General features: G+C 69.7%; 111 protein-coding genes, 3 tRNA genes and 1 other RNA gene (2 of these 115 only partly in view). 58 read left to right on the plus strand and 57 right to left on the minus strand.

The window, feature by feature from the left end; all coding sequences use genetic code 11:
• Positions 1–811, minus strand: partial view of an MFS transporter gene (locus tag AB0K18_RS21735; RefSeq protein WP_364916839.1) — the 5' portion only. Its footprint begins 551 nt before the window's first position; the window shows 811 of its 1,362 coding nt (coding positions 1–811); its start codon is at positions 809–811; the stop codon falls past the left edge of the window.
• 113 nt (positions 812–924) lie between these two features.
• Positions 925–1,656 (minus strand): class I SAM-dependent methyltransferase, encoded by a 732-nt coding sequence (locus AB0K18_RS21740; RefSeq protein WP_364916841.1) that lies wholly within the window; start codon positions 1,654–1,656, stop codon positions 925–927.
• A gap of 178 nt (positions 1,657–1,834) precedes the next feature.
• Here AB0K18_RS21740 and AB0K18_RS21745 point away from each other — a divergent pair, with 178 nt between their 5' ends.
• The 3 genes from AB0K18_RS21745 (at position 1,835) to AB0K18_RS21755 (ending at position 4,716) form a co-directional block, all read left to right on the plus strand.
• On the plus strand, positions 1,835–3,166 hold the full coding sequence (locus AB0K18_RS21745) for an LCP family protein (protein WP_364916844.1): 1,332 nt from the start codon (positions 1,835–1,837) through the stop codon (positions 3,164–3,166).
• A 147-nt stretch (positions 3,167–3,313) separates the two neighbouring features.
• Positions 3,314–4,252, plus strand: a complete 939-nt coding sequence (locus AB0K18_RS21750) for an ATP-binding protein (RefSeq protein ID WP_364916847.1) — start codon at positions 3,314–3,316, stop codon at positions 4,250–4,252.
• A gap of 77 nt (positions 4,253–4,329) precedes the next feature.
• Positions 4,330–4,716, plus strand: a complete 387-nt coding sequence (locus tag AB0K18_RS21755; RefSeq protein ID WP_364916850.1) for an SCO5389 family protein — start codon at positions 4,330–4,332, stop codon at positions 4,714–4,716.
• 44 nt (positions 4,717–4,760) lie between these two features.
• Here the strand turns inward: AB0K18_RS21755 and AB0K18_RS21760 are convergent, their stop codons facing one another.
• The 3 genes from AB0K18_RS21760 to AB0K18_RS21770 all read right to left on the minus strand — a co-directional run bounded on the left by AB0K18_RS21760 (position 4,761) and on the right by AB0K18_RS21770 (position 7,524).
• A complete protein-coding gene (locus tag AB0K18_RS21760) occupies positions 4,761–5,741 on the minus strand; it encodes an LLM class flavin-dependent oxidoreductase (RefSeq protein WP_364916852.1) in 981 nt (326 codons plus the stop codon).
• Between the two features lie 64 nt (positions 5,742–5,805).
• Positions 5,806–6,477, minus strand: a complete 672-nt coding sequence (locus tag AB0K18_RS21765; RefSeq protein WP_364916855.1) for a ribonuclease HII — start codon at positions 6,475–6,477, stop codon at positions 5,806–5,808.
• Between the two features lie 27 nt (positions 6,478–6,504).
• Positions 6,505–7,524, minus strand: coding sequence for a LysR family transcriptional regulator (locus AB0K18_RS21770; RefSeq protein ID WP_364916856.1), 1,020 nt, complete (start codon positions 7,522–7,524; stop codon positions 6,505–6,507).
• Positions 7,525–7,603: 79 nt separating this feature from the next.
• Here AB0K18_RS21770 and AB0K18_RS21775 point away from each other — a divergent pair, with 79 nt between their 5' ends.
• From AB0K18_RS21775 to AB0K18_RS21785, 3 genes are all read left to right on the plus strand, one after another.
• Positions 7,604–8,887: a pyridoxal phosphate-dependent aminotransferase gene (locus AB0K18_RS21775; protein WP_364916859.1), complete on the plus strand. Its 1,284-nt coding sequence runs from the start codon at positions 7,604–7,606 to the stop codon at positions 8,885–8,887.
• 141 nt (positions 8,888–9,028) lie between these two features.
• Positions 9,029–9,673 carry a GNAT family protein gene (locus AB0K18_RS21780; protein ID WP_364916862.1) on the plus strand — a complete coding sequence of 215 codons (645 nt, stop codon included), beginning with the start codon at positions 9,029–9,031 and terminating at the stop codon, positions 9,671–9,673.
• Between the two features lie 256 nt (positions 9,674–9,929).
• The gene (locus tag AB0K18_RS21785; protein ID WP_364916864.1) at positions 9,930–12,956 is read left to right on the plus strand and encodes a BTAD domain-containing putative transcriptional regulator; all 3,027 of its coding nucleotides are present in this window, start codon (positions 9,930–9,932) and stop codon (positions 12,954–12,956) included.
• 275 nt (positions 12,957–13,231) lie between these two features.
• On the opposite strand, the gene AB0K18_RS21790 is transcribed toward AB0K18_RS21785, so the two are convergent.
• A complete protein-coding gene (locus tag AB0K18_RS21790) occupies positions 13,232–14,635 on the minus strand; it encodes a class I SAM-dependent methyltransferase (protein ID WP_364916867.1) in 1,404 nt (467 codons plus the stop codon).
• 156 nt (positions 14,636–14,791) lie between these two features.
• On the opposite strand from AB0K18_RS21790, the gene AB0K18_RS21795 reads away from it, so the two are divergent.
• Positions 14,792–15,094, plus strand: a complete 303-nt coding sequence (locus tag AB0K18_RS21795) for a hypothetical protein (protein WP_364916870.1) — start codon at positions 14,792–14,794, stop codon at positions 15,092–15,094.
• On the opposite strand, the gene AB0K18_RS21800 is transcribed toward AB0K18_RS21795, so the two are convergent.
• The 3 genes from AB0K18_RS21800 to AB0K18_RS21810 form a co-directional block, all read right to left on the minus strand.
• Entirely contained in the window at positions 15,091–15,591 is a 501-nt protein-coding gene (locus AB0K18_RS21800) for an NAD(P)-dependent oxidoreductase (RefSeq protein ID WP_364916873.1), read from the minus strand. The two genes, AB0K18_RS21795 and AB0K18_RS21800, sit on opposite strands and share 4 nt — an antisense overlap.
• 85 nt (positions 15,592–15,676) lie before the next feature.
• A complete protein-coding gene (locus AB0K18_RS21805) occupies positions 15,677–16,270 on the minus strand; it encodes a TetR/AcrR family transcriptional regulator (RefSeq protein ID WP_364916875.1) in 594 nt (197 codons plus the stop codon).
• A 4-nt stretch (positions 16,271–16,274) separates the two neighbouring features.
• The gene (locus tag AB0K18_RS21810; protein ID WP_364916877.1) at positions 16,275–16,784 is read right to left on the minus strand and encodes a GNAT family N-acetyltransferase; all 510 of its coding nucleotides are present in this window, start codon (positions 16,782–16,784) and stop codon (positions 16,275–16,277) included.
• A gap of 76 nt (positions 16,785–16,860) precedes the next feature.
• On the opposite strand from AB0K18_RS21810, the gene AB0K18_RS21815 reads away from it, so the two are divergent.
• The 4 genes from AB0K18_RS21815 (at position 16,861) to AB0K18_RS21830 (ending at position 20,307) form a co-directional block, all read left to right on the plus strand.
• Positions 16,861–17,322 (plus strand): helix-turn-helix domain-containing protein, encoded by a 462-nt coding sequence (locus tag AB0K18_RS21815; RefSeq protein WP_364916880.1) that lies wholly within the window; start codon positions 16,861–16,863, stop codon positions 17,320–17,322.
• A 38-nt stretch (positions 17,323–17,360) separates the two neighbouring features.
• Entirely contained in the window at positions 17,361–18,197 is an 837-nt protein-coding gene (locus AB0K18_RS21820) for an SURF1 family protein (protein ID WP_364916882.1), read from the plus strand.
• A 10-nt stretch (positions 18,198–18,207) separates the two neighbouring features.
• Complete coding sequence (locus AB0K18_RS21825) at positions 18,208–18,951, plus strand: tyrosine-protein phosphatase (RefSeq protein ID WP_364916884.1); 744 nt, start codon at positions 18,208–18,210, stop codon at positions 18,949–18,951.
• Between the two features lie 159 nt (positions 18,952–19,110).
• Positions 19,111–20,307, plus strand: coding sequence for an amidohydrolase family protein (locus AB0K18_RS21830; protein ID WP_364916887.1), 1,197 nt, complete (start codon positions 19,111–19,113; stop codon positions 20,305–20,307).
• Here AB0K18_RS21830 and AB0K18_RS21835 read toward each other — a convergent pair.
• From AB0K18_RS21835 to AB0K18_RS21850, 4 genes are all read right to left on the minus strand, one after another.
• Complete coding sequence (locus tag AB0K18_RS21835; RefSeq protein ID WP_345392976.1) at positions 20,304–20,651, minus strand: YkvA family protein; 348 nt, start codon at positions 20,649–20,651, stop codon at positions 20,304–20,306. The genes AB0K18_RS21830 and AB0K18_RS21835 overlap by 4 nt on opposite strands.
• 69 nt (positions 20,652–20,720) lie before the next feature.
• Positions 20,721–22,139: an amidase family protein gene (locus AB0K18_RS21840; protein WP_364916890.1), complete on the minus strand. Its 1,419-nt coding sequence runs from the start codon at positions 22,137–22,139 to the stop codon at positions 20,721–20,723.
• A gap of 3 nt (positions 22,140–22,142) precedes the next feature.
• Complete coding sequence (locus AB0K18_RS21845; RefSeq protein ID WP_364916893.1) at positions 22,143–23,099, minus strand: LLM class F420-dependent oxidoreductase; 957 nt, start codon at positions 23,097–23,099, stop codon at positions 22,143–22,145.
• Between the two features lie 57 nt (positions 23,100–23,156).
• Positions 23,157–23,825: a TetR family transcriptional regulator gene (locus AB0K18_RS21850; protein ID WP_364368845.1), complete on the minus strand. Its 669-nt coding sequence runs from the start codon at positions 23,823–23,825 to the stop codon at positions 23,157–23,159.
• A 174-nt stretch (positions 23,826–23,999) separates the two neighbouring features.
• On the opposite strand from AB0K18_RS21850, the gene AB0K18_RS21855 reads away from it, so the two are divergent.
• A complete protein-coding gene (locus AB0K18_RS21855) occupies positions 24,000–24,929 on the plus strand; it encodes a hypothetical protein (protein WP_364916895.1) in 930 nt (309 codons plus the stop codon).
• 108 nt (positions 24,930–25,037) lie between these two features.
• Here the strand turns inward: AB0K18_RS21855 and AB0K18_RS21860 are convergent, their stop codons facing one another.
• The 5 genes from AB0K18_RS21860 to AB0K18_RS21880 form a co-directional block, all read right to left on the minus strand.
• Entirely contained in the window at positions 25,038–26,102 is a 1,065-nt protein-coding gene (locus AB0K18_RS21860; RefSeq protein WP_364916898.1) for an aspartate-semialdehyde dehydrogenase, read from the minus strand.
• On the minus strand, positions 26,099–27,373 hold the full coding sequence (locus tag AB0K18_RS21865) for an aspartate kinase (RefSeq protein ID WP_364916900.1): 1,275 nt from the start codon (positions 27,371–27,373) through the stop codon (positions 26,099–26,101). Before AB0K18_RS21865 ends, AB0K18_RS21860 begins: the two co-directional genes overlap by 4 nt.
• 84 nt (positions 27,374–27,457) lie before the next feature.
• Positions 27,458–27,988: a DUF5063 domain-containing protein gene (locus AB0K18_RS21870; RefSeq protein WP_345392988.1), complete on the minus strand. Its 531-nt coding sequence runs from the start codon at positions 27,986–27,988 to the stop codon at positions 27,458–27,460.
• A complete protein-coding gene (gene recR / locus AB0K18_RS21875; RefSeq protein WP_219508192.1) occupies positions 27,981–28,580 on the minus strand; it encodes a recombination mediator RecR in 600 nt (199 codons plus the stop codon). The genes AB0K18_RS21870 and recR overlap by 8 nt, the downstream gene beginning before the upstream one ends.
• A gap of 2 nt (positions 28,581–28,582) precedes the next feature.
• The gene (locus AB0K18_RS21880) at positions 28,583–28,933 is read right to left on the minus strand and encodes a YbaB/EbfC family nucleoid-associated protein (protein ID WP_185069492.1); all 351 of its coding nucleotides are present in this window, start codon (positions 28,931–28,933) and stop codon (positions 28,583–28,585) included.
• A gap of 427 nt (positions 28,934–29,360) precedes the next feature.
• On the opposite strand from AB0K18_RS21880, the gene AB0K18_RS21885 reads away from it, so the two are divergent.
• Positions 29,361–30,797, plus strand: a complete 1,437-nt coding sequence (locus AB0K18_RS21885) for a GAF domain-containing protein (protein ID WP_364916903.1) — start codon at positions 29,361–29,363, stop codon at positions 30,795–30,797.
• Between the two features lie 392 nt (positions 30,798–31,189).
• Here AB0K18_RS21885 and AB0K18_RS21890 read toward each other — a convergent pair whose 3' ends face one another.
• Both AB0K18_RS21890 and ffs read right to left on the minus strand, forming a co-directional pair.
• The gene (locus tag AB0K18_RS21890; protein WP_364916906.1) at positions 31,190–33,724 is read right to left on the minus strand and encodes a DNA polymerase III subunit gamma and tau; all 2,535 of its coding nucleotides are present in this window, start codon (positions 33,722–33,724) and stop codon (positions 31,190–31,192) included.
• Between the two features lie 31 nt (positions 33,725–33,755).
• Positions 33,756–33,851: signal recognition particle sRNA small type (gene ffs / locus AB0K18_RS21895), an RNA gene on the minus strand.
• A gap of 105 nt (positions 33,852–33,956) precedes the next feature.
• Between ffs and AB0K18_RS21900 the strand changes: the two genes are divergently transcribed.
• From AB0K18_RS21900 to AB0K18_RS21915, 4 genes are all read left to right on the plus strand, one after another.
• Positions 33,957–34,041, plus strand: a tRNA-Ser gene (locus tag AB0K18_RS21900).
• Positions 34,042–34,426: 385 nt separating this feature from the next.
• Positions 34,427–34,993 (plus strand): hypothetical protein, encoded by a 567-nt coding sequence (locus AB0K18_RS21905; protein ID WP_364916909.1) that lies wholly within the window; start codon positions 34,427–34,429, stop codon positions 34,991–34,993.
• A 154-nt stretch (positions 34,994–35,147) separates the two neighbouring features.
• Positions 35,148–35,588, plus strand: a complete 441-nt coding sequence (locus AB0K18_RS21910; protein WP_364916912.1) for an HIT family protein — start codon at positions 35,148–35,150, stop codon at positions 35,586–35,588.
• A 34-nt stretch (positions 35,589–35,622) separates the two neighbouring features.
• The gene (locus tag AB0K18_RS21915) at positions 35,623–35,904 is read left to right on the plus strand and encodes a hypothetical protein (protein ID WP_364916915.1); all 282 of its coding nucleotides are present in this window, start codon (positions 35,623–35,625) and stop codon (positions 35,902–35,904) included.
• 3 nt (positions 35,905–35,907) lie between these two features.
• Here AB0K18_RS21915 and AB0K18_RS21920 read toward each other — a convergent pair whose 3' ends face one another.
• Positions 35,908–36,549: a LysE family translocator gene (locus tag AB0K18_RS21920; RefSeq protein ID WP_364916917.1), complete on the minus strand. Its 642-nt coding sequence runs from the start codon at positions 36,547–36,549 to the stop codon at positions 35,908–35,910.
• Positions 36,550–36,647: 98 nt separating this feature from the next.
• Between AB0K18_RS21920 and AB0K18_RS21925 the strand changes: the two genes are divergently transcribed.
• The 3 genes from AB0K18_RS21925 to AB0K18_RS21935 all read left to right on the plus strand — a co-directional run bounded on the left by AB0K18_RS21925 (position 36,648) and on the right by AB0K18_RS21935 (position 38,838).
• Positions 36,648–37,598 carry a neutral zinc metallopeptidase gene (locus AB0K18_RS21925; protein WP_364916920.1) on the plus strand — a complete coding sequence of 317 codons (951 nt, stop codon included), beginning with the start codon at positions 36,648–36,650 and terminating at the stop codon, positions 37,596–37,598.
• Between the two features lie 73 nt (positions 37,599–37,671).
• Entirely contained in the window at positions 37,672–38,493 is an 822-nt protein-coding gene (locus AB0K18_RS21930; protein WP_364916923.1) for a neutral zinc metallopeptidase, read from the plus strand.
• A 48-nt stretch (positions 38,494–38,541) separates the two neighbouring features.
• On the plus strand, positions 38,542–38,838 hold the full coding sequence (locus AB0K18_RS21935) for a type II toxin-antitoxin system VapB family antitoxin (RefSeq protein WP_345393030.1): 297 nt from the start codon (positions 38,542–38,544) through the stop codon (positions 38,836–38,838).
• A 159-nt stretch (positions 38,839–38,997) separates the two neighbouring features.
• Here the strand turns inward: AB0K18_RS21935 and AB0K18_RS21940 are convergent.
• The 4 genes from AB0K18_RS21940 to AB0K18_RS21955 all read right to left on the minus strand — a co-directional run bounded on the left by AB0K18_RS21940 (position 38,998) and on the right by AB0K18_RS21955 (position 40,554).
• Positions 38,998–39,087, minus strand: a tRNA-Ser gene (locus tag AB0K18_RS21940).
• 10 nt (positions 39,088–39,097) lie between these two features.
• Positions 39,098–39,535, minus strand: a complete 438-nt coding sequence (gene tadA, locus AB0K18_RS21945; protein WP_364916925.1) for a tRNA adenosine(34) deaminase TadA — start codon at positions 39,533–39,535, stop codon at positions 39,098–39,100.
• Positions 39,536–39,549: 14 nt separating this feature from the next.
• Positions 39,550–40,026: a tRNA adenosine deaminase-associated protein gene (locus AB0K18_RS21950; protein WP_364916928.1), complete on the minus strand. Its 477-nt coding sequence runs from the start codon at positions 40,024–40,026 to the stop codon at positions 39,550–39,552.
• A gap of 18 nt (positions 40,027–40,044) precedes the next feature.
• The gene (locus AB0K18_RS21955; protein ID WP_364916930.1) at positions 40,045–40,554 is read right to left on the minus strand and encodes a tRNA adenosine deaminase-associated protein; all 510 of its coding nucleotides are present in this window, start codon (positions 40,552–40,554) and stop codon (positions 40,045–40,047) included.
• A gap of 642 nt (positions 40,555–41,196) precedes the next feature.
• Between AB0K18_RS21955 and upp the strand changes: the two genes are divergently transcribed.
• The 7 genes from upp to AB0K18_RS21990 all read left to right on the plus strand — a co-directional run bounded on the left by upp (position 41,197) and on the right by AB0K18_RS21990 (position 45,766).
• The gene (gene upp / locus AB0K18_RS21960; RefSeq protein ID WP_355417477.1) at positions 41,197–41,835 is read left to right on the plus strand and encodes a uracil phosphoribosyltransferase; all 639 of its coding nucleotides are present in this window, start codon (positions 41,197–41,199) and stop codon (positions 41,833–41,835) included.
• A 211-nt stretch (positions 41,836–42,046) separates the two neighbouring features.
• Positions 42,047–42,271, plus strand: coding sequence for a hypothetical protein (locus AB0K18_RS21965; RefSeq protein ID WP_345393042.1), 225 nt, complete (start codon positions 42,047–42,049; stop codon positions 42,269–42,271).
• A gap of 80 nt (positions 42,272–42,351) precedes the next feature.
• Complete coding sequence (locus AB0K18_RS21970) at positions 42,352–42,528, plus strand: hypothetical protein (RefSeq protein ID WP_345393045.1); 177 nt, start codon at positions 42,352–42,354, stop codon at positions 42,526–42,528.
• Positions 42,525–43,058, plus strand: a complete 534-nt coding sequence (locus AB0K18_RS21975; RefSeq protein WP_355417483.1) for a PH domain-containing protein — start codon at positions 42,525–42,527, stop codon at positions 43,056–43,058. Before AB0K18_RS21970 ends, AB0K18_RS21975 begins: the two co-directional genes overlap by 4 nt.
• 96 nt (positions 43,059–43,154) lie before the next feature.
• Positions 43,155–44,498, plus strand: a complete 1,344-nt coding sequence (locus AB0K18_RS21980; RefSeq protein ID WP_364916933.1) for a helix-turn-helix transcriptional regulator — start codon at positions 43,155–43,157, stop codon at positions 44,496–44,498.
• A 100-nt stretch (positions 44,499–44,598) separates the two neighbouring features.
• On the plus strand, positions 44,599–45,273 hold the full coding sequence (locus tag AB0K18_RS21985; protein WP_364916936.1) for a FadR/GntR family transcriptional regulator: 675 nt from the start codon (positions 44,599–44,601) through the stop codon (positions 45,271–45,273).
• A 25-nt stretch (positions 45,274–45,298) separates the two neighbouring features.
• Complete coding sequence (locus AB0K18_RS21990) at positions 45,299–45,766, plus strand: MarR family winged helix-turn-helix transcriptional regulator (protein WP_364916939.1); 468 nt, start codon at positions 45,299–45,301, stop codon at positions 45,764–45,766.
• Here the strand turns inward: AB0K18_RS21990 and dnaN (AB0K18_RS21995) are convergent.
• The 3 genes from dnaN (AB0K18_RS21995) to AB0K18_RS22005 form a co-directional block, all read right to left on the minus strand.
• The gene (gene dnaN, locus AB0K18_RS21995; protein WP_355417495.1) at positions 45,744–46,841 is read right to left on the minus strand and encodes a DNA polymerase III subunit beta; all 1,098 of its coding nucleotides are present in this window, start codon (positions 46,839–46,841) and stop codon (positions 45,744–45,746) included. The genes AB0K18_RS21990 and dnaN (AB0K18_RS21995) overlap by 23 nt on opposite strands.
• Before the next feature lie 83 nt (positions 46,842–46,924).
• A complete protein-coding gene (locus AB0K18_RS22000; protein WP_364560022.1) occupies positions 46,925–47,575 on the minus strand; it encodes a response regulator transcription factor in 651 nt (216 codons plus the stop codon).
• Positions 47,572–49,008, minus strand: coding sequence for a histidine kinase (locus AB0K18_RS22005; RefSeq protein ID WP_364916942.1), 1,437 nt, complete (start codon positions 49,006–49,008; stop codon positions 47,572–47,574). The genes AB0K18_RS22000 and AB0K18_RS22005 overlap by 4 nt, the downstream gene beginning before the upstream one ends.
• Positions 49,009–49,117: 109 nt before the next feature.
• Here AB0K18_RS22005 and AB0K18_RS22010 point away from each other — a divergent pair, with 109 nt between their 5' ends.
• Together AB0K18_RS22010 and AB0K18_RS22015 are read left to right on the plus strand one after the other, a co-directional pair.
• The gene (locus AB0K18_RS22010; protein WP_364916945.1) at positions 49,118–50,023 is read left to right on the plus strand and encodes an ABC transporter ATP-binding protein; all 906 of its coding nucleotides are present in this window, start codon (positions 49,118–49,120) and stop codon (positions 50,021–50,023) included.
• On the plus strand, positions 50,020–50,748 hold the full coding sequence (locus AB0K18_RS22015; RefSeq protein WP_364916948.1) for an ABC transporter permease: 729 nt from the start codon (positions 50,020–50,022) through the stop codon (positions 50,746–50,748). Before AB0K18_RS22010 ends, AB0K18_RS22015 begins: the two co-directional genes overlap by 4 nt.
• 39 nt (positions 50,749–50,787) lie before the next feature.
• Here AB0K18_RS22015 and AB0K18_RS22020 read toward each other — a convergent pair whose 3' ends face one another.
• Positions 50,788–51,705, minus strand: a complete 918-nt coding sequence (locus AB0K18_RS22020) for an SMP-30/gluconolactonase/LRE family protein (protein WP_364916950.1) — start codon at positions 51,703–51,705, stop codon at positions 50,788–50,790.
• Positions 51,706–51,741: 36 nt separating this feature from the next.
• Here AB0K18_RS22020 and soxR point away from each other — a divergent pair, with 36 nt between their 5' ends.
• On the plus strand, positions 51,742–52,227 hold the full coding sequence (soxR, locus tag AB0K18_RS22025; protein WP_364916953.1) for a redox-sensitive transcriptional activator SoxR: 486 nt from the start codon (positions 51,742–51,744) through the stop codon (positions 52,225–52,227).
• A gap of 3 nt (positions 52,228–52,230) precedes the next feature.
• On the opposite strand, the gene AB0K18_RS22030 is transcribed toward soxR, so the two are convergent.
• From AB0K18_RS22030 to dnaB, 3 genes are all read right to left on the minus strand, one after another.
• Positions 52,231–52,680: a universal stress protein gene (locus AB0K18_RS22030; RefSeq protein WP_364916956.1), complete on the minus strand. Its 450-nt coding sequence runs from the start codon at positions 52,678–52,680 to the stop codon at positions 52,231–52,233.
• A gap of 73 nt (positions 52,681–52,753) precedes the next feature.
• Complete coding sequence (locus tag AB0K18_RS22035; protein ID WP_364916958.1) at positions 52,754–53,947, minus strand: FAD-dependent monooxygenase; 1,194 nt, start codon at positions 53,945–53,947, stop codon at positions 52,754–52,756.
• Positions 53,948–54,038: 91 nt separating this feature from the next.
• Entirely contained in the window at positions 54,039–56,072 is a 2,034-nt protein-coding gene (dnaB, locus tag AB0K18_RS22040; protein WP_364917154.1) for a replicative DNA helicase, read from the minus strand.
• A gap of 343 nt (positions 56,073–56,415) precedes the next feature.
• On the opposite strand from dnaB, the gene AB0K18_RS22045 reads away from it, so the two are divergent.
• From AB0K18_RS22045 to AB0K18_RS22055, 3 genes are all read left to right on the plus strand, one after another.
• Entirely contained in the window at positions 56,416–57,717 is a 1,302-nt protein-coding gene (locus AB0K18_RS22045) for an MATE family efflux transporter (protein WP_364916961.1), read from the plus strand.
• Positions 57,718–57,784: 67 nt separating this feature from the next.
• On the plus strand, positions 57,785–59,263 hold the full coding sequence (locus tag AB0K18_RS22050; RefSeq protein ID WP_364916964.1) for an amino acid permease: 1,479 nt from the start codon (positions 57,785–57,787) through the stop codon (positions 59,261–59,263).
• 17 nt (positions 59,264–59,280) lie between these two features.
• Positions 59,281–59,490, plus strand: coding sequence for a hypothetical protein (locus AB0K18_RS22055; protein WP_364916967.1), 210 nt, complete (start codon positions 59,281–59,283; stop codon positions 59,488–59,490).
• Positions 59,491–59,503: 13 nt separating this feature from the next.
• Here AB0K18_RS22055 and AB0K18_RS22060 read toward each other — a convergent pair whose 3' ends face one another.
• From AB0K18_RS22060 to rpsF, 7 genes are all read right to left on the minus strand, one after another.
• Positions 59,504–60,247 (minus strand): amino acid ABC transporter ATP-binding protein, encoded by a 744-nt coding sequence (locus tag AB0K18_RS22060; protein ID WP_364916970.1) that lies wholly within the window; start codon positions 60,245–60,247, stop codon positions 59,504–59,506.
• The gene (locus AB0K18_RS22065) at positions 60,244–61,083 is read right to left on the minus strand and encodes an amino acid ABC transporter permease (RefSeq protein WP_364916973.1); all 840 of its coding nucleotides are present in this window, start codon (positions 61,081–61,083) and stop codon (positions 60,244–60,246) included. Before AB0K18_RS22065 ends, AB0K18_RS22060 begins: the two co-directional genes overlap by 4 nt.
• Complete coding sequence (locus AB0K18_RS22070; protein ID WP_364916976.1) at positions 61,080–61,943, minus strand: ABC transporter substrate-binding protein; 864 nt, start codon at positions 61,941–61,943, stop codon at positions 61,080–61,082. Before AB0K18_RS22070 ends, AB0K18_RS22065 begins: the two co-directional genes overlap by 4 nt.
• Before the next feature lie 135 nt (positions 61,944–62,078).
• Positions 62,079–62,525: a 50S ribosomal protein L9 gene (gene rplI, locus AB0K18_RS22075; RefSeq protein WP_364916979.1), complete on the minus strand. Its 447-nt coding sequence runs from the start codon at positions 62,523–62,525 to the stop codon at positions 62,079–62,081.
• Between the two features lie 15 nt (positions 62,526–62,540).
• Entirely contained in the window at positions 62,541–62,777 is a 237-nt protein-coding gene (gene rpsR / locus AB0K18_RS22080; protein ID WP_020543048.1) for a 30S ribosomal protein S18, read from the minus strand.
• Between the two features lie 63 nt (positions 62,778–62,840).
• Positions 62,841–63,395 (minus strand): single-stranded DNA-binding protein, encoded by a 555-nt coding sequence (locus AB0K18_RS22085; RefSeq protein ID WP_364916981.1) that lies wholly within the window; start codon positions 63,393–63,395, stop codon positions 62,841–62,843.
• A 78-nt stretch (positions 63,396–63,473) separates the two neighbouring features.
• Positions 63,474–63,764, minus strand: coding sequence for a 30S ribosomal protein S6 (gene rpsF, locus AB0K18_RS22090; RefSeq protein WP_026214314.1), 291 nt, complete (start codon positions 63,762–63,764; stop codon positions 63,474–63,476).
• 192 nt (positions 63,765–63,956) lie between these two features.
• Between rpsF and AB0K18_RS22095 the strand changes: the two genes are divergently transcribed.
• Positions 63,957–64,274, plus strand: a complete 318-nt coding sequence (locus AB0K18_RS22095) for a hypothetical protein (protein WP_364916984.1) — start codon at positions 63,957–63,959, stop codon at positions 64,272–64,274.
• A gap of 58 nt (positions 64,275–64,332) precedes the next feature.
• On the opposite strand, the gene AB0K18_RS22100 is transcribed toward AB0K18_RS22095, so the two are convergent.
• Positions 64,333–64,509: a hypothetical protein gene (locus AB0K18_RS22100; RefSeq protein ID WP_345393090.1), complete on the minus strand. Its 177-nt coding sequence runs from the start codon at positions 64,507–64,509 to the stop codon at positions 64,333–64,335.
• Between the two features lie 99 nt (positions 64,510–64,608).
• Between AB0K18_RS22100 and AB0K18_RS22105 the strand changes: the two genes are divergently transcribed.
• Positions 64,609–65,352 (plus strand): deoxyribonuclease IV, encoded by a 744-nt coding sequence (locus AB0K18_RS22105; RefSeq protein ID WP_364916987.1) that lies wholly within the window; start codon positions 64,609–64,611, stop codon positions 65,350–65,352.
• Between the two features lie 63 nt (positions 65,353–65,415).
• Here AB0K18_RS22105 and AB0K18_RS22110 read toward each other — a convergent pair whose 3' ends face one another.
• The 4 genes from AB0K18_RS22110 to AB0K18_RS22125 all read right to left on the minus strand — a co-directional run bounded on the left by AB0K18_RS22110 (position 65,416) and on the right by AB0K18_RS22125 (position 71,009).
• Positions 65,416–66,480, minus strand: coding sequence for a mannosyltransferase family protein (locus AB0K18_RS22110; protein WP_364916990.1), 1,065 nt, complete (start codon positions 66,478–66,480; stop codon positions 65,416–65,418).
• On the minus strand, positions 66,477–67,811 hold the full coding sequence (locus AB0K18_RS22115) for a glycosyltransferase 87 family protein (RefSeq protein ID WP_364916993.1): 1,335 nt from the start codon (positions 67,809–67,811) through the stop codon (positions 66,477–66,479). The genes AB0K18_RS22110 and AB0K18_RS22115 overlap by 4 nt, the downstream gene beginning before the upstream one ends.
• Positions 67,808–70,390 (minus strand): transglycosylase domain-containing protein, encoded by a 2,583-nt coding sequence (locus AB0K18_RS22120; protein ID WP_364916996.1) that lies wholly within the window; start codon positions 70,388–70,390, stop codon positions 67,808–67,810. The genes AB0K18_RS22115 and AB0K18_RS22120 overlap by 4 nt, the downstream gene beginning before the upstream one ends.
• Positions 70,391–70,622: 232 nt before the next feature.
• A complete protein-coding gene (locus tag AB0K18_RS22125; protein ID WP_345393108.1) occupies positions 70,623–71,009 on the minus strand; it encodes a DUF5318 family protein in 387 nt (128 codons plus the stop codon).
• A gap of 133 nt (positions 71,010–71,142) precedes the next feature.
• Here AB0K18_RS22125 and AB0K18_RS22130 point away from each other — a divergent pair, with 133 nt between their 5' ends.
• Both AB0K18_RS22130 and AB0K18_RS22135 read left to right on the plus strand, forming a co-directional pair.
• Positions 71,143–71,733, plus strand: a complete 591-nt coding sequence (locus AB0K18_RS22130; protein ID WP_345393111.1) for a PadR family transcriptional regulator — start codon at positions 71,143–71,145, stop codon at positions 71,731–71,733.
• 13 nt (positions 71,734–71,746) lie between these two features.
• Positions 71,747–72,826, plus strand: coding sequence for an inositol-3-phosphate synthase (locus AB0K18_RS22135; RefSeq protein WP_364916999.1), 1,080 nt, complete (start codon positions 71,747–71,749; stop codon positions 72,824–72,826).
• Positions 72,827–72,878: 52 nt separating this feature from the next.
• On the opposite strand, the gene idi is transcribed toward AB0K18_RS22135, so the two are convergent.
• Entirely contained in the window at positions 72,879–73,463 is a 585-nt protein-coding gene (idi, locus tag AB0K18_RS22140; protein WP_364917001.1) for an isopentenyl-diphosphate Delta-isomerase, read from the minus strand.
• Between the two features lie 78 nt (positions 73,464–73,541).
• Here idi and AB0K18_RS22145 point away from each other — a divergent pair, with 78 nt between their 5' ends.
• Positions 73,542–74,828 carry an MFS transporter gene (locus tag AB0K18_RS22145; protein WP_364917003.1) on the plus strand — a complete coding sequence of 429 codons (1,287 nt, stop codon included), beginning with the start codon at positions 73,542–73,544 and terminating at the stop codon, positions 74,826–74,828.
• On the opposite strand, the gene AB0K18_RS22150 is transcribed toward AB0K18_RS22145, so the two are convergent.
• Entirely contained in the window at positions 74,808–76,205 is a 1,398-nt protein-coding gene (locus AB0K18_RS22150) for a CCA tRNA nucleotidyltransferase (RefSeq protein ID WP_364917006.1), read from the minus strand. The two genes, AB0K18_RS22145 and AB0K18_RS22150, sit on opposite strands and share 21 nt — an antisense overlap.
• A 158-nt stretch (positions 76,206–76,363) precedes the next feature.
• On the opposite strand from AB0K18_RS22150, the gene AB0K18_RS22155 reads away from it, so the two are divergent.
• The 8 genes from AB0K18_RS22155 to trxA all read left to right on the plus strand — a co-directional run bounded on the left by AB0K18_RS22155 (position 76,364) and on the right by trxA (position 85,444).
• Entirely contained in the window at positions 76,364–76,888 is a 525-nt protein-coding gene (locus AB0K18_RS22155) for a YbaK/EbsC family protein (RefSeq protein WP_355417583.1), read from the plus strand.
• Between the two features lie 20 nt (positions 76,889–76,908).
• Positions 76,909–79,068 carry a DUF6049 family protein gene (locus AB0K18_RS22160; RefSeq protein ID WP_364917010.1) on the plus strand — a complete coding sequence of 720 codons (2,160 nt, stop codon included), beginning with the start codon at positions 76,909–76,911 and terminating at the stop codon, positions 79,066–79,068.
• Positions 79,065–80,669: a murein biosynthesis integral membrane protein MurJ gene (murJ, locus tag AB0K18_RS22165; RefSeq protein WP_364917013.1), complete on the plus strand. Its 1,605-nt coding sequence runs from the start codon at positions 79,065–79,067 to the stop codon at positions 80,667–80,669. Before AB0K18_RS22160 ends, murJ begins: the two co-directional genes overlap by 4 nt.
• 166 nt (positions 80,670–80,835) lie before the next feature.
• On the plus strand, positions 80,836–82,356 hold the full coding sequence (locus AB0K18_RS22170; protein ID WP_364917016.1) for a protein kinase family protein: 1,521 nt from the start codon (positions 80,836–80,838) through the stop codon (positions 82,354–82,356).
• A 15-nt stretch (positions 82,357–82,371) separates the two neighbouring features.
• Positions 82,372–83,007: an RNA polymerase sigma factor SigM gene (gene sigM / locus AB0K18_RS22175; RefSeq protein WP_355417595.1), complete on the plus strand. Its 636-nt coding sequence runs from the start codon at positions 82,372–82,374 to the stop codon at positions 83,005–83,007.
• Positions 82,997–84,022: a zf-HC2 domain-containing protein gene (locus tag AB0K18_RS22180; protein ID WP_364917019.1), complete on the plus strand. Its 1,026-nt coding sequence runs from the start codon at positions 82,997–82,999 to the stop codon at positions 84,020–84,022. Before sigM ends, AB0K18_RS22180 begins: the two co-directional genes overlap by 11 nt.
• A gap of 164 nt (positions 84,023–84,186) precedes the next feature.
• Positions 84,187–85,119, plus strand: coding sequence for a thioredoxin-disulfide reductase (trxB, locus tag AB0K18_RS22185; RefSeq protein ID WP_364917022.1), 933 nt, complete (start codon positions 84,187–84,189; stop codon positions 85,117–85,119).
• A 10-nt stretch (positions 85,120–85,129) separates the two neighbouring features.
• Entirely contained in the window at positions 85,130–85,444 is a 315-nt protein-coding gene (gene trxA, locus AB0K18_RS22190) for a thioredoxin (protein ID WP_345393145.1), read from the plus strand.
• A gap of 185 nt (positions 85,445–85,629) precedes the next feature.
• Here the strand turns inward: trxA and AB0K18_RS22195 are convergent, their stop codons facing one another.
• Complete coding sequence (locus AB0K18_RS22195) at positions 85,630–86,247, minus strand: GNAT family N-acetyltransferase (protein WP_364917025.1); 618 nt, start codon at positions 86,245–86,247, stop codon at positions 85,630–85,632.
• 270 nt (positions 86,248–86,517) lie between these two features.
• On the opposite strand from AB0K18_RS22195, the gene AB0K18_RS22200 reads away from it, so the two are divergent.
• From AB0K18_RS22200 to AB0K18_RS22210, 3 genes are all read left to right on the plus strand, one after another.
• Positions 86,518–87,750 carry a PLP-dependent aminotransferase family protein gene (locus AB0K18_RS22200; protein WP_364561408.1) on the plus strand — a complete coding sequence of 411 codons (1,233 nt, stop codon included), beginning with the start codon at positions 86,518–86,520 and terminating at the stop codon, positions 87,748–87,750.
• A 171-nt stretch (positions 87,751–87,921) separates the two neighbouring features.
• On the plus strand, positions 87,922–88,878 hold the full coding sequence (locus AB0K18_RS22205; protein ID WP_364917027.1) for a D-alanine--D-alanine ligase: 957 nt from the start codon (positions 87,922–87,924) through the stop codon (positions 88,876–88,878).
• A 278-nt stretch (positions 88,879–89,156) separates the two neighbouring features.
• Complete coding sequence (locus AB0K18_RS22210; protein ID WP_364917030.1) at positions 89,157–90,203, plus strand: low specificity L-threonine aldolase; 1,047 nt, start codon at positions 89,157–89,159, stop codon at positions 90,201–90,203.
• Between the two features lie 1,669 nt (positions 90,204–91,872).
• Here AB0K18_RS22210 and AB0K18_RS22215 read toward each other — a convergent pair.
• From AB0K18_RS22215 to rpmH, 8 genes are all read right to left on the minus strand, one after another.
• Positions 91,873–92,835: a ParB/RepB/Spo0J family partition protein gene (locus AB0K18_RS22215; protein ID WP_364917032.1), complete on the minus strand. Its 963-nt coding sequence runs from the start codon at positions 92,833–92,835 to the stop codon at positions 91,873–91,875.
• Positions 92,836–94,030: 1,195 nt separating this feature from the next.
• The gene (locus AB0K18_RS22220; protein ID WP_364917035.1) at positions 94,031–94,957 is read right to left on the minus strand and encodes a ParA family protein; all 927 of its coding nucleotides are present in this window, start codon (positions 94,955–94,957) and stop codon (positions 94,031–94,033) included.
• A gap of 146 nt (positions 94,958–95,103) precedes the next feature.
• Positions 95,104–95,775, minus strand: coding sequence for a 16S rRNA (guanine(527)-N(7))-methyltransferase RsmG (gene rsmG, locus AB0K18_RS22225; protein ID WP_364917038.1), 672 nt, complete (start codon positions 95,773–95,775; stop codon positions 95,104–95,106).
• A gap of 1,054 nt (positions 95,776–96,829) precedes the next feature.
• Positions 96,830–97,318, minus strand: a complete 489-nt coding sequence (locus tag AB0K18_RS22230; protein WP_364917040.1) for a R3H domain-containing nucleic acid-binding protein — start codon at positions 97,316–97,318, stop codon at positions 96,830–96,832.
• A gap of 20 nt (positions 97,319–97,338) precedes the next feature.
• The gene (yidC, locus tag AB0K18_RS22235; RefSeq protein WP_364917043.1) at positions 97,339–98,262 is read right to left on the minus strand and encodes a membrane protein insertase YidC; all 924 of its coding nucleotides are present in this window, start codon (positions 98,260–98,262) and stop codon (positions 97,339–97,341) included.
• Positions 98,263–98,266: 4 nt separating this feature from the next.
• A complete protein-coding gene (gene yidD, locus AB0K18_RS22240; protein ID WP_355417625.1) occupies positions 98,267–98,551 on the minus strand; it encodes a membrane protein insertion efficiency factor YidD in 285 nt (94 codons plus the stop codon).
• Positions 98,548–98,910 (minus strand): ribonuclease P protein component, encoded by a 363-nt coding sequence (rnpA, locus tag AB0K18_RS22245; protein WP_364917045.1) that lies wholly within the window; start codon positions 98,908–98,910, stop codon positions 98,548–98,550. The genes yidD and rnpA overlap by 4 nt, the downstream gene beginning before the upstream one ends.
• A gap of 59 nt (positions 98,911–98,969) precedes the next feature.
• Positions 98,970–99,107, minus strand: a complete 138-nt coding sequence (gene rpmH, locus AB0K18_RS22250; RefSeq protein ID WP_043614899.1) for a 50S ribosomal protein L34 — start codon at positions 99,105–99,107, stop codon at positions 98,970–98,972.
• 444 nt (positions 99,108–99,551) lie between these two features.
• Between rpmH and dnaA the strand changes: the two genes are divergently transcribed.
• The 9 genes from dnaA (at position 99,552) to AB0K18_RS22295 (ending at position 111,344) form a co-directional block, all read left to right on the plus strand.
• A complete protein-coding gene (gene dnaA / locus AB0K18_RS22255; RefSeq protein WP_364917048.1) occupies positions 99,552–101,132 on the plus strand; it encodes a chromosomal replication initiator protein DnaA in 1,581 nt (526 codons plus the stop codon).
• Between the two features lie 542 nt (positions 101,133–101,674).
• The gene (dnaN, locus tag AB0K18_RS22260; RefSeq protein ID WP_355417631.1) at positions 101,675–102,814 is read left to right on the plus strand and encodes a DNA polymerase III subunit beta; all 1,140 of its coding nucleotides are present in this window, start codon (positions 101,675–101,677) and stop codon (positions 102,812–102,814) included.
• A 45-nt stretch (positions 102,815–102,859) separates the two neighbouring features.
• Positions 102,860–103,804 carry a phosphogluconate dehydrogenase (NAD(+)-dependent, decarboxylating) gene (gene gnd / locus AB0K18_RS22265; RefSeq protein WP_364917051.1) on the plus strand — a complete coding sequence of 315 codons (945 nt, stop codon included), beginning with the start codon at positions 102,860–102,862 and terminating at the stop codon, positions 103,802–103,804.
• Between the two features lie 64 nt (positions 103,805–103,868).
• The gene (gene recF / locus AB0K18_RS22270; protein WP_364917054.1) at positions 103,869–105,113 is read left to right on the plus strand and encodes a DNA replication/repair protein RecF; all 1,245 of its coding nucleotides are present in this window, start codon (positions 103,869–103,871) and stop codon (positions 105,111–105,113) included.
• Positions 105,103–105,615: a DciA family protein gene (locus AB0K18_RS22275; RefSeq protein WP_364368692.1), complete on the plus strand. Its 513-nt coding sequence runs from the start codon at positions 105,103–105,105 to the stop codon at positions 105,613–105,615. The genes recF and AB0K18_RS22275 overlap by 11 nt, the downstream gene beginning before the upstream one ends.
• 341 nt (positions 105,616–105,956) lie before the next feature.
• Positions 105,957–107,900, plus strand: coding sequence for a DNA topoisomerase (ATP-hydrolyzing) subunit B (gyrB, locus tag AB0K18_RS22280; protein ID WP_364917057.1), 1,944 nt, complete (start codon positions 105,957–105,959; stop codon positions 107,898–107,900).
• A gap of 18 nt (positions 107,901–107,918) precedes the next feature.
• A complete protein-coding gene (gyrA, locus tag AB0K18_RS22285; protein WP_364917060.1) occupies positions 107,919–110,417 on the plus strand; it encodes a DNA gyrase subunit A in 2,499 nt (832 codons plus the stop codon).
• 3 nt (positions 110,418–110,420) lie between these two features.
• A complete protein-coding gene (locus AB0K18_RS22290; protein WP_364917063.1) occupies positions 110,421–111,143 on the plus strand; it encodes a DUF3566 domain-containing protein in 723 nt (240 codons plus the stop codon).
• A gap of 127 nt (positions 111,144–111,270) precedes the next feature.
• A tRNA-Ile gene (locus tag AB0K18_RS22295) sits at positions 111,271–111,344 on the plus strand.
• Positions 111,345–111,374: 30 nt separating this feature from the next.
• On the opposite strand, the gene AB0K18_RS22300 is transcribed toward AB0K18_RS22295, so the two are convergent.
• The gene (locus AB0K18_RS22300) at positions 111,375–111,563 is read right to left on the minus strand and encodes a hypothetical protein (protein WP_364917065.1); all 189 of its coding nucleotides are present in this window, start codon (positions 111,561–111,563) and stop codon (positions 111,375–111,377) included.
• A 657-nt stretch (positions 111,564–112,220) separates the two neighbouring features.
• Positions 112,221–112,447, minus strand: the 3' portion of a protein-coding gene (locus AB0K18_RS22305) for a GNAT family protein (RefSeq protein ID WP_364917068.1). The gene runs 331 nt beyond the window's last position; 227 of the gene's 558 nt are visible here — the last part of the coding sequence; its start codon lies beyond the right edge, outside the window — the gene reads right to left on this strand; it ends in the stop codon at positions 112,221–112,223.

Consider the following 112,447-nt stretch of genomic DNA (forward strand, 5'->3'; position numbering starts at 1 on the left):
TCTGCGCGTACCCGAAGGTGATGGCGTTGTAGAGGAACGCCTGCCCGATGAAGAGCGACAACCCCAGCACCGTGCGCTTGGGATAGAGCGCGACCATGGTGTGCGCGATCCGGACGAACCCGATCGACTTGCGCTGGTGGATGGTCATCGCCTTCTCGGGCTCCGGCAGGTCGTCCCGGCCGATCTGCCGCTCGACGTCGTCCACGAGCTGCTCGGCCTCGCGGTCCCTGCCGTGGATGAACAGCCAGCGCGGGCTCTCGGGGACGTTGCGGCGTACCAGGAGGATGGCCAGGCCCAGCACCACGCCGAGCCCGAACGCGACCCGCCACCCGATGTTGACCGGCAGGTCGTTGAGCAGCGGCACGGTCAGCAGCGCGCCGCCGGCGGCGCCGAGCCAGTAGCTGCCGTTGATGATGATGTCGATGCGCCCGCGGTGCCTGCTCGGGATCAGCTCGTCGATGGCGGAGTTGATGGCCGCGTACTCACCGCCGATGCCGAACCCCGTCATGAACCTGAACAGGAAGAACCACCACGCGCTGAAGGAGAACGCGGTCAGCAGCGTCGCCACGAGATAGACGACCAGCGTGATGATGAACAGCTTCTTGCGGCCGAACTTGTCGGTCAGCCAGCCGAAGAACAACGCGCCCGAGCAGGCTCCCGCGACGTAGAGCGCGGCCGCCACGCCCGCCACCTGTGCCTGCGTGATGTCGAGTCCGCTGCCCGGCTTGGCCAGCTGCGCCGAGAGGTTACCGACGATGGTGACCTCGAGACCGTCGAGGATCCAGACGGTGCCGAGGCCGATGACGATCATCCAGTGCCAGCGGGACCATGGAAGCCGATCAAGCCGGGCGGGCACTTTCGTGGTGATGGTACCGGTTTCAACATCGCTCATAAGGTCCCGTGGCTACCCGGTGAGCGGAATTTCTATCCGGTCGGCTTCCTGGCCTCGATGATCGTGGTGGCGAACCAGGGCCCGCCGTACCAGAACCGCCGGCCGGCGTCGCGCCGCCGCACGTCGATCACGCCGAGGTCGCGCAGCGTCTGCTCGTAGTCGGGGGTGTGCTGGAAGTCGGCGAGCAGCATGAGCCCGCCAGGCCGCAGCACCCGGTACGCCTCCCGCACGGCCTGCGCCCGCCCGTCGGCCGACGGGATGTTGTGCAGGGCCAGGCTGGAGAGCACGACGTCGAACGCGTCCGCACCGAACGGCAGGTCGCGCAGGTCGCCGGTGACCAGGTCCACCCGCTCCGCGACGCCTTCCGCCTCGGCGTTGGTTCTGGCCGCGGCCTCGGTGTTGCCGGTCTGGTCCTTGGAGCGCCACAGGTCGATGCCGGTCGCCCGGCCGCCGTCGGCCAGCCGCGCGGCGGCGGCCAGCAGCACCGCGCCCCTGCCGCAGCCGAGGTCGAGCACCTGCTCGTCGCCGCGCAGCCGCCGCAGCTCCTCGTCCCAGACGACGAACTTGCCGCGCCTGGTCGTGTAGAGGTAACTGAACGCGCTGGCCAGGGTGTAGAGGCCGCCGAAGGCGAAGGAGACGCCCGCGGCGAAGATGTCGAGGACGAACGAGAGCGCCGCCAGGGCCAGCAGCGCGATCGCTCCGATGATCAGGCCCACGAGGGGCCAGGGCGCGTCGAACCCGTAGTGGCCGTGTCGCTTCCGCACATTCACGTTATATCTCAAGTTTCGCTTGACCGCTATTTGACCTAACCCCTCCCTTTTGTTCCGGAGGTCGGGCGCGCAGCATAACTAGGGTTGCTTGGATGGGCCGTCTATGGGGGTTTGACCAGGCATGACGGGAGTAGATCGACGCTTCGGGCTCGGCGCGAGCCTCGCACTGACAGTGGCATCGACCCTGCTGTGGGGGGTCGCCCACCTCGCCGTGGAGCGCCGCAGAACGGGGCTGGCGCTGATGGCCGCCTACGTGCTGATGCTGGCCGGGGTGCTGACCGTGTTCACCGCGTACAGCACCAAGCTGCTGTCGCTGGCCGTGCAGCCGTACTGGCTGGCCTGGCTCACCGTCGGGGTGGCGGTGATCGCGCTGGCCTGGACCGGCGTGATCGTCTGGTCGTTCCTTCTCGTACGCCCCGAGCGCTCCGACACCGTCGGCCGCTTCCTGACCACCACGCTGACGGTCGCCCTGTGCGCGCTCATCCTGGCGCCCACCGCGTACGCGACCCGCCTCGCCTACCTCTCCCGCGACGTGGTCAACACCCTGTTCACGCCCAGCAGCACCGCCGCGCCCGTGCTCGCCCAGGATCCGTGGAACGGGGCCGAGCGGGTCAACTTCCTGCTGCTCGGCGGCGACGCCGCGCCGGGGCGGCCCGGGGTGCGTACCGACAGCATGACCGTGGCCAGCGTGGACGTCGAGACGGGCGCCACCGTGCTGTTCGGCCTGCCGCGCAACCTGCAGCGGGTGCAGCTGCCCACGGGACCGGCCAGGGACCGCTTCCCGTACGGCTTCACCGGCGAAGGCCCCGACACGCCGGGCCTGCTGAACGAGATCTACCAGTTCGCCGAGGATCATCCGGAGATGGTGCCCGGCGTGGAGAAGGGCAAGCGCGGATCGACCCTTCTCAAGGCCACCATCAGCGACATCCTCGGCATCCCGGTGAGCTATTACGCCATGGTCGACATGAAGGGCTTCGCCGAGATCATCGACGCCATGGGCGGCGTTCAGGTCACGATCAAGGACCCCATCGTGTACGGCAAGTACCGCGAGGGCCTGCTGCCCGCCGGCACCCGCAGGCTTTCCGGCCAGGAGGCGCTCTGGTACGGCCGCTCGCGCACCGACAGCGACGACTACGTGCGCATGGGCCGGCAGAAGTGCCTGCTCAACGCCGTCGCCAAGCAGGCGGATCCGGTGACCGTGCTGAACAGCTTCGAGCGCCTCGCCGCCGCCACCAAGCGCGCCATCTCCACCGACCTGCCCCAGGACCTGCTGCCCGCCGTCGTGGACCTGGCCGGCAAGGTCAAGAACGCGCGGCTGCGCAGCCTGAGCTTCGTGCCGCCACTGATCAACACCGCCTACCCCGACAGGTACCTCATCCGCCGCAAGGTCAAGGAGGCCCTCGACCCGCCCGCGTCCACCAGGACCGCACCCGCCCACGCCGCCTCCACCACGCCCACACCCACCCCGGACGACCCCCTGACGCTGGACGCGGTCTGCCACTGAGCACCCGCAAATAGGCCGCGAACCACCCCAAAGCGCCCGCAGCCCGCGCGACGCCAGGTCGAACACGCCCTCATCCCGCACGCGCTGTGGCATGATGATGTCCGTCCCCAGTGGAAACGGTTTTCATCATCATTCTTGGAGCATCCCGTGAGAGTGGCCTTCGTCGGAAAGGGCGGCAGCGGCAAGACCACGATGTCGGCCCTGTTCGCCAGACATGTGGCGGCCCAGGGCGCGCCCGTGGTCGCCATCGACGCCGACATCAACCAGCACCTCGCCCTGGTGCTCGGCCTGGACCGCGGGCCCGAGCCGCTGGGCGCCCACCTCACCGAGATCAAGGACCGGCTGCGCGGCACCAACCCCCGCATCCCGTCCGCCGACGCCATGGTCAAGACCACCCCTCCCGGCCGCGGCTCCACCCTGCTGAGCTTCGACGACCTCGCCACCGACCCCTACGGCGTGACCACCTCCGAGGGCCTGCGCCTGCTCGCCACCGGCCCCTTCAGCGAGGACGACCTCGGCGTGGCCTGCTACCACTCCAAGGTCGGCGCCGTCGAACTGCTGCTCAACCACCTGATCGACGGCCCCGGCGAATACGTCGTCGTCGACATGACAGCGGGCGCCGACTCCTTCGCCTCCGGCCTGTTCACCCGCTTCGACCTGACCTTCCTGGTGGCCGAGCCGACCCGCCAGGGCGTCGGCGTCTACCGCCAGTACCGCGACTACGCGGCCCAGTACGACGTCGCCCTGGCCGTGGTCGGCAACAAGGTGCACGGCGAGTCCGACGTCGCGTTCCTGCGCGAGCACGTGGGTGACGATCTCCTCACCTGGATGGAGCACTCCGCCGCCGTACGCGCGATGGAGCAGGGCCGCCACTTCACCCTCGACGACCTCGAACCGGCCAACGCCGACGCGCTGGCCGTGCTCCGCAAGACCCTCGACGAGCAGGACAAAGACTGGGCCAGGTTCGGCCGCCAGACCGTCGAGTTCCACCTGCGCAACGCCAAGGCGTGGGGCAACGAGCGCACCGGTCTCGACCTGGCGGAGCAGATCGACCCCGGTTTCGTCTACGGCCCGGCGACCACATGACTGTGCCTGTCAAGGCTCTGGAGCATGCCCGCTCCAGCGATCTAACGTCCGATTTGACCCATCCGAGAGGAGACAGCATGTCGCTGACCGTCCCGAACGATCTGCTCGACCAGGCCAGAGCCGGTGACGTGGACGACGAGGCGTTCCTCGCCTGCGTCCGCGACTCGCTCCCCTACGCGTGGTCGCTGATCAGCGAGCTGGTCAAGCAGCGCGAGCACAGCGGGGCCGCGTTCGCCGACAACGAGGTGCCGCCGCCGTCGGAGGAGGCGCGCGGCCAGCTCCTGCGCTGCATGGCGAGCGACTCCATGCGCGGCGCGCTCGAGCGCCACTACGGCGTGCGCCTGGCCTTCCAGAACTGCCACCGCGTCGCCGTCTTCGACCCGTCGGCCACGCAGGCGCTCGCCGAGTTCGTCACCCCGCGCGCGCAGATTCTCAACCAGAAACCGGAGCTCGTCGACTGCTGACCCCTGACCGGCGAGCCGGGCCCGCACCCGGCTCGCCGACCAGGTCAGTCGCGCAGCAGGGGCAGCACCTCGGCGCCGAAGCGGCGGATGTTCTCCAGGGTCCGCTCGTGCGACCCCATCCCCTCGACCAGCAGCACGAAGTGCTCGATCCCGGTGCGCTCCGAGGTCCGCCGCAGCGTCTCGGCGCAGTGCTTGGCCGACCCCACCGGGTGGATCTTGGTGAGCAGCTCGACGTAGTCGTCCACGTCGCGGTGCGGCCGCGGCCGGTCGTCCACCGGCTCGTACCCGTCGAGCCCGGGCCCCAGCCAGGCCGGCATCGCCCGCATGAGGTCGCGAGCCGCCCCGATCGTCGAGTCCGCGATGTACGCCACCCCCGCGGCCACGTGCTCGACCGGCGGCCCGCCGAAGGCGCGATACCGCTCCACCATGGCGGCCTTGTCGTCGTCCCCGATGTGCAGCCCGAGCAGCATGGGCAGCCCGCGCTCGGCCGCCAGCCGCACGCTCGGCTCGGAGGTGCAGGCGACGACCGGCCGCATACGGACGGGCGGCACCATCGCGACCTCCCTGAACCGGAACAACTCCCCGTCGGCCGCCACCCGGTCACCCGACAGGGCGGCGAGCAGCAGGTCGAGCGACTCGGGGAAGCCCCGCTCGTACCGGTCGAGCCCGGTGCCGAACACCTCGAGGTCCACCCAAGGCCCGCCCCTGCCGACGCCGAGCGTGAATCTCCCGCCCGACAGGTGGTGCAGCACGGCCGCCTGCTCGGCCAGCGCGACGGGATGCTGCGTGGACAGCACGCTCACGGCCGTGCCGAGCCCGATGCGGCCGGTCCGCCCGGCCGCGACGGCCGCCAGCGTGGTGGGCGACGGGCACACGCCGTACGGCATGAAGTGGTGCTCGGCGATCCACGCGTCGTCGAACCCCGCCTGCTCGGCCGCGACGATCCACTCGACGGCGTCGGCCAGCACCCGCCCGGCCTCCTGCCCGGGAAAGAGCCCCGCGACGACAAAGATCCCGATCCGCATGCACGAAATAGTGACCCATGACCGCCGCGAAGGCGGGCAGACATGCGGAGCTCACCGATACCCGTCAGGAGAAGAGGCTGGCCTGGCCTTCTCCGACGAGTGGGTCGCGGTGATGCTTCAAGTGCCGCCATTGGGGCAGCTCGTCAAGGTATGACCAGGAGAGCCGGTGGTGCGCGGTGGGCCCGAGTCGTGCCAGCGCCTCCTGATGCGAGGGCGAGGGGTAGCCCGCGTTCTCCGCGAAGCCGTAATCGTCGCAGCCGATCGTCGCCATGTAGGCGTCGCGCCGGACCTTGGCGAGGACGGAGGCGGCGGCGACCGAGATGCTGGCCGCGTCCCCCTTGACCTCAAGGCGCACCGGCCACGGCGCTCCGATGTAGTCGTGCTTGCCGTCGAGGATCACCGCGTCCGGGCGTACCGGCAGGGCCTCCAGGGCCCGGCGGGCGGCCCGCCGCAGCGCCTCGGTCATGCCGAGCGTGTCGATCTCTTGATGGCTCGCCTCGCCGTAGCCGACGCCGGCGGCCCACCCGGCCAGCTCGGCGGCCAGCGGCCCGCGCTTGACCTCGGAGACCTGCTTGGAGTCCGTGAGCCCGGCGGGCGGCTCCGACAGGTCGGTGACGACCGCGCAGACCAGGACGGGCCCGGCCCAGGCGCCCCGGCCGACCTCGTCGACGCCGGCGACCGTGCGCGTGCTTGGCTGGGCGAGCAGGAGCCGCTCGATGTCGTACGTAGGCGCCATGAGCGCAGACGTTATCGCGATCGCGCGTCACTCTCCGAACGATCGGCCGACCACGTCGCCGGCGGATCGTATGGGGAGGTCGAGCCCGTCGAGTGACGGCCGGCCCACCTGGGAGCGCTCGGCCGGGCGTACCGGATCGAGGTCGGCGGCGATGTAGCGGGCGGCCACGTGGATGGCCCGCAGCGTCACCGACACCGAAGGCCGGTGGACGCTGGAGCCGCGCGCGACGGCGTGCACGTCGCGCCCCACCGGGTTGCCGGGGAACTGCCGTACGGCCAGCCCCCGGACGCCGGCGGCCAGCGCGAGCGCGGGCACGGCGGCGATGCCGATGCCCTTGGCGACGAGCGACAGGATGGTCCCGAGCCCCTCGAACTCCCAGGGGCTCGGCCGGGTGCCGCCGACGCCGGCGAGCAGCCGGTCCACGGCCAGCCGTGACGGCTCGCCGTCGGGGGTGGCCATCCAGGGCTCGTCGCGCAGCTCGCGCAGGTCGACCGGCACGTCGGGGTCGGCGAGGCGGTGCTTGCGCGGCACGACGAGCACGAGGGGGTCGTGCAGCAGGGGGAAGACGCGCACGCTGTCACTGTCGCGGACGCGGCCGTACCAGTCGTCCACGAGCGCGATGTCGACCTCGCCCGACTGCACCTCGCGCAGACCGCGCCCGGACCTGCTCTGCCCGAGCCGCAGCGTCAGCTCGGTGTGGCGGCGCAGGGAGCGGGCGAGCGCGGGCGCGAAGGCGACCGCGGCGGTGGGGAAGGCGGTGACGACGACCCGGCCGGCCGGCTTGCCGGCGTGGGCGGACAGGTCGGACTCGGCCTCCTCGACCATCGACAGGATGCGCTCGGCGTGCATGACGAGCCGGCGTCCCGCGTCGGTCAGCTCGGCGCTGCGCGCCGTCCTGTCGATGAGCGCCGTACCCGTCTCGCGTTCGAGCGCGACGAGCTGTTGGGAGACGGCCGAAGGACTGTAGCCCAACGACTCGGCCGCCGCCGCGATACTTCCCTTCCTTGCAAACTCGCAGATCAGGACCAAACGCCGCAATTCGAGCATCAGACTTCCTTATGCCTACCCACAAAAAGCCTCGCTTGTGCTGATGCCTTCATCCAATCACCCTGGGAACGTGACAAACATGACCGTAACCCTGTCCGCCACATTGGCGGCCAACGAGGACATCGAGCGAAGACGGCGCGCCGGGGAACGCGTGCTCCACCTCGCCTTCGGCGAGGCCGGGCTGCCCGTCCACCCGGCGCTGCGCGACAGGCTGGCCGCCGCATCCGAATGCAACGGCTACGGGCCGGTCGCGGGGGCGGCCGAGCTGCGCGCCGCGGCGGCGGGCTACTGGACGAGACGGGGGCTCATCACCGATCCCGACCTGGTCGTCTGCGGCCCGGGCAGCAAGTCGCTGCTCTACGGCCTGCTCCTGGCGATCGGCGGTGACGTCGTCCTGCCGGTGCCCAGCTGGGTCAGCTACGCCGCGCAGGCCGATCTGGTGGGTTCGCGTCCCATCCTGGTGCCCGCACCGCCAGGAGAGGGCGGCGTACCCGACCCGGACGCGGTGGCGGCCGAGGTGCGCAGGGCCAGGTCTCTCGGCAGGACCGTGAGCACGGTCGTGGTGACCCTGCCCGACAACCCGACGGGCCGGCTGGCCACACCCGAGACGGTGGCCCGCCTGGCCCAGGTCGCCCGCGAGCTCGACCTGACGATCATCTCGGACGAGATCTACCGCGACCTCGTGCACGAACCCGGCCTGACGTACACCTCGCCGGCCGAGCTCGCGCCCGAGCGCACGATCATCACGACCGGGCTGAGCAAGAGCCTCGCGCTGGGCGGCTGGCGGATCGGCGTGGCCAGGCTGCCGGAGAACGGCGACCTGCGCAGGAGCCTGCTCGCGGTGGCCAGCGAGATCTGGTCGGCGCCCGCGGCGCCCGTGCAGGAGGCCGCGACGTACGCCTTCGGCGACCCGCCCGAGCTGACCGAGCGCATCACCCGCAGCCGCCGCCTGCACGGCAGGCTGGCCAGGGCCGTGCACGAGCGCTTCGCGGAGATCGGCGCCGACGTGCCCGTCCCGCAGGGCGGCTTCTACCTCTATCCCGACCTCGGCCACCTCAGGCTCGGCGGCTCCGCGGAGATCACCAAGATCCTGCTTGAGGAGCACGGCCTCGGCGTCCTGCCAGGTCACGCCTTCGGCGACGACCCCTCGGCCGCCCGGGTCCGCGTCGCGGTGAGCCTGCTCTACGGCGACTCCGCCGAGCAGCGGCAGGCCGCTCTCGACAGTCCCGATCCGCTGCGGCTGCCGTGGATCGCCGACAACCTCGACTTCCTGACGACGGGTCTCAAAGAGCTGGCCCTGGTCCGTCACGGGGCAGTGAGCAGGCCGCATCCGGCCCTCGTCCCCGCCCCATGTCACGGTTAGGCGAATCTTTCCCCAAGAGCGGGTTTACCGTCCCCCAAAAGGGGCCTCTGACCTGCGGAAACGTCGTCACCGTCACACCGGTGGAAAGTTGTCCCATTACGCCTGGTCACAGGGGTGCCCGGCAGCCTTCATCATGTGCTCATGCCCGCTCTTGTCACCTTGTCCGGGCGCTTCGTGCGCCTGGAACCTCTCAGCCTCGCGGCGGTCGATGACCTGGTCGCCGCGGCGAGTGAAGACCGCACCATTTACGCCTTCACTCGCGTCCCGCAAGGCCGGGACGAGGTGGTCTCCTATGTGGAGGCCGCCATGGCTGAGCAGGCGGAGGGCCGCTCGTTGCCCTTCGCCATCCGGTGGCTGAACACCGACCGCGTGGTCGGTGCCACCCGTCTCATGCACCTGGAGTACTGGCAGGGCCCCATGCCCTGGCCGCCGGGTACACGAGGTGCGGTGGGCGACATCCCGTCCGTGGCCGACATCGGTTACACCTGGCTGGGCGCGAGCGCCCAGGGCACCGGGGTCAACCGGGAGAGCAAATACCTCCTGCTCTCGCACGCCTTCGAGGACTGGAACGTCCACCGCATCACTCTGAAGGCCGACGTACGCAACAGCAGATCCCGGGCCGCCATCGAGGCACTCGGCGCACACTTCGACGGGGTGCGGCGAGCGGACAGCCGAGGCGCCGACGACACGGTCCGAGATACCGCGTTCTACTCGATCCTGAACTCTGAATGGCCGGTCGTCCGCGACCGGCTGCGCATGAGGCTCGGCCTGGTCGAGGCAGCCTGAAACCCGTCCATCCACGGCCCCATCCGGAAATCCGGGTGGGGCCGGTATTTTTCCGGCCCTGCCCGCACTCCCTAGAGACACACGCCCCCGCGATGCGTGTCCTGCTTGCCGGTTCTCATCATCCAGGGGCGGGTTCAACACCGGATTGACGACGGATCAACAGGAAAATGAACGGATCTGCCGGGATCTAGGTGACAAAGGTCGTTGGACTTATCATTTGGGAACAAAAGATCTCGCTGGCTGGGAGACGAACGGCATGGCTGGTCAGAGCGGCGAAGGCGGGCTGCGGTTCGCCGTGCTCGGTCCTGTCCGCGCCTGGCATGACGGCCAGGAGCTCGACCTGGGCACCCCGCTGCAGCGTTCCATCCTCGGCATGCTGCTGCTGCGCGAGGGTCACGCGGTCACCCCCAACGAGATGATCGACGCCGTCTGGGGCGAGGAGGCGCCGCCGCGCGCACTCGGGGCCCTGCGCACGTACGTCTCGCGCCTGCGTACGGTGCTCGAACCGGGCAGGCCCGCCCGCTCCCGCCCCGAGCTGCTCACCTCGATCGGCCGCGGCTACGCGCTGCGCCTGCCGGACGACGCGCTCGACCTGACCCGCTTCGAGCGCGGCGTCGCCCAGGCCGAGGCCGCGCGCAAGGCGGGCAGGCTCGCCGAGGCGGCCCGCGAGCTGCGCGCCGCGCTGGCCCTGTTCGAGGGCGAGCCGCTGGCCGGCACCGTCGGCCCGTACGCCGAGCACCAGCGCGACCGCCTGATCGAGCGGCGCATCAGCGTCATCGAGACCCTCATGGACGTCGATCTGGAGCTGGGCGAGCACGCCAAGGTCGTCTCCGAGCTGATCGCGCTGACCGCCGAGCACCCGCTGCGCGAGCGCCTGCGCGCCCAGCTCATGCTCGCCTACTACCGCTGCGGCCGGCAGGGCGACGCGCTCAACGTCTTCACCGAGACCCGCGAGGCGCTCGTCGACGAGCTGGGCGTCGAGCCAGGGCCCGAGCTGACGGCGCTGCATCAGCGCATACTCGCCGCCGACCCGGCGCTCGCCGCCCCGCACCGGGCGGAGGAGGACGAGGAGGAGGAGCCGCCGCCCGCCGACGACGAGCAGGCCGCCGCGCTTGAGCTGCCGAGGCCCGCCCAGCTGCCCGCCGCCGTCAGCGACTTCACCGGCCGCAAGGAGGTCGCGGTACGCCTGCGCACGATGCTGTCGGCCCAGCCGTCGGCCGAGGGCGTGCCGGTGGCGGCGATCTCCGGCATCGGCGGGGTCGGCAAGACGACGCTGGCCGTCCACGTGGCCCACCTGCTCGCCGACGTCTTCCCCGACGGGCAGCTCTACGCCGACCTGCGCGGCTACAGCGAGGAGCCGACCGCGCCCGAGTCCGCGCTCGGCGGGTTCCTGCGCGCGCTCGGCATCCCGCCCGACGTCATCCCAGACGGCCTCGCGGAGCGCTCCGCGCTCTTCCGCTCGATCCTGGCCGAGCGCCGCATCCTCGTGCTGCTCGACAACGCCCGCGACGCCGGCCAGGTCAGCCCGCTGCTGCCGGGCTCGCCGGGCTGCGCCGCGATCGTCACCAGCCGGGGCAAGCTCGCCGACCTGCCCGCCGCCCGGCTCATCGACCTCGACGTCATGGAGCCGGACGAGGCGCTGCAGCTGTTCGCCGCGGTGGCCGGCGCCGAGCGCGTCTCCGCGGAGCACGGCGCCGCCATGGACGTGGTCGCGGCCTGCGGTTTCCTGCCGCTCGCGGTCCGCATCGTGGCCGCCCGCCTGGCCGCCCGCCCCTCCTGGACGGTCGCCTCCCTGGTGCCCAGGCTGGCCGACGAGCAGCGCCGCCTCGACGAGCTGCGGGTGGGCAACCTGGCCGTGGAGGCGACGTTCGCGCTCGGATACGGGCAGCTCACCCCCCTTCAGGCCCGCGCCTTCCGCCTGCTGTCGCTGTCGAACGGCCCCGACATCTCGGCGGGCGCCGCGGCCGCCGTGCTCGCCGCCGACGCGTTCGAAACGGAGGAGGTGCTGGAGTCGCTCGTGGACGCGAGCCTGCTCGAAGCGCCCGCGCCCGGCCGCTACCGCTTCCACGACCTGCTCAAGCTCTTCGCCCGCCGGACGCTCGACCGGACGGAACGCCCGCAGGCCCGCACCATGGCGCTGCGCCGCCTGCTGGGCTTCTACCTGGCCTCCGCGCAGTCGGCGCACGCGCTGGCGTACGAGGGCAGCATGATCTCGGCGAACCTCGTCGTGGTCGGCACCGGGCGCACGTTCAGCACCGTGGACGAGGCCGTCGCCTGGCTCATCGCCGAGGGCGACTCGTTGTTCGCCACGATCAGCCAGGCCGCGTCCTGCGCGCGCACGCCCGAGCACCTGCTGCCCGCCGCCGACCTGCTGGTGGCCATGGAGCCGCTGCTGGAGTCGGGCACCCACACGCGGGAGTTCGACCAGAGCACCCGCGCCGTGCTCGCCGCCGCGCGGAAGAACGGCGACCAGGGCAGCGAGCTGCGCTCCCGGTACGTGCTCGGCCGGGTGCTGTTCGCCGCCAACCGGCTCAAGGAGGCCGAGGAGCACTTCAGGATCGTCCACGAGCTGTCGGTCGCCCGCAGGGAGAAGGTCGTCACCGGCGAGGTGCTCAACGCCCTGGCCGTGGTGGTCGGCAGGCAGCGCCGCCACACCGAGGCGCTCGGGCTGTTCGACGAGGCGATGCGCTTCTACCGCGACAACGACGTGCCGGCCGGCGAGGCGCTCGTGCTCAGCTACTCCGCCCGCGACCACCTCGGCCTGGGCCGCCCCGACGACGCGATCGCCGCCGCCGAGAAGGGGCTCGCCATCTTCACCGAGATGGGCTCGGGGGCCGGCACCGCCCGCGCCCGCTACCACCTCGGCATCGTCCTGTCGCGGGTCGGCCGGCTCACCGAGGCCGTCCACCACCACGCCGAGTGCCTGGCCTTCTTCCGCGCCAGCAAGCAGCGGGTGTGGGAGCAGCGGGTGTGCTCCCGGCTGGCCGAGACGTTCATCGCCGCCGAGCGGTACCCGGACGCCGTCCGCCACGCCGAGGAGGCCCTGGTGGTCTCCCGCGACATCGGCCACCCGTACGGCGAGGCCCTCTCGCTCACCGTGCTCGGCAAGGCGCTGCGCGGGCTCGGCAGCACGACGCGCAGCCGCGACTGCCTACGCCGGGCTTTCGAGATCTTCACCAGGCTCGGCGCTCCCGAGGCCGGCGATCTGAAGGTCCTGCTCGACAGCATCCCCGCCGACGAGCCCGGCAGCAGGAGCGGCGCCGATTCCGTCGTCGAGTCCTGAGTACAGCTCGTCGTCCAGACGTGTCATCCACACATGGTTGATCAAGGCTGTCCTTAGGGTGTCACGAAGAGCTCGTGATCGATGGAGTTCAGCCCGGCCGGCCATCTTCGGCCGTCACACGTCGCTAGGGGGCCCGGTTATCCGGATGCTCCGTATGACGGCCTGCCGCCTCACACAAGACGACCGGCCGGACCTGACACGGCCCTCGAACCCCCCAGGTCCGTGTCCTGCCCCAGAGACTCCACCTCCGGTGTCAACGTCCGATCAACAGCGAATCAAAGCAGGAAGTAGCCCTCGGCGATGAGCGGCCGCAGCGCGTCGGCGTTGGTGACCTCACCGTCTCCGACCAGCTCGGCGATGACGTTGAGCAGCGGGCCGAGCGCCAGCTGGCCGTCGCAGACGCCGGCCAGCGCGGCCTCGACGGTGCCGACCTCCCTGCTGCGGCGCAGGCCCTGCGTCTGGCGCAGCACGATGCGCATCGGGTCCTCGGCGCCCGGCAGGCCGATGCGCTCGTCGAGCAGGCCGTCGGCGGTCCGCAGCAGCGCCGACTCCAGGCCCCGCGCCCGGTGCGCCGCCGCGATGGCGTCGATCACGCCGTCCACGTAGTCGCCGACCGGGAGCGCCACCTGGTGGTCCAGGTGCTCGACGCGGACGACGGGGTCGAGCGTGCCGGAGTTGCGCATCGTGATCCAGCCGAACCCGACGCCCTCGACCCTGCGCTCCTCGAACCAGGCCAGCCACCGGTCGTAGTGCTCGGCGTAGGCGGCGCTGCCCTGCTCTGCGGCGTCGCGCAGCCACAGCTCGACGTATTCGGCCGGGTCCTGGACGTCGCGCTGCACCACCCAGGCGTCGCACCCGGTCTCGCGCAGCCAGCCGCCCACCCGGTCGTGCCAGTCCTCGCCCTCGACGTGCAGCCAGTTGGCCAGGAAGTGGGCCTGCCCGCCGGGGTTGAGGTAGGCGGGAGTGCGCCGGACCAGCTCGCGGCAGAAGTCGTCACCGGACGCCCCCGACTCCCGATAGGTCAGCCGCCCCTCCCGCTCCGGCGCGATCACGAACGGCGGATTGCTCACCACCAGGTCGAACCGCTCACCCTCGACCGGCTCGTACATCGACCCCACCCGCGCATCGACCCCGGAAACCCCCGACAACTCCCAGCTCAGCCGGGCCAGCTCAAGCGCGCGCGGGTTGACGTCGGTGGCGGTGACGCGCTCGGCCCGCCCGGCGAGGTGCAGCACCTGAACGCCGCAGCCGGTGCCGAGGTCGAGCGCGCTGCCGGCCGGGCGGCGGGTGACGAGCTGGGCCAGGTTCGCCGAAGCGCCCCCTGCCCCCACCACGTGGTCGGGCCGCAGCGCGGGGTCGCCCGGGCGTACCTTCCTGTCGGAGACGACGTAGCCGCCGGTCTCCCACGGCTGCAGGTGCACGGTCGCGGTGATCTGGTCGCCGTCGGCCGCGACCAGCCCCGACTCCAGCACCTCGGGCGCGACACCCTTGGCCGGCACGGGCACGCCCAGCCACCACAACCGGATCAGCGTGCCCAGCGGGTCTCCGCCGGCGGTGGCGCGCAGGGCCGGTGTCAGCTCCTCGCGCGCGAGGGCCGAGGCGGCCGTGGCGCCCAGGCGCTCGCGGACGCCGTCGATCGTGTAGCCGGTGTCGAGGAGGTGATGGCGCAGTCGTTCCACCTGACCATCCTTTCACTGCGGACATGCCCGCTTGATCCGGCACCGACAGTGTTCATACTGTTACTTAAACTCCCAACCGTTCTGCAAGCGGCGGACAAGGGATGCGCGATATCTCTGGAGATGCACCTCACGTCACCACCCCCAGGAGCAGGACCCATGCTCATCCCCTGCTTGGCTTGTGACTCCAAGTTCCGGCCCGACGAGTTTTTCGAAGCCTGCTCCGACTACAACCGCGGCATGGACCTCGTCTCGTGGACCTGCCCGTGCTGCGGCAACCGCGACGACCTGCGGGTGCTGCCGGGCGAGCTGGGCTTCGGCTATCCGAGCCGCGGTAGGTTCGACGTGCTCGACCGCGTACGCGTGCCGGGACTGCGCAGGCAGCGCGGCGAGCTGCGGCTGGACATCTCGCTCGACCGGTCGAGCTGGCACGTTCCAAGCCGGCTGCGGCAGCCTGTCTAGGCGGGCACCTGGTCCTCGCCGCGCAGCTGCCGCGCGATGTCCTCCACCAGCGTCTCGGCCAGCTCGTCCCTGCTCTCCCCCGTGGCATCGCCCAGCCTGGGCGTGAGCACCACGTTCGGCAGCCGGGTGAGCGGGTGCGCCCGGTCGAGCCACTCGCCCTCGAAGTGGTCGAGCCCGGCGCCGCCCACCTGCCCCCAGCGCAGCGCGTCGACCAGGGCCCGCAGGTCGTGCAGCGCGCCGCGCGAGGTGTTGAGGTAGATCGCGCCCGGCCGCATCGCGCCGAACTCGGCGGAGCCGAAGAACCCGCGCGTCTCCGCGGTGAGCGGCACGTGCAGGGAGGCCACGTCGGCCTCGCCCAGCAGCGCGGGCAGGGTGTGGGTGGCCTCGGGCAAGAACGGGTCGCAGACGATCACCCGCATGAGGTCGGCGAACTCGCTCAGTCGGGCGAGCGCGCTCTCCGGCAGGGCGGGCAGCACCAGCACCCGAGGTCGTCTCACATGTGGACAATAACACCACAGGAAGTGCCCGCCCCGTTGCTCGCCGCATCGGCGCGAGTGGCTCTGACCAGCGCGAACGTACGGGTCAGGCGGGCTGGCGCAGGCTCTGCCAGGCGGCCTCGCCCAGCGCCCTGATCTCCTCCTCGGTCGGCGTGTGCGCGCCCGCGAACCACAGCCGGCACATCTCCTGGGCGGGCCCCAGCCACAGCACGTAGCACATGGTGGGGTGGACGGGCTGGAGCCGGCCGTTCTTCATGTGCGGCCGCCACCAGTCGGAGACCTGCTTGAAGAACCCGCGCCGCGCCTCGGCCACCTCGGCGCCGCCCGGCTCGTGCTTGCGCGGCGGGCGCTCGCTGATCAGCAGCCTGGCCCTCTCGGGGTGCTCGCCGGCCCAGCGCATGTGGAAGGCCACGATGGCCTCGATGCCCGCCCTGGCGTCGTCGTGACGGACCAGCTCGGCGAGGAACGCCGCCTGGTAGGCCTCGAGGATCTCGCCGTACAGCACGCCGAAGACGTGCTCTTTGCTGGCGAAGTGGTGGTAGAAGCTGCCGACGCTGACGCCGCTTTCCTCACGGAGGCTGGCCAGGGTGGTGGCCGAGACGCCGTCCTGGCTGAAACGGCGGAGGGCGCCCTCGATGATCCTGGTGCGGCCGTCGCGTCCGTTCTTGACACTCTTCACGCTGTCAATGGTGTGGCACCAGAACCTTGTTCCGCAAATAGGCCAGCTGATCGATCATAGCGGTCACTTCGACCGTACCGGATTCGACCCGCATTCTGGCGTCCGGCCAGAGGCGGCGGACGAGCCTCAGCACACGGCGGTTCTCGCCCATGACGTCCATGCCCACGGTACGCGCGCCGCGCAGCGCGGCGCCGAACAGCAGCGCGTCGACCAGCCGCGGCCCGAGCCCCTGGCCCTGCCAGGCGTCGGCGACCACGACGGCGATCTCCACGTCGGCGCACCCGCCGCCCTGGAAGCTCATGGCGTGGGCGACGATCTCGCCGTCGCCGTCGGTCGCGACGAGCGCCTCACGCTGCTCGTCCACGGCCAGCAGCGTACGCACGAGCGCGGCGGACGGCGCGGAGACCCCGGTGAAGAAGCGCAGCGTCTGCGTGTGCAGCGACAGCCCGGCGAGGAAGCGCCGCATCCGCTCCTCGTCGTCAGGGGTCACCGTCCGCACCTGAGTTCGTTGCATGGACTCAGCCTGCCCGGCAAACCTGAGTCTGTCAATCGAACTCAGGTATAATGCAAAAATGAACATGCCTTATCGCATGGATTTCCCAGTGGACAATTGCTCGATCGAGCGCACCCTGGAGATCGTCGGGGAGAAATGGACCTTCCTGGTGCTGCGCGAGGCGTTCAGCGGCGTACGCAGGTTCGCCGACATGCAGGCCGGCACCGGCGCCCCCCGCCAGGTGCTCAGCGCCCGCCTGTCCCGGCTGGTCGACGAGGGTCTGCTGCGCAAGGTGCCCTACCGCGAGCCGGGCCAGCGGCAGCGCGACGAATACCGGCTCACCGACAAGGGCCGCGACCTCTATCCCCTGCTGGTCGCCCTCATGCATTGGGGCGACAAATACCTCGCGGGCGACGAGGGCCCTCCTGTGCTGCTCACCCACCGCGACTGCGGCGCCCCCATCGAGCTGCGCTTCCGCTGCGCCGACGGCCATGAGGTGGACGGGCCGCGCGAGGTCACCCCCGTGCCCGGCGAGGGCGCCCACCTCACCCGTGCCTGAGTTCGGCACCACCGGTGCCGGTGCCTAGTCTTGAAGGCGTGTACCGGTTCCTGCTGACGCCTCGATGGCTCGTGCTCCACGTCGTGGTGCTGCTGGTCATTCCCGCTTTCGTGCTGCTCGGGCGGTGGCAGTTCGGCCGGTTCGAAGAGCGCTCGGCCAACAGCGAGCGGGTGACCGCCAACATCGGGGCGCCGCCCGTGCCGCTCGACCGGCTCGCCGCGCCGGGAAAGCCGGTCAAGGAGGACGACCGGTTCAGGAAGGTGACGGTCGCGGGCACGTACGACACGGCCCACGCCCTCGTCGTACGCCGCCGCCCCCAGGAGGGCCGCAACGGCTACTACGTGCTGACCCCGCTCGTCACCGGCCCTGGCACCGGCGTGATCGTCAACCGGGGCTGGGTGCCCGCCGGCGCCACCGCCGACACCCCGCCCGACGTACCCGCTCCGCCCACCGGGCAGGTGACGGTGACCGGCCGGCTGCGGCCCAGCGAGACCGAGGAGAACAGCGGCGTACGCGACCGTGGCGGGCTGCCGCCCGGCCAGGTGCTGCTCATCGACGCCGGTGCCATCGGCAAGGGGCTGCCGTACACGCTGGTGGGCGGCTACGTCGAGCTGACCGAGCAGCGGCCCGCGGCCGCCACCGCGCCGGCGCCCGTGCCCGCGCCCGACGTCGGCTCAGGAGGCGGGCTCAACCTGGCCTACGGCGTGCAGTGGTGGTTGTTCATCGGCATCGCGATCGGCGGCTGGCTGCTGCTCATCCGGCGCGAGGCGGCCGAGCGCCGGGCGTCATCGGCATCGGCATCGGCATCGGCATCGGACGAAAAGGCGGCCTCGGAAGGAACGGCGACCTCGGAGACGAAGAGCGTCGCCAATTAGGGTGTTGAGGGTGATCCGCCACATTGAGTTCACCAATCTGTGCAACTTCCGCGACGTAGGTGGATATGCCACCCAAGGCGGGCGTACCGTCCGCTGGCAGCGGCTCTACCGCGCCGACTCCCTCGGCTGGCTGGCCGGCGACGACCTCGCCGCCTACCGGGCACTGGGCGTGCGCAGCGTCATCGATCTGCGTCACCCCTTCGAGGTCGAGAAGGCCGGACGCGTGCCGGAAAGCGACTGCCCCCACTACCAGAACCTGCCCATCGAGGGCCGGCGCTGGGAGCTCACCCCGTACAGCGAGGAGGTGGGCATCGCCCGCTACCTCGCCGACCGCTACCTGGAGATCACCGAGGACGGCGTCGCCAACCTCAGGACCGCCCTGGAGACCGTCGCGGCGGCGGACAACGCGCCCGTGGTCGTGCACTGCGCGGCGGGAAAGGACCGTACGGGCGTGCTCACCGCGCTCGTGCTGTCGCTGGTCGGCGTGGACGAGGACGACATCGTGGCGGACTACGCGCTCACCGGCCGCGCCACCGAGCGCTTCATCGCCGACTGGCGCAGGCGCCACCCTGACACGCCGCTGTGGCCGGGCTTCGGGCTGGCCCCCGCCGAGACCATGCGGCTCTTCCTCACCGACCTCACGGCCCGTCACGGCAGCATCGAGAGGTATGTCACTCAGGTGCTCCAACTTTCCCCCGACGCGGTCGCCGAACTCCGCGCACATTTGCTGACTGAGGCGAACGGCGCTGGGTAGTGGAGCGCAGGGCCTGCTTGCTGCGCGAGGCGGGCCCGTTCATCCCGGGATCGCCAGCCATCCCCCTCCCGGCGGTCCCGGGTCAACATCCTCACGCAGAGACCCAACGGATACGTCGCAGCTTGTTCGACGTTATGCCGCCGTCGTACGGTTACGTGCGTGACTACGCCGCTGCTCCCCGATCCTGACCCCAGGCGGCGCGACTACGTGATCATCTCAGCCGACGATCACCTGATCGAGCCGCCCGACCTGTTCGAAGGGCGCCTGCCGGAGAAATACGCCGAGGTCGCGCCCAAGGTCGTGGAGACGGAGGCCGGTCACCAGGTCTGGCGCTACGGCGGCGCGACCTATCCGTGCGCCGGCATCGACGTCGGCGCGGGGCTGCCGAGAGAGCAGCGGACGCTCGACCCCGTCAGGTTCGAGAACATGCGTCCGGGCTGCCACGACATCGAGGCCCGCATCCAGGACATGGACCTGGCCGGCATCTGGGCCGCGCTCTGCTTCCCCGGCATGCTGGCCGGGCAGGCCGGCATGCCGTTCGCCAGGACCCGCGACCAGGAGCTCGGCCTCGCCCTCGTGCGGGCGTGGAACGACTGGCACATCGACGTCTGGGCCGGCACCTACCCCGAGCGCATCATCGGCCTGCAGCTGCCGTGGCTGCCCGACCCCGACGTGGCGGCCAAGGAGATCAGGGCCAACGCGGCCAGAGGATTCAAGGCGGTCGTGTTCCCCGAGTTCCCGACCAGGCTGCGGCTGCCGTCGATCCACTCGGGCCACTGGGACCCGTTCTTCGCCGCGTGCGAGGAGACCGGCACCGTCGTCTGCCTGCACGCCGGCGACTCCTCCTGGTCGCCCGTGCCGTCGCCGGACACGCCCATCGAGGCCATCACCACGCTCATGCCGACGAGCGCCATGTTCGCCTGCGCCGACTGGCTGTGGTCAGGGCTGCCGCTGCGCTTCCCCGCACTGCGCATCCTCATCGTCGAGGGCGGCGTGGGCTGGCTGCCGATGCTGGCCGAGCGCGCCGACTACGCCCTCGACCACCCGGTGGCCGGCGAGGCGTCGTGGGAGGGCGGGCTCAAGCCCAGCGAGGTGCTGCGCCGCAACTTCTTCTTCGGCACCCTCGACGACCACGCGCTGTCGGGTGTGCGGCTCGCGGTCGGCCTCGACCACGTGCTGCAGGAGAGCGGCTACCCCCACTCCGACTCGACCTGGCCCGACACGCAGAAGTCGGTGGCCCAGAATCTCGGAACGCTCCCACCGGCCGACATCGCCAGGGTCGCCTACGGCAACGCCGCCCGCCTGTTCGGTCACCCGCTGCCGTCGCGGGCCTGGCTGCGGATGGAGGAGATCTAGACCTCGTCGAGCCGGCCCTGGATGACCTCGCGTTCCCGCTGGACGTAGCGGCCGCTCTCGCCGAGCAGCGAGGCCATCAGCCACAGGAACACGCCGAAGTCGTCGGCCACCCCGATCAGCATGAGGAAGTCGGGGATGACGTCGATCGGCGAGATCAGGTAGACCACGCCGAGCCCCATCAGCGCCAGCTTGCCCTTGCCCATGCCCGCGTACTGGCCGCGCATGACCGCGCCCAGCATCCGCGGGATCGCCCTGACCCTGGTCATCAGTGGCGGCGACCCGGGCCTGGTCACCTCGCGGTAGGTCTTCCACGCCGCCGCCGCCCGTGCTGCCTTCGCCATCATGTGCAACCCCCTACCCCCGGTCTCTCACGACATAACGCGTCGGAAAGGCCAGGGGTTCCTGTCCTCAGGTCAGGGCAGGCAGGGGTGCTCGAACGGCCTGGCGTGCTCTATCTGGGCGGCCACCCGTACGAGGAGGTCCTCGCGCCCGGCGGCGGCCACGAGCTGCACGCCCACCGGCAGCCCCGCTGAGGTCCTGTGCAGGGGCAGTGAGACGGCCGGCTGGCCGGTCGCGTTGATCGGCGAGGTGAAGGCGACCACCGACGCGGTACGCCCGAACGCGGTGCTGAGGTCGTCCGGCGGGATCCAGCCCAGCGGGAACGGCGCCGCCGCCACCGACGGCACCAGCAGCAGGTCGTACCCGGAGCTCCACCAGGCGGCCATCCCGCGGCGGAACCCGTCCATCCACTGCGTGGACAGCAGGTGGTCGGCGGCACTGCGCTGGCGGCCCGCGCCGACCATGGCGGCGTTGCGCAGCTCCAGCTCCTCCATCTCCACCGGCTTGCCCCGTGCTTCGCCGAGTGCGGCGACCAGCGCGGCGAGGTTGTCGGAGACGATGGCGCCGAAATGGCGGGGGAAGTCGGGATCGGCGAGCGCTTGCGGCCCGCCCTCGGTGACGTCGTGGCCCAGCGACTCCAGCAGCGCGGCGGCCCCGGTGACCGCCTCCGTCACCTCGGGCGCCTCGGGGACGTCGCCGCGCGGGTGCGTGGTGAGGAACCCGACGCGCAGCCGTCCCGGGTCGCGGCCCACCTCGTCGGCGAGCCTGCCGGGCAGCGGCGGGGCGTCGTACGGGTCGCCCGGATGCATGCCGGAGACGGCGTCGAGCGCCGCCGCGGTGTCGCGTACGGTCCTGGTGACGAAACCGGGGCAGGAGAAGCCGTTCCACCCCTCACCCATCGCCGGGCCGAGGCTGACCCGGCCGCGCGACGGTTTGAGCCCCACCAGCCCGCACAGCGAGGCGGGCACCCGGATCGAGCCGCCGCCATCGCTCGCCGTGGCCAGCGCGACCATCCCGGCCGCCACCGCCGCCGCCGACCCGCCGCTCGACCCGCCCGCCGAGTACGCCGGATCGTACGGGTTCCGCGTCGCCCCGAACGCGACCGGCTCCGTCGTGATCGTGCTGCCGAACTCGGGGGTGTTCGTCCGCCCGAGCAGCACGAACCCGGCCTCGCGCAGCCGGACGACCCCGTACGCGTCGGCGGCGTCCTCGACCCCGTCGCGCACGTTCGACCCCGCGCTGTACGGCTCGCCCGCCTCCCGCCAGCCGAGGTCCTTGAGCAGGATCGGCACCCCGCGGAAGGGCGCACCGGCCGGGATGGCGTCGATCTCGGCGAGCGCCCGCTCGAACCGCCGGTGGACGACCGCGTTGAGCACCCCGTCGGTCTCCTCGATGCGCGCGATCGCGGCCTCGGCCAGCTCGCGCGCCGACACCTGACCGTCCCTGACCGCCTGGGCCTGGCCGGTCGCGTCCAGCCGCAGTAGGTCGCGCATCGCCTACGCCTCCGGTGCCAGCTCGCGGACCGCCTGGTCGATGGGCGTCGCGCCGGGCAACGGCGCGAGGACCGGGGTGTCGAGGCCGTTGGCGACGTACTCCTTGATGCGGGCCCGGCAGGTGGCGGCGTCGCCGTGCACGATCAGGTCGTCCACCACCTCGTCGGGGATGGCCTTGAGCGCGGCCTGCCGGTCGCCCGCGGCCCACGCCTCATGCATCGGGCGGAGCACCTCGCCGCGGCCCAGCCAGTCGTGGAAGGCCGCGTAGACGGGGACGGTCAGGTAGCTCGCGAGCATCCACCTCGCGGTCTCGCGGACCCGCTCGGTGTCCTCGTCCACGCAGACGAACAGGCGGGCGATCAGCTCGGTGTCGGGGCCGATCTCGGCGCGGACCTTCCGGACGTCGCTGGGCGCGAGCCAGTTCGTGATCGCGCCGTCCGCCTCCTCGGCGGCCAGCCGCAGCATCCTCGGCCGCAGCGCGGCCAGCACGATCTTCGGTGGCGTCTTGGGCGCGCGTTCCAGCTTGAAGCCCTTGACCTCGAACGTCTCGTACGCCTCCGAGACCTTCTCCCCCGCCAGCGCCCGCTTCAGGAAGCGCAGGGTGTCGCGGGTACGCGCGTACGGCTTGGCGAACGTGCCCGCGTTCCACCGCTCGACGATCGCCGGCGACGACGCCCCGACGCCCAGCACGAACCGGCCGGGCGCGAGGTCGGCCAGCGTCGCGGCCGACATCGCGAGCAGCCCGGGGCCGCGCGTCGAGACGGGCACGATCGCGCTGCCCAGCCGCACCTGCGGCGCCCACTGCGCGGCCAGCGCCAGCGGCACGAACCCGTCGGCGCCGTTGACCTCGGCGGACCACACGTCGGTGTAGCCGAGCGCGGGCAGCTCGGCTATGAGGTCCTGCGCCTTGGACAGCGATCGATCGTAGAAGGGGATCGTCATACCCCAGTTCTGCGTCATACACGGCCTCCCAGATGCCACATCAGGAGGACCATACCAACCGCTCGGTATGTCGCCCTAGGCCCGCAGCTCGTGCACCGCCGCGATGAAGTCCTTCGTGATGCCCCGCAACCCCGGCAGGTGCGACAGCCCGACCAGCCGGTCCACCAGCGGCACCGTCACCTCGATCAGCCGGTACGTCCGCGCGCACCCCTCCGAGGTGTCGTGCACCCAGAACAGCACCATGCCCATCGACAGCAGCCACAGCAGCTCGGGCAGCTCCTCGCGCAGCTCGGCGTTCATCCGGTCGCGCGAGCCCTCGACGACCTCCCGGTAGATGGCGATCGACGCCTCACGCGCGGGCGAGGACTGCTTGCTGAACGGGCTGAGCGGATTGGTCGGCTCGGCCGCGTGCTTGAAGAACTTCACGGCGAACTCGTGGTAGGGCTCGGAGACCCGCACCCACTCCCGCAGCACCCCGCTCAACCTGGCCGCGAACGACTCCTCCGTGGCGAGGAACTCCCGGCACGCGGCTTCGTGCTCGGCCTGCGCCCGGTCGTAATAAGCCTGGATCAACGCCTCCTTGCTGTCGAAGTAGTAGTAAGCGTTGCCCACGGACACACCGGCCTCGGCCGCGATGGCCCGCATGGTGGTCGCGTCGAAGCCGCGCTCCCTGAACAGTCGCAAGGCCGTCTCGACGATGACCTCTCGAGTGCTCTCCGCTCCTCTGTTTCGGGCTTCGGACACGTTCGTCACTTTACGTCGTCGAACACGGTTAGGTCATGGAGCCGCACGGTGATCACCGCCACAAGGCAAAGTTGCACTCGCGGTGCGAGTTATCTCCAGTGAATGGTGGGATTGTCGTTTCAGGCGGAAGGGCTATTTCCGCGAAAAGGCATCGACATGTGGATACGTGGAACAGTGCGGCTCCTGATAGTCGCGCTCCTCGGCATTCAGATCACCATAATCGCGCTGGCCACCGCTGCCGCCGCCGCCACCTACCCCGAAAAGGTGCCGGCACCGAGCGGCCTGCACGGGCCCGGCGGCTGGGAGCACAGCCCGGCCGTGCTGAGCGCGGTCCTCTCCGACGCGTACGAGATCGGGCCGCGCATCGCCTGGGCGCACCGGCGGCTGATCGAGGCCCGCGCGGAACTCGGCGCGATGAGCGAGTGGCCGTCGTGGGACGAGAGCGACGACGCCCAGGAACCCGCGTGGGAAGAGGCGTCCGACCTCGTGGAGCCGGCCAGGCCGGCCGCCGTCGAGGCGGTCAGGACCGGCGTCGCGGAGACCAGGGCGGAGCCGGTCAAGCCCAAGGCACGCCCCAAGGCGCTGCCCGGGGCCAGGAAGGCGCACAAGCAGCGCGTCCACACCAGGGCCGCCACGATGCCCCGGTTGCGGGCGCACGCCGCGCAGCGGCACGCTCGGGTCGATCTGACGCGGGTCCTGCCCAGGACGGCGGCGGTGACCATGTCCCACACGACCGCCGCCCACTGGCTCAGGCACGCCGGGCTGAAGACGAAGTCCACCGGCCGCTGCACCAGCAAGCACATGCGCCACTGCACGTCGCTGGAGCGCGTACGGACCGGCACGATCGCTGAGATCATCCGGCTGAAGCACAAGAGCGGCTGCCCGATCCTGGTGACCGGCGGCACCGAGCACGGCCACGCGCCCGGCCACTACAGCCACGGCAACGGCTACAAGCTGGACATCGCCCACAACGTCTGCATCGACCGGCACATCCACAAGCACTACGACAAGGCCGGCGTACGCAGCGACGGAGCCCGGCTCTACAAGGGCTCAGGCAAGGTCTTCGCCGACGAGGGCGACCACTGGGACATCCTCTTCCGGTGACAGGGCCGCGGCTCACGCAGCCGCCGGAAAGAAAGTGACGCCGCACGACGACGTACGGCGCCACCTCGTAGAACGGCTTACCGGAACCCGGCTTGCCGGAACACCGGCTTACCGGAACTCGGCCGCCACCAGCTCGGCGATCTCCGCCGCGTTGAGCGCCGCGCCCTTGCGCAGGTTGTCACCGCAGACGAACAGGTCGAGCGTGTTGGGGAAGTCGATCGCCTGACGGACACGACCGACGTAGGTCGGGTCGGTGCCCACCACGTCGACGGGCGTCGGCCAGACACCGTTGGCCGGGTCGTCCATCAGCACCACCGTCGGCGCCGCCTCAAGCACGCGGTGCGCCTCGGCGACCGTGATCTCGCGCTCGAAACGCGCGTGCACGGCCAGCGAGTGGGTGGTGATGACCGGCACGCGCACGCAGGTCGCGGAGACCTTCAGGCCGGGGATGCCGAGGATCTTGCGGGACTCGTTGCGGAGCTTGAGCTCCTCGGAGGCCCAGCCGTCACCCTTGTCGGAGCCCGCCCACGGCACCACGTTGAACGCGATGGGCGCCGGGAAAGGCGAGTCGGCCAGCAGCTTGTCGACCAGCGCCTTGCGGACGTCGCCCGCGCTCTGCCCGACCGTGCGGTCACCGGCCAGCGCCTCGATCTCGTCGTAGAGCCGCGCCGAACCCGCCACGCCGGCCCCGGACACCGCCTGGTAGGAGGCGACGACCAGCTCCTTGAGCGTGAACTCGGCGTGCAGCGCCCCCATGGCCGCCATCATCGACAGCGTCGTGCAGTTGGGGGTCGAGATGATGCCCCGCGGCCGCTCGCGCGCGTCGAGCGGGTTGACCTCGGGCACCACCAGCGGAACGTCGGGCTCCATGCGGAACGTGCCCGACTTGTCGATGGCGATCGCGCCGCGCTCGGCCGCGATCGGCACCCACACGGCCGACACCTCGTCGGGGACGTCGAAGATGGCGATGTCGATGCCGTCGAACACCTCAGGGGCCAGCGCCCGCACCACGACGTCCTCGCCGCGTACGGACAGCACCTTGCCCGCCGAACGGGCCGAGGCGACGAGACGGATCTCGCCCCAGATGTCCTCGCGCGTCGACACGATGTCGCGCATGACGGTGCCCACGGCGCCGGTCGCGCCGATCAGGGCCAGATTGGGCCTCTTGCTCATCGTCCTGAACCTCCGTACACCACGGCTTCGACCTGGTCGGCGTCGAGGTCGAAGGCGCGGTGGGCGGCCGCCACGGCCGCGTCGACACCGTCCTGCCCGACCACAACAGAGATGCGGATCTCTGAAGTGGAGATCATCTCGATGTTGACCCCCGCGTCGGCGAGGGCCGCGAAGAACGTCGCGGTGACGCCCGGGTGCGAGCGCATGCCCGCGCCGATCAGCGACACCTTCCCGATCTGGTCGTCGAACAGCAGCGACTCGAAACCGATCCGGGGCTGGATCTTCTTCAGCGAGCCCAGCGCCGTCTGGCTGTCGGCCGTGGGAAGCGTGAAGGAGATGTCGGTGCGGCCCGTGGCCGCGGCCGAGACGTTCTGCACGATCATGTCAATGTTGATCTCGGCGTCGGCCAGCGTTTTGAAGATCGTCGCAGCCTCGCCGACCTTGTCGGGCACCCCGACAACAGTGATCTTGGCCTCGCTCCGGTCGTGCGCCACGCCGGAGATGATCGGCTGCTCCATCTCGGTTCCTTCGGTGTAAGGGTCGGCTACGACCCACGTGCCTTCCTTGGTGCTGAACGAGCTGCGTACGTGGATCGGCAGGGCGAAGCGGCGCGCGTACTCGACGCACCGCAGGTGCAGGATCTTCGCACCGCAGGCCGCCATCTCCATCATCTCGTCGTAGTTGATCCGCGGAATCTGGCGCGCCGCGGGCACGATGCGCGGATCGGCGGTGAAGATGCCGTCGACGTCGGTGTAGATCTCGCAGACGTCGGCCTCGAGCGCCGCCGCCAGGGCGACCGCCGTGGTGTCGGAGCCGCCCCTGCCGAGCGTGGTGATGTCTTTGGTGTCCTGCGAGACGCCCTGGAACCCGGCCACGATCGCGATGTGGCCCTGGTCGATCGCCTCCTTGATGCGGCTCGGCGTCACGTCGATGATGCGCGCCTTGCCGTGCGTGGAGTCGGTGATCACGCCCGCCTGCGAGCCGGTGAACGAGCGGGCCTCGTGGCCGAGGTTGGCGATCGCCATCGCCAGCAGCGCCATCGAGATGCGCTCGCCCGAGGTCAGCAGCATGTCGAGCTCGCGTGCCGGGGGCAGCGGCGACACCTGCTCGGCCAGGTCGAGCAGCTCGTCCGTCGTGTCGCCCATTGCGGAGACGATCACGACCACGTCGTTGCCGGCTTTTTTCGTCGTGACGATCCGCTGCGCGACCCGCTTGATGCAGGACGCGTCGGCGACGGACGAACCACCGTACTTTTGCACAACGAGCGCCACGAGAGTCTCCCGGTTTGGACTGTGAGCTGCCAGTCTATCCGGGGCGTCTCGTGCGGCTGGTGGGTCGTACCAGTATGTGGATACTCAGACCGAGGTCGTTTCCTCCGCCACGTCGAGGCGGGAATGCGCCGCGAGGGCCTGCAGCGCGCGCATCGCGGCGCCCGCGTGGTTGCCCCACGTGTTGAAGTAGGAGTATTGCCACCACCACAGCGCCTCGTGCGGCCGGCCCGCGTGATAGTGGCGCAGCCCGTGGATGAGGTCGGCGGCGACCGCGGTCAGGTCGTCGGAGAGCCGGTACGGCGTGACGGCCGTGTCCTTGTACGGGTCGAACACCTCGACGTAGTCGTCGACCGCCTCCAGCCGCTCGGCCAGCGCCGTGCGCACCCCGTCGATGTCGGGGTCCTCACTCATCGGCGGCTCGTAGTTGCCCGACAGGATCACGTCGCGGTTAGCGCCCAGCTTGGCGCCCGCGAGGCTCACCTGGGCGACCTCCACCAGCAGGATCGACCAGATGGCGTCGCCGCCCTCGCCGCCCGCCATCCTGGTCAGACCGTCCACGTAGTTCTGCGCGTGCCCGGAGATCTCTTCCGCCAGAGCACTCCACTGGTCAGACATCCAGCAGCCTCCGTCCTTCGAACGCGCGGCCCAAGGTGACCTCGTCGGCGTACTCGAGATCACCGCCCACAGGCAGACCGCTGGCCAGTCGTGTCACTTTGACGCCCATCGGCTTGACCAGACGGGCGAGGTAGGTAGCCGTCGCCTCGCCCTCGAGGTTGGGGTCGGTGGCGAGGATGAGCTCGGTGACCCGGCCGTCGGCCAGGCGCGTCATGAGCTCACGGATGCGCAGGTCGTCGGGGCCGACCCCGTCGATGGGGCTGATGGCGCCGCCCAGCACGTGGTAGGTGCCGCGGAACTCGCGCGTCTTCTCGATCGCCACGACGTCCTTCGACTCCTCGACGACGCAGATGACGTGGGTGTCGCGGCGGGCGTCGCGGCAGATGCGGCACTCCTCCTCGGAGGCCACGTTGCCGCACACCCGGCAGAAGCGCACCTTCTCCTTGACCTCCAGCAACGCGTGCGCCAGCCGCTTGACGTCGGCTGGATCGGCCGCCAGCAGGTGGAACGCGATCCGCTGCGCGCTCTTGGGACCGACGCCGGGCAGCAGCCCCAGCTCGTCGATCAGGTTCTGGACGACCCCTTCGTACATGCCTAGAACCCTGGCAACTGTCCGAGGCCGCCGCCACCCAGCCCCTGCGCGAGCGGGCCGAGCTTTTCCTGCTGCAGGTCGGCGGCCGCGCGTACGGCGTCGCGGACGGCCGCGATCACCAGGTCGGCGATCGTGTCGGCGGTGTCCTGCGCGTCGCCCGCGTCGATCACACTCGGGTCGATCTTGAGCTCCAGCAGCTCGCCCGAGCCGTTGACGACGGCCGTGACCAGGCCGCCGCCGGCCGAGCCCTCGATCTGCGCGTCGTTGAGCTCCTGCTGGGCGCTCACGAGCTGCTGCTGCATGAGCTGGGCCTGCTCCAGCAGCTGCTGCAGGTTGACATCCCCTGGGTTCACCGTCGTGCGCTCCTCGTGGCTCCGCGTTCTTGACTGCCACGAGCCTACGGTGTTTGGGCGGCGTCATGTACTGGGGTGTCCCCTTGTTTCGTGGCCTTTTCCCCGTACGAGATGCGAATTGCGCTCCTCGACGCCCCTCATGGCGGGCTTTTCCGGTGTGCAGGCGCCGTCCTGACCAGGCCCTCATGACCATGTTCTGTCGTGTGTCGGCGTGTTCTGGCCGGATCTCGGCCCCCCTCCAGCGTCCGAGACCCGGCCACCACGTCGGCGGAGCGGCCGCACCACGCCGACGCGTTGGTCAAGAACGCTAGTGGGGGCAACGTTGCACACACGTTGCGTTCATTCAATCACCCTCCGCAATCCCCCGAACGACTTGCGCTTATGGCCCATAAGACGGATGCTCTAACTTGACTACTTGGAGTGACCGATGAGTTACCCCCATCTCGACGCGTACTCCCGCCTGCTGCGCGGGGCCTACGAAGCCGTCGCCGCCGGCCAGAGCTGGCCGCACGCGCCCCGCCGCCTGATCAAGGCATCCTGGATCCGCTCGCTCGACGCCGGCATCGATCTCGAAGGCACGAGCGCGCCGCTCGTCATCGACCCCTCCCACATCAGGGACCTGCGTGACGACCACCCGCTGCGCCCGCTGCTCCCGCTGCTCGCCCACACCCTGGCCGGGCTCGCCGACGCGAGCGGCCACGTCATGATCGTCACCGACGGTGACGGGCGCGTGCTGTGGCGCGAGGGAAACCACACCACGCTGTCGCGCGCCGACGGCATCGGCCTGGCCGACGGTCACCAGTGGAGCGAGCAGCACGTCGGCACCAACGGCATCGGCACCGCGCTCGCCACCGGGCGGCCCGTCCACGTCTTCTCCGAAGAGCACCTCATGCGGGTGCTGCACGTCTGGTCCTGCAGCGCCGCCCCCATCACCGACCCCGACTCCGGCCGGGTCATCGGCTGCGTCGACGTCAGCGGCACCTCCCGCAGCCTCCACCCCGCCACCGTCGCCCTCGTCGCCACCACGGCCAAGCTCGCCGAGACGCAGCTCGCGCTGCGCATGCACGAGCACGACGAACGCCTGCGCCGCCGCTACGAGTCGCTGCGCGGCCGGCCAGGGGTCCTGCTGTCGGCCACCGGCCGCGTCATCTCCGGCGACCCCGCGGGCGACCTCGGCGATCGCGTCCACCTCGACGAGCGCGCCCACTTCGCCGGGCGGCGCATGATCCTCAAGGACGGCAGCGTCGCCCTGCTGGAGCCCTTCTCCGACGGCTACCTCCTGCGGCCCGCCCCGCCCACCGCCCCGCCCCTGCTCACGCTGTCCTTCCTCGGCGAACGCCCGCCCTCCGCCACCTACGGCGACCGCGACCGCCCCCTGTCGCTGCGGCACGCCGAGATCCTCACGCTCCTCGCCCTCCACCCCCATGGCCTGACCGCCGAGCAGCTCTCCTTCCACCTCTACGGCGACGACGGCAACCCCGTCACCATCCGGGCCGAGATCCACCGGCTCCGCGCCCAGCTCGGTGACGCCATCGCGGCGAAGCCGTACCGGCTGACCTGCCCCGTCGAGGCCGACTTCCTCGCGCTGCGCCGCCTGCTGCCCGCCGGCGACCCCGCCAGCCTCGCCCGCTCCTACCCCGGCCCGCTGCTGCCCCGCTCGGAGTCACCGGAGATTCGCCGCGAACGCGACGAACTCGAAGCCCAGGTCCGCGCCCGCCTCCTGCGGCACGGGACGCCCGAGGACTTGTGGACGTACGCACAGACCTGCAACGGCCGCGACGACTACGAGATCTTGGAACGCCTCGCCGCCCTCCCCCCGACCGACCCCCGCAGCGCCGCCGCCCGCTCCCGCCTGCTCTCCTGACCTCGTCCCACCCCGCACCCACCGACTCTCCAGAGCAGCACCACCGCCCGCATTCCTGGGCAGCGCCGCCCACCCGCACCCGCCTGTTCTCCTGACTCCCACCCAGCCCGCACCCACCTACGGCCGACTACGCGAAACTCCGCGGCCGTCGTCGAGTACCCGCCCAAGGCGACGCACGGTCACATCCCAGCAGCCGCCCCCGAGGTAGCGCACCGCAGAACCGCCTTCTTCGGGGCAGCCACCTGCTGCCTAGGCCGCCCCCACCTGGGTCACCACGCACCGCGCCCGTCCTACTGGCAGTCGCCTGCCGGCTCGGCCGCCCGCTGCGGACCGGAGCAACCCTCCCCCTCTTCTCAAGACGCCCGCCGAAGCGCCCGGTGAGGCTCAGGGGTTCAGGGGTGGTCGATCTCGCCGATGACCTTGGCGCCCAGTTCGCGTTCGAGGAGGGCCATGCCTGAGAGGGCGACCGTGTCGGCGTCGGCGTCGTTGAGCGGGTCGACGTCGTCGGAGTCGGTGGCCTTGGTGTCGCGGCCGGGGATCGCGCTCGGCCACGCGGACGTCGATGCGGACGTGGACGCGCCGCCCCTGGCGCCCGGGGCGCGGGGGCCGGCCGCGGCCGCGGCCTTCGCGGCCGAACGTGCGGCGGCGAGCCCGCTGCCTGGACCGCTGGAGACGCGCTGCCCGGCGGCGACGGTCTGCGTCAGGTCAGGCCCTGGTGGGGAGCCGGGGCCCGGGTCGTCGTCGGGGGCGTCGGGCCAGGATTCGTCGGTGGTCGCGCGAGCCGCCGCCGGTGGGCCGGCCGGAGGCTGGTCGCCGTCTTGCCCGCCGCCGTCGTCGGAGGACCCGTGTGAGGCCGTACGTCCCTGAGAGCCGGACGCGCCCTGCCCGCCGCCCTGAACGGCGTCCGAGGCTCCCGGCGAACCGGCGGACCCCTGCGCACTCTGGACGTTCGGCCCGTGCCCACCGGAGGGCCCGTGACCACCCTGAGCACCGTTCGCCTGACCGCCGGGCGCGCCCTGAGGACCGTTCACCTGACCGCCGGGTGCGCCCTGAGGGCCCCCCTGCGCAGGGGGACGGGCGGGGCCACGGGACGCCTGCGGCATCGGGGAGCCCCCGACCACCGCCTCGACCCGCCACGTGCCGCCGAGCACGTCGCCCAGCGCGGCGGCCACGACGGCGTCCTTGCCGCCGCCGGTGAAGTTCTTCATCGCGCCGACCTGGGTGAAGCCGAGTGTGACGAGGTTGCCCTCCACGCCGACCACCTGGGCGTTGGTGCTCACGTTGGCCCAGACGACGATGCTGCGCTGCTTGAGCGCGGCCAGCACGGCGGGCCACTGCGACTGGAGGCCACCGGCTCCGCCACCGCTCGGGGCCGCGGCAGGAGGCGTACCGCCGGAAAGAGCCGCACTGGCGGCGGCGCTCGATGGAGCGGTCCCTGCGGACGCCGCACCGGCCCCGGGACGAACCGCCTCAGGCCAGTCGTCACCGGAAGCCTGCCCGGCGCCCTTCGCGTCTCCGTCCGACCCGCCGGGACCCGCCACCTGAGCCCGCGCACCCGCCCCCGGACCCTGCGCACCGGCAGCGGCGGCACCATGGGTAGCGGAGGAGTCAGGCGCACCGGCAGCGGCGGGACCGTGCGCGGCGGAGGAGCCAGGCGTGGCGGAGGGGGCAGGAGCCGTCGCGACCGCTGCGGGAGCGTGCGCCACGGGTGCGGCGGCAGGAGCGGGGACGGCCGGGGCAGCCGCGGCGCGGGCCGCCATCTGGGCCACGGCGCCACCGCGTTCGAGCCGCTCGAGCCGCGCGAGCAACGCCCCTTCACCCTGCTCGGCGCCGGGCAGCAGCACGCGCGCGCACATCAGCTCCAGCAGCAGCCGCGGCGAGGTGGCGCCGCGCATCTCGGTGAGGCCCGCGTTGAAGACCTCGGCCGCGCGGGTCAGCTCGGCCGGTCCCATGGAGGACGCCTGCTGGACCAGGCGTTCGAGCTCGTCGGCCGGCCGGTCGAGCAGCCCGCTGGTGGCCGCCTCCGGGACGTTCGCCAGGATCACCAGGTCGCGGAAGCGTTCGAGCAGGTCGGAGGCGAAGCGGCGGGGGTCGTGGCCGCCCTCGATGACCCGGTTGACCGTGTGGAAGACCCGCCCGCCGTCACGGGCCGCGAACGCGTCGACGACCTCGTCTAGCAGGTCGCCGTCGGTGTAGCCGAGCAGGGAGACGGCCTTGGCGTAGGTGATGCCGTCGTCGTCGGCCCCGGCGAGCAGCTGGTCGAGGATCGACAGGGAGTCACGGGCCGAGCCGGCGCCCGCGCGTACGACGAGGGGCAGCGCGGTGGGCTCGAAGGGCACGTTCTCGGAGGTGAGGATCTCCTCCAGCAGCCCCCGGAGCGTCGCGGGCGGCATGAGCCTGAACGGATAGTGGTGTGTACGCGACTTGATGGTGCCGATGACCTTTTCCGGCTCCGTCGTCGCGAAGATGAACTTCAGATGCGGCGGGGGCTCCTCGACGAGCTTGAGCAGCGCGTTGAAACCCTCGCGGGTCACCATGTGCGCCTCGTCGATGATGTAGATCTTGTAGCGCGCGGACACGGGGGCGAAGAAGGCCCGCTCACGCAGGTCGCGCGCGTCGTCGACGCCACCGTGTGAGGCTGCGTCGATCTCGATGACGTCGAGGTGGCCGGGGCCGGTCGGGGCGAGCGCGACGCACGACTCGCACGCGCCGCAGGGGTCGGGCGTCGGGCCCTGCTCGCAGTTGAGCGAACGCGCCAGGATGCGCGCGCTGGAGGTCTTGCCACACCCTCGGGGGCCGCTGAAGAGGAAAGCGTGGTTGATGCGGCCCGTACGCAACGCCTGCCGCAGCGGGTCAGTGACGTGTTCCTGACCCTTGACTTCGGCGAAGGTCCCGGGTCGGTACTTGCGGTAAAGCGCAAGGCTCATGCGACCATCCCGCCTTCGAGGGGGCTCTCAACGAAGAGACCCCCCGCACACCCGCCAGAGCCCGCTTATCCTTGCTGCCTTCCGGCCCTGGGGAGGTTCACAGGATGACGCCGCGCGAGGGGTCCCTGGACAGTCTAGCCGGATGCGGCAGTGCTCGCTCCACCCCGCGCGAACCCGCCCGGCCGGAAATTCATGGTCTTGGCACCCCTGGAAGTCCGGTAAGCTCGTCGGCGGAGGATTCGCCTAGTGGCCGAGGGCGCACGCTTGGAAAGCGTGTATAGGGCAACCTATCGGGGGTTCAAATCCCCCATCCTCCGCGCCTGGTTGAGGCAGTAACGCGAAGGGGCCGACCCTACCCAGTCGGCCCCTTCGTCGTTCCCGGCCTCGGCCGCATGCAGCGGGGCCGGCACTCGATCTGCTCGGCGCCCACCACTTCACCGGCGGCTCCCAGCCGTGAAGATGTGCCGGTGAAACATCCCATCCCGTTCATCCGTCAGTGCCGTCACGCCCGCCTCCGTGTCCCTCCTCCCGTCCGTGTCCTCCGGCCGAAGGGTGTGGAGACCGTCTACCTCAACCGCTCCATCGGAGGAAGACCGGCGGACAGCCGGGTCCCGGCAATGGTGAGACACGCTTGCTGCTCTCGATGAGGTCCGGCCGCGGTGATGTCATGATCTCGGTGGCGCCTCGTCGATGGGATCCCCGATGCCTGCTCGCTCGCTCGTGCTGCTGATCGCCGCGCTCTTATTGGGCGGCCTCGCGGCCTTCGTGTACGTCCAGGACTCGAGCCTGGTGCTCCTGCGGGAGCATCTCAACCATCCGTTCGCGTTCAGCGTGCTGGCCTGCACGCTGGTCGTGCTGGCCGCCCTCGAGCTCCGGTGGAAGTGGCTACGGGCGCTGGTCATCATCCTCGCCGGGCTGGCCGGGAGTGGTGCGCTGCTCATAGGCCTGTTCCTCGCCGCACTCGGCTCGAAAGAGGACATCGGCTTCGTCGACGGCCCTGACCCGTACCGGGTCCGGCTCGAGCGGTCGATGGCCGGGCTCGGGCCGGACAGCATCACATGGCTCAGCCTGCGCAGGGACGACGGGCTCTTCAGCAGGGGGTGGCACGTCGCGTGCTTCAACGGCGACGACCCCGCCGATGCCTACGAGTCGGTCAGGTGGACGGGGGCGAGGTCGTTGGAGATCCGGGTCAACGACGGGCGCCACTTCCTCATCCCCCTGGACCCCGGCACCGGCCGGCCTCTCACCACGGTCGCCCTCAACTGCTGACGTCCGGCCGGACGACCTCGTCGAGGAACGTCTCGACGGCCGTCATCACATCGCCCAGCACCCGCCGTACGCGCCTCCGGGGACGATCACGACATTTCGCTGCGCTCTGACAGCATGGTTCGCGCCGAAGACGGATGCCACCAGGAGGCGCCCCGTGCACAACCACGCACCCGCCGATTACGACTGCCCGTTCTGCGACCTCCCCTCGGACCGCGAGCCCGACGTGGTCCACCGCGACGAGCGGGTCTTCGCGATGATCTGCCCGCGCTGGTGGCCGCGGAACCCGGGGCACCTGCTGATCATCCCCGTCGCCCACCACGAGAACCTGTACGACCTCCCCGCCGCCGACGGCCACGCCATCTTCGACGCCACCCAGTTGCTGGCCCGCGCCATGCGCACCGCGTACGACTGCGCCGGCGTCTCCACCCGCCAGCACAACGAGCCCGCGGGCAACCAGGACGTCTGGCACTTCCACCAGCACCTCTTCCCCCGCTACCCGGGCGACGACCTCTACCGCACACCCCCGCAGCCCGACTGGCTCCCCGCCGACCGCCGCCGCGCCTACGCCGACCTGCTGCGCGCGGCACTCGCCTGATGTGAAGGCGCTGTCCGTCCTCACCGTCAGCGCCATGGCCCGCAGAGACGGCAAGGTCCTCCTCGTACGGCAGCGCGGCGCGGACCCGGTCTGGGACCTGCCCGGCGGCATGGTGGAGGAGATCCGCTGCGCGGATCCCGACGGGGACGTCGTGGCGGCGGAGTGGGTCGCCGTCTCCGAAGCGATCAGGAGGCTGTCCGAGGGACGCGCGGCCCACATGCGGGACCCCGCCATGGAGTGCCTGACCCGTGCCGGAGACGGCGTGCGGTTCTGGGCGTGGCCGGACGGTCTGGACCGAGGACCTCGGGTGCTCTGAGGTTCAGGAGGCCACGATGGCCTTGGAGCGGTCGGTGGCCATGGTGACGGCGAAGGCGCCGAGGACGGTGCCGGTGAGGTAGCGCTGGACGCGGATCCAGACGGGGCGGCGGGCGAGGAACGCGGCGAGGCTGCCGGCCGTGATCACGATCAGGCCGTTGACCAGGGTGCCGATGGCCACCTGCACCGAGCCGAGCGCGATGCTCTGCAGCAGGACGTGTCCCATCGACGGGTCGACGAACTGCGGCAGCAACGACAGGTACAGGATGGCGATCTTGGGGTTGAGCAGGCAGGTCAGCAGGCCCATCGTGAACAGCTTGCCGGAGCGTTCGACGGGCAGCTCGCGCGGCTCGAAGGCGGAGGCGCCGCCCGGGCGAACGGCGTTCCAGGCCAGCCAGAGCAGGTACGCGGCGCCGGCGAGCTTGAGCGCGGTGTAGGCGGCCGGTACGTACGCGAAGACCGCCGTCAGCCCGAGGCAGGTCGCGATGAGGTACGTCGTGAACCCCAGGAACACCCCGCTCAGCGAGATGAACCCCGACTTGCGGCCTTGGGTGATCGAGCGCGACACCAGGTAGATCATGTTCGGCCCGGGCGTGAGCACCATGCCCAATGAGACCAGCGCGATCCCGATCATGCCAGCAGTCATAGCGGCAGAGTAGCCGACATATCAGGAAAAATCGCACTCTCATATATCGCTCTGCGTAATCGTCGCACTACAGGGCAGGACTGCGGTCGGAGGCTTCGATGCAGTTCGACGACGACAAACCGCTCGACCCGTCGCAGGTCGAGGACGCCCGCGCGTCGGGCCCGCGGCCCGGCGGCGGGTTCGGCAGGATGCCGGGCGGTTGCATGTTGCCGATCGGCGGCCGGGGCGGCGGGTGCCTGCTGCTGATCCTGGCAGTGGGGGCGATGTTCCTGTTCGGCATCATTCCGACGTCCTTCACCGGAGATCCGGGCGAGCAGGGCGATCCGGGCGGGCAGGGCGGCGGGCAGGCGCCGAGCGCCCCCGCCACCGGCAACCTCGCCGAACGCTGCAAGACCGGCGCCGACGCCGACCAGTCGGAGGACTGCCGGGTGGTGGGGACGGTCAACAGTATCCAGACGTACTGGCGGCGGGCGCTGCGCGACGGCGGGGAGACGTACCGGCCGGCCAAGACCGTGCTGTTCACCAGGGCCATCGAGACGGGCTGCGGCGCGGCGGACTCGGCGGTGGGGCCGTTCTACTGCCCGGCCGACCGCCGGGTCTACCTCGACCTCACCTTCTTCGACACGCTCCAGCGCGACTTCGGGGCCGAGGGCGGCCCGTTCGCGCAGGCGTACGTGATCGCCCACGAGTACGGGCACCACGTACAGAACCTGCTCGGCACCATGGACCAGCTGGGCCGCGACAGCAGGCCCGGCGCCGACAGCCCCTCCGTGCGTCTGGAGCTCCAGGCCGACTGCTACGCCGGCGTCTGGGCCCGCAACGCGGTCAAGACCGGCTTCTACGAGCAGCCGTTCTCGCAGAACGACATCCAGCAGGCGCTCAGCGCGGCGGCGGCCGTCGGCGACGACAGCATCCAGCGGCGCTCGCAGGGCCGCGTGACGCCCGACGCGTTCACGCACGGCACGTCGGAGCAGCGCGAGAAGTGGTTCAGCACCGGGTACGACAGCGGCGACCCCCAGCGGTGCGACACGTTCTCCGGGCGGATCTGAGCCCGGCTCGATAGAGCGGTCCTGGTTCGGGGCAGTCTGTCCTGCGGGCAATACCCCAGAAAGGGATGTCAGCATGGACTTCAGGGACCAGGCGGACCTCGACGCCTCGCAGGTGGAGGACGCGGGAGGGGGCGGTGGCTTCTCCGGCTTCCCCGGAGGTGTGGTGGTCGGCGGTGGCGGGATCGTCGGCCTGATCGTGCTGGTGCTGGTGTTCGTCCTGAACAACGTGAGCGCCGAGCCGGGCCAGGGCAGGCCGCCCGCTGATCTGTCGGCGCGGTGTCAGAAGGGCAAGGACGCGGACCAGTCGGAGAAGTGCCGGGTGGTGGGCGTGGTCAACAGCATCCAGGACTACTGGAAGCAGGAAATTTCGGGATATCGGGCGGCGAAGACCGTCCTCTACTCGGGACGGTTAAGGACCGCCTGCGGCTCCGCGAGCTCCTCCGCCGGCCCCTTCTACTGCCCCGGCGACCAGCGCGTCTACCTCGACCTCAGCTTCTTCGACCAGCTCCGATCCCAGTTCGGCGCCAAGGGCGGGCCGTTCGCGCAGGCGTACGTGATCGCCCACGAGTACGGACACCACGTACAGAAGCTCCTCGGCGCCCTCGACGGCGGCAGCTCCGTCGCCGTCGAGCTGCAGGCCGACTGCTACGCAGGCGTCTGGGCCCGCAACGCGGTCAGCACCGGCTTCTACGAGCAGCCCTTCACCTCGGCCGAGATCTCCGAGGCGCTCGACGCCGCCGCGGCGGTCGGCGACGACAGAATCCAGCGGCGCACCACCGGGAGAATCGATCCTGAATCGTTCACCCACGGGAGCTCACGGCAGCGCGTGGCCGCGTTCAAGCGCGGATACGAAAACGGCGCACCCACCGACTGCGATCTCCAGAACCCGGCGTGACGCGACCGGACAACGCGAGGAATCGGATTCTCTCCTAAAATCGGGGGGGTGATCTTCAAGCTAGTCGGCGACGGACGCCCTTATCCCAACCACGGTCTGACGAACCGCGATTGGGCCCAAATCCCTCCACGGCAGGTCCGGCTCGACTCGTTGATCACCACGAAGGCCATGCTGGACCTGCACTCGCTGCTCGCGGCCGACTCCACGTTCTACGGGGACCTCTTCCCGCACGTGGTGCAGTGGCAGGGCGAGCTCTATCTGGAGGACGGCCTGCACCGAGCGTTGCGGGCCGCGCTGCACCAACGATCGATCCTGCACGCCAGGGTCCTCGAACTGCCCAACTGAGAAAGGGGGCGCCGCGAATCTCGCGGCGCTCCCTTTGATTTTTCCGCCAACATCATTTTTCCGGCCGTGAACGACCGGTGAACACGATTACGGTTGTCACCCGCCGCCTGGTCTGCGGACATGCGAAAGGGCCCCCGAGATCTCGGAGGCCCTTCGGCGTGGCGGTGGTGGTGGGATTTGAACCCACGGATGAGTTGCCCCATCACACGCTTTCGAGGCGTGCGCCCTCGGCCACTAGGCGACACCACCGCGGAAGAGCTTACCGGATCCTGCGCGTAGCGAAGAACCGCTTTAGGGTCGCACCGCACTCTTCTGCGAGCACGCCCATGACGACCTCGGGCCGATGGTTGAGCCTGCGGTCGCGTACGACGTCCCAGAGCGAGCCCACGGCGCCGCCCTTCTCGTCCGTGGCGCCGTACACGATCCGCTCCACCCTGGCCAGCACCGCGGCGCCCGCGCACATCGTGCACGGCTCCAGCGTCACCACGAGCGTGCAGCCGCCGAGCCGCCACTCGCCGCGCCGGGCGGCGGCCGCGCGCAGCGCGAGCACCTCGGCGTGGGCCGTCGGGTCCGCGGTGGACTCGCGGTCGTTGCCTGCCTTGGCCAGCACCTCGCCGTGCTCGTCGAGCACGACAGCGCCGACGGGGATCTCACCCCTCGCGGCGGCCGAGCCGGCCTCCGCCAGGGCCAGACGCATGGCGTCCTCGTACGTCACCGCAACCGGTCGAGCTCGTCGGCGAACGAAAGCCGCTCGGCGATCACCGACAGGATGTCGGCCGGCAGCACGCCCTCCTCCATGCTCAGCTCAAGCAGCTCCTCGGAGCTCACTCCCAGGTCGCTGAGCAGCTCGAAGTCGCCCGCCGGGCGGACGCCGAGCCCGTTGCCCTCCTTGTCGGGCGCCACCCCGGCGAACTCGGCGAACAGCTCACCGAGGTTGTCGGCCACGACGGCGTGCACGTCGGAGAGGAACACCCGCGGCTCCTCGATGCCGTGGTAGCGGACGATCGCGAACCATTCGTCCTCGACCTCGACGCACAGCAGGGCGAGCTCGTCGCCGGAAAGTCCCAGCGTCTCCGTGACGGCGTCACCGAAGTCGTCGACGATCTCGACGTCCCCGAGATCGACCTCGGCACCGTTCCAGCCGTCGGAGGTTCTGACAAAGGCCGCAGAGAAGGTGTTGGACGCCATGTCCGCGCTCCAGGGGGGTCAGCCGAAGACCGATTCGATGGCACGCTCGAACGGCTCGGAGAACCCCAGCCGCGCGGCGATGCTGGACAGCACATCTTCGGGAAGCAGGTCGATGTCGCCGGAGAGGATGCCCAGCTCCATCTCGTCCAACCCGAGATCGGCGAAGATCGACAGATCTCCTGCGGGGAGCACGGTCTCCTCGTCCTGGAGGATCTCGTCGAGCTCCTCCTCGTCCGGCACGGGGACGTCGAGGTAGTGGAGGACCTGGCGGGCCAGCGGGAAGTCCCACGAGGCGGCGATGTCGGACAGGAACACGTCGACCCGGTCGCCGATGACCCTGAGCGCCACGAAGAACTCGTCGCCGACCGCGACCAGCCCGATCGTGCCGCTCTCGCTCGGCTGCTGCCTCAGGGCGTGGATGAGCCCGTGCAGGTCGGACGTGAGCGTGACCGGCAGGAGCTCGGCCTGCCAGCAGTCGTCCTCGCGATAAACCACGATGGCGAAGTCGAGAGCGTCTTCGTCTGTCATCGCCATCCCCACCCGACCTCTGACACGACAGATATCACCAGGACCCAATCGTTCCAGAACCGGCCACCGGGCGTGTGCCTCTCCGACCAAATTGTGATCAAAACCAAAGATGTGATGCCCCCGCACCTCTCCCGTCACGTTCGACCCTCCCCGCCCGCGACGATTCCCGGCCTTCGGAGGAGGGAGGGGGAAGCGCCTACCCAACGCCCCCACCCTCACGCCCGCCCCTCTCCCGGACGCGAGACTTTCCGTCCTTTGGAGAGGAGAGGAGGCCGCTCCCCCGGACGCGGGGCTCTCCGTCCCTTGGGGAGGAGAGAAGGCTGCGCTCCCGGACGCGGGACTTCCGTCCTCTAGGAAGGAGGGACGGCCGTTCCCCGGAACGCGAGACCTTGCGCCCTCCAAGGAGGAGAGGAGGCCGCTCCCCCGGACGCGGGGCTCTCCGTCCCTTGGGGAGGAGAGAAGGCCGCTCTCCCGGACGCGGGGCTTCCGTCCTCTAAAGAGGAGGGAAGGCCGCTCCCGTACGTGGGACCTTGCGCCCTCTGGGGAGGAGAGGAGGTTGGTCTTTCGGTGCTGCCGGCGTGGCGGGTTGGGGGCTGGTGGGGGGTCGATAGCAGGGTTGGGCAGGAGATAGCGTTGGGTGCCATGGAGACCCTCGTCGTCGATCATCCGCTCGTGGCCCACAAACTCACCACGTTGCGTGATGTCCGCACCGACTCGCCCACCTTCCGCAGGCTCGCGGACGAGCTGGTGACGTTGCTCGCCTACGAGGCCACGCGCGACGTCCGGGTCAGCGAGGTCACCGTGCAGACGCCGGTGGCGCAGGCCGAGGGGGTGCGGATGGCGAAGCCGTACCCGCTGGTGGTGCCCATTCTGCGGGCCGGGCTGGGCATGCTCGACGGCATGATGCGGCTGCTGCCGACGGCCGAGGTCGGGTTCCTCGGCATGATCCGCAACGAGTCGACGCTGCAGGCCGAGACGTACGCGACGCGCCTGCCCGACGACCTGTCCGGGCGCCAGTGCTACGTCGTCGACCCCATGCTGGCCACCGGTGGCACGCTGGCGGCGGCGGTGCAGTTCCTGTTCGACCGGGGTGCGGTCGACGTCACGGCCCTGTGCCTGCTGGCGGCCCCCGAGGGGCTGGCGTACATGGACAAGGTGTTCGCCAACTCCGGCAAGCCGATCCGAGTGGTCACGGCGGCCCTGGACGAGCGGCTCAACGAGAACGGTTACATCGTTCCCGGCCTCGGCGACGCCGGCGACCGGCTCTACGGCGTCGTCTGACGCACTTTCCCCAAGCCCACCTATACGTCCGAACCCCGCCCCCCACAAGCCTCCCCGCGCGCCGCCCCCTCCGGAGCGCCGCCATCTGTGCGGGAAAGTTCTCTCGGAAAAGTCCACGACCCGTCACGACACGTCATCACTTCGTTACATACTGTGGTTGGGTGGGTACGAAGAGACTGGAAGACATCTTCCGCATGCGCGTGGGGGCACGATGAGCGAGCACACCGAGGCGGACCCGACTCCGTACGCCGACGTGGAGACGGTGCTGTGCGACGAGTTCGCCGGCATCCACTCCGCGACCACGGTAACGCGCTGCGTGGAGGCGGCGCACTACGGCGCGCTGGAGGTCACCGGCTACGCCCATCCGAGCCTCGTGGAGCGCATCGCGCGTAAACATCTACACGTCCTGGCTCTGGTGGCCAGCGACCGCGGCTAAGCAAGATCAGAACTTACCTGCCAAGTTACCTTTACCCCGGCATCCGGGTGGGTAATGTATAGGGCGGGTGGAGTGGGTAAGTGGGTACGGAGGCGACGGTGCAGGTCAAAAAGGTCCTCACATACGGTGGTATCGCATTTGTTGCGTACTACCTGTTCGCGCGACCAGCTGACGCCGCGGACGCGGTGAAGGGAGCGTTCGACACGGTGTTCAACGCGGCCGACTCGCTGGCCCAATTCGTGAACAGCCTCTCATGAGACTTGTGACCCACGGGGACTCCGCTCCATCGTCGGTCAACCGCTACCTCCTCCCCCAGGAACAACAGGTCATCATGGTGCGGCGGCATCCCGCCATTCTGCTGCGCCCGGTCGCCGAGGTGCTCGGCGGCCTCATCGTCGCCGGGCTCCTCAGCAGATTCTTCGGCGGCGGCGAGGCGGGCGGCACGGCCCTGGTCGTCGTCTGGTGGTTGTGGCTGCTGTTGCTGATCCGCTTCGTTTGGAAAGTCGCGGAGTGGTCGGTCGATTACTTTGTGGTGACATCCAAGCGAATGCTGCTCACCACCGGCCTCATCACGCGCAAGGTCGCGATGATGCCATTGGGCAAGGTCACCGACATGAGCTTCCAAAGATCTCTGCTTGGGCGCATGCTCGGTTACGGTGAGTTCATCCTCGAATCGGCCGGTCAGGATCAGGCTCTGTCAACGGTCGAATACATTCCGTATCCGGAGACGCTCTACCTAGAGGTCTGCCAGATGCTTTTCCCCGGCAAGGACGACGGGGACGATTAATCTCGACGTGGCAAATTCTTCACGCGGGGATACCAGATTCGGCTACTTCATGCAATCATTGCGTGTTGTTGACCCTTCCCCGCCTTGAGAGATGAGATGCCGAGTCAGGGAACCATCGGTGACCGCGTCCGTGGATTGCGGCTGAACAGGCGGATGTCTCAGGCCCAGCTGGCCGGACCCGACCTGTCGGACAGTTATGTCTCGCTCATTGAGTCGGGTAAGCGTACGCCGACTCCTGTGGTTGCCCGGCTCCTGGCCGAGCGGCTCGGATGCACGACGGAGTTCCTCCTTCACGGGATCGAGCCTCGCCAGCGCATCGACACCGAGCTCGGCCTGCGCCATGCCGAGCTAGAGCTCCAGCACGGCGACCCCGCCACCGCCGCGGACCGGTTCACGGAGATCGTGAAGGCCGCGGACGAGGAGAACGCGATGCTGACCGCGCAGGCGCGGTTCGGCAGGGCGCGTGCCCTTGAGGCCCAGGGGCGGCTCGGCCAGGCGGTGGAGGCGTTCGAGAGGCTGCGCAGAGAGGCGGCGGCTCATCCCGAGCAGCTGGCCGACCTGCCGATCACGATCGCGTTGAGCCGCTGCTACCAGCAGGCCGGCGACCGGCTGCGGGCCCGCGACCTCGCGGCCACCGCGCTGGCGCAGGCCGAACGGCTGCGGATCACCCAGGGCGAGGTGGCCGTCGAGCTGGCCGCGGCGCTGATCGAGGCGCGTGGCGAGAGCGAGACCGACTCCCCCGCGCTGGCCTACGTCAAGCAGGTGCTCGACACGGCGGGTGTGCCTCAGGTTGTGGACCGTTCCGCTGAGATCCGGGCACTGTGGCACGCGAGTGCCGCCGCGGCGGCGGGCGAGGACTCCGCGCTGGCCGTCGCGCTGGCCGACGACGCCATCATGGCCGGGCGGCCGACCCGGCTCGCGCTGGTGCTGGCCAGGGCGGCCATGCACTGGGCCAGGATGGGCGTGGGACCGATCGAAGAGGCCGAGCGGCTGGCCGGCGAGGCCGTCAGCGCGTTCTCCGTCTTCCCCGCCACGGCGCGCGAATACGGCGAGAGCCTGATCGTCCACGCGCGGGTGAAGCTGCGTGCCGGCGACCTGGTGGGCGCGGGCGAGCTGGCCGTCAAGGCGTCCGGGCTCGACCACGACGGCAGCGGCACCACCGCGGCCGAGGCGCACCTGGTGCTGGCGACCGTCGCCTACGAGCAGGCGGGCGACGCCTCCGGGCAGCTGCGCGACGCGTACGAGCTGCTCGACACCCTCGACCGGCCGGTGTTCGGCTCCGATCGGCAGGCCGCGCGGTGCTGGCGTGAGCTGGGCGACCTTTATGGCAGGGGCGAGTCCAAGGCACTTCAGACGGCGGCATATCGTAAAGCCCTCGAAGCTGCCGGAGTTCGCTCCGCCATGGCAGGGGTGACGATTGACGCCACAGTTTCTCGCTGAACCTCCGGGAGCTCCAGATTTGGCCTATTGAGTCTGGAATAATTAGGGTCTACCAGTCATTGACTCATAGGATGATTGGCTTTCCCGGAGGAGGCGGACTGTGAGTCTGCGTACGGCGCAGCGGGCTTCGCTCGTCGACCAGGTGATCGATCAGCTCAAGGAGCAGATCACCACAGGGTCGTGGCCGATGAACGGCAAGATCCCGACCGAGACCGCGCTCGCCGAGCAGCTCGGAGTGGGACGCAACACCGTTCGGGAGGCCGTACGCGCGCTCACCCACGCCGGGCTGCTCGAGTGCCGTCAGGGGGACGGCACTTACGTCCGGGCGACGAGCGAGTTGTCCGGCGCGATGCTGCGGCGGTTGCGCCAGGCGGAGCAGCTCGAGATCCTCGAAGTACGCCGTGCGCTGGAGGTCGAGTCCGCCCGGCTGGCCGCCACCCGGCGTACGGATGAGGACATCCGGCGCATCGAGGCGGCGCTGGCCGAGCGGGAGCGGGCCTGGGAGCTCGACGACCCCGACTTCTTCGTGGAGGCCGACCTGGCCTTCCACATGGCGGTCGCGCACGCCACCCACAATCTCGTGCTCATCGACCTCTATGAGGACTTCTCGGCGGCCCTGCGGGCCAGCATCACGGCCGCGGGCACGTCGCTGAACAAGAACTACATCCCCCACGAGGCCATCGCCAGGGCCATCGCGGCCGGCGACGCCGCGGCGGCGGAGCGGGCCGGTCACGCCTGCATGGAGCACATCCTCATCGCGCTCACCGAGTCCTGAGCCGCTCGCGGGGAGCGCGGGGAGCATGGACAGGAGCCGGCGCACCCAGGAGGACCCCGATCTGGGGATGCTGAGCGGGCGCACGTTGTTCGGGCTGCAGCGGGAGCTGTTCGCCGCGCTGGCCGAGCAGGGGCATCCGCGGCTGCGGCCGCGCCACGGCGCCGTGCTGGCCTACCTCGACGACGACGGCAGCCGCGCGACGGACCTCGCCGCGCGCTCGGGCCGGCACAAGCAGGTGATCGGCACGCTGGTGGACGAGCTGGTCGAGCTCGGCTACGTGGAGCGCCGGCGGGACCCGGCCGACCGGCGCGCCAAGCTGATCGTGCCCACCGACAGGGGGCGCGACTTCATCGCGCGCTCCGACGCCATCCTCGCCGACTTGGAGGCGGCCCACGCGCGGGCCGTGGGCGAGCAGGCGTACGCGGAGTTCAAGCGGGTCTTCAGGCTGGTCGCCGCCCGTCAGGCGGCGCTCACGTCTGACGCAGGGACATGACGAGGTAGCGGAAGGCCGGCTGGGCGTCGCCCGGCACGTCTTGGATGAGCGCGGGCCTGGTGGGCGACTCGAGGTTGATGCGGGCCAGCTCGGTCTCGATGCCGGTGAGCCCGTCGAGCAGGAACTGCGACTGGAAGGCGATCTGGATGTCGTCGCCGCGCAGCTCGCACGGCACGACCTCGGTGCCGCGGCCGATGTCGCCGCCGCCCGCCTGGATCAGCACCTGCCCCTGGCTGAACGACAGCCGCACCGCGGTGTTGCGCTCGGCCACGAGGGCCACCCGCTTGATCGCGTTGACGAACGGCGCCACCGCGACGTCGGCCCTGATCGACCACTCGGACGTGAGCCGCGCGCGGTAGTCGATGAACTGCTCGTCGAGCAGCCGCACGGTGGTGCTGCGGCCGACGCTCTCGAACCCGGCGACCCCGTCGCCCATGGCCACGGAGACCTCGCCGCCGCGCAGCGACTTGGCCACCTCGACCAGCACCCGGGCGGGCACCATGGCGGAGACGGCGACGTCGGGGGCGGCCGGACGCCAGGTGAAGTCGCGGGCGGCGATGCGGTAGCGGTCGGTGGCGGCCATGGCCACCGACTCGCCCTCGATGTCGACCCTGATGCCGGTGAGCATGGGCAGCGTGTCGTCGCGGCTGGCGGCGGGCGCGACCTGGCCGACCGCGGAGGCGAACACGCCGCCGCCGATGGCGCCGATGGCCGGTGGCATGGCGGGCAGGGCGGGGAAGTCTTCGACCGGCATGGTGATGAGGCCGAACTCGGCGCTGCCGCAGGTGAGCACCGCCTCGGCGCCCTCAGTGACCAGCTCGACGTCGTCGGCGGGCAGGCTGCGGCTGATCTCGGCGAGCAGCTTGCCGGGGATGAGCACGCGGCCCTCCTCGGACACCTCGGCCTCGATCGCGGCGCGCGCGGAGACGTCGTAGTCGAACGCCGACAGGGTGAGCTCGTCGGTCGCCTCCAGCAGCAGCCCGGACAGCACGGGCACCACGGGACGGCTGGGCAGGACTCGGGCAGCCCATGCCACCGCATCTGCCAGAACATCGCGGTTAACCCGGATTTTCACCTCATACCACCTTCTCGTCGCCGCCTGCCCTATGAAAATAGCCGGTGCCACCGACAACTCAGCGCAGTTCGGTGGACAGGCGGTCAGCGGCTGTTGAGGTAGGCGAGCACGGCGAGCACGCGCCGGTTGTCGTCGTCGGACGGCGCCAGGCCGAGCTTGGCGAAGATGGAGGCCGTGTGCTTGGCCACGGCGCTCTCGCTCAGATAGAGGCGCTGGGAGATCGCCGCGTTCGAGCGTCCTTCCGCCATGGCCTCCAGGACCTCGCGCTCGCGTGGCGTGAGGCCGCCGAGCGGCTCCCGCTTGGCGTTGCTGGCCAGCAGCTTCGCGATCACCTCTGGGTCCATGGCGGTGCCGCCCGCGGCGACCCGGCGTACGGCGTCGATGAACTGCTCGGCGTTGAAGACGCGGTCCTTCAGCAGGTAGCCGATGCCGCCCGAGCCGTCGGCCAGCAGCTCGCGGGCGTAGAGCTGCTCGACGTGCTGGGACAGCACGAGGATGGGCAGGCCGGGCACCTGCCGCCTGGCCGTGAGCGAGGCCTGCAGGCCCTCGTCGGTGAGGGTGGGCGGCAGCCGTACGTCGACGATGGAGACGTCGGGGCGCAGCTCCAGCAGGCCCTTGAGCAGCTCGGGCCCGCTCTCGACGGCGGCGACGACGGTGAATCCGTGGGCCTGCAGCAGGTGGACGAGGCCGTCACGGAGCAGGTAGAGGTCTTCTGCGATGAGGACGCGGTTCATGGTTTCCATGGCTTGACGAGCGTGAGCGGGGAGAAGTCTTGCATGAGACGCCCGTGGTCGTGGGTCGCCGGGATGCGGATGGCCATGACGTGCATGAAGACACCCACCGCGATCATGCCGATGATCGTCGGCCACTGCCAGGGCAGCGGCAGGTGCAGGGCGAGGAACCACGTCTTCTCCTCGACGCCGAAGATCTTGAAGACGGCCGCCACGATTCCCTGGGGGAAGGTGGGGCACCAGGCCGTGGCCCAGAGGGCCGTCACGACGACCATCTTCCTGCGCGGCATCTTGCGGGCCGCGGTCTCGGGCACCGGCAGCACGCGGGGCAGCTCCATGGTGACCATGGTCGGGCCGCCCGGCGGGCTGTGCAGGGCGAGCACGCCGTCGAAGGCCGCGATCCGCCGCTCGATGCCGGACAGGCCGCTGCCCTTGGACGGGTCGGCGCCGCCCATGCCGTCGTCCATGACCGTGACGCGCAGGTCGGCGCCGTGGGCGCTGATGTCCACGCCGACCTTCTGGGCGTCGCCGTGCCTGGCGGCGTTGGTCAGCAGCTCGCTGATCGCGAAGTAGACCGCCGCCTCCACCGGCGCCTCCGCTCGTTTCGGCAGGTCGGCGTCCACGGTGACGTGCATCGGGTGGTCCATGGCGAGGGCGCGTACGGCGTCGATCAGGCCGCGCTCGGCCAGCACCGGCGGGTGGATGCCGCGGATGACCCTGCGCAGCTCGGTGAGCGTCTCCGACGAGGCGTCCCTGGCCCTGGCCAGCAGCGCCTTCGCCGCGGCCGGGTCCTTGTCCACGAGCTCCTCTACCGCGCCCAGCGTCATGCCGATGGCGACGAGCCTGGCCTGCGTGCCGTCGTGCAGGTCGCGCTCGATCCTGCGCATCTCGGCCGCCTGGGAGTCGGCGGCCAGGTTGCGGGTGCGCGTGAGATGGCTGACCTGGCCGGCCAGACGGCTGGCGGCGGTGGCGTCAAGCAGCAGCCGGCACCAGCGGGCGTAGATCGCCAGGCCGCGCCTCGGCACCAGCAGGAGCGCCGGGAGGAGCAGCAGCTTGACCAGCGGGTCGAGCAGCATCCAGCTCTGGTCGCGCCAGGTGCCCGGGTCGCCGAGCAGCCACTTGAACCGGTTGTTCCACTCGGGCACGCGGGGCGTCTTGTAGAGCGTACGGTCGGCGCGGTAGAAGCCGTCGGGCTGCGGCACGGGAGGCGGCGGCGCGGGCAGGTAGGGCGACTCGATGGTGACGCCGAGCCGCTCGGTGACCATCCTGCGGTGCAGCTCGGCCATCCGCCTGACCATCATCACCTGCGTCGGATACAGGAACACCATGCCGAGCGCGAACGACAGCATGAGCAGGAAACCGCTCACGACGATCATGGGCACCTGCAGCACACCGAGCGCCAGCAGCGTGACGACGTGACCGTACCTCTTGAGCATGACATCAGTCTGCGCCACCAGGAGGGGTGAGGTCACTGCACCTAAGTACACCCTTGCCGGGCATCTAGCGAGATTCCGCCTTGTCATCCGCGTCCCTAGCGTCAATGCCATGAAAATCATCGAGGTCAGGAACCTGCGCAAGCAGTACCCCGATCACCTCGCGGTGGACGACGTGTCGTTCGAGGTGGCGGAGGGCGAGATCTTCGGCATCCTCGGCCCCAACGGGGCCGGCAAGACGACGACCGTCGAGTGCGTCGCCGGTCTGCGGCAGCGCGACGGCGGTAGCGTTCGCGTGGCCGGCCTCGACCCGGCGACCGACCGCGACGAGCTGCGCCGGGTGATCGGCATGCAGCTCCAGAGCGCCGCGCTGCCGGAGAAGATCAAAGTACGTGAGGCGCTCGACCTGTACGCCTCCTTCTACCCCGACCCCGCCGACTGGCACGAGCTGATCGACCGGGTGGGACTCGGCGGAAAGCGCGAGACCAAGTTCAGGAACTTGTCGGGCGGGCAACGGCAGCGGCTCTCCGTGGCGCTGGCCCTGGTGGGCAGGCCACGCGTGGCCGTGCTCGACGAGCTGACCACCGGGCTCGACCCGCAGGCCCGCAGGGACACCTGGGAGCTGATCGAGCAGGTACGCGCATCCGGCGTGACCATCGTGCTGGTCACCCACTTCATGGAGGAGGCCGAGCGGCTCTGCGACCGTCTCGCCCTCATCGACGGCGGCCGCGTCGTCGCCACCGACACTCCCGAGGGGCTCATCGCCCAGGTGGGCGGCGACCAGCGGCTGCGCTTCCGCCCGTCCGCGCCGGTGGACGACGCCGTCCTGCTGGCGCTGCCCGAGGTGCGCGAGGTCACGAGGAGCGGCGAACACGTCATCGTCAGCGGCTCGGGCAACCTCGCGCCCGCCGTCACCCTCGCCCTGGCCCACCACCAGATCGTCCCGGGAGACCTGCGCATCGAGCAGGCCACGCTGGACGACGCGTTCCTCGCGCTGACCGGAAGGAAGCTGTCATGAAGCTGCTCGTCACGGAGATCAGGCTGCACCTGAGGGAGTGGCCGCTGCTGTTCTTCACCATCGGGCTGCCGCTCGGGCTGCTGGTCGTGCTGGGGCTCAGCATCCCGTTCTTCACCGAGGCGGGCGCCGGCGGTGAGCGGTACGTGGACGCGCAGTGGCCGAGCATGATGGTGCTGCTCGCGCTGCTGACGCTGGCCTGCAGCGTGCTGCCCGCGACGCTGTCCACGTACCGGGAGCAGGGGGTGCTCAGGCGGATGTCCACCACCCCGGTCGGCCCTGGGCGGATGCTGGGGGTGCAGCTGCTGATCAACCTGGGCATCGGCGCGGTCACCACGACGCTGCTGATCGTCGCGGGGACGGTGGTGTTCGGCTCGGCGCCGCCGCGGCAGCTCGCCTGGTTCGTGCTGGTGTTCCTGCTCGGCACCGCGGCGCTGCTCGCCATGGGGCTGGTCATCGCCTCCCTGGCGCCGAACGCCAAGGTCGCGCCCGGCATCGGGTCCGCGGTGATGTTCCCGCTGATGTTCCTCGCCGGGATGTGGGTGCCGCGCGACGTCATGCCGGACGTGCTGCGGACGATCAGTGACTACTCGGTGGCCGGGCCGTTCGCCGCGGCGCTCAGGGACACCTGGGCCGGGCACCCGCCGCAGGTCCTCCACCTGGTGGTGGTGACGGCAGGGCTGGTCGTCTTCGGCGGTCTCGCCGTACGGCTCTTCCGATGGGAGTGAGCCGCGCACCCCGCCGTCGCGGGGGCGCGGCGGGGGGAGTCAGCGCCCGGTGGCCCACACCGGGCGCGCTCCTGTGACGTTGGTCAGCAGGGAGTACAGCGAGGTCGCGGACGCGATGAACAGCCGGTTGCGCTTGGGGCCGCCGAACACCAGGTTCGCGGTCGGCTCGGGCAGGCGCAGGCGGCCGAGCAACGTGCCGTCGGGGTCGTAGCAGAGCAGGGCCTTGCCGGCCGCGGCCCACACCCGGCCCTTGTCGTCGAGGCGCAGGCCGTCGTACGCGTCCGGCTCGCCGCCCGTCGCGAACACCTCGCCGTCGGCGAGGCTGCCGTCGTCCTGGACCTCGAACACGCGGATGTGCCTGGCCCGCGTGTCGGCCACGTAGAGGTGCCGCTCGTCCAGCGAGAACGCCAGGCCGTTGGGGCGGTCGAAGTCGTCGGCCACCCGCCGCACCTCGCCCGTCACCGGGTCGGCGCGGTAGACGTGGCAGCCGTCGATCTCCTGCTCGGCGGCCACGCCCTCGTAGTCGCTGAGGATCCCGTACGGGGGGTCGGTGAACCAGATGGAGCCGTCGGAGCGTACGACGACGTCGTTGGGGCTGTTGAAGCGCCTGCCCTGCCACCGGTCGGCGATCACCGTGATGGAGCCGTCGTGCTCGGTGCGGATGACCCGGCGCGGGCCCTGCTCGCAGGAGATCAGCCGGCCCTCGCGGTCGAGGGTGTTGCCGTTGACGTAGCCGGACGGCAGGCGGAACGGGCCCACCGCGCCGGTCGTCTCGTCCCAGCGGAGCATGCGCTCGTTCGGGATGTCGCTCCAGACCAGGAACCGGCCGGCCGGGAAGTAGACCGGCCCCTCGCCCCAGCGGGTGCCGGTATACAAGATCTCGATCGTGGTGTCGCCGCCGATCGCGGCCATGCGCTCGTCGAGGACCTCGAACTCAGTGGGGATCGTGTCCGTCATGGCGACCACCCTACGATCCTGAAGTAATGTCGAGGTATGACGAAGGTCGCCTGGAACACCAAGGAGCTCACCGTCGGGCAGCTCGCCGAGCGCAGCGGCGTCGCCGTCTCCGCCCTGCACTTCTACGAGGCCAAGGGCCTGCTCACCAGCCGGCGTACGGCGGGCAACCAGCGCCGCTACTCCCGCGACAGCCTGCGCAGGGTCGCCTTCATCAGGCTGGCGCAGCGCATCGGCATCCCCCTCAAGGTCATCAAGGACGCCCTCAGCGAACTCCCCGACGAGCGCACCCCCACCCGCGAGGACTGGGCCCGGCTGTCGGCGGCCTGGCGCGGCGAGCTGGACGACCGGATCGAGCAGTTGCAGCGGCTGCGTGACGACCTCACCGACTGCATCGGGTGCGGCTGCCTGTCGCTCGACCGGTGCCCCGTCGCGAACCCGTACGACCGGCTGGGCGAGGAGGGGCCAGGCGCGCGCCGCATCGACACCCGCCTGTGCCCGCCCCAGCAGTGCTGCGCGTCCTGACCCTCAGTTCTTGGGCGCGGGCGGGACGATGAGGGTCGGGCGGTGGGCGTGGTGCAGCACGTGGTTGGAGACGCTGCCGAGCAGCACCGACCGTACGCCGGCCAGCCCCCGCGAGCCGGTCACGATCAGCGAGGCGTCGACCTCGTCGGCCACGTCCACGATCGTCTTCCAGATCGACTCGTTGTCGGCCACCGCCCGGTAGGTCACCTCGGAAAGCCCCGACGCGACGGCCAGCTCAGCGCCCTCCTTGGCGTGCTGCTCCGCCTGGGCGTGCGCCTCGTCCTCGGTGCCCGGGTCGATGGCTCCGGCGGCCAGCGGATACTTCTTGAGCTGGACGAGCAGCGGCTCCCAGACCGTGACGATGACCGCGGGCTCGGCCGTGAGGTGCTTGGCGGCGAACTCGATCGCGGCGCGCGCGTCGGCCGAGCCGTCGTAGGCGACGAGGATGGTCATGGCGTTTCCCTTCGCTTCAGTCCTCTCGTAGAGCACTGAGCCGATCACCCGCCATTCCGTGGCGACTTGTCTGTTAGGTCACAGCACCGTAGTCGGGAAGGTCGACGCCGTTGATCGCGCGCTCGATCAGGTCGGCGAACCAGGCGCCGGAGAAATCGGGGCTCGGCCCGGCGTCCCCGAGGCTGTGGACGTGCAGCCGGCCCATCTCCTGGTTGGCCTCCACGTACGGGCGCATCCTCGTCTCGTAACCCGCGAACCCGGCCTTCGGCTCCCAGTCGGCGGCGGCCAGCTCTCCGGCCAGCAGGTAGGCGCCCACCAAGGCCAGCCCGGTGCCCGCCCCCGACATCGGCGACGCGCAGAACGCCGCGTCCCCGAGCAGCCCCACCCGCCCGCTCGACCAGCGGTCCATCACCACCTGAGCGACCTGGTCCAGATAGAAGTCAGGCGCGTCGTCCACGTGGGCCAGCATGCGCCGGGTCAGCCAGCCGAAACCGTCCATCCGCTCGCGCAGCAGGCGCTTCTGCGTCGCGACGTCGCGGTGATCGACGTCGAAGTCGGCCGCGGGGAAGGAGAACATGGCCATCGCCCGGGTGGCGTCAGGGACGGGCCGCAGGCCGGCGGACCGTCCGCCCTCCTGGTGGTCGATCATCCACCGGTCCACGCCGAACTCGTTGGGCACGCTGTAGAAGGCCAGCACGAGCCCGAGGTGGTGGACGAACTGCTCGCGCGGCCCGAACACGATCGCGCGCAACTGCGAGTGCAGCCCGTCGGCCCCGATCACCAGGTCGAAACGCCGCCGGTCGCCGCCCTCGAAGACCACGTCGACCCCGTCCGCATCTTGGGCGAGCTCGGCGATCCGGTCGCCGAAGACGTACTCGACGCCGTCCCTGGTGTCGTCGTAGAGCACGCGGGACAGGTCCCCGCGCAGGATCTCGATGTCCGCGATGAATCCGTCGCCGCCGTGGTCGTCCGCGCGGTGGGTCTCCAGCACGTTCCCGTCCGCGTCCACGATGTACGCGCCCGCGGTGTCGGTACGGGCCGCGCGCACCGCCGCGGCCAGCCCCATGCGGCCGATGACCTCCTTGGCGACGCCGCGCGCGTCCACCGCCTGCCCGCCGGGACGCAGCTCAGGAGCCCGCTCCACGACGGTCACCTCGGCCCCCCGCCGGCGCAGCCAGTGGGCCAGCGCCGGCCCCGCGACACTCGCCCCCGCCACCAGCACCCTGGGACCCTGCTCGGAGCCGCCGACGCTCATCACTACCTCCATGCGCTTCCCACCCTGTTCGATTCACCCGTATCGACCACGGACGCGCACAGAACTCATCGGTGGGAGGCGTCCCCGCTTCCGAGCGGCCGGCTCAGTGCTGGGCCATGTCCACGAACCGGCTGTAGTGACCCTGGAAGGCGACCGTCACGGTGGCCGTGGGGCCGTTACGGTGCTTGGCCACGATCAGGTCCGCCTCACCGGCCCGAGGCGACTCCGGCTCGTAGGCATCCTCCCGGTGCAAAAGGATGACCATGTCGGCATCTTGCTCGATACTTCCTGATTCACGTAGATCGCTCACTTGTGGGCGCTTATCGGTGCGTTGTTCCGGGCCGCGGTTGAGCTGGGAGATTGCGATCACCGGGACCTCCAGCTCCTTCGCCAGGAGCTTGATGGCTCGGGAGATCTCCGAGACCTCGTTCTGGCGGCTTTCGACCTTCTTCGGGGAGCTCATCAGCTGGAGGTAGTCGATGACCACGAAGCGCAGGTCGTTGCGCTGCTTGAGGCGGCGGCACTTGGCGCGGATCTCCATCATCGACATGTTGGGCGAGTCGTCGATGAACAGCGGGGCCTCGGCCACCTCGCTCATGCGGCGGGCCAGGCGGGTCCAGTCGTCGTCGCCCATCATGCCGGAGCGCATGTGGTGGAGGGCCACGCGGGCCTCGGCGGACAGCAGGCGCATGGTGATCTCGTTGCGGGACATCTCCAGGGAGAAGATGACCGTGGTCATGCCGTGCCGGATCGCCGCCGACCTGGCGAAGTCGAGGCCGAGCGTGGAGTTGTGGGTGGGGACCAGGGTGCGGCCGGCGAGGTAGAGGTGGTCGGCGTTGTCCACCTCCACGCAGCGCACCGGCACCGAGGGCACCGGGCGGACCTCCGTGATCGTGCGGTGGAGGGGGGCGGCGGTGTCGATGCGGGCGTTGGCGTCGGTGCGGCGCCGGAAGACCTTGTCGGGCGGGGTGAACGTGACCGCTGTCCCGCAGCCGGCCGCCGTGTGGCCGAGGCTGTGGATCAGCTCGCAGACCTCTTCGGCCAGGCCGGGGTCCGTGAGGTCGAGGTGTACCGTTCCTGCGGCGTCGATGGTGGCTGCCGTGTCGAGCAGACCCGCCAGGAGAGCCCTGCGCTGGTCTTCGGAGGCGCGCAGGTAGGCCGTGGGGATACGCGCGCCGGTAGCCAGGCGGGTGCCCAGCTTGTAGGGGGGCTCAGGGAGGTCGCGCTCGGGGAGGGCCAGGGGGCTTGTGTTGGTGATCGTGTGGCCTCGGGCGAGCTCTTCCGTCGTACGGACCCGCGCCTCTCCCCCGTCGTGCCTGGTGAGCCACTGGTGACGGGCGTCGGCCACGATCACCGTGCCGTCGGCGAACTCCACCTCGTAGCAGGGCCGCCCCCGCAGCACCTCGGTGGCCGCGACCACGCGGGTGGGCCGGCCGTCGGCGCCGATGAGCAGGTCGCCCACCCGGACCTCGCCCATCGTCGTCCAGCCGGCGGGCGTGGGCAGCGGGGTGTCGAGCGCGAGGGCCTTGCCGATGGCGGGACGCGCGGCCACGACGATCATCTGGCCTGGGTGCAGGCCGTTGGTGAGCTGGTCGAGGTCGGCGAAGCCGGTGGGGACGCCGACCATCTGGCCGCCGCGGCTGCCGATGGCCTCGAGCTCGTCGAGCGCGCCGGGCATGATGTCGGCGAGCGGCGCGTAGTCTTCGGACGTGCGGCGCTCGGTGACCTGGTAGATCTCCGCCTGGGCGCGGTCGACCAGCTCGTCGACCTCTTCGTTCTGGCCGCCGTAGCCGAAGGAGACGATGCGGGTGCCGGCCTCGATGAGGCGGCGCAGGATGGCCTGCTCGCGGACGATCTTGGCGTAGTAGCCGGCGTTGGCGGCGGTGGGGACGACGGCGGTCAGCGTGTGGAGGTAGGCGGCGCCGCCCACGCGGGCCATCTCGCCGCGCTTTTGCAGCTCGTCGAAGACGGTGACGGCGTCGGCCGGCTCGCCCCTGCCGTAGAGGTCGGTGATGACGTCGTAGACCATCTGGTGGGCGGGGCGGTAGAAGTCGTCGGAGCGCAGGATCTCGACGACGTCGGCGATGGCGTCCTTCGACAGCAGCATGCCGCCGAGGACCGACTGCTCCGCCTCGATGTTGTGCGGAGGGGTGCGCTCGAACCCCGGACTGCCGACGGCCTCTTGGTCAATGCTCACCGCGCCCCCTCGTGCACCTCGCAGGTGGTCGCACCACCCCCACTTGTAGTCGACCGGTGTGACAGTTTCGCGGAGTCCTGGCCACTCGGCAACGTGGCCTGTGGACAACCCTGTGGTCAACCTGTGCACGAGTGCCCCGAGGGTGTGAACGGCCTGTGGACGGGGCTGGGGATAACTCTTTCTGATATCCGCCGAAGCTCGGCTGAGCAGGGCGAACGGTATCCACCGGTTGTGGAGGAAAGAAAGTTGGCGTGACACGCCGTGTAATGTCCATAATGGACAAATGCCCATTACATCCAGAGACCGGGAGATTCTGCGGCTTGCCGTGCCCGCGTTCGGGGCGCTCGTGGCCGAGCCGCTGTTCCTGCTCGCCGACTACGCCATCGTCGGGCATGGGCTCGGCACCACGGCGGTCGGCGCTCTGGGCGTGGCGGGCACGGTCCTGACGACACTGGTGAACCTCTGCGTCTTCCTCGCGTACGGCACCACCGCGCAGGTCGCGCGGCAGACCGGCGCGGGCGAGCACGGCCGGGCCATGCGCAGCGGCGTGGACGGCATCTGGCTGGCCATCGGCCTCGGCGTGGCGCTGATCGCGGTGGGCTGGCCGCTGGCGCCGGAGGTCGTGGGCTGGCTCGGCGCGAGCGGCACGCAGGCCGGGCAGGCGGTGACGTACCTGCGGATCAGCCTGCTCGGCACGCCCGGGATGCTGGTCGTGCTGGCCGGCACCGGCGTGCTGCGCGGGCTGCAGGACACCGTGACGCCGCTGGCGGTGGCGGTCGGGTCGTTCGCCGCGAACGCCGCGCTGAACGCCTGGTTCGTGCTGGGGCTCGGCTGGGGCATCGCGGGATCGGCGTGGGGCACGGTGATCGCGCAGACCCTGGGGGCCGCCGTCTACCTGGTCGTCGTCGCGCGCGGCGCGCGCCGGCACGGAACCCCGCTCACCCCCTCCCTGTACGGCGTCAGACAAGCCGGTACGGCGGGCATCGCCCTGTTCGTCCGCACCCTGTGCCTCCGCATCGTCCTGCTGGCCGCCACCGCGATCGCCACCAGGATGGGCGAGGCGGAGCTGGCCGCGTACGCGCTGGCCACGCAGGTCTGGACGCTGCTCGCCTTCGCACTCGACGCCATCGCGATCGCCGGCCAGGCCATCACAGGACGCTCGCTCGGCGCCGGCGACGTGCCCGCCACCAGGGACGCCACCCGCCGCATGGTCACGTGGGGCCTGTGGTCGGGCGCGCTGCTCGGCCTGCTGGTGCTGGCGGCCAGGCCGCTGGTGCCCGGCCTGTTCGACGCCGATCCCGCGGTGGCCGGGATGCTGCTCGACCTGCTGTGGCCGGTGGCGCTCTTCCAGCCGATCTGCGGGATCGTGTTCGTGCTCGACGGGGTGCTCATCGGCGCCGGCGACCAGCGTTACCTGGCGTGGGCCGGGGTGTGGACGACGCTCGCGTACCTGCCGGCCGCCCTGCTCGCGTCCGGGCTCGGCGTGGTCGCCCTGTGGTGTGCGCTCGGCGTGTGGATGGTGGCACGCCTGGTCACCCTCGTACGCCGCGCCGCCGGCACCGCTTGGCTGGTGACCGGCGCGTAACCGTATTGTGCTTGCCGTTGTCCAAGAGGTGGGACAGAGTGGGCGCGTTCCCTGAGCGGGGTGTGCTTTGTCCACGATTCTGCGAAGACTGCCGCCTTCAGAGGCCACCGGGCTGCGTACAGGCGCCCGGCACAGTCTGGCCGAGGTCTACCGGCCGGCCGATCTGGTGGTGCTCGGACTCGGCGTGATGATCGGCGCCGGCATCTTCAGCATCGCCGGCGAGCAGGCCGCCACCACGGCGGGCCCAGGTGTGATCCTGTCCTTCATGATCGCCGGCATCGCGTGCCTGCTGGCCTGCCTGTGCTACGCGGAGCTGGCGTCCACGATGCCGACCTCGGGCAGCGCCTACACCTTCACGTACGTCATCTTCGGCGAGGTCTGGGCGTGGATCATCGGCTGGGCGCTGATCCTTGAGCTGCAGTTCGCCGCCGCGCTGGTGGCCAGGGCGTGGGGCGCGATCACGGTCGGCGCGCTCGCCAACTTCGGGGTACGCGTGCCGAACGAGCGGCTGGCCCAGGACTTCCTCGTGCTCGTCATCCTCGTGCTGCTCACCGGCATCGTCTCGCTCGGCGCCAGGGTCGGGCTGCGGGCCCTGTGGATCATGGTGTCGGCCAAGCTGCTGGCCGTCGGCGCGGTCATCGTCGTCGGCCTGCCGCACATCGACGCGGCCAACTTCGGCGACTTCTTCGTCCCGCCGCAGCCGCTGGACACCCCGCCCGCGACCGTGCTGGAGACGCTCATCGGGGAGGGGCAGGCGTTCGGCTGGTTCGGCATCTTCGCGGCGGCCTCGGCGATCGCGTTCGCGTACATCGGGTTCGACATCGTCGCGACCTCGGCCGAGGAGACCGTGAACGCCCGCAGGGCCATCCCCAAGGGGATGATCCGCAGCCTGGTGATCGCCACCGTCATCTACATCGCGGTGGGCCTGGTCATGGTCGGCATGGTCCCGTACCCGCGGATCTCCGAGCAGGCGCCGCTGGCCAGCGCTTTTCAGGCGGCCGACCTCGGGTGGATGGCGCACGTCATCGACGTCGGCGCGGTGCTCGGGCTCACCACCGTGATCCTGGTGCTGATCGTGGGGCAGACGCGGGTGCTGTTCTCGATGGCGCGCGACGGGCTGATCCCGCGCGGGCTGGCCACGGTCAGCCGCCGCTACCACACGCCGACGCGGGTGACGCTGGTGATCGGGGCCGTGGCGATCGTGCTGGCGGAGTTCGTCCCCGTGGTGCCGCTGCGGGAGCTGGTGGTGATCGGGACGTTGTTCGCCTTCGCGTTCGTGGCGGCCGGCGTGATCGTGATGCGGCGCCGCATGCCCGATCTGGAGCGCGGCTTCCGGGTGCCGCTCTCGCCGCTGCTGCCCGCGCTGTCGCTGGTCGCCACGTTCTGGCTGATGATCAACCTGCGGCTGCTCACCTGGGCGTGGTTCGTCCTGTGGATGGCCTTCGGCCTGCTCGTCTACCTCGTGTACGGCCGCCGCCACAGCCTCCTCGCCCGCCCGCGTACCGAACCGGCACGGCCCGCCCACGGCGGCCGGCACCGCCGCTAGGGCAGCCACTCCCGCACGTGGTCGCGGACGAACGCGTCGAAGGAGCGGGACGGCCGGCCGGTCAGGTCCAGCACCGCCGTGCTGACTCCGACGTCGCGGCCGGCGCCGAGACCGGCGTCCACGGCGGCGAGGGCGGCGGCACCGACCTGCACCTGGTGATGTACACCGCACAGCCGGGCAGCCCGGCCGCCGCCGCACTCGCCCGGCTCGGCGTGCGCGTGGCGTGATCGCCTCGGCTCGCTAGAGCCGGCCCGAGTCCAGCACGCTGCGCAGGAACTCGCGCGTGCGGGGATGCTCGGGCTCGCTGAAGATCTTCTCCGGCGGGCCCTTCTCGACGAGCACACCGCCGTCCAGGAAGCACACGGTGTCGGAGATGTCCCGGCAGAAGCTCATCTCGTGCGTGGTCAGGATCATCGTCATGCCCGACCCCTTGAGCTCCCTGATGATCCCCAGCACCTCCACCACGAGCTGCGGGTCGAGCGCCGAGGTCACCTCGTCGAGCAGCATCAGCCTGGGCTGCGTGGCCAGCGCCCTGATGATGGCCACGCGCTGCTGCTGGCCGCCGGAGAGCTGGTCGGGGTAGGCCCGCACCTTGTCGGCCAGCCCGAACGTGGTGAGCAGCTCGTGCGCCTGCTCCTCCGCCTGCGCCCTGGCCACACCGTGCACCTGGCGGGGCGCGAGCGTGATGTTGTCCAGCACGGTCATGTGCGGGAACAGGTTGAACGCCTGGAAGACGATGCCGAGCCGCTTGCGCACCTGGTCGACGTTCACCCTGGGGTCGGTGATCTCGTCGCCGTCGAGGTAGATGGCGCCGTCGTCCACCGGCTCCAGCAGGTTGACGCAGCGCAGCAGCGTGGACTTGCCGGACCCGGACGCGCCGATGAGGCTCACCACCTCGTGCGGGGCCACGTCCAGGTCGATGCCGCGCAGCACGCTGTGGCCGTGGAAGTTCTTCCACACGCCCTCGATGGTCAGGACGCTCATGCGCCGCGCCTCCTGCGGGTGCGTGCGGCCAGGTGGTCGGTGAGCCTGGCCATCGGGATGGTGAGCAGGATGAACAGCAGCGCCGCCGCAAGGTAGGGGGTGTAGTTGAAGGTGTCGGCGGTGTGGATGTACGCCTGCCTGAGCGCCTCGAGCGGCCCGATCGTGGCCACCAGCGCCGTGTCCTTCTGCAGCGAGGCGAAGTCGTTCAGCAGCGGCGGTACGACCCGGCGCACGGCCTGCGGCACGACCACGTACCTCATGGTCTTGACGTGGCTGAGCCCGAGCGACCGCGCCGCCGCGATCTGGCTGGGGTGCACGGACTCGATGCCCGCCCTGAACACCTCGGCGACGTACGCGCCGTACGAGAGCGTCAGCGCGATGATGCCCAGCGTCGCGAGGTCGGACGGGATGCCCTGCAGCCGCAGCGCGGGCAGCCCGAAACCGACCAGGTAGATGACCAGGATCGTCGGCACGCCTCTGAACAGGTCGGTGTAGAGCGTCGCGAGCGCCCTGATCGGGAAGAACGCCGGCGCGGTGATGCCCCTGGCCAGCGCCACCAGCAGCCCGATCACCAGGACGAGCACCTCGGCGATCAGGAAGATCTTGATGTTGAGGAGGAACCCGCTCAGCACGTCGGGCAGCGCGGCGACGAACTGCTCACCGTCGAAGAACGTCGCGCGCACCGCCGGCCAGCCCGGCGAGCTGGTGACGCCCCAGACGACGAGGACGAGGAAGACGACCGTCGAGGCCGTCGCGATCGAGGCCGAGCGGCGGCCCCGCGACCTGCGGACGCGCTCCCGCTCGACCTGCCGCTCCGACTTGACCCACTCGCTCATTTCAGCTCGGGCGCGCCCGCCGCCGATCCCAGCCACTGTTCCTCGATCTTGGCCAGCTCGCCCTTGGACTTCAGCGCGTCGACGGCCTTGTCCACGCACGGCTTGATCGGGCTGCCCTTGCCCATGACCAGTCCGAACTCCTCAGGCGTGCCGCCGGTCGAGCTGAACTGGCCGACGATCGTGGAGTTCTCGACCTGCGCGGCGGTCACGTAGAAGGCCGTCGGCAGGTCCACCACCGCCGCGTCGATCTGCTTGTTCTTCAGCGCGTTCACGACGTCGATCTGGTCGTTGTAGACGTGGGGGTCGGACGACGGCTTGATGACCTCCCTGACCGCGTTGAACGAGGTCGTCCCGGCCTGTACGCCGATCTTCGCGTCCTTCAGCTCGGCCAGGCTCTTCACGCCCGCGAACTTGCCGCCCTCGGCCGCCACCACGGCCTGCTTGACCGTGTAGTAGCCGTTGCTGAAGTCGACCGCCTTGGCCCGTGCCGGGGTGATCGAGACCTGGTTGATGTCGAAGTCGAACTTCTTGTCACCCGGTGCGAACGCGACGTCGAACTTCACCGTCGTCCACTGCACCTCGCTGCGGTCGAAGCCCAGTTCCCCCGCCACCGCGAACGCGACCGCGCTCTCGAAGCCCTGCCCGTTGCTCGGGTCGTCGTCCTTGAACCACGGCTCGTAGGCGGGCTTGTCGGTGCCGATGGTGAGCTTGCCCGGTGTGATCAGCTTGAGCTGGTCCTTCGTGCACGCGGTGGAGGTGGTGGGAGCGGCCGCGGTGCTCGCCGGGTCGTCGACCGGTGCGCAGGCGACGCTCGCCACCGCCAGGGCTCCGATGGCGAGCAGCATCGAGGGACGGGCCATGGCCTCTGCCTCCAGGGGGAACGTGCGAAAGAACGAGGCGATTCTACGCGGATGATGTCGGGAATATGCCGCCAGGGTGCCTCAGCCTGGACATACAGAAGGCCCCCTCGAAGAGGGGGCCCGCTGCTGCTGAGGTCAGCCTGCGACGACCTCGACGTCGACCGAGGCGGAGACCTCCGGGTGGAGCTTGACGGTCACCCGGTGGGAGCCGACGCTCTTGATCGGGTTGACGATCTCGATGCGCCGCCGGTCGAGGAGCGGCCCGCCGGCGGCCTTGACGGCGTCGGCGATGTCGCCCGTGGTGATCGAGCCGAACAGCCGGCCCGACTCGCCCGCGCGGGTGGTCAGCCGCACGCGCAGGGCGCCCAGCTGGCCCGCGACCTCCTTGGCGGTGCCGAGGTCACGGATCTCGCGGGCGTCGCGCGCCTTGCGGATGGTCTCGATCTGCTTCTCGGCGCCGCGCGTCCAGCGCATGGCGTAGCCGCGCGGGATGAGGTAGTTACGGCCGTAGCCGTCCTTGACCTCGACGACGTCGCCGGGGGTGCCGAGGCCGGAGACCTCGTTGGTGAGGATGAGCTTCATGTCGACGAACCTCCCTTAGCGCGCCGTGCTCGTGTAAGGCAGCAGGGCCACCTCACGGGCATTCTTGATCGCCGTCGCCACGTCGCGCTGGTGCTGGGTGCAGTTGCCCGTCACCCGGCGCGCACGGATCTTGCCGCGGTCGGAGATGAACTTCCGCAGCAGGGCCGTGTCCTTGTAGTCGACGTAGGAGATCTTGTCGTGGCAGAACAGGCAAACCTTCTTCTTCGGCTTGCGCAGTGCCGGCTTTGCCATCGTGGTGCTCCTTTCAGAGCCCCGCCGTCAGAGCGGGAATGGACTCGGGCTTGTGGACAGGATTTAGAAAGGCGGTTCGTCGCTGAAGTCGTTGCCGCCGCCGAAGCCGCCGCCGCCCTGCTGGCCGCCGCCACCGAAGCCGCCGCCACCGCCGCCGCCCTGGAAGCCGCCGCCCTGAGGCGGGGCGGGCGTCGCGGAGGCCCACGGATCGTCGGCGGGACCGCCGCCGAAGCCGCCGCCGCCACCCTGACGGGAGGTGCGGTTGACCTTGGCGGTCGCGTTACGCAGGGACGGGCCGACCTCGTCGACCTCGACCTCGTAGACCGTGCGCTTCTCGCCTTCCTTGGTCTCGTAAGACCGTTGCTTGAGCCGCCCCTGCACGATGACCCGCATGCCGCGCTGGAGGCTCTCGGCGGCGTTCTCCGCCGCCTGCCGCCAGACGTTGCAGGTCAGGAAGAGGCTTTCGCCGTCTTTCCACTCGTTGGTCTGTCGATCCATGTACCGCGGAGTGGACGCGATGCGGAATCGAGCCACCGCTTGCCCCGTCGGGGTGAAGCGCAGCTCCGGGTCGTCGACCAGGTTGCCGACGATGGTGATTACGGTGTCGCCTGCTGCCATGGCTAGCGCTCGCCTTCCTGCACGCCTTCGCTTGGGTTACGGCTCAGAGTACGGGGCTTCCCCGACAAAAGCCGGAGGTTAGTGCACGTCCGGACGCAGGACCTTGGTGCGCAGAATGCCCTCGTTGAGGTTCATCTGGCGGTCGAGCTCCTTGACCGTCGCGGGCTCCGCGGACAGGTCGATGACGGCGTAGATGCCCTCGGACTTCTTGTCGATGTCGTAGGCGAGCCGGCGACGGCCCCAGACGTCGACCTTCTCGACCGTGCCGCCGTCGTTGCGGACGACGGTGAGGAACTGGTCGAGGGACGGAGCGACGGTGCGCTCATCGAGCGAAGGGTCCAGGATGACCATTACTTCGTAACGACGCATGCGGACTCCAACCTCCTCTGGACTCTTGCGGTCACGACACTCTGCCGTGACAGGAGGACGCTGACGCTTGAACCCGGGCGGGCCCCTTTCGGCACCCCGGGGCGATGGATCACCCATCACAACGCAGCGTGCCCCAGGTTACCAGCCACAGGTAGGTGGGAAGGCCTTTAGGAAACCAAGGGGGTGGTGGCTGTGCCACATGTGCTTCAGCCCTCCGAGAGGGAGCGGTTCAGGTTCACGCTCAACACCGACGGACGCCCGCACCGGGTCGAGAACGCCCTGGCCGTCATCACGCTCGTCTGCGGGGTGGTGGCGTTCGTCGCGACCTTCTGGACCTCGGCGCACATGATCGCGTCGTGGGTCGGCACGCTCGGCTTCGGCGTGGGTCTCTATTCGCAGTACATCTCGGCGACCACGCCGCAGCGCTCGCTCAACGTGGTGGGCCTGGTCGGGTCGTTCGTGGGGGCCGCGCTCGGCATCGCGCACGGCGGTTTCCTCCCGCACCCGTGATCCCCCCGCGCATGAGCGACGGCCCCGGCGCATGGTCCGGGGCCGTTGTATATGTGGATCACCCGATGTGCAGGTCGATGCCGAGCAGGACCAGGAACCACAGGAACACCGCGAGCAGCGCCTCCGCGAGATCCCTGAGCAGTCCCGGCGTGATGTAGTCGTAGACCCAGGCGACGTAGATGCCGACGACGACGTAGACCAGAACGATCAGCGCCCGTAAGCGCCAGCGGCTCATGGCGGTTTCTCCTCGGGTAGGGGGCGCCTCCCGACTGCCCTCGAGCCTGCCGGGCAAACCCGGCCGTACTCTGCTCGGGCGGCGGATAGCCTTACCTGCATGGTGCGAATCGGAGCTCATGTCGACCAGGACGACCCCGCCGCCAGGGGCGCCGAGGTGGGGGCCGAGGTGGTGCAGTTCTTCCTCGGTGATCCGCAGGGATACGCCAAGCCAGTGCTGCCGGACAAGCCGGTCGAGGGCGTCGACGTCTACATCCACGCCCCCTACCTGATCAATGTGGCGACCACCAACAACCGCATCAGGATCCCCAGCCGCAAGCTGCTGGAGCAGCACCTCAAGGCGGCGGCGGGGCTGGGCGCCAAGGGGCTGGTCGTGCACGGCGGCCACGTCAACAAGAGCGACGACCCGCAGACCGGCTTCGACAACTGGCGCAAGGTGTTCGAGCGCATGGAGTGCCCGATCCCGGTGCTGATCGAGAACACCGCGGGCGGCGGCAACGCGATGGCTCGCAAGCTCGACCGCATCGCGCGGCTGTGGGACGCGCTCGACGGGTTCGACGTGGGCTTCTGCCTCGACACCTGCCACGCCCACGCGGGCGGGGAAGAGCTGATCGACCTGGTCGAGCGGGTCAAGGCCATCACCGGCCGCATCGACCTCGTCCACTGCAACGACTCGCGCGACGAGTTCGACTCGGGCGCCGACCGGCACGCGAACCTCGGCCAGGGGAAGATCGGCCCCGAGCTGATCCTCGCGGTGTGCCGGGCGGCGGACGCGCCGATCGTGGTGGAGACGCCGGGCGCGGGCCAGGCGGACGACATCGCGTTCCTGAGGAAGAACCTCTAGCGTTTACACACAGCCTGTGGATAACTTCCCTGGATTACCAAGAGAAGAAAGCGGGTAGAAAGATCAGCCCGCCCAGGCGCCGCTGAGGAACCGGGCCGTGTTGACCAGCATCAACGGACCCGAGATCAGCAGATAGAGCACGAAAAGCCACGGCCGCCTGGTCGCCACCCGCGCCACCAGCACCCACAGCGGAAACCACAGCAGCAGCGAGCGCGGGATCGACAGGTAATAGGCCGACGTCATCAGTGCCGCCGCCTGCAGGCCCGTGTAGACGGCCTCGCTCCACCGCCGCAGCACCAGCAGCCAGACGAGCGCCGCCACGACCACCACGGCGCCGGCGATCTCCATCCTGAACGCCACCGCGAAGTCGTCGGAGCCCATCGCCGAGCGCCAGGTCGTCCGCCACGCCTCCCACGGCCAGGCGAAGTCGCGCCCCCACCCGGCCTCCTGCGCGTGCTTCCACGCCAGCCAGTCGCCGGTCCTGCGGAAGTGGTAGAACGCGTACGCCACCAGCGGCAGAAAAGGCACCACCAGCCACCCGGCCCGCCGCACCGGCTCCCTGCGCACGACGAACTCCACGAGCAGCGCGGCGGCCAGGAACAACCCGGTGATCCGCACGCACGACGCCCCCGCGGCCAGCACCACCGCGAGCGACCAGCGTCCCTGCCTGGCGGCCAGCCACGCGGGGATCGCGAAGGCGAGGAAGAGCGACTCGCTGTAGCCCGCGGCCAGGAACACCGCCATGGGGAAGGCCAGCAGCCCCAGCACCGCCGCCCACCCGTGGGCGCCCTCGGTCTCGGCCAGCCGGGCCAGCGCCACCATGGCGACCGCGCCGGAGACCAGCGAGACCAGCAGCCCGGCCGCCGCCCAGTCGGGGACGACCAGGTGCACCAGGCGCAGCGCGAGCGGCAGCCCGGGGAAGAACGCCGGCAGGCCGTCGTCGGCGGGCTGTCCTGGCTCGCCGTCGTAGCCGTACTCGGCGATCGTGACGAACAGCGTGCTGTCCCACTTCCTCCACCGGTGCGGGTAGCCGGCCAGTGTCACGCCGAGCAGGGTGGCGACCAGCAACCCGGCACGCGAGCCGAACCAGAGCAGCAGCGCGTCCCGGGTGGCCGAGCGGGTGATCATCTGGTCAGCGACGGCAGCGTGAACCGGTCAGGGGCGCCGTCGAACACGCCGCCCGTCTGGTCGTCGACGCCGGCCGCGCGGACGAGATCCTTCTCGGGCCGCAGGATGTCGCGCACCACGAACGCCATCATGATGCCGATCGTGATGATCCGTCCCCAGACGGCGGTGAAGTAGGTGTCGTCGCCGATGCCCAGGTCGTCGCGCTCCAGCGGCGGCTGCGAGAGCAGGTAGAGCCAGATCGCGACGAAGTACCACACCTCGGCGAGCTGCCACAGCGCGAGCGGCTTCCAGTTGGGCCTGGCCAGCACCGCGAACGGCACCAGCCACAGCACGAACTGCGGCGACCACACCTTGTTCGTCATCATGAACGCGGCCAGCGCGAGGAAGCAGATCTGCGCCAGCCGGGGCCGCTGCGGCGCGCCCAGCGTCAGCACCGCGATGCCGAGGCACATGATGGCCAGCGCCACGATGCCGAGCGTGCTGACGTCGCTCTCGCCGAGTATCGGCCAGCCCTTGTTCTGGAAGAACAGCCAGGGCGAGCCCCAGTCGACGCCGCGCTCCTGGGAGAAGACGTAGAAGCGGCGCCAGCCGTCCCACGCGAAGACCATGAACGGCACGTTGACGAGGATCCACGCCGCCACCGCGGCGCCCATCGTCTCGAGGAACGGCCGCCACCGCCCGGTGCGCCAGGTCAGCAGGAACAGCGCGCCGACGAACATCAGCGGATAGAACTTGGTCGCGATCGCGAGGCCGAGCAGCACGCCCGCGGCCACCTGCCGCTCGCGCTTCCAGGCCAGCAGCATGCCCATGGACAGCGCGCCGGCGACGAGGTCCCAGTTGATGTACGCGGCCAGCACGACGGCCGGCGAGATCGCGTACCAGAGGGGGTCCCAGCGCCTGGCGGGGCCGGCCACCGCGGCCATCAGCAGCACCCCGGCCACCAGGCAGAGGCCGAGCAGGATCACCGTCAGGTCGTAGAAGCGCACCGCCTGCACGACCTTGTCGGGGCTGAGCGCGCGGGCGATCCAGGCGAACACCTGCATGACCTCGCCCAGCACCACCGGGTACTCGACCTGCTTGTCGAACGGCACCGCCGCGAAGTAGGGGTTCTGGGTGTCGAGGGCGCGGTCGAAGTAGAGGGGGTAGATGTCGGTGTAGCAGAAGTTCGTGTACGTGGTGACCTGGTCGTTCCACCCGCCGGTACGGCACGGCAGCCGCACCACGTACGCGAGGCTCGCCCCCAGGGCCGCGATGAGCCCCAGGGGCAGATACGGCACGGCACGCGCCACCCAGGGGGCGCGTGCCTCGGTGCTCGTCACTGGTTCCGTCACTGATCCTCGGGCCTGCCTGGCATCGGCCGGCTGCCGCTGGGTCTGGCGTTGGGCGCCGATCCGCCTCCCGCGACGTCCACGTCGCTGTCCGGCAGGCCGAGCTGGTCGGTCTCGGTGCCGGCGTCGTCGTTCACGTCACCCTCGGGAATGCCGGGGTCGTCGTTGTCGCAGTTGATGAAGCAGTCGTCACCCTGGTCGAACGGGTCGCCGGTGCCGAGCGGGTTGTCGTCGGCTTCGGGCGTCGGGGTCGGCGTGGGCGTCGGGCTCGGCACGATGTTCTCCGCCGTGCCGACCTCGGCCCGGTCGGGGAACTGCTCGACCGGCATGCCCTCGTGGGCGAGCTGCATGAACCTCTGCCAGACGATCGTGGGCGGGCCCGCGCCCTCGAAGCCCAGGGAGACCTCCCTGACCGTGGTGTAGGGGTTGTTCGGGCCGTACTTCTTGCTGCCCTTGCGGAACACCGGGCAGTTGGAGTGCTCGGGCGGGACGACCTTGCCGGTCTTCGTCACGCACTGCTCGCGGTAGAAGCCGACCGCCGTGGAGATCTGCGGCGTGTAGCCGACGAACCAGGCTTCCTTCTCGTCGTTGTTGGTGCCGGTCTTGCCGGCCGCCGGACGGGAGCCGAGGCCCTTGCCCGCCGCGGTGCCCGACTTGAGCACCTCCTGCATGGCGATCGTCGAGTCCGCGGCCACCCCCTCGTCGATGACTCGCTTGGCGGCCGCCATCTCGGGGTAGACCACCCGGCCGTCACGCGCCTTGACCTGGCGTACGACGTGGTAGCGGGTGTACTTGCCGCCGTTGGCGAAGATCGAGTAGCCGGCCGCCTGCTCCACCGGCGTCACCAGGGCGCTGCCGATGGCGAACTGGTAGTAGTGCTCCTTGACGTCCTCCTCCATGCGCTTCTGGTTGAAGCCGGCCTCCTCGACCAGGTTCTTGACGTCGTCGAGCTGGTTGGGCAGCGCGTAGGCCATCGACACGAACGCGGTGTTCACCGACTGCGCCGTGGCCTTGACCACGTCGACGGCGACGCCCACGTTGTGGCTGTTCCTGATGCCGCCCTTCTGCTGGCCCGGCAGCTCCTTCGGCACGGTCTCGTTGCCCGGCACGTAGCTCTTGAGCGAGTAGCCGGCCTGCAGCCAGGCGGCCAGCACGTACGGCTTGAACGCCGAAGCGGCCTGCTTGGTGGACTGGAAGGGCTCGTTCCACGGGTCGTTGAGATAGTTGTCGCCGCCGTAGAAGGCGAGCACCCGTCCGTTCCTCGGGTCCACGGCGGCCAGGCCGGCGTGGTACTCCGTGGACATGTTGTAGGCCTTCATCGTCTCCTTGACCGCGGTCTTCGCGTACTGCATCATCTTGCGGTCGAAGGTGGAGATGATCTTGTAGCCGCCGCTCCTGACCTTGTCGCGGGTCAGGCCGCGGCCCTCGAGCTCCTGCAGCACCTGCTCGACCATGTAGCCCCTGAGCCCGCCCAGCTCGTTGTCGGTCGCGCTCGCCTTGGTCTTGGGGAACTTCGCGGTCTTCGGCAGGTCGCCGTACTTGTCGGGCCACTGCCTCGCCATGTAGTCGACGACGGTCTTCCAGCGATCCTTCAGCGCGGGCGAGTCGTGGTCCCAGTTGGGCTGCTGGATGCGCGCGGCGAGGTAGGCGCCCTGCTCGGGAGTGAGGTTCTTCGCGTGGACGTTCTTGCCGGGGAAGTACGCCTTGGCCGCGGCCTCGACGCCGTACGCGCGGCCGAAGTTGATGGTGTTGAGGTAGTTCGCGAGGATCTGGTCCTTGGTCAGCTCGTCATCGAGCTTGACCGCGACGAAGATCTCCATGACCTTGCGCTTGATCGACACTTCCTGGCTGAGGCCGTCGTAGTAGTTACGGGCCATCTGCTGGGTGATGGTCGAGGCGCCCTGGAGCTGCTGGCCGGTCGCGGTCATCCAGACCGAGCGGGCCATGCCGGAGATGGAGATGCCGGAGTCTTCGTAGAACGTGTCGTTCTCGATCGCGACGGCGGCGTCCTTCACGCTGTCGGCCATCGCGGTGATCGGCACGCTCTCGCGCTTGAAGCCGAGCGTGGCGATCGGGGTCTTGCCGTCGCGGTAGTAGATGGTGCTCTGCTCGGCCAGCGCCTCGGCCTGGGCCTCGGTCGGGACGGGCGTGTTGGCGTACGCGACCATGATCATGCCGAACAGGCCGGCCGCGAGCACCACGACACCGGCCACGACGATCTTCCAGCTCGGCAGGAACCTGCGCCAGCCGCCGCCGCCACCGCCTCGTTTGACCGGCGGTTCCGGCGGTTCTGACGGCGGGCCTGAGCCGCGCCGGCGCGAGCGGCGCGGCGCGTCGCTGACGATCGTCTCCTGATTGCTCACCGCGCGCGTGTCGGGGCGGGCGTGGGAGCGCGACGGCGGCTGGTCGCCGCGCTCCTGCGGGTACGCGGCGGTTCGCCGCTCGCGCGGTGGCTGGTCGCCGCGCTCCTGCGGGTATGCGGCGGTTCGCCGCTCGCGCGGCGGTTGGTCGCCGCGCTCCTGCGGATGCTCGGCACGCGCGCGGCGGCGTGGCGGCGGCTCGTCGTACGGCTGCGCCGCCATGGCGCCGGTCTGCTCGTATGCGGCTTCAGGACGACGCGGCGGCTGAGCCGCGCCCCAAGCCGGATCGCCGGTTTGAGGAGGAGAACCCTGGGGCACAGAACGGGATGAGCTGGAGCGACGGCGCCTCCCCGGGCGTGCCGTCCCCTCATTCATGCTGTTACTCACACGTCCTCGCATCGTCGTCGGAACATAAACGGCGGTCGGGCGTGAGGCTGCTCGCCGCCCTCGGTCTTCACGCTTGATCGACGAGGTCAGGCGGTCCGTTCCCGAGGACGTACGAAACCGTCAGGTGATTCCAGGAACAACCTTGGCAGACCTCGACAACGTACACCCGGAACTCATCGTAATCATGAGCCATGGCGACGAGTTCTGATGTGACCTTTGCCTGACCGGCATGCCGCCCGAGGGCGTCGCCGTAGACATAGGTCACGTTGGTGACGTTCTCCTGTTCGCAGACCGGGCAGAGGCGTTCGGTCGGCTCGCCGAAGTGGCGGGCCGCGCGAAGGAGGTAGGGCTGTGCGTCACAGACGTCGCGGCGCGACGATCGCCCCGCCCGCAGGGAGCGGACCACCGCCCTTTTCGCCAGGCCGTAATCCACCACCCTTCTCTGTGACCACATGAGCGCCAGACTACGGCGTTTCGGAGGTTGATCCCAACGACTTGCCGGATTCGCAGATTGCGGCCATATAGCGCCTCGACGTATCCTCAGGATGTATCGGCTCGATACATCGACGCGAGAGGGGGCGGTTCCAGTGGCCAGCGGACAGGGCAGGGTTCTGGAGCTGGCCGTGCTCGGGTCGCTGCACGAGACGCCGCTCCATGGCTACGAGCTGCGCAAACGGCTCAACGCCTTGCTGGGGATGTTCCGTGCGTTCTCCTACGGGTCGCTGTACCCCTGTCTGCGATCGCTGCTGGCTCAGGGCCTCATCGCCGAGGAGCAGCCGGCCCCGTCCACGATCGTCGGCGGCCGGTCCAAGATCGTCTACAAGCTGACCGCCGAGGGCAAGGAAAGGCTGCAGGAGCTGCTCACCCAGGCGGGCCCGTCCGCCTGGGAGGACGAGAGCTTCGGCGTGCACTTCGCGTTCTTCCGGCACACGGAGGCCGAGGTGCGCCTGCGCATCCTCGAAGGCCGCCGCAGCCGGCTCGAGGAGCGGCTCGACGCGGTGCGCACCGCGCTGGCACGAACCAGGGAGCGGCTCGACAGCTACACGCTCGAGCTGCAGCGCCACGGGCTCGAGTCCGTCGAGCGCGAGGTGCGCTGGCTGAACGAGCTGATCGCAACTGAGCGTCGGGCCTCGTCCGAGGACAGGCCCGAGAGAGATACCACGTCAACTGATGAGTAAGGGAGCGAGTGCGATGGGTTCGGTTCGCGTCGCCATTGTCGGTGTCGGCAACTGCGCGTCGTCGCTGGTCCAGGGCGTTCACTACTACAGGGACGCGGATCCCGACGTACGGGTCCCTGGCCTGATGCACGTGAAGTTCGGCGATTACCACGTGGGCGACGTCGAGTTCGTCGCCGCGTTCGACGTGGACGCCAAGAAGGTCGGCCGCGACCTCTCGGAGGCGATCGTCGCCAGCGAGAACAACACGATCAAGATCTGCGACGTGCCCCCGACCGGGGTCACCGTGCAGCGTGGGCACACCTTCGACGGCCTTGGCGAGTACTACCGCGAGATCATCGAGGAGTCCGACGAGGACCCCGTGGACGTGGTCCAGGTGTTGCGTGACAACGAGGTGGACGTGCTGGTGTCGTACCTGCCGGTGGGCTCGGAGGAGGCCGACCGCTTCTACGCGCAGTGCGCCATCGAGGCCAAGGTGGCGTTCGTGAACGCGCTGCCGGTCTTCATCGCCTCCGACCCCGTGTGGGCCGAGAAGTTCACCGAGGCGGGCGTGCCGATCGTGGGCGACGACATCAAGTCGCAGGTGGGCGCCACCATCACGCACCGCGTGCTGGCCAAGCTGTTCGAGGACCGCGGGGTCGAGCTGCTGCGCACGTACCAGCTCAACTTCGGCGGCAACATGGACTTCATGAACATGCTGGAGCGCACCCGCCTCCAGTCGAAGAAGATCTCCAAGACGCAGTCGGTCACCTCGCAGATCCCGCACGAGATGGGCAAGGCCGACGTGCACATCGGCCCGTCCGACCACGTGCCGTGGCTCGACGACCGCAAGTGGGCCTACGTCCGCCTGGAGGGGCGCTCGTTCGGTGACACGCCGCTCAACCTGGAGTACAAGCTCGAGGTGTGGGACTCGCCGAACTCGGCCGGCATCATCATCGACGCCGTGCGGGCCGCCAAGATCGCCCTCGACCGGGGCATCGGCGGGCCGATCCTGTCGGCGTCGTCCTACTTCATGAAGTCGCCGCCGGAGCAGTACTCCGACGACGAGGCGCGCGAGTACGTCGAGAAGTTCATCAGGGGCGAGGTCGAGCGCTGACCTCCCTGCGGCGCCGCGACCCTTGTGCGAGGGGCGCGGCGCCGTTCGCGTGTCAGGGACGTGCGGCGGGCGGCAGCGCGTCGGCGCCGGCCGGCTGCCAGGACAGCGGGTCGGCGCCCAGCTCGGTCAGCAGCGGCACCTGCTCCCTGCACCACGGCGAGATCGCCAGCAGGCCGTTCTGGGCCCCCTCGGCGAACTCCTTCCACGGCATCCACAGCGTCTCCCCCACCTCTTCGGGGTTCGGCGTGACGGGCGCGTCGACCGTGACGCGGTAGACCGGGCACAGCTCGTGCTCGACGATGCCGTTGGCCATCACCGCGCGGTAGGCGAACGAGGGCAGCATCAGATCGACGCTCTCGACGGCCAGGCCCAGCTCGTAGGACAGGCGGCGCACCACCGCCCGGTCAAGCGCCTCACCCGGGAGGGGGTGGCCGCAGCAGCTGTTGGTCCACACGCTCGGCCAGGTCAGCTTGTGATCGGCTCTCCTGGTGAGCAGCACGCGGCCGTCGGAGTCGAAGACGTAGCTGGAGAAAGCCAGATGGAGGGGGGTCTCGCGACCATGGACCGACGTCTTGGGCGCGGTGCCCAGCGCACGGCCGTCGCGGTCCACCAGCACAACGTGTTCGTCGCTCGTCACGCTTTGAAGCGTACGAGATCATGACCACCACTTGGAACCCCGGCGTGGCAGCCGGCGAGCGCGGGCTAGGCTGACGGCGTGTCTTTCGTCGCCGATCTCCGCACGGTTCTGCGGGGCAGGGACTTCAGGCGGCTGTTCGGCACCCGGCTGGTCTCGCAGTTCTCCGACGGCATCTTCCAGTTCGGGGTGACCGGGTTCGCCTTCTTCAGCCCCGAGAACCAGACGACCGCCGTCGAGGTGGCGGCCGGGCTGGCGGTGCTGCTGCTGCCGTACAGCGTGCTCGGGCCCTTCGTCGGAGTCTTCATCGACCGCTGGTCGCGGCGGCAGATCCTCATGGTGGCGCCGTTCATCCGCGGCGGGCTGCTGCTCGTCGCCGCCGCGCTGGTGGCGGCCGACGTGCCCGATCCCGCGTTCTACGCGGCGGCGCTGGCCGTGCTCGGCGTCAACCGGTTCTTCCTGGCCGCCCTGGGCGCCTCGCTGCCCCACGTGGTGCCGCCCGAGCGGCTGATCTCGGCCAACGCGGTCGTGCCCACCTCGGGCACGGTGGCCACGTTCCTCGGCGCGGGCGTGGGCTTCCTGCTGCGCGAGCTGTTCGGCGGCGACGACCTGGGCGTGGCGCTGCTGCTGGTGACGTCCGGCGTGGTGTTCACGATGAGCGCGCTGGTGGCGCGCACCATGGAGCGGCAGCTGCTCGGCCCGTGGCCCGACCCCGACCGGCCGCAGGCCCGCCAGGAGCTGCGCAACGTCGTCACCGGGCTCATCGACGGCGCCCGCCACCTCCTGCGCCACCGCGTGGCCGCCGCGACGCTGGGTGCGATGGCCACCCACCGCTTCCTGTTCGGCATGTGCACCGCGCTCGGCATCATCCTCTACCGCTACTACTTCGCCCACGGCGACGCCGAGGCCGCGCTGCGCGGCATCGGCCTGGTCGTGATCGCCGCCGGGCTCGGCACCGCGCTCGCCGTCGTCATCACGCCGTACGCGACCGAGTGGTTCGGCATCGAGCGGTGGGTGCAGATCGCGCTGGTCGCGGCCGGGGCGCTGACCGCGGTGCTGGTGCTGCCCTTCCAGGAGTGGGGGCTGCCGGTCGCCGGGTTCGTGCTGGGGGTGGCCGGGCAGAGCGTGAAGATCTGCGCCGACACCACCGTCCAGCGCGACGTCGAGGACATCTACAGGGGCCGCGCGTTCTCCATCTACGACATGCTCTTCAACGGCATGTACGTGCTGGCCGCGGCCCTGTCGGCGGCGATCCTGCCGGCCGACGGCAAGTCGTACGCCGCCGTCGCCATCATCGCGCTCGGCTACCCGCTGGCCGCCCTCGGCTACCGCCTGATCACCGCGCCCTCACGCACCGAGGTCGGTTGACCTCGCCCACTCCAGCAGCGCCTCGGTGGCGGCCTCCTTGCCGATCACGCCCTTGTCGAGCCTGAGGTCGAGCAGGAACTTGTAGGCCCGCCCCACGATCGGCCCCGGGCCGACGCCGAGCACCTGCTGGATCTCGTTGCCGTCGAGCTCGGGCCTGATCTTGGCCAGCTCCTCCTCCTCGGCCAGCCTGGCGATGCGCTCCTCCAGGTGGTCGTAGGTGCGCGACAGCGCCGCCGCCTTGCGCTTGTTGCGGGTGGTGCAGTCGGCCCTGGTCAGCTTGTGCAGCCTGTCGAGCAGGTGGCCGGCGTCGCGGACGTAGCGGCGTACGGCGCTGTCGGTCCACTCCCCCGTGCCGTAGCCGTGGAAGCGCAGGTGCAGCTCCACCAGCCGGGACACGTCGGCGACGACGTCCTTCGGGAAGCGCAGCTCCGTCATGCGCTTCTTCGTCATCTGCGCCCCGACCACCTCGTGATGGTGGAACGAGACCCGGCCGCCCACCTCGTGGCGGCGCGTCTTGGGCTTGCCGATGTCGTGCATGATCGCCGCCCAGCGCAGGATGCGGTCGGGGCCGTCCTCCTCCTGCGCGATGGCCTGGTCGAGCACGGTCAGCGTGTGCTCGTAGACGTCTTTGTGCCGGTGGTGCTCGTCGATCTCCAGCCGCAGCTTGGGCAGCTCGGGCAGCACGTGGGCGGCCAGCCCCGTCTCGACCAGCAGCCGCAGGCCCTCGCGCGGGCGGGCGCCGCAGACCAGCTTGTCGAGCTCGTCGCGGATGCGCTCGGCCGAGACGATCTCGATGCGGTCGGCCATCTCGGTCATCGCCGTCACCGCCGCGGGATCGACCCTGAAGCCGAGCTGTGCGGCGAACCTGGCCGCGCGCAGCATGCGCAGCGGGTCGTCGCCGAACGACTGCTCGGGGGTGCCGGGCGTGCGCAGCAGCCCCGCCCGCAGGTCGGACAGGCCGCCGTAGGGGTCGACGAACTCGTGCGCGGGCAGCCGCACCGCCATCGCGTTGACCGCGAAGTCGCGCCGCTCCAGGTCGCCCTCAAGGGTGTCGCCGTAGACGACCTCGGGCTTGCGCGACTTGGGGTCGTAGGACTCGCTGCGGTACGTGGTGATCTCGAGCAGCCGGTCGCCCTTGCGCAGGCCGACCGTGCCGAAGTCGATGCCGATCGTCCACACGGCGTCGGCCCAGTCTCTGGCGATCTCCAGCACCTGCTCGGGGCGGGCGTCGGTGGTCAGGTCGAGGTCGTTGCCTGCGCGCCCGAGCAACAGGTCGCGTACGGGCCCGCCGACGAGGGCGAGCTCGTGGCCCTGTGCGGCGAACAGGCGGCCGAGCTCGTCGGCGACGGGGGCGATCTTGCGGAACAGGTCGTTCATGGCCTGCTGCTGGCTTTCGGTCAGAGTTGAGTCGGACAAACTGCGATCGGCCTTATCTGAGTGTGCTTCCGGAACATATCCCCCGAGCCACACCAGGTCCGGGTTACCGTCGGTCAAGGGACCGTCGGGGGGCACTGGAATGCGGCAAGGAGGACTATATGAAGGACGCCCTCGCGCTCCACCGCTGGCTCCTCGCACACCAGGTCCATCATGAGATCGTACGCCTTCCGCGTCCCATGACATGCGCGGAAGAGCTGCCCGAGACGGTCTTCGCGGCCGCCGGACGCTGCCTCATGGTCACGGTGCTGGACGTCACGACCAGGGTCGGCAGCGAGGTCGTCATCGCCGTCACCACCCCCGTCTCGTCGCCGCCCCGGCCAGGCATCGTCGGCGGGCTGCTCGGCGCCCGCCAGGTACGCCCCGCGCCCGCCCACGTCGTCAACGCGGCCACCGACTACGCCGACGGGCTCGTGTGCCCGCTGCTGCTGCCCGCCGCGCTGCCGATGTTCATCGACGACCGGCTGCACGCGGACGACGAACTCATCTACACCCCCACGGGAGAGCGGCACACCGCACTCGCCATGAGGGCTCTCGACCTGCTGGCCGTCCTGCCCGGGAAGATGGTGGACCTCCGCGGCACACGCCCGCGGGGATCACGTGCGGCGGTCGCGCGACGGCACTGAACCCGTACCATTGCGGGCGTGTGTCGTCCTCGTCCAGCTCGGGCCTGCGCGTGATCCGTAAGACCACGCTGCTCGCCGCGCTGTCCGCCGCGTTGCTCGCCCCCACGATGGCTGTGACGCCCGGCGAGGCTGCCGCGACGCCGGTCCTGACCGAGGTCAGGCGGCAGACGCTCGCCGTGTCGATCACGTCGATCACGCCCGAGGTGCCGAAGAGCCTGACCGATGTGATCAAGATCACCGGCACCGTGCGCAACGACACCGGCACCGCGATGTCCGGCCTCCAGGTCCGGCTGCGCTACAGCGCGCAGCCCTTCACCGACCGCGCCTCGATGGCCACCTACCAGGCCGACCAGAACAACGCGACGCTTCCGAGCAGCGTCTCCACGCGCAACTCGTTCCAGAACCTCGAGCCGCTCGATGCGGGCGGCACCGCGCGCTGGGAGATCACGGCCACGCCCGTGCAGCTTGGCCTGCGGCAGTTCGGCGTCTATCCCATCGCGGTCGACGTCGCCCAGTGGGGTGTGCCGCTCAGCGCGCAGCGCACCTTCCTGACGTACGCGCCGCCCACCACGCCGCGCCCGCCGCGCAACAAGCTCGCCGTCGTGCTGCCCGTCATCGACCAGCCGCGCCGGGCCACCGACACCGACCCCGACGCGCCCGGCAAGGGCCCGTTGTTCCTCGACGACAAGCTCAGCCAGGCCGTGACCGGCCGCGGCCGGCTGGCCGACCTGCTCAGCATCGCGCAGTCGGCCCCGAGCAGCGTCACCTGGGTGGTCGATCCCGCGCTGCTCGACGACCTCAGCGCGATGACCAAGGGCTACCAGGTCAAGACGAAGGACGGCAAGCGCTCCCAGCCGCCCAGCGCAGCGGCGGGCCAGTGGCTGACCGATATGCGCACCTCGCTGGCCGCCTCCCCCGTGGTGGCGCTCCCCTACGCCGACCCCGACGTGGCGGCGCTGGCCCACCAGGGGCTCGACCCGCAGACCCGCAGGGCCGTCGAGCTCGGCGGCCAGAAGGCCCAGCAGCTGCTCAGCGCCAAGGCCAAGACCAACCTCAACTGGCCGGCCGCCGGCGTGCTCGACCCCGACGCGCTCGACCTGCTCGCGGTCAGCGGCGTCAACACCGTGCTGCTCAACTCCACCAACCTGCCGCCGCAGCCGCCCGTCCCCACCACGCCCGACGCCGCCGCGACGCTCGACTCGGTCAACGGCCCGGTCACCGCGCTGGTCGCCGACCCCGAGCTGAGCCGCCTGTTCGAGCCGACCGCGCCCACCTCGCAGGCGCTGACCAGGCAGCGGTTCATCGCCGAGACCGCGATGATCTCCGCGGAGCCGGGCCAGACCGTGCCGCGGTCGCTGGTCGTCGCGCCCTCCCGGCGGTGGAACCCCAACCCGGCGCTGGTCAGCTCGCTGCTCAAGACCGCGAGCCGGCTTCCCTGGCTGCAGCTGACCACGCTGGAGTCGCTCAAGCCGGGCAAGACGTCCGTGCCGCGCGCCGGGCTGACCTACACCGACCAGAACCGCAAGCAGGAGCTGTCCGGCAAATACCTCGACTCGGTCAAGGAGTCGTGGTCGATGGCGCAGCTGCTGTCCCGGGTCACCATCGACGGCGCGCCGTCCAGCTTCGACGCCGCCGTGCTCCGCCTGACCTCGTCGGCCTGGCGCGACAGCACCCGCGCCGGACGCGCCGCGGCCAAGATGGTCGGCACCGCCGTCACCAACACCACCAACAAGATCCAGATCTTCGGCGTGGGCGGCCCCCGCACCCTGGCCGGCAGCAGCGGCGTGGTGCCCATCAGCGTGAAGAACGGCATGGGTCACCCCGTCGCCCTCTACATCGACGTCAAGTCCGACAACCCCGAGCTGCTGCAGATCAAGATCGTCGAGGAGACGCGGACGATCGGCCCAGGCCAGAGCACCACGTTCCAGGTGACGATGAACGCCACCCCCGACACCAGCGGCGACGCCACGGTGACCGTGCAGCTCAAGACCCCCGACGGCCAGCCCTACGGCAAGCCGCAGCGGCTGACGATCCGCACCACCGGCTACACCGGCATCGCCCTGGTGATCGTGGGCGCCGCGCTGACCGTGATGCTCGCCGCCGTCGTCACACGGCTGTTGCGGCGCAGGTCGCAGCGCAAGCTCGCGCGTACCAAGACCCGGGAGAGTGAGACCGTATGAGCCGCATGCTGCGGGCCAGCGCCATCATGGCGGCCGGCACCATGGTGTCCAGGGTCACGGGGTTCGTGCGGACGATGGTGCTGGCCTACGCCATCGGCACGGCCGCGCTCGGCGACGCCTACAACGCCGCGTACGCGATCCCGTACAGCATCCTCGACCTGCTGCTGCTCGGTGTGCTGAGCAGCGTCGTGGTGCCGATGATCGTGCGGGCCCAGCAGCACGACGCCGACGGCGGCAGGGCCTACGAGCAGCGGCTGCTGACGCTCTCGACCGGCGCGCTCGTCGTGGTCGCCGCGATCGCCGTGCTGGCCGCGCCGCTGCTCATCGACCTCTACACGGTCTGGGACCACGGCAGCAGGGAATACGACGTCGCGGTCACGCTGGCCAGGTTCATCCTGCCGCAGCTCGCCTTCTTCGGCGTGGGCGCGGTGGCCGGCGCCATACTCAACACCCGCGACCGCTACGGCGCCCCCATGTGGGCGCCGGTCGTCAACAACCTGGTCGTCATCTGCGTGTTCCTGCTCTACGCGGTGGCCGGGCCCGGCAACGACATCTCCCGCGTCACCACCGGTGACCTGGCGCTGCTCGGCGTCGGCACCACGGCCGGCATCGTGGCGCAGGCGGCGGTGCTCATCGTGGCGCTGCGGCGGGCCGGGTTCCAGTTCGTGCCGCGCTTCGACCTGCGTAACGCGCGGCTCGGCGAGATGGGCAAGGCCGGTGTCTGGACGATCGGCTACGTCATCGTCACGCAGGCCGGCTTCATGCTGACCACCAACCTGGCGAGCGCCGCGGGTGACGAGGTGGCGGGGCACGGCATCAGCCCGTACACGCTGGCGTTCCAGCTTTTCCAGCTTCCTTACGGCGTGATCGGCGTCTCCGTGATCACCGCGATGCTGCCCCGAATGAGCAGGGCCGTGGCCGACGGGCGCTTCGGTGACGTGCGGGCCGAGTTCGGGTCGAGCGTACGGCTGGTCTGCGCGCTCATGGTGCCCGTGTCGTTGCTGCTCATGGTGGTCGGGCCGGCGATCACCGTGCCCATCTACGGCCACGGCGCCAACTCCGTGGCCGACGCCGTCTACATCGGCAACGTGCTGCAGGTCTATGGGCTCGCGCTGGTGCCGTTCGCGGTGTTCCAGCTGCTGCTGCGGGTCTTCTACAGCTTCGGCGACACGCGTACGCCCGTCTTCATCGGGGCCGGCACGACCGCGGTCAACGCGGTGCTCATGGTGCTGTTCCACCTCCTGCTGCCGGCCACGTACGCGGTGATGGGGCTGGCGCTGGCGTACGCGGTGGCGTACGGGCTGGGCGCGGTGCTGGCCTGGTGGCTGGCCGCCCGCCGGGTGCGGGGTCTGGACGGCTGGGCCGTCGGCATGGCGATGACCAGGATGTATCTCGCGGCGCTGCCCACCGCCGTGCTCGCGCTCGCCACGGTCTGGGTGATCACCACCGTGTTCGGCGGGCTCGACTTCCTCAACTCCGTGATCGTCCTGGCGATCGGCGGCGGTCTGGGAATGTTGCTCTATCTCGGCGTAGCCCACAGAATGCGCATCCCGGAGGTCAACTCGATCGTTGGGATGGTCGCGAGGCGGGTAGGTCGGTAAAGAACGCGGGCGGAATCTCCTCGGCACTACCATGGAACCCGACACGCGCGAATGGAAGCAGGAGGGGCGTGGGCGGATCCACCCGGCATAGCGTGCCTTCGTGGGACACCACCACGCAGGTGAGTCGAACCATGAGCACGCCCGATCGGCCAAGCGGAGTGAGCCAGTGAGCAGCACGTCGGCCGTCGCACCCGGCACCCGTCTCGCCGAGCGTTTCCGGCTCGAAGATCGCGTCAGCGAGTCCGACGGCGCCACCCTGTGGAAGGCCATCGACGAGATCCTCGCCCGTCCCGTCGCCGTCCACACCTTCGCCCCCGACTTCCCGCGCGTCCACGAGGTCGTCACGGCCGCCCGCGCGGCCAGCCGGCTCACCGATCCCCGGCTCACGCAGGTCTTCGACGCCGCCGAGGACGACAAGCACGCCTACGTCGTCAGCGAGTGGGTCACCGGCGAGTCGCTGACCGACCTGCTCGCCGCCGGACCGCTGGAGCCCGAGCGCGCGGCAGGGCTGATCGCCGAGGCCGCGGAGGCGCTCGCGCACGCCCACGAGGCCCACCTCTACCACCTGTGCCTGCGCCCCGCCCACCTGGTGTGGACGACCGGCAACACGGTCAAGGTGCTCGGCGTCGCCGTCGACGCCGCCATGTGGGGCCTGACCACCGACCAGCCCGCGCTCGACGACGCCGAGGGCCTCGGCCGGCTGCTGTACGCGGGCCTGACCGGCCACTGGCCGGGCGACGAGGAAGAGGGCGGCCTGCCCGCCGCCCCCATGAACGACGGCCACTTCTGCACGCCCCGCCAGGTGACCGCGGGCGTGCCCGGCTACCTCGACACGGTCACCGTGCGGGCCTGCCTGCCCGAGTCGCGCAGGGGCCAGGGCGCGCTGTCGAGCCCGTCGGAGGTGGCCGAGGCGCTGGCCGACGTCGCCAGGCCGATGCCGATCCCGATCTCCTATCCCTCCACCCCGGCGGTCGCCTCGGCGTCCCACACCGAGGGTCTCGACATCGCCCACCGGCAGCAGTCGGCCCCGCCTCCCCTGCCGCCGGTGATGCAGCCGCGCCGGCCGTCCGGCGGGGGCGGCAGCACGCTCAACCGGGTGCTGATGACGCTCGTGGTGCTGCTCGTCATCGCCGCCGTGGGCGTGGGCGCGTGGACGATCGGCCGCAGCCTCGGCAGCCCGACGACGGCCCAGACGACCAGCGCCAGCCCCACCGCGTCGGCCTCCGCGCCGGTGGAGACGCAGACCGTCAAGCCGGTCAAGGCGCAGGGCTTCGACCCGCTCGGCGACGGCGACGAGAAGCCCGACCTCGCCAAGCTGGCCATCGACGGCAAGCCCTCCACGCTGTGGAAGACCGAGACCTACACCAGCGCCGACCTGGGCAGACTCAAGGACGGCGTGGGCCTGCTGCTCGACATGGGCAAGTCCGTGCAGATCAGCGACGTGGTCGCTACGCTGTCCGACGCACAGGGCGCGACCGTCGAGCTCAAGGTGGGCGACTCCCCTGAGCTCGGGTCGCTCAAGACCGTCGCCACGAAGAAGAACGCCGCAGGTAAGACCACTCTCGCTCCGGAACAGGCGGTGACCGGCCAGTACGTTTTGATCTGGTTTACGCGCGTTCCGACAGATGCGGGCACTTTTCATGGCACCATCTATGAGGTAGTGGTGCACTCTCCCGGATCGGCATAATCAGGAAACTCTCTTGTGAACTCCCCACCCGAGACACCCTCAGCAGCGGAGCGGCCGGCGGTCACAGACGCCGAGCTGCTGACCGCACATATCAACGGGGATCCACACGCCTTCAGCGAAATCGTCAAGAGACACCGCGACCGCATGTGGGCGGTCGCCCTGCGCACGCTCGGTGACCCCGACGAGGCCGCCGACGCCGTGCAGGACGCCTTCGTCTCCGCTTACCGCAAGGCCGCCACGTTTCGCGGCGAAGCGGCCGTCACCACCTGGCTGCACCGCATCGTGGTCAACGCCTGCCTTGACAGGATGCGCCGTAAATCCGTCCGGCCCGTCGCCGACGACGAGCTGATCGAGGCCGCGGAGCGCGAGACCCCGCTGCCCGACCAGACTGTCGAGCGCGAGGTGTCGATGGAGGTTTCGGCCGCGCTGAAAATGCTGCCCGCCGACCAGCGGGCCGCGCTCGTGCTGGTGGACATGATGGGCTACTCAGTCGAAGACGCAGCTCAGGTGCTGCAAGTGCCGAGTGGCACGGTGAAGAGCCGGTGCGCCCGAGGGCGCGCGAAACTTGCCCCAATTCTTTCGCATCTGCGGAACCGAACCGACTTGAATCGCGTCTCATCCGCGAAGGGAGCAGAACTTCGTGACGGGTGATACGCACTACGATCTGGAAATCCTCGCCGAGCTGGCCGAGGGTCTCCTGGACGCCGACGCGGCACGCCGGGTCCGCGAGCATCTCGCGGTCTGCGACCCCTGTGGGGAGCTACTGGCCGACCTGGCGGCGGTTCGCGAGGTGCTGGCCGCGACGCCCACACCGGCCATGCCGATGGGTGTCGCACTGCGCATCGACAAGGCGCTGGCCGCCGAGGCCGAGTCCAGGCGTGGCGGGGGTGTCGGCCTCGCGGAACCACCGGACTGGGATGAGCTCATGCGGGACGCCCCGTGGGAGCGGCCGGCGGAGGTCCCCGAGCCCGTGCGGCTCCATCGGGACGTGCCTGCTCAGGTCCCGGAGCCGACGCGTCTGTCCGGGGACTCGCCCGCCGAGGTCCCCGAGCCGGCTTCGACCGGACCGGCCGGCGTGCCTGAGCCGGTGCGGCTCGGCGTGGTCTCCGACGACGGCACGGTCGTCCCGGCGAAGAGCCGGTCGATCAGGCGGCGCCGGTGGGCGATGCCCGCGGTCGCGGCCGCCGCCGCGGCGGCCGTCGTGGCCGGGTCCGCGGTGGCCGGCACGGCCCTGCTGGCCAGTGGCGGTGAGTCGCCGGCGCCTCCGGTGGCGCAGCCGGTTCCTTCGACGTCCTCGGCCGCCCCGCAGCCCCAGCAGAGCTCGATGCGGGCGACCCCGTCGAAGCCGCCGCGGGGCTACGCCCTGACCAACAGCGACCACAACTACAGCGACCCCGAGCTGCGCAGGCCGCTCGAGCTGTTCCTGGCGCCCGCTCCGATACTGCACGGCGACTCCAACGACGCCGACAAGGTCGCCAAGTGCGTCAGCGCGGTCTCCAACCGCTCCAAGCTCGACGTGTTCGCGGTTGACCAGGGCCAGTACAACGGCCAGGAGGCGCTGCTGGTCGCGAGCTGGAAGCAGCAGTCGACCAAGAGGATCCGCATCGACGTCGTCGATCCGTTCAACTGCAAGAACCTGCGCAAGCCCGCCCTGGGCCGCTGGTAGACCACCGCCACCGGCCAGGTCCGCCGGCTGCGAAGCCCGACGTCAGAGCCCGCTTCTCGCGGGCTCTTTCGTTTGTCCCGGCGTTGTGGGGTAGGGCGGGAATCACTGCGGCCTAGGATCTGTTGTCGCCGGTGGCATCGACAGACGAGGAAGGCGTGGGAGCGTTGAGCGACGTTCGTAACGTGATCATCATTGGTTCCGGCCCTGCCGGTTACACGGCGGCCGTCTACTCCGCTCGTGCCGAGCTCAAGCCGCTCGTCTTCGAGGGCTCCGTCACCGCGGGTGGCGCGCTGATGAACACCACCGACGTGGAGAACTTCCCCGGGTTCCCCGACGGCATCATGGGTCCCGACCTGATGGACAACCTGCGCAAGCAGGCCGAGCGATTCGGTGCCGAGCTGGTCGCCGACGACGTGGTCGAGGTCGATCTGCAGGCCGACCCCAAGGTGGTCAAGACCCACACCGAGACCTACTACGCCAAGTCGGTCATCCTGGCCATGGGCTCCGGCTACCGCGAGCTCGGCCTCGAGAACGAGAAGCGGCTCTCCGGCCGCGGCGTGTCCTGGTGTGCGACCTGTGACGGCTTCTTCTTCCGCAACAAGGACATCGTGGTCGTCGGCGGCGGCGACACCGCGATGGAGGAGGCCACGTTCCTGACCAGGTTCGGGCGCATGGTGACCGTCGTGCACCGCCGCGACACGCTGCGGGCCAGCAAGATCATGCAGGATCGCGCGCTCGCCAACGACAAGATCCGCTTCGTCTGGGACTCCGAGGTCGTCGACGTGCTCGGCGACTCCAGGGTCGAGGCGGTCAAGCTGCGCAACGTCAAGACGGGCGAGGAGTGCGAGCTCGCGACCGACGCGCTGTTCCTCGCCATCGGCCACGACCCGCGCACCGAGCTGGTCAAGGGCCAGATCGACCTCGACGAGAACGGCTACATCAAGGTGGCGTCCCCCTCCACCGCGACCAACATCGAGGGCGTGTTCGCCGCCGGCGACGTCGTCGACCACACCTACCGCCAGGCCATCACCGCGGCCGGCACCGGCTGCGCCGCCTCGCTCGACTCCGAGCGCTGGCTGGCCAACAACGAGAAGTAAGGAGCGCACCGTGAAGGCTGTCACCGACGCCAATTTCGATTCCGAGGTCCTCAAGAGCGACAAGCCCGTCCTGGTCGACTTCTGGGCCGAGTGGTGCGGCCCGTGCCGTCAGGTCGCGCCCATCCTCGAGGAGATCGCCAAGGAGCACGGCGACAAGCTGGAGATCGTCAAGCTCGACATCGACGCCAACCCCGAGGTTCCGCGTCAGTTCGGTGTACTCCAGATCCCGACCCTGAACGTCTATAAGAACGGCGAGGTCGTGAAGCAGATCATCGGCGCCAAGCCGAAGGCCATGCTGCTGCGCGAGCTCGAGGGCATCATCTAGCTCGTCTTCCGGCGGATGGGTTGCCCGCTCGGGGGACGCGCTGCGCCCTGCGAAAGCCCCTCGCGGTTCGGTCCGCGAGGGGCTTTCCGCTTGGCAGGTGTGCGTACGGGGGGCTGTGGCGCCTGTGGCGCCTGTCGGCGCTGTCGGGCGGGCCTGTGAAGCCGTCGCGCGGGGCTGTGAAGCCGTCAGACGGGACGCAGGGCGCGTTCCGGACTCATGGAGCCCAGGAGGCGTTCGAGAGCCACCTCGACGTCCTCACGCCACGAGACTGCGCTCTTGAGCTCCAGCCGCAAGCGCGGAAAACGCAAATGCGGACGCACGGTCTTAAACCCCACAGAAAGCAAGTATTCCGCTGGAACTACGCAACTTGGTTCTTCCCACTTCAAGTCCCCGAACGCTTCAATGGCTTTCACCCCGCGCCGCGTCAGGTCTTTGGCGACACCCTGAATCAGCATGCGCCCGAGCCCGCCACCCGAGAACTCCGGAATGATGTGGGCCGTCATCAGCAAGACCGCGTCGGCACTGACCGGCGAGGTGGGAAAGGCCACCGAGCGCGGGCTGTAAAGGGGCGGGCTGTAGAGCACGAACCCGGCAGGCACCCCGTCGACGTACACGATCTTGCCGCAGCTGCCCCAATCCAGCAGCGTGCCCGAGAGCCACGCCTCCTTCTCAAGACCCGGGTCGCCCGAGCCGAGCGCCCGCTCCTCGTTGACGGGATCCAGCTCCCAGAACACGCACCGCCGGCAGCGGCGCGGCAGATCTTCAAGATTGTCCAGGGTTATGTTGACCAGCCGGCGCGACAACTACCGCCCCTATCGTTGACCCGGAAAAGCGCGCGAAAACCGCGTCCACAGGTGGCATCGTAGCCCAGTACAGATGTCGTCAGCGGACACCACGACGGTCCAGCCCGGTCACGGGCGACATGTCCGTCTGGCGTAATCTGGTATTTCAGTCCGATATAGACACCTAGGAGGTGGGCCGTGACAGAAGAGCTGGATCACGGTCAGACACCCGCGACCCAAGGGTCGCGCATCGACGCCTACGTCGATCGGTACGCCGCGCGAGCTACCGGGATGGTCGCCTCCGAGATCCGAGCTCTCTTCGCCGTCGCGTCGAGGCCCGAGGTGGTCTCGCTCGCCGGCGGCATGCCGTACGTCACGGCCCTTCCCCTCGACATGGTCGGCGAGCTCGTCTCCGACCTCGTCACGCGGCGCGGCCCCGTCGCGCTGCAATACGGCTCCGGCCAGGGTGACCTGCACCTGCGCGAGCAGATCTGCGAGGTCATGAAGCTGGAGGGGATCAACGCCGGGGCGAACGACGTCGTCGTCACCGTCGGGTCGCAGCAGGCCCTCGACCTCATCACCCGGATCTTCATCGACCCGGGCGACGTGGTGCTCGCAGAGGGCCCCTCCTACGTGGGCGCCCTCGGCACGTTCGCCGCCTATCAGGCCAAGGTCGTCCACATCGCCATGGACGACCAGGGCATCGTGCCCGAGTCGCTGGCCCAGACGATCTACGCCCTCGAGACCGCGGGCGCGCCCGTCAAGTTCCTCTACACGATCCCGACCTTCCAGAACCCGGCCGGTGTCACGCTCAACATCGCCCGCCGCCAGCAGGTGCTCGACATCTGCCAGCGGGCCGGGATCCTGGTCATCGAGGACAACCCGTACGGGCTGCTCGGCTTCGACGGCGAGCCGCTGCGCGCGCTGCGCGCCGACAACCCCGACGGCGTCGTCTACCTCGGCTCGTTCTCCAAGACGCTGGCCCCCGGCTTCCGCGTCGGCTGGGCGCTCGCGCCCCACGCCATCCGCGACAAGCTCGTGCTCGCCATGGAGTCGGCCGTGCTGTCCCACTCCTCGTTCACGCAGCTCGCCGTCGGCCAATACCTGGCCACGCAGCCGTGGCGCGAGCAGATCAAATCCTTCCGCGAGCTCTACCGCGAGCGCCGCGACGCGATGCTCGACGCGCTCGAATCGCTGATGCCGCCCGAGGTGACGTGGACCCGTCCCGGAGGCGGCTTCTTCGTGTGGGCCACCCTGCCCGAAGGGCTCGACTCCAAGGCGATCCTGCCGCGGGCCGTGGCCGAGCGGGTCGCGTTCGTGCCCGGCACCGGGTTCTTCTCCGACGGAAGCGGGGCCCGCCACATGCGGCTGTCCTTCTGCTTCCCCGAGCCCGACCGCATCCGCGAGGGCGTACGCAGGCTCGCCGGCGTGATCGAGCAGGAGATGCAGCTGCGCGACACGTTCGGCACCGGGTCCACGCGCGAGCACCAGGGCGTCGACACGCCAGGGCCCGACCTGGCCTAGCCGGGTCGTATTCGTCGGAACGGGAGGGCGCGCCGTGCGCCCTCCCGTTCTCCTTTTCCCCAAGGAATCCGGCTGAGATGGGATGGGATCGCCGCACATAGCACCTCACGTACACCCCCCATCCCCAGCGCCGGTACGGTTGGACAGCGTGTCGTCAGCGGAGGAGTTGTGATGAGCGATCTGGGCCACGTGATCGTGCTGGCCGGAGGTCTCTCCTACGAGCGAGAGGTGTCTCTGCGCTCAGGTCGCCGGGTCAGCGAGGTGCTGCGGGCCACGGGCATCGACGTCGAGGCGCGCGACACCGACGCCTCGCTTGTCCCCTCGATCCTGGCCGACCCGCCCGATGCGGTGTTCGTCACGCTCCACGGCGGTGCGGGCGAGGACGGCGCCATCCGTTCCGTCCTTGAGTTGCTCGACGTCCCCTACGTCGGCGCCGACCCCGACGCGTGCCGGGTCGCCTTCGACAAGCCGACCGCCAAGGCCGTCGTACGCTCCGTCGGCCTCCGCACCCCCGCGTCCGTCACCCTGCCGAAGGAGACCTTCCACGACCTCGGCGCGACCGTGGTGCTGGGGCGCATCGTCGAGCGGCTCGGGCTGCCGCTGTTCGTCAAACCCGCGCGCGGCGGCTCCGCACTCGGCGCCTCCTTCGTCCGTACGGCCGAGGAGCTGCCCGCCGCCATGGTCGGCTGTTTCGCGTACGGCGACACGGCGCTCATCGAGCGGTACGTCGAGGGCGTCGAAGTGGCGGTCTCCGTCGTCGACCTCGGCAACGGCCCGGTCGCGCTGCCGGCCGTGGAGATCGTGCCCGACGAAGGGGTCTACGACTACGCCGCCCGCTACACCGCCGGCCACACCGAGTTCTTCGCCCCCGCCCGCCTGTCCGCCGCGGCCGCCGCGGCGTGCGCCGAGACCGCCGTGACGGCGCACACGGCGCTGGGGCTGCGGGACGTCTCGCGTACGGATCTGATCGTGGACGCCGCCGGCGTGCCCCACTTCCTTGAGGTGAACGTGGCGCCGGGGATGACGGAGACGTCACTGCTGCCGATGGCGGCGGAGGCGGCCGGCCAGGACCTGGGCGAGCTCTGCCGCGCCCTGCTCCAGAACGCCGCCACCCGCGCAAGTCGCTGAGGGGCGCCTGCATAGGGGCGCCTGCATAGGTAACTTGCGTAAGGCGCGCTTCGCGCGAGGTGGGCGTAGAGGGGGCTTCGCCCGAAGTTGGCGAAGTTGGCGCAGTGGGCGGCTAGGGGGCTTCGCGCAAGCTGGACGCCAACCTGTCCCAGCGGGGCCGCTAGGGAGCACTTCGCGCGAGGTGGGCGCCAACCCGTCCCAGTGGGGCCGCTAGGGGCGCTTCGCGCGAGGTTGGCTTGGCACCGACTCGGTGTCAGTGACCTAAGTAGCCTTACGGTGTGCTGTTCGATTCCACGTACCCCAAGAGCTTCGCCAGCGACAACCACGCCGGCGTGCACCCGACGATCCTCGCCGCCATGACCGCCGCGAACCACGGGGACGCCCCCGCCTACGGCGACGACACCTGGACGGCCGCCTTCGAGGACAAGATCAGGGAGGTCTTCGGCCCGACCGCCCAAGGCTTCCCCGTCCTCAACGGCGCAGGCGCCAACATGGTCGGCCTCGCCTCCATGCTCGGCCGCTACGACGGCATCATCTGCGCCGAGACCGCCCACATCGCCACGCACGAGACGGGCGCCACGGAACGCCTGCTCGGGGTGAAGCTCCTGACGGTCCCCACCGAAGACGGCAAACTCCGCCCCGCAGACATCAAGTCCCGCCTCAACGTCCTGGGCCTCCACCACGAACCGCAGCCCACGGTCGTCTCGATCTCCCAGGTAACCGAACTCGGCACCTGCTACTCCCCCGAGGAGATAGCCGCCCTCGCCGAGACAGCCCACGAGTCAGGCTTGAGACTCCACGTCGACGGCGCCCGCCTCGCGAACGCCGCCGCGTACCTGGGCTGCGACCTGAGGTCGATCACCACCGACGCAGGCGTGGACATCTTCAGCTTCGGCGGCACCAAGAACGGCGCCCTGGCCGCAGAGGCCGTAGTAGTCCTGAACCCATCTCTGGCGACCGCAATCCCCTTCCTCCGCCGCCAGTCCCTCCAACTGGCCTCGAAGATGCGCTTCATCTCAACCCAACTGACGGCCCTCCTAACGGACGACCTTTGGCGCGAGAACGCCACCCACGCCAACCACATGGCCACCCGCCTAGCGGACGGCTTGAAGGACATCCCAGGCGTCTCCCTGGCCTACCCCGTACAAAGCAACGCCGTCTTCGCCACCCTCCCCCACGAGGTCGCGAAGTCTCTTCTGCAGCGCTACCTCTTCCACTTCTGGGACGAGCCCGCCGGCACCGTCCGCTGGATGACCGCCTTCGACACAACGGAAGACCACGTGGACGACTTCCTAGACTCCCTCCGCAAAGCCTCCACAAGCTAACCAAGGCACCCCCGGTCCCACGTGAAACCGCCCTCACAACCGAAGCTCCCCATGCTCCAGCGGCGCTGAACTTCCGACTCCCCACCACCGGCACCCGCACGGAACAGAGCACCCGCCGCCTTGTTTCACGTGAAACAAGGCGGCCCGGGCCAACACGCTTCCGGAACCCCGGCAAGCCACAGAAGACCAGGCAGCCTGCCAGTCCCCACCGACCCCCAGACGCACTTGCCACCGCAGCTCCAGCCAGACCACAACCGCGACTGCGAAAGGCAGCGAGCCGCGAACGCGAACCGCGAGCACCGGACAGCGGGCAGCGGGCAGCGGGCAGCGGGCGGCGGTGGCAGCGGCGGTGGCAGCGGCGGTGGCAGCGGCGGTGGCAGCGGCAGCGGCAGCGGCAGCGGCAGCCGATCGACACTCCACCACGGCAACGTTTCACGTGAAACGCGCCCGACGAGGACTCCCAGCTGTGCGGCCGTGTGCGGCTCAGCGGCCACGACGACGGCCAGCTACTGATCGTGGTGCCGCGGACTCCCCCCAAGAATCAGTGCCCCACCGGCGCTCGACATTAGCCAAGCAGCAACAACTCGCGCGATCAGCGCAGGTGCTCCTGCTCTCGAAACCGGTGTCGGTGAGCCCGATGCGGCTGGCCCACCACTCACCTACCAGCCGACTCCTCACCCTCCAATATCCCCAAGCCCCAAAGCCCTCGCTCGCCCTCTCCCTCCTCCCCCCGCTCCACCATCGCTCGCCCGGTCGTCGCCACCCATGTTCTCCGTCCCCGCGTCACGCTCGCGCTTCCACACCCCACGGCTGAGCCATGGCCCGCTGACCGCATCTCACCAATTCGCCCCGCACCCCACCGCCACTCACTTGCCCGGACCTCCACTTCCGTCCACGACCCCCACTTGCGCCCCGCGCTTGTCAGGACTCACGCCGTCGCACCCTACGACTGAGCCAAGGACGCCTACCCGCCCCCGAACCCCCGCATTAGTTCACCCTTCGGGATGGTCACCGTCGAGATGACTTACCCCTCGGATGGCTCACCTCGCGCTTGCCTCTGCCCGCACTACTCCGCTTGGCGATGCTGCGCACCCCGGCGCTGCATTCCAAGACGCCGCGCCTCCGCTCGGCTCACCGATTAGGGTGAGATGCCTCTCCTTGCTTATGTTTTGCGGATGTCACCGCACACGACCCACACGACGGCTACAAAGGCGGGCTACACGGCCGAACTGCCGCCCCCACCCACCACGCGCTGAGCAACGTGTTTCACGTGAAACACGGAGATGCCGCGCTCACCCTTCTTGGGTCTCAGAGCCCAACCTCGGTTCCCGAGACGCCATAAGAACAGTCGACCGGCCTGACCCCCAGGAGGGCCAGCACCCTGACGGCCGGTCCTCAACCATCAACCGGCCCGGACCGGTCCCGGCAAGGCGTTGACGGCTCGGACGCAGCGTCCGTGGAAGATGCCGAGTCGGAGGCGGCCGTAGGGGTCGCCGTCGCCGTGCATCTCGCCCTTGCCCATGCCGTCCGTTCCGGTCTCAGCCGGAGTGCGGTCTTCGCATCTCCTCAGTGCAGCAGGCGTCTCGCTCGTGTTCTTAGACCTGGTACCGAGCGACAGACGGAGCCTAGAGCCGGAACTTCGGGGGTCAGTCCTCGGCAACTTCGGGGGTCAGTCCTCGGATTCTCTCATCGCTCGGGCTGCCTCCGGGGCCATCGTGCCGATGATGCGCTCCAGATCGTCGATCGTGGCGAACTCCACGACGATGCGGCCCTTTCGCCGTCCCAGGTCCACCTTCACCTTGGTTTCGAAGTGGTCCGAGAGGCGGTCGGCAAGGTGGGTGAGACCGGGGGCGGTGGGCTTGACCGGCTGGCGTTCGCGGGGTGCCTTCTTGGCCGCCTTGGCGCTGCCCATGGCGACGATCTCTTCGACCGCCCGTACCGACAGCAGCTCGGCCACGATCCGCTTGGCGAGCTGGATCTGCTCCTCTGCGTTGTCTAGGCCGAGGAGCGCCCGCGCGTGTCCGGCGCTGATGGTCCCGGCGGCGACCTTCAGCTGGACGTCAGGAGGGAGGTTCAGCAGACGCAGGGTGTTGGTGATGTGAGAGCGGGAGCGACCGACCTTCTGTGCCAGCTGTTCGTGCGTCGCCTGGAAGTCGTCAAGGAGTTGCTGGTACGCCGCCGCCTCTTCAAGGGCGTTCAGCTGTTCACGCTGGAGGTTCTCGATCAGCGCGTCCCGCAAGAGGTCGGTGTCCTGGGTGTTGCGCACGATCGCGGGCACCGGGTCCAGGCCGGCCTGCTTGCACGCCCGCCAGCGCCGCTCCCCCATGATCAGCTCATACTGGCCACCGCCGATCGAGCGCACCACGATCGGTTGCAGCAGGCCGACCTCGCGGATGGACGCCGCCAGTTCCTCCAGGCGCTCCTCATCGAAGATGTCACGCGGCTGCCGGGGGTTGGGGACGATGGCCTTGAGCGCGACCTCCTTGAAGTACGCTCCGGCGATCGGCTTGGGACCCATCTCCTCCGTTGACCCGTTGGCCGGGGCCGGCGCCGCCCCCGTGCCGTCAACGATGGGACCGGTCGGGATGAGCGCCCCGAGTCCCTTGCCCAATCCCCGCCGCTGCTGGCTCACTGCGTCTCCTCATCCACCCGGTCGATTCCGGTCACTCCAGGAGAGGTTACCGTTGCGGGCCCGACCGAGTGCCCCCTCGCCACACACCGTCCGGTTGGATTTACACCGACACGGTCACAAACCTGCCCAACCCGTGACTGGACCCCAACCCACCCTCGTTTCGCCCTCCCTCATCCACTCCCTCTCGCCCTGCGGGGGCATCGCCATCAAAACCCGCCTCACCCAAGAACCCGAACCCACCGCAACGGCGTCACGGGAAACGGCTAAAGGACGCGGCCGGAAGGCAGGAGCAGGAGGAGGTGAGGGGGCTACGGGGAACGCGCCCAGGAGACGCAGTCCGGCCACCCAGTCCCGCCACACAATCCCGGACACACGAACCTGGGCACACGGACTCGGGACACGCTCTCAAGGACACAACCCCAGAAGGCGCGGTCCCGGGGGGCACGATCCCGGGGGCCACGATCCCGAGGAGGGCACGATCCCGAAAGGCACGATCCCGGTGGGCCACAAACCGGGGGCACGATCCCGGGGGCCGCATTACCGGGGGCACGATCCCGGAAGTTGGGTGGCGCGGTTCGCGGCCAGGCGAGCGTTGGTGATTACGCGGCTGTTGGTGGCTAGCGGCCATCCGTGGTTAGCCGACTGCGGGCGGCCAGGCGAAGGTCGGTGGATAGGCGGACGGTCAGTAGTCAGGTGGCCGTAGGCGGCCAGGCGGCCATCGGTGGGCAGGCGGCTGTCAGTGACCGGGCGGCTGTCGGTGACCGGGCAGCGGTGGGTGGGCAGGCGGCCGGTCGGTGGCTAGCGCGGCCGTGGAACGGCCAGCCGGCCGGTCAATGGCAGCCAGCCGTGGCCCGGCTAGGCGGCCGGTCAGTAGTTAGCCGACCGGGACGGCCAGACGGCTGTCGGTGGCCGAGCAGCCGTAGGCGCCCAGGCGGCCGTCGGTGGCTGGCCGACCGTAGGCGGCTCGATGGCGGTCCTAGCCGACCCTAAGCGGGCGAGCGGGCGTCGATGGTGAGCCAGCCAGTTGATCGCCGGGTGGCTGTTGCTGGTTGGCCGACCATTGGGGCCGAGCGACCCGTTGGTAGGCCGGATTGCCGTTGGTGGGTCGGATGGCCATTGGCGGTTGATCGGTCGTTGGTGGCCGAAGGGCCGTTGGCGGTTGATCGGCCGTTGGGGGCCGGGTTGTCGTTGGTGGTTAGGAGACTGTGGCGCGGTGGGCTATCTCGCGGGCCGCGTCCATGTACGCCATCGCGCCGCTCGACCCCGGGTCGTACGTCATCACCGACTGCCCATAGCTGGGCGCCTCCGACAAGCGCACGCTGCGCGGGATGACCGTGTTCAGCACCGTGTCGCCGAAGTGCGCACGCACCTCATCGGCCACCTGGGACGCGAGGCGGGTGCGGCCGTCGTACATGGTGAGCACGATCGTCGACAGTCGCAGCGTCGGGTTCAGGTGGGCCTTGATCAGGTCGACGTTGCGCAGCAGCTGCCCCAGCCCCTCCAGCGCGTAGTACTCGCACTGGATCGGGATCATCACCTCGTCGGCCGCCACGAGCGCGTTGACGGTGAGCAGGCCGAGCGACGGCGGGCAGTCGATCACGATGTAGTCGAAGTTCACCGCCTCGTACGCCGCCAACGCCCGCCGCAACCGCGCCTCCCTGGCCACCAGGGACACCAGCTCGATCTCCGCACCAGCCAGGTCGATGGTGGCGGGAGCGCAATAGAGGTTGGGCATGTCGGGCACCTGCTTGACGATGTCCGCCATCGGCAGGTCGTCCACGAGCACCTGGTAAACGTCAGGCACATCGCCACGATGCTCGGTCGCCAGCGCGGTGGACGCGTTGCCCTGCGGGTCGAGATCGACCACGAGGACACGCTGGCCGTGCATCGACAGCGCGGCGGCGATGTTGACGGACGTGGTCGTCTTGCCTACGCCGCCCTTCTGGTTCGCCACGGCGATCACTCGGGTCTTGGACGGGCGCGGCCAGGTGCCGTCACCATCGCCGGAGGTCTCGCCGGTCTGGGCGGCCGTCTGGGTTGCAGATGTTTCACGTGAAACCACTGAGCTGAGCGCCTCTCGTACCAACGGCGAATCACCGGGGTTCAGGGGGGTCTGGGTCACGATGGCCATCCTTTCAACCAGTGGTGTGCCGGTGCCGGGAATTTGCTGTCGCGACACGCCCATTTCGGGCCAGCCAACCCCGGTCGGACTCTCGGACGAACGGCTGTCCGGCCAGCCAAGACCACTTGACGCGACTGGCACAACCGTCACCTCCTTCGTCGCCGCCTGGCTCGCTCCGGCGCGCGACCCGCTACCACCCGAACCAATGTTGCAGGCGGCTCGACCTTACCGCGCCCGACGGTGACAAGCTCGGCCGTTCGGGCCCCGCTGGCGCGCAATTGCTCCTGCGCCTCGGCCAGCTCGCCGGCCGCCCGCTCCCCCTTCATGGCGATGAGCTCGCCGCCCTCGCGCAGCAGCGGCATGGCCCACGTCAGCAGCCGGTCGAGCGGCGCCACCGCGCGGGCGCTGGCCACGTCGAACTCGCGCTTGCCCGCCAGCTCCTCTGCCCGGCCGCGCAGCACCTCGACGTTGTCGAGCTTGAGCGCCCGCACGCATTCCTCGAGGAACACGGTACGGCGCAACAACGGCTCCAGCAGCGTCACCGTGATGTCCTGGCGGACGATGGCGAGCACCAGCCCGGGCAGGCCGGCGCCGGAACCGATGTCGACCAGCCGCACGTCCGGCGGGACGGCCTCGGCCACGACAGCGCAGTTGAGCAGGTGGCGATCCCAGATCCTGGGCACCTCCCGCGGGCCCAGCAGCCCGCGGACGACACCGGGACCTACCAGCAGGTCGGCGAACGTGTTGGCGCGATCCCAGGCCTCCCCCGCGAAGACATCCCGCGCAATCTCCGGCGGCTCCGGAAGCTCATCGCTCACTGGTCGGTGGCCTTTCTGGGGCTCGTGGCCCGCGTGATCGGGGTGATGGTCGCCGGGCGCGATCAGGCTGCGGCGACAGGGTCCGGTCTCCACCCAAGGCTACGGGGTGAGATCACAAGGGAAGCCTAGCGGGCCTTGGTGAAGGTGGCCTGTGAGCACGCCGTCAGTGCAGCGTTGCGTGGGCAAGTAAAGCGTGACATGTCGGTGTACAGGGTCGCTCGATGTGGGTGGCTGGTCGCCGTACAGGCCGTACAGGCCGTACAGGGGGAAGGGGGTGAATGTGCACCGGCCGTCGGCCGCGTGCAGGACGGCGAGCAAATGGCCGGGCGGGTTCAAGGGGCATATCGTCTCGCGGCGACGGCCGGAGGGCCGTTCGGACGGGTTCCGTTCCGCGAGTGCGCTGAAGCGGAGCCATCGTTCCCGCCTATCCGGGGATGGATGGTTCGGGCGGGCGGGCGATCGGTTGAGCAGCTCCCGGACGTCCGCGGAGAGCGACCCTCGATCGGCCGCTCGGAGAAGGTCTCAACGGCCGGTCGGTCCGACGGCTTCCGGAGCGGCCGAGGCGCGAAGGCCGGCCCGAAAGGACCCGCCGAGGCGCAAGGGCCCGGTCCCGAAGGACCGGTCGGATGGGTGTCGGCGCGTCGGCGACGTCTCGCCGACAGGTTGGAAGAGACCTCGTTGGCCGGTCCGACGGCTTCCAAAGTGGCCGGGGGGCACAAAGGCCGGTCCCGAAGGACCGGCCGGATCGATGTCGGCGCGTCGGAGAAGTCCCGCCGTCCAGGTCGGAAGAGACTGGACGGCCATTCGACGACTTCCGGAAGGGTCGGTGCGGAAGGACCGGCCGGACGTGATGTCGGCGGGCCGGAGAGGTCCGGCCGGCCGACCGGAAGAGACCTGAACGGCCGGTCCGACGTGGCCGGTACGGCCGGTCCGACATGGCCGGTACGGCCGGTCCGACATGGCCGGTACGGCCGGTCCGACATGGCCGGTACGGCCGGTGGGACGGGGACATGTCGCCCGGCCACAGCGCCGCCGGCGCCCGGCCGCGAGAGGCTCAGGCGGGGAGGACCACCACGTAGCGGTTGGGCTCCTCGCCCTCCGACTCGCTGCGCAGCCCCGCGGCCGCCACCGCGTCGTGCACGATCTTGCGCTCGAACGGCGTCATCGGCTGCAGCGGCTTCGGCTCGCCGCGGTCCTTCACCTGGTCGGCGATCTCGGTGCCGAGCTTGGTCAGCTCGGCCCGGCGCCGCTCGCGATAGCCGGCGACGTCGAGCATCAGCCGCGACCGTTCGCCCGTCTGCCGGTGCACGGCGAGGCGGGTCAGCTCCTGGAGCGCCTCGAGCACCTCTCCCCCGGGCCCCACCAGCTCGGTGCTCTTGAGCCCGACGACGGAGACGAGCGCGCGGTCGCCCTCGACGTCCATGTCGATGTCGCCGTCGATGTCGGCGATGTCGAGAAGGCCCTCGACGTAGTCGGCAGCGATCTCGCCCTCCTGCTCCAGCGCAGTGAGATCAGGAGCCTTCTCCTGCTCGGCCTCGGTCATGGCCGGCCTCTCCTTCGTGTTCAAGACTTCTTGCTGCCGGTGCGCTTGCTGCGGGGTTGCCTGCTGGGCTGCTGCCTGATGATCTTAGGCTCCGGAGGGGGCGGAGGGGCCTGTTCTTCCGGAGTGGTCTTGCGGAGTTTCGCGATCAGACCGGGCTTGGTCTGCACCGGGATGGGGTTGCCCTTGGCGTCGTACTGCGGCATGGGGTGCCGGCTGTAGAACCAGTGCTGCTGACCGAGGGTCCACACGTTGGTGGTGACCCAGTAGAGGATCAGACCGAGCGGGAAGTTCAGGCTGAAGAAGGCGAACAGCGGCGAGATGTACATCAGGATCTTCTGCTGCTGCGCCATGGGGTTGTCCGGCATCTGGGCCATGGAGCGGGTGACGCTCTGCCGGACGGTGAGGAACGTGGTCAGCGAGCTGACCGCGACGAAGAAGCCGATGACGATCTTCTCGCTGATGGCGGGCGCCTCGAAGAACGTCGCCGGCAGCGGCGCGCCGATGATGAGGGCCTGCTTGGCGCTGTCGACCAGCTCCTGCGTCATGCCGAACTTGGCCTCGTCGGCCGCGATCGCGCGGAGCACGGTGAACATGGAGATGAAGATGGGGAACTGCGCCACGATCGGCAGACAGCCGCCCAGGGGGTTGGCCCCCGCCCCCTGGTAGAGCGCCATGACCTCCTGGTTCATGCGCTGCTTGTCGTTCTTGTAGCGCTTGCGGAGCTCCTGGACTTTCGGCGCCAGCTCCTGCATCTTTCGCGACGATCGCATCTGCTTGAGGAACAGCGGGAAGATCAGGATCCTCATGAAGATGGTCAGCGTGATGATGGTCAGCGCCCAGGTCAGACCGCTGTTGGGATCGAGGACCGTGCTGTACGCGGTATGGATCCAGGTGATGACTTGGGCGACGGCTGTATACAGCCAATTGAGCCAGGACAGCTCCACCGAGCTATCTCCCTTGCGTTTCGTGGGACGGGACCGGGCGTGGGGGCACCGGGTCTATACCTCCGGGATGAAATGGATGGCACCGCCCGATGCGCCGGACAGTCAGCCATATGCCGCGCAGTGCTCCATGTACGGCAATCGCTTCGAGTCCGTATGCGCTGCACGAGGGGTAGAACCGGCAGCGTGGACCGAGCAGCGGGCTGATGAACGCCCGATAGAACCGGATGGGGAGGATCAGCGCCCGAGCAGCGAGGCTCGGCGCCGCCACTCCTTGCGGTTGCTCCGTCATTTCCGTCCACCCGTCGAGGACTCGCGCCGCCTGAGACAACGTTCCAGCGCGAGGTCGAGTTCGGCGGCCAGTTGCTCGAATCGCGCGGACGCGGCCGGTGGATTGGCGCGTACCACAAGCAGGCTACCTCGCGGCAGCAGGTGGAGTCGGTCCCGCATCAGGTGTCGGAGCCGTCGTTTGACCTTGTTCCGGGTCACCGCGCCACCGACGGCCTTACTCACCACGAAACCCACCAGGGGTGGCTCTTCCCCAGAAGTGGTGAAATGCACCACCAGAGTGGGGCGACCGGCGCGCTTTCCGCGCCTGACCGCCGCCTCGAACTCCTCCCCGCGTCGCATGCGGGATTGACGGGACAGCACCGTATACGTCTAACGCCCGCCGGCGTGATCCGCCGGCGGGCTGTCATCGCGCGGGACGGTCAGGCCGACAGCTTCTCGCGGCCCTTGCGGCGGCGAGCGGCGAGGATGGCGCGACCGGCCCGGGTGCGCATCCGCAGCCGGAAGCCGTGGGTCTTCGCGCGGCGACGGTTGTTCGGCTGGAAAGTACGCTTGCTCACGGGTGGGCTCCAGGCTTGAAGGTGCGCCGCGAGGGCGCCTAATACACATGGATGGCCTGCCAAGGAAGCGAGGGCACGCGAAATAGCCGTCGCGTGACAAGCCGACCGTCGTACGTTACGAGGCAATGTGCCCACAGGTCAAACTGGACGCGTTATCCACTGATCCACAGGCCACTTTTCCACACCGGCCCCACGTCCACAGTATGTGCACTCAGGTGCCACTAGGCTGTGGACAACGTCTTGAACACAGCTGTGCACAAAGCTACTGTCAGCCCTTCCGGGCCGCTCAAGCCCTGTGGATAGCCTGTGGATCTCCTGTGGAGGGCGTAGCGGAACGCCCGCAGGCCGCGTGTGGACGAAGGAGTCACCGATCATCGTGAGCGGCCGCGGCATGTGGATATCCGATCGCGGGGGGCCGCGAATGAGAGGAGGGGGAACCGCATCGTGAACGGTGTCGACCTCGGCACGGTATGGGCGAGGGCCTTGGGCAACTTCCTCAACGAGAACGTGCCCATCCAGCAGCGTACGTGGCTGTCCATGGTGCGCCCGATCGCGCTGGCCAACGACACGATCGTGCTCGGCGTCCCCAACGACTTCCTCAAGGACCTCATCGAGGGCAAGCTGCGCCCGCTGGTGGCCCACGCGCTGTCGCAGGAGCTCGGCAGGACCATGCGGCTGGCCGTGATGATCGACACCACGGCGCCGGAACAGCCCTCTGGCGACGCTCATCAACAGCCTGTGACTCAGAGTTATCCCCAGGGTGTGGAGAGTCAGCTGCGTTATGCACAACCCGCGCAGCCGCAGCACAACCAGCCTTCCGAGCCTCCGCAGTTCTATTCTCCACAGCCCGAGCAGCAGCAGATATCCACCGACTATCCACAGCAGGGCTTCGATTTCGAACAGGCGCCGTCGTACACACCGCCTGTGGAGAAGCCGCCGGAGCCGGCGCAGAATCGGTGGGAGGCGAAGAGCAGCAAACCCAGCGAACCGGCCAGGCTCAATCAGAAGTACACATTCGAGACATTCGTCATCGGCGCCAGCAACCGTTTCGCGCACGCCGCGGCCGTGGCGGTCGCCGAGTCCCCCGCGAAGGCGTACAACCCGCTGTTCATCTATGGGGATTCCGGGCTGGGCAAGACGCACCTGCTGCACGCGATCGGCCATTACGCCCAGAGCCTGTACGACGGCGCCCGCGTCAGATACGTGAGCTCCGAGGAGTTCACCAACGACTTCATCAACAGCATCCGCGACCACAAGGCCGACGGGTTCCGCGGCCGCTACCGCGCGATCGACATCCTGCTCGTGGACGACATCCAGTTCCTGGAGGGCAAGGAACAGACGCAGGAGGAGTTCTTCCACACCTTCAACACCCTGCACAACGCCAACAAGCAGATCGTCATCTCCAGCGACCGGGCGCCCAAGCAGCTCATCACGCTGGAGGACCGGCTGCGCAACCGGTTCGAGTGGGGCCTGATCACCGACGTCCAGCCGCCCGAGCTGGAGACGCGCATCGCCATCCTCAGGAAGAAGGCCATCCAGGAGGGCCTGGCCGCGCCGCCCGAGGTGCTCGAGTACATCGCCAGCCGCATCTCCACCAACATCCGTGAGCTGGAGGGCGCGCTGATCAGGGTCACCGCGTTCGCCAGCCTCAACCGGCAGGGTGTGGACCTGCAGCTGGCCGAGGTCGTGCTGAAGGACCTCATCACCTCGGAGTCCGACACCGAGATCACGATCGCGGCGATCATGAACCAGACCGCCCAGTACTTCGGCATCAGCATCGACGACCTGTGCGGCACGTCGCGCAGCCGCGCGCTCGTCAACGCCCGGCAGATCGCCATGTACCTCGCCCGCGAGCTGACCGAGCTGTCGCTGCCGAAGATCGGCCAGCAGTTCGGCGGCCGGGACCACACGACCGTGATGCACGCCGAGCGCAAGATCCGGTCGCTGATCGCCGAGCGCAGGTCGATGTACAACCAGGTCAACGAGCTAACAATGCGGATCAAGCAGACACAGCGCGGATCGTGAAGTCGTACACAGCCTGTGGAAAACACTGTGGACCAGCGGAAACGCAAAATCGGGGCGGTCGTTCGCCCCACAATGCTGGGAAAAATCCGTCCACAACGGCTGGGGACAGTGCTGGGGACATCCTGGGGAGAACTTGGGGACTACCAGTGGACAACGTGTGGACAGACTGTGAACAGTCGATCTGGGGCTCCAGAAGGGCCCCTTTTACCCCGTGGATAACCTGTGGAAACCTCGTGGATAACCCCCGATCTTCCGTGGATGACGGGACCATGATCTGGGGACAGCCTGTGGGCGAAGTTTCGTCATCCCCAGGCGCGCGAGTTCTCCCCAGGCGTCACCCACACCCTCGGTGGATAAAAACAGGGGCGCTGACCAGCAAGGACGCCGGTTGTCCCCAGTTTCCACAGCCCCTAATGTGATGACCTCTTCTCTCTCTAACTAGAAACTCAAAGACCCATAGAGGGGTTCTCCCGGAGCGCGAGGCCGGGAGGGTGGATCCTTGAGATCCTTGAATCAACGACGAACCCAGGAGGCTGATCACCGTGATGTTCCGAATCGAGCGAGACGTCCTCGCTGAGGCGGTGGCATGGACGGCGCGCAGTCTCCCGGCGCGCCCGTCGGTGCCCGTGCTCGCCGGCATGCGCCTGGAGGTCACGGAGGAACAGCGGCTCAAGCTGTCCGGCTTCGACTACGAGGTCTCGGCTGAGGTCACGCTCGAGCTGCACACCGGCGAGCCGGGCGTCGTCCTGGTCTCGGGCAAGCTGCTCGCCGAGATCACCCGCGCCCTTCCCGCACAGCCTGTGGACTTCGTGGTGGACGGCGCCAAGGCCGTCGTCACGTGCGGCAGCGCCCGCTTCACCCTGCTGACCATGCCTGTGGAGGACTACCCGTCGCTCCCAGCCATGCCGCCGGCCGCCGGCCGGGTGGGCAGCGACGTGTTCGCCTCCGCCGTCGGCCAGGTCGCCGTCGCCGCGGGCCGCGACGACACGCTGCCGATGCTCACGGGCGTGCGCATGGAGATCGAGGGCGACACCGTGACCCTCGCCGCGACCGACCGCTACCGCCTCGCCGTACGCGAGCTGAAGTGGCAGCCTGGCCAGCCCGACTTCTCGGCGATCGCGATGATCCCCGGCAAGACGCTGGCCGACACCGCCAAGGCGCTCGGCGCGACCGGCGCCGAGGTGGAGATCGCGCTCAGCTCCGCCGGAGGCACGGGCGAAGGCATGATCGGGTTCTCCAGCGCCGGCCGCCGTACGACGACGCGCCTGCTCGACCCCGAGTTCCCCAAGTACCGCTCGCTGCTGCCGACCGAGTTCTCCGCCCGCGCGGACTTGTCCACAGGCCCGTTCGTCGAGGCCGTCAAGCGCGTGGCCCTGGTCGCCGAGCGCAACACGCCGGTGCGGCTGGCGTTCAAGAGCGGCGAGGTCGTGCTGGAGGCGGGCAGCGGCGACGAGGCGCAGGCCGTCGAGGCGCTGCCGGTCGAGTACGAGGGCGAGGAGATGAACATCGCCTTCAACCACCAGTTCCTGCTGGAGGGCCTCGGCGCCATCGACTCCGACGTGGCGCGGCTGCAGATGACCACGTCCACGAAGCCCGCTATCCTCACCGGTGGCAAGCCTGTGGAGGACGGCGCCGTCACGGACTACCGTTACTTGATCATGCCTATCCGGCTGTCAGGCTGAATCGGCCGTCAGGGATGATGGAAGCCTGACAAGGGGGTAGACAACATGCAGATCGGCATGGTCGGACTGGGCAAGATGGGCGGCAACATGGCCGAGCGGCTGCGCCGCGGTGGTCATGACGTGATCGGCTACGACCGCGACCCGGCGATCAGCGACGTGGCCAGCCTCAAGGAGCTGGTCGAGCGCCTGGAGGCGCCGCGCGCCGTGTGGGTCATGGTGCCCGCGGGCAAGCCCACCCAGACCACCGTCGACGACCTCGGCGAGCTGCTCGACGTGGGCGACATCGTCGTCGACGGCGGCAACAGCCACTACGTCGACGACCAGAAGCACGCGCGTGAGCTGTCGGCCAAGGGCATCGGCTTCGTCGACTGCGGCGTCAGCGGCGGCGTGTGGGGCCTGCAGAACGGCTACGCGCTGATGTGCGGCGGCGACAAGGCCCACGTCGACCGGCTCATGCCGATCTTCGAAGCGCTCAAGCCCGAGGGCGAGGACGGCTTCGTGCACGCCGGCGACGTCGGCGCGGGTCACTTCGCGAAGATGGTCCACAACGGCATCGAATACGGCATGATGCAGGCCTTCGCGGAGGGCTGGGAGCTCCTGGAGGCCTCCGACGTCGTCAAGGACGTCAAGGGTTCCTTCGCCAGCTGGCGCACCGGCACGGTCATCCGTTCCTGGCTGCTCGACCTGCTGGTGCGCGCGCTCGACGACGACGAGCACCTCGAGCAGCTGCGCGGTTACGCACAGGACTCCGGCGAGGGCCGGTGGACCGTGCAGGCGGCCGTCGACCACGCCGTCCCGATGCCGGTCATCACCGCCGCGCTCTTCGCCAGGTTCGCCTCCCGCCAGGACGACTCGCCCGCGATGAAGGTCGTGGCGGCGCTGCGCAACCAGTTCGGCGGCCACGCGATCACCTCGGCCGAGGGCAGCACCGGCAAGGGGGCCGACTCCCCCGGCGCCGACGTCACGCCGCCGCGCGAGAGCGATCGCTGACGGTTTTCCACAGGCTGCATGCCGGTGACCCCGGTGGCGGGCGAGGCGCACTAACCTTCGTGGGGTGCATGTCGCCCACCTCTCGCTGACCGACTTCCGGTCCTACGCGTCCGTGGAGCTCGGCCTGGAGCCGGGCGTCACGGCGTTCGTCGGGCCCAACGGCCAAGGCAAGACCAACCTGGTCGAGGCGCTCGGCTACGTCGCGACGCACTCCAGCCACCGGGTGGCGAGCGACGCGCCGCTCGTCCGCAAGGGCGCCACGCGGGCGATCGTGCGCTGCGCGATCCAGCGTGACGACCGGCGGGCGCTGATCGAGCTGGAGATCAACCCAGGGCGGGCCAACCGCGCGCGGCTCAACCGTTCGCCCGTCTCCAGGGCCCGCGACGTCGTGGGCCTGCTGCGCACGGTGCTGTTCGCGCCTGAGGACCTCGCGCTGTCCAAGGGCGACCCGTCGGAGCGCCGCCGCTTCCTCGACGACCTGCTGGTGGCGAGGGCCCCCAGGTTCGCGGGAGTGCGCGCGGACTACGACCGGGTGCTGAAGCAGCGCGGCGCGCTGCTGCGCACCGCCGCGCAGGCCCGCAGAGGCTCCAGGAGCGCCCGGCGGCAGGAGAGTGACGCCGGGTTCGCGGCGGCGGGCGCCGGCGACGTCCTGAGCACTCTGGAGGTCTGGGACGCCCATCTGGCGCGGCACGGGGCGGAGCTGCTGCGGGCGCGGCTGGAGCTGATCGAGGCGCTGCGGCCGCTGGTGGCCGGCGCGTACGCGACGCTGGCGCCGTCGAGCGCTCCCGCGACGCTCGCCTACCGCAGCACGTTGTCCACAGGTGGGGACGAAGAAGGGGCTCCCGGTGACCCGGAAGCCCCCGCTGAGCGGGGATCTTTCGATACACAGACGTTATCCACAGACTTGGGGAAAACCCTTGAAGAACGTCTGCGCGAGCGGCTATTGGAGGTCCGTCAGTCCGAGCTCGAACGCGGTGTCACGCTCGTCGGTCCCCATCGCGACGACCTGATACTCGGGCTCGGCGACCTGCCCGCGCGCGGTTACGCCAGTCACGGCGAGTCGTGGTCGTTCGCGCTGGCGCTCAGGCTCGCGGCGTACGACCTGCTGCGTGCCGACGGCGGCGACCCGGTGCTGATCCTCGACGACGTGTTCGCCGAGCTCGACAGCCAGCGCAGGCGCCGCCTGGCCGAGATCGTGGCGCCGGCCGAGCAGGTGCTCATCACCGCGGCCGTGCCGGACGACGTGCCGTCCGAGCTGTCCGGCGGCCGATACGACGTCGCAGAGGGGAGTGTCACCCGTGTCCGCTGACGAGAGTCGCGGCGAGAACGCCACGGCCAGGGGCGTGGCGATGGCCCGCGAGAAGCTCGCCCAGGCCAAGGCCGACGCGGCCAAGCGCGGCCAGCTCCCCCGGCGTGAGCCCAGGCGCAAGGCGAAGGGCCCGCGCAGGGAGGCCGGCGATCCGCAGCTTTTCGGACGCGCGATCGCCGACCTGCTCGCCGACCGCGGCTGGGAGCGCCCCGCCGCGGTCGGGGCGGTGTTCGGCCGCTGGCCCGAGATCGTCGGCCCTGACCTGGCCGCTCACACCAAGCCCGAGTCGTTCGACGACGGCGAGGTGCTCATCCTGGCCGACTCCACGGCCTGGGCGACGCAGGTGCGGCTGCTCGCGCGCACGCTCGTACGCAGGCTCAACGAGGAGCTGGGCGACGGCACGGTCACGAAGGTCAAGGTCAGAGGCCCGCAGAACGCTCCGCGTCCATCAGGTGGATTGCGGGTGACCGGAAGCAGGGGCCCGGGCGACACCTACGGCTGAGCCCGCCGTCGGGCGCGCGTTCTCCCCTTCGCCGTACGTCGCCGGGAGCGGCCAGAAAGCCACAGACGCGATAAGCCCCCTTTCCGGAGGGGGGATGCTTGCCTGGGGGCAAAACGAGCTAGCGGGCATCACAGGCGCGTTCATTGCCACCTTGGCCCTCCGGAAGCGGTAGAATGAAAAAGGATTCCGGACACGTCCGCTTGCGTGTCACCCCGGCAGCAAGCCGACTCCCCTGGGTGACCGCGCATCGGGGCACTCACGACGGTGACGGGCACGGCAGGGGCAGCTTCACGAGGTGATGGCCTCCCCCGCCGCGTGTCCGCGGCAGGAGGATTTCGCAGTTGTCCTACGACGCTAGCTCAATCACCGTACTCGAGGGGCTTGAGGCGGTCCGCAAGCGCCCGGGTATGTATATCGGCTCCACCGGTGAGCGCGGCCTCCACCACCTCGTCCAAGAGATCGTGGACAACGCGGTGGACGAGGCCCTGGCAGGTTACGCCACCAGGATCGACATCACGCTGCTCGCCGACAACGGCGTCCGCGTGGTCGACGACGGGCGCGGCATCCCCACGGGCATCCACCCGGTGGAGAAGATCTCCGCGGTCGAGCTCGTGCTGACCACGCTGCACGCGGGCGGCAAGTTCGACAGCCAGTCGTACGCGGTCTCCGGCGGCCTGCACGGCGTCGGCTCGGCCGTCGTCAACGCGCTGTCCACCGCCATGGAGGTGGAGGTCAAGCAGAACGGCCACTACTGGCGCCAGCGCTATGAGATGTCCAAGCCCACGGCCCCCCTGGCCAAGGGCGAGGAGACCGACGAGACCGGCACCACGATCACGTTCTGGCCCGACCCCGGCGTCTTCGAGACCACCACCTGGAACTACGAGACGCTCTCGCGGCGCTTCCAGGAGATGGCCTTCCTCAACAAGGGCCTGAAGATCACCTTCACCGACGAGCGGCCCGACCACGTCAACGGCGAGCCGAACACGGTCGAATACCACTACGAGGGCGGCCTGGCCGACTTCGTCAAGCACCTCAACACCAAGAAGGAGCCGGCGCACGCGTCGATCATCTCCTTCGAGGAGGAGAGCGACGGCCTCGCGGTCGAGATCGCGATGCAGTGGAACAACTCCTACTCGGAGTCGGTCTACAGCTTCGCCAACGTCATCAACACCGCCGAGGGCGGCACCCACGAGGAGGGCTTCCGCGCGGCGCTGACGTCCATCGTCAACCGCTACGCGCGCGAGCAGAAGTTCCTCAAGGAGGGCAAGGACGACAACCTCTCCGGCGAGGACGTCCGCGAGGGGCTGACCGCGATCATCTCGGTCAAGCTGTCCGACCCGCAGTTCGAGGGCCAGACCAAGACCAAGCTCGGCAACACCGAGGCGAAGTCGTTCGTCCAGAAGGCCTGCAACGACCACCTGCGCGACTGGTTCGAGCGCAACCCGGGCGAGGCCAAGGACATCATCAACAAGTCCCTGCAGGCCTCGCGCGCCCGCATCGCCGCCCGCCAGGCGCGCGACCTGACCAGGCGCAAGTCGCTGCTGGAGTCGGGCAGCGGGCTGCCCGGCAAGCTGGCCGACTGCCAGTGGAACGACCCGGAGAAGTGCGAGCTGTTCATCGTCGAGGGCGACTCGGCGGGCGGCTCGGCCAAGGGCGGCCGCGACTCGCGTTACCAGGCGATCCTGCCCATCCGCGGCAAGATCCTCAACGTCGAGAAGGCGCGGATCGACAAGGTCCTGAAGAACAACGAGGTCCAGGCGCTGATCACGGCTCTGGGCACCGGTGTGCACGACGAGTTCGACATCAGCAAGCTGCGCTACCACAAGGTCATCCTCATGGCCGACGCCGACGTCGACGGCCAGCACATCAACACGCTGCTGCTGACGCTGCTGTTCCGGTTCATGCGGCCGCTGATCGAGGCCGGCCACGTCTACCTGTCGTGCCCGCCGCTCTACAAGATCAAGTGGGACCGTAAGGGCGAGGACGCCTCCTACGCCTACTCCGATCCGGAGCGCGACGCGGTCATCGCCGAGGGCATCGCCAACGGCAAGCCCGACCCGCGGCCGCGTGACAACGTCCAGCGCTTCAAGGGTCTTGGCGAGATGAACGCCAGCCAGCTCTGGGAGACCACGATGAACCCGGAGACCCGGCTGCTGCGGCTCGTCACCCTCGACGACGCGGCCCAGGCCGACGACCTGTTCAGCGTGCTGATGGGCGAGGACGTCGAAGCGCGGCGCGACTTCATCATCCGCAACGCGCGCGACGTCCGCTTCCTCGATGTTTAGTCAGAAGGACCTTTACCTGTGACGGACGTGAACACCACTCCCCCGGCTGAGCGCATCGAGCCGGTGGACATCCAGTCCGAGATGCAGCGCAGCTACATGGACTACGCGATGTCGGTCATCGTGTCCAGGGCGCTGCCGGACGTGCGAGACGGTCTCAAGCCGGTGCACCGCCGGGTGCTCTACGCGATGTACGACGGCGGCTACCGTCCCGACCGCGGCTACTTCAAGTGCGCCCGCGTCGTCGGCGACGTGATGGGCACCTACCACCCGCACGGCGACACCTCGATCTACGACGCCCTGGTTCGTCTGGCGCAGCCGTGGTCGCTGCGCTACCCGCTGGTCGACGGGCAGGGCAACTTCGGCTCGCCGGGCAACGACCCGGCGGCGGCGATGCGCTACACCGAGTGCAAGCTCGCGCCCATCGCCATGGAGATGCTGCGGGACATCGACAAGGAGACCGTCGACTTCCGCCCCAACTACGACGGCAAGTCGCAGGAGCCCGACGTCCTGCCGGCCCGCTTCCCGCAGCTGCTGGTCAACGGCTCGGGCGGCATCGCGGTCGGCATGGCGACCAACATCCCGCCCCACAACCTGCGCGAGGTCGCCTCGGCGGTCAAGTGGGCGCTGGAGAACCCTGAGGCCGCCGACGAAGAGCTGCTCGAGGCGTCGATCAGGCTCGTCAAGGGCCCCGACTTCCCCACCAAGGCGCTCATCGTGGGCCGCCGGGGCATCGAAGACGCCTACCGCACCGGCCGCGGCTCGATCACCATGCGGGCCGTGGTCGAGGTCGAGGAGGACAAGGGGCGGCAGGCGCTGGTCGTCACCGAGCTGCCCTACCAGGTCAACCCCGACAACCTGGCGCTGAAGATCGCCGAGCTGGTGCGCGAGGGCAAGCTGACCGGCATCGCCGACGTACGCGACGAGAGCTCGTCGCGGGTCGGCCAGCGGCTGGTCATCGTGCTCAAGCGCGACGCGGTCGCCAAGGTCGTGCTCAACAACCTGTACAAGCACACCCAGCTCCAGGACACCTTCGGCGCCAACATGCTGGCGCTGGTCGACGGCGTGCCGCGCACGCTGCGCCTCGACCAGTTCATCCGGCACTACGTCGCCCACCAGATCGAGGTCATCGTCCGCCGGACGCGCTACCTCCTGCGCAAGGCCGAGGAGCGGGCCCACATCCTGCGCGGCCTGCTCAAGGCGCTCAGCCGGCTCGACGACGTCATCGCCCTCATCCGGGCCTCCGAGTCCGCCTCCGCCGCCCAGCAGGGCCTCATGGGGCTGCTGGACATCGACGAGGTGCAGGCGCAGGCCATCCTCGACATGCAGCTGCGCAAGCTGGCCGCCCTGGAGCGGCAGGCCATCCAGGACGAGTACGACTCCCTGATGGCGCAGATCGCCGAGTACAACTCGATCCTGGCCAGCGAGAGCCGGCAGCGCGAGATCATCAACGAGGAGCTGGCCGAGCTGGTCGGCCGCTACGGCGACGACCGGCAGACGGAGATCATCGCCTACGACGGTGACATGTCCATCGAGGACCTCATCGCCGAAGAGGAGATCGTCGTCACGATCACCAGGGGCGGCTACGCCAAGCGCACCCGTACCGACCTCTACCGGGCGCAGAAGCGCGGCGGCAAGGGCGTGCGCGGTGCCCAGCTGCGCCAGGACGACATCGTCGACCACTTCTTCGTCACGACCACCCATCACTGGCTGCTCTTCTTCACGAACAAGGGCCGGGTCTACCGGGTGAAGGCGTACGAGCTGCCCGACGCCGGTCGCGACGCGCGCGGCATGCACCTGGCGAACCTGCTCGCCATGCAGCCGGACGAGACCGTCATGGAGGTCCTCGACCTGCGCGACTACAACGTCGCGCCCTACCTCGTCCTCGCCACCCGCAGCGGCCTGGTCAAGAAGACCCGCCTGGCCGAGTACGACTCCCCCAGGTCGGGCGGTCTGATCGCGATCAACCTGCGTGAGGACGACGAGGTCATCGGCGCCCGGCTGGTCTCCGAGGCCGACGACCTGCTGCTCGTCTCCAAGGGCGCGCAGTCCATCCGGTTCACCGCATCCGACGACGCGCTGCGGCCCATGGGCCGCGCGACCAGCGGCGTCATCGGCATGAGGTTCCTCGAAGGTGACGAACTTCTCGCCATGAATCGGATCGCCGACGGTCAAGACGTGCTTATCGCCACCGAGGGCGGGTACGCGAAACGGACGCCAGTTGAGCAGTATCCGGTCCAAGGACGTGGCGGTAGAGGCGTGCTTACTGCGAAGATTGTGACTTCTCGTGGCAAGCTGGTCGGAGCCGTCATGGTCAACCCAGAGGACGAGGTCTTCGCGATCACGTCCGCAGGCGGCGTGATCCGGACGAGTGCCGGTGAGATCAAGCAGTCCGGCCGCCAGACCATGGGAGTTCGATTGATGAATCTCGCTGAAGGCGACAGCGTGGTGGCCCTCGCCCGGAACGCGGAGTCATTGGAGACTTCGGTGGAGAGTGAGGAAGACGGGGGAGGAGAGTAACCCATGAGCGCCCAGGGTGGCACCGCCAGGACCACGGCGGCTTCGGGTAACGGACAGCAGCCGAAGAAGCCCACAGAAACCGAGATCTTCAACGCGGTGGACGACGGCAAGGACACCTCGCCCGCACAGGGCAGGCCCAGGCCGGGCCAGGAGGACAACAAGCCCTCCCAGCCACAACAGTCACACCAGGCGGGCCCGATGAGCCCGTCCGCGCCTGCCGGCCCTCAGGGCGGGCAGACGGAGAACAACGACACCGTGCGCCTGCGCCCGTCGCTGGCCACGGAGGCCCCACCGGCCGTCGAGCTGCCCAAGAAGAAGTCGTCGTCCAACTCGTCGGGAGGTCGGCTCCCCCGCAAGGCCCACCTGGTCCTGCGCCGCGTCGAGCCGTGGTCGGCCATGAAGTTCAGCTTCGTGGTCTCCCTGGTCTGCTTCGTGGTGCTGTTCGTGGCGGTCGCCGTGCTGTACGGCGTGCTGTCGGCCCTGGGCGTGTTCGACTCGATCGTCGACCTGGTCAACCAGCTCGGCAAGGGCGAGCAGGGCCAGAGCTCCATCCCGATCGACATCGCCTCCTGGTTCGAGCCGGTACGCATCCTCGGCTACACGGCTCTGATCGGGGCGGTCAACGTCGTCCTGATCACGGCGCTGGCCACCCTGGGTGCGGTCATCTACAACATCGCCTCCGACCTGGTGGGCGGCGTCGAGGTGACATTCAGCGAGGCCGAGTAGGGTTCTCTGCTCGCGTCGTGCTCCCACGTACGGCGCGAGCAGCCCGCCGGACACGGTAAGCTTTACCTCGTCCCGAACAACCGGTTCGCCTCTGTGCGGCGGATGCGATAACGTTCGGGGTGCGAGCGGGGCTATAGCTCAGACGGTTAGAGCGCTTCCCTGATAAGGAAGAGGTCCCAGGTTCAAGTCCTGGTAGCCCCACCCAGATGACCAGCCAAGAAGAGTCGCTTTCTAACTAGGAAGCGGCTCTTTTTCGCATCGTGGGAGAATGTGGGAGACGACCTCGGACGCGGTGCCCTCCCGCCACTTCGCCAGTTCCCTGTCGAGCAGCGGGATCGCGCTGTACGGGTAGGCCCGGAACCGCTCGGCTACCGCGTTCTCCCACAGCGCTTGTAACACCTCGACGAACTCGAGGCGCATGGCCTCGGTGCATGACCGGCCGCCCTGGCCGATGCTGTTCGCCGGGCAGGGCCTGGCGGCGGCCGCGCGCCGGCTTGGGCCCGTACGCCGCGATTCCTAGTACTCCAGTGACACTTCGGCGATCATGGCTGGTTCCGTCCTGGCAGTGGCGGCTACCCCGCGTACCGACGACATACCACGCCTATACCGCTGCTCCCTAAGCTCATGGTCCATGGGTCAGCCCCGGTGGCCACAAGCGTGGCGCCGGGTGCCGCGACACCCATGCTGCCCAGCGGAAGGATTCGCCGCGCAGAGTGTGGCAGTTGCACTTGCGTGGCCTCGGAGAAAGGTGTTCGGTGAGACGAGTTCTGGCGGTAGCCGCACTGGTAGCGGCAACCAGCATGACGCTTTTTGCCAGCGCGACCCCGGCGAGCGCGAATACGAGGGTGGCCTTCTACTCCTCGTGGGACGCTTGCAAGAGTGCCGAGAAGGTTATGCAAGTGGTATTCGTCTGGAGGGACTACTACTGCGCCTTCGCCCCGAAGGGATATGAGTTGTGGTGGCGGTGAGTCTTCGGGTCCGCCGGGTGCTCGATTGATGGTGTGAGCTCACGAGGCGCTTCACCGACGCGCTCCGCCATCCGATTTCCGGAGAGCGGCCATTCTGCTGTTTGCGTGCTTATCCGCGTGGCGGTCGCCACTCTCGCCTGAGCAAGCCGTACACCCATGAGTCGGACACGTCGCCGTTCACGATGCAGTTCTCGCGCAACGTCCCTTCGCGTGCGAATCCGATCTTCTCCAGGACGCGGGCGGATGCTTCGTTGCGCGTGTCGGTCTCGGCCTGCACCCGGTTGAGATCCAGGGTGTCGAAGGCCCATCCCAGCAAGGCGTGGGCGGCTTCCGTCG

The organism is Nonomuraea sp. NPDC049421, from assembly GCF_040677005.1.
GTDB lineage: Bacteria > Actinomycetota > Actinomycetes > Streptosporangiales > Streptosporangiaceae > Nonomuraea > Nonomuraea salmonea.

Coding starts and splice junctions, on each gene's coding strand:
- AB0K18_RS22020 (WP_364916950.1), bottom strand. CDS start 51,705: ATGACGGACACGATCCCCACTGAGTTCGAGGTCCTCGACGAGCGCATG.
- AB0K18_RS21930 (WP_364916923.1), top strand. CDS start 37,672: ATGGACTTCAGGGACCAGGCGGACCTCGACGCCTCGCAGGTGGAGGAC.
- AB0K18_RS21840 (WP_364916890.1), bottom strand. CDS start 22,139: ATGCGCGACCTACTGCGGCTGGACGCGACCGGCCAGGCCCAGGCGGTC.
- AB0K18_RS22200 (WP_364561408.1), top strand. CDS start 86,518: ATGGTCGCCTCCGAGATCCGAGCTCTCTTCGCCGTCGCGTCGAGGCCC.
- AB0K18_RS21975 (WP_355417483.1), top strand. CDS start 42,525: ATGAGACTTGTGACCCACGGGGACTCCGCTCCATCGTCGGTCAACCGC.
- AB0K18_RS22005 (WP_364916942.1), bottom strand. CDS start 49,008: ATGCTCAAGAGGTACGGTCACGTCGTCACGCTGCTGGCGCTCGGTGTG.
- AB0K18_RS21860 (WP_364916898.1), bottom strand. CDS start 26,102: ATGAGCAAGAGGCCCAATCTGGCCCTGATCGGCGCGACCGGCGCCGTG.
- soxR (WP_364916953.1), top strand. CDS start 51,742: ATGACGAAGGTCGCCTGGAACACCAAGGAGCTCACCGTCGGGCAGCTC.
- AB0K18_RS22155 (WP_355417583.1), top strand. CDS start 76,364: ATGAAGGACGCCCTCGCGCTCCACCGCTGGCTCCTCGCACACCAGGTC.
- AB0K18_RS22135 (WP_364916999.1), top strand. CDS start 71,747: ATGGGTTCGGTTCGCGTCGCCATTGTCGGTGTCGGCAACTGCGCGTCG.
- AB0K18_RS21965 (WP_345393042.1), top strand. CDS start 42,047: ATGAGCGAGCACACCGAGGCGGACCCGACTCCGTACGCCGACGTGGAG.
- rpsR (WP_020543048.1), bottom strand. CDS start 62,777: ATGGCAAAGCCGGCACTGCGCAAGCCGAAGAAGAAGGTTTGCCTGTTC.
- AB0K18_RS21955 (WP_364916930.1), bottom strand. CDS start 40,554: ATGACAGACGAAGACGCTCTCGACTTCGCCATCGTGGTTTATCGCGAG.
- AB0K18_RS22230 (WP_364917040.1), bottom strand. CDS start 97,318: ATGACCGAGGCCGAGCAGGAGAAGGCTCCTGATCTCACTGCGCTGGAG.
- AB0K18_RS21980 (WP_364916933.1), top strand. CDS start 43,155: ATGCCGAGTCAGGGAACCATCGGTGACCGCGTCCGTGGATTGCGGCTG.
- AB0K18_RS21990 (WP_364916939.1), top strand. CDS start 45,299: ATGGACAGGAGCCGGCGCACCCAGGAGGACCCCGATCTGGGGATGCTG.
- AB0K18_RS21845 (WP_364916893.1), bottom strand. CDS start 23,099: ATGACGCAGAACTGGGGTATGACGATCCCCTTCTACGATCGATCGCTG.
- upp (WP_355417477.1), top strand. CDS start 41,197: ATGGAGACCCTCGTCGTCGATCATCCGCTCGTGGCCCACAAACTCACC.
- AB0K18_RS21950 (WP_364916928.1), bottom strand. CDS start 40,026: ATGGCGTCCAACACCTTCTCTGCGGCCTTTGTCAGAACCTCCGACGGC.
- AB0K18_RS22105 (WP_364916987.1), top strand. CDS start 64,609: ATGGTGCGAATCGGAGCTCATGTCGACCAGGACGACCCCGCCGCCAGG.
- AB0K18_RS22125 (WP_345393108.1), bottom strand. CDS start 71,009: ATGTGGTCACAGAGAAGGGTGGTGGATTACGGCCTGGCGAAAAGGGCG.
- AB0K18_RS22300 (WP_364917065.1), bottom strand. CDS start 111,563: ATGCGCCTCGAGTTCGTCGAGGTGTTACAAGCGCTGTGGGAGAACGCG.
- AB0K18_RS22120 (WP_364916996.1), bottom strand. CDS start 70,390: ATGGCGGCGCAGCCGTACGACGAGCCGCCGCCACGCCGCCGCGCGCGT.
- AB0K18_RS22000 (WP_364560022.1), bottom strand. CDS start 47,575: ATGAACCGCGTCCTCATCGCAGAAGACCTCTACCTGCTCCGTGACGGC.
- AB0K18_RS22110 (WP_364916990.1), bottom strand. CDS start 66,480: ATGATCACCCGCTCGGCCACCCGGGACGCGCTGCTGCTCTGGTTCGGC.
- AB0K18_RS21760 (WP_364916852.1), bottom strand. CDS start 5,741: ATGCGGATCGGGATCTTTGTCGTCGCGGGGCTCTTTCCCGGGCAGGAG.
- rpsF (WP_026214314.1), bottom strand. CDS start 63,764: ATGCGTCGTTACGAAGTAATGGTCATCCTGGACCCTTCGCTCGATGAG.
- gnd (WP_364917051.1), top strand. CDS start 102,860: ATGCAGATCGGCATGGTCGGACTGGGCAAGATGGGCGGCAACATGGCC.
- AB0K18_RS22035 (WP_364916958.1), bottom strand. CDS start 53,947: ATGGAGGTAGTGATGAGCGTCGGCGGCTCCGAGCAGGGTCCCAGGGTG.
- AB0K18_RS21835 (WP_345392976.1), bottom strand. CDS start 20,651: ATGATGGCGAAGGCAGCACGGGCGGCGGCGGCGTGGAAGACCTACCGC.
- AB0K18_RS22015 (WP_364916948.1), top strand. CDS start 50,020: ATGAAGCTGCTCGTCACGGAGATCAGGCTGCACCTGAGGGAGTGGCCG.
- AB0K18_RS22045 (WP_364916961.1), top strand. CDS start 56,416: ATGCCCATTACATCCAGAGACCGGGAGATTCTGCGGCTTGCCGTGCCC.
- AB0K18_RS21885 (WP_364916903.1), top strand. CDS start 29,361: ATGAGTTACCCCCATCTCGACGCGTACTCCCGCCTGCTGCGCGGGGCC.
- AB0K18_RS22060 (WP_364916970.1), bottom strand. CDS start 60,247: ATGAGCGTCCTGACCATCGAGGGCGTGTGGAAGAACTTCCACGGCCAC.
- AB0K18_RS21920 (WP_364916917.1), bottom strand. CDS start 36,549: ATGACTGCTGGCATGATCGGGATCGCGCTGGTCTCATTGGGCATGGTG.
- AB0K18_RS21815 (WP_364916880.1), top strand. CDS start 16,861: ATGGATTTCCCAGTGGACAATTGCTCGATCGAGCGCACCCTGGAGATC.
- AB0K18_RS22085 (WP_364916981.1), bottom strand. CDS start 63,395: ATGGCAGCAGGCGACACCGTAATCACCATCGTCGGCAACCTGGTCGAC.
- AB0K18_RS21925 (WP_364916920.1), top strand. CDS start 36,648: ATGCAGTTCGACGACGACAAACCGCTCGACCCGTCGCAGGTCGAGGAC.
- AB0K18_RS21785 (WP_364916864.1), top strand. CDS start 9,930: ATGGCTGGTCAGAGCGGCGAAGGCGGGCTGCGGTTCGCCGTGCTCGGT.
- recR (WP_219508192.1), bottom strand. CDS start 28,580: ATGTACGAAGGGGTCGTCCAGAACCTGATCGACGAGCTGGGGCTGCTG.
- AB0K18_RS22070 (WP_364916976.1), bottom strand. CDS start 61,943: ATGGCCCGTCCCTCGATGCTGCTCGCCATCGGAGCCCTGGCGGTGGCG.
- rplI (WP_364916979.1), bottom strand. CDS start 62,525: ATGAAGCTCATCCTCACCAACGAGGTCTCCGGCCTCGGCACCCCCGGC.
- AB0K18_RS22205 (WP_364917027.1), top strand. CDS start 87,922: ATGAGCGATCTGGGCCACGTGATCGTGCTGGCCGGAGGTCTCTCCTAC.
- AB0K18_RS21870 (WP_345392988.1), bottom strand. CDS start 27,988: ATGTCTGACCAGTGGAGTGCTCTGGCGGAAGAGATCTCCGGGCACGCG.
- AB0K18_RS21755 (WP_364916850.1), top strand. CDS start 4,330: ATGTCGCTGACCGTCCCGAACGATCTGCTCGACCAGGCCAGAGCCGGT.
- AB0K18_RS21915 (WP_364916915.1), top strand. CDS start 35,623: ATGGCCCGCAGAGACGGCAAGGTCCTCCTCGTACGGCAGCGCGGCGCG.
- AB0K18_RS21780 (WP_364916862.1), top strand. CDS start 9,029: ATGCCCGCTCTTGTCACCTTGTCCGGGCGCTTCGTGCGCCTGGAACCT.
- AB0K18_RS21775 (WP_364916859.1), top strand. CDS start 7,604: ATGACCGTAACCCTGTCCGCCACATTGGCGGCCAACGAGGACATCGAG.
- AB0K18_RS21770 (WP_364916856.1), bottom strand. CDS start 7,524: ATGCTCGAATTGCGGCGTTTGGTCCTGATCTGCGAGTTTGCAAGGAAG.
- AB0K18_RS22065 (WP_364916973.1), bottom strand. CDS start 61,083: ATGAGCGAGTGGGTCAAGTCGGAGCGGCAGGTCGAGCGGGAGCGCGTC.
- AB0K18_RS21890 (WP_364916906.1), bottom strand. CDS start 33,724: ATGAGCCTTGCGCTTTACCGCAAGTACCGACCCGGGACCTTCGCCGAA.
- AB0K18_RS21765 (WP_364916855.1), bottom strand. CDS start 6,477: ATGGCGCCTACGTACGACATCGAGCGGCTCCTGCTCGCCCAGCCAAGC.
- AB0K18_RS22010 (WP_364916945.1), top strand. CDS start 49,118: ATGAAAATCATCGAGGTCAGGAACCTGCGCAAGCAGTACCCCGATCAC.
- AB0K18_RS22290 (WP_364917063.1), top strand. CDS start 110,421: ATGAGCGCCCAGGGTGGCACCGCCAGGACCACGGCGGCTTCGGGTAAC.
- AB0K18_RS21905 (WP_364916909.1), top strand. CDS start 34,427: ATGCCTGCTCGCTCGCTCGTGCTGCTGATCGCCGCGCTCTTATTGGGC.
- AB0K18_RS21810 (WP_364916877.1), bottom strand. CDS start 16,784: ATGCAACGAACTCAGGTGCGGACGGTGACCCCTGACGACGAGGAGCGG.
- AB0K18_RS22030 (WP_364916956.1), bottom strand. CDS start 52,680: ATGACCATCCTCGTCGCCTACGACGGCTCGGCCGACGCGCGCGCCGCG.
- AB0K18_RS22150 (WP_364917006.1), bottom strand. CDS start 76,205: ATGAACGACCTGTTCCGCAAGATCGCCCCCGTCGCCGACGAGCTCGGC.
- AB0K18_RS21795 (WP_364916870.1), top strand. CDS start 14,792: ATGCTCATCCCCTGCTTGGCTTGTGACTCCAAGTTCCGGCCCGACGAG.
- tadA (WP_364916925.1), bottom strand. CDS start 39,535: ATGCGTCTGGCCCTGGCGGAGGCCGGCTCGGCCGCCGCGAGGGGTGAG.
- murJ (WP_364917013.1), top strand. CDS start 79,065: ATGAGCCGCATGCTGCGGGCCAGCGCCATCATGGCGGCCGGCACCATG.
- yidD (WP_355417625.1), bottom strand. CDS start 98,551: ATGACGGAGCAACCGCAAGGAGTGGCGGCGCCGAGCCTCGCTGCTCGG.
- AB0K18_RS22100 (WP_345393090.1), bottom strand. CDS start 64,509: ATGAGCCGCTGGCGCTTACGGGCGCTGATCGTTCTGGTCTACGTCGTC.